At 44.6% G+C, this 115,343-nt stretch carries 91 protein-coding genes, 1 tRNA gene and 2 pseudogenes (1 of these 94 running past the window's edge); 51 read left to right on the top strand and 43 right to left on the bottom strand.

Translation table 11 applies throughout. The features are described 5' to 3' along the window. Window positions 1–1,909, top strand: partial view of an exoribonuclease II gene (gene rnb, locus R7E38_RS16355; protein WP_047104463.1) — the 3' portion only. It extends 95 nt beyond the left edge of the window; 1,909 of the gene's 2,004 nt are visible here — the last part of the coding sequence; the start codon falls outside the window, past its left edge; the stop codon is at window positions 1,907–1,909. Between the two features lie 71 nt (window positions 1,910–1,980). Continuing rightward, window positions 1,981–2,790, top strand: a complete 810-nt coding sequence (locus R7E38_RS16350; RefSeq protein ID WP_137282527.1) for a helix-turn-helix transcriptional regulator — start codon at window positions 1,981–1,983, stop codon at window positions 2,788–2,790. Between the two features lie 33 nt (window positions 2,791–2,823). Here R7E38_RS16350 and R7E38_RS16345 read toward each other — a convergent pair whose 3' ends face one another. Further along, window positions 2,824–3,177: a DUF3024 domain-containing protein gene (locus tag R7E38_RS16345; RefSeq protein ID WP_017635751.1), complete on the bottom strand. Its 354-nt coding sequence runs from the start codon at window positions 3,175–3,177 to the stop codon at window positions 2,824–2,826. Window positions 3,178–3,443: 266 nt separating this feature from the next. On the opposite strand from R7E38_RS16345, the gene R7E38_RS16340 reads away from it, so the two are divergent. Then, window positions 3,444–4,268 carry a phosphate ABC transporter substrate-binding protein gene (locus R7E38_RS16340; RefSeq protein ID WP_017635752.1) on the top strand — a complete coding sequence of 275 codons (825 nt, stop codon included), beginning with the start codon at window positions 3,444–3,446 and terminating at the stop codon, window positions 4,266–4,268. Between the two features lie 63 nt (window positions 4,269–4,331). Here R7E38_RS16340 and R7E38_RS16335 read toward each other — a convergent pair whose 3' ends face one another. Next, window positions 4,332–5,012, bottom strand: a complete 681-nt coding sequence (locus R7E38_RS16335; RefSeq protein WP_005375670.1) for a MaoC family dehydratase — start codon at window positions 5,010–5,012, stop codon at window positions 4,332–4,334. A gap of 329 nt (window positions 5,013–5,341) precedes the next feature. Here R7E38_RS16335 and R7E38_RS16330 point away from each other — a divergent pair. Next, window positions 5,342–5,432: transfer RNA gene (locus tag R7E38_RS16330), tRNA-Ser, on the top strand. Window positions 5,433–5,593: 161 nt separating this feature from the next. Here R7E38_RS16330 and R7E38_RS16325 read toward each other — a convergent pair. Then, a pseudogene (locus R7E38_RS16325) lies at window positions 5,594–7,143 on the bottom strand (PAS domain-containing methyl-accepting chemotaxis protein). A gap of 285 nt (window positions 7,144–7,428) precedes the next feature. Here R7E38_RS16325 and modF point away from each other — a divergent pair. Then, a complete protein-coding gene (modF, locus tag R7E38_RS16320) occupies window positions 7,429–8,883 on the top strand; it encodes a molybdate ABC transporter ATP-binding protein ModF (RefSeq protein WP_176311608.1) in 1,455 nt (484 codons plus the stop codon). Here the strand turns inward: modF and R7E38_RS16315 are convergent. After that, window positions 8,871–10,343: an EAL domain-containing protein gene (locus tag R7E38_RS16315; protein WP_226084062.1), complete on the bottom strand. Its 1,473-nt coding sequence runs from the start codon at window positions 10,341–10,343 to the stop codon at window positions 8,871–8,873. The two genes, modF and R7E38_RS16315, sit on opposite strands and share 13 nt — an antisense overlap. A gap of 348 nt (window positions 10,344–10,691) precedes the next feature. Here R7E38_RS16315 and R7E38_RS16310 point away from each other — a divergent pair, with 348 nt between their 5' ends. From R7E38_RS16310 to R7E38_RS16300, 3 genes are all read left to right on the top strand, one after another. Continuing rightward, entirely contained in the window at window positions 10,692–11,426 is a 735-nt protein-coding gene (locus R7E38_RS16310) for an IclR family transcriptional regulator (protein WP_005386192.1), read from the top strand. Between the two features lie 6 nt (window positions 11,427–11,432). Next, window positions 11,433–12,272, top strand: a complete 840-nt coding sequence (locus R7E38_RS16305) for an arginase (RefSeq protein ID WP_005375657.1) — start codon at window positions 11,433–11,435, stop codon at window positions 12,270–12,272. Between the two features lie 310 nt (window positions 12,273–12,582). Continuing rightward, a complete protein-coding gene (locus tag R7E38_RS16300; protein WP_411978680.1) occupies window positions 12,583–15,573 on the top strand; it encodes a DUF6701 domain-containing protein in 2,991 nt (996 codons plus the stop codon). A gap of 64 nt (window positions 15,574–15,637) precedes the next feature. On the opposite strand, the gene R7E38_RS16295 is transcribed toward R7E38_RS16300, so the two are convergent. The 4 genes from R7E38_RS16295 to pcp form a co-directional block, all read right to left on the bottom strand. Next, window positions 15,638–16,930 carry a DEAD/DEAH box helicase gene (locus R7E38_RS16295; protein WP_005375652.1) on the bottom strand — a complete coding sequence of 431 codons (1,293 nt, stop codon included), beginning with the start codon at window positions 16,928–16,930 and terminating at the stop codon, window positions 15,638–15,640. 170 nt (window positions 16,931–17,100) lie between these two features. Then, entirely contained in the window at window positions 17,101–18,087 is a 987-nt protein-coding gene (locus R7E38_RS16290) for a CobW family GTP-binding protein (protein ID WP_262664679.1), read from the bottom strand. Window positions 18,088–18,150: 63 nt separating this feature from the next. Continuing rightward, window positions 18,151–18,414: a hypothetical protein gene (locus R7E38_RS16285; RefSeq protein WP_017635759.1), complete on the bottom strand. Its 264-nt coding sequence runs from the start codon at window positions 18,412–18,414 to the stop codon at window positions 18,151–18,153. A 197-nt stretch (window positions 18,415–18,611) separates the two neighbouring features. After that, window positions 18,612–19,250, bottom strand: coding sequence for a pyroglutamyl-peptidase I (gene pcp / locus R7E38_RS16280; RefSeq protein WP_025768981.1), 639 nt, complete (start codon window positions 19,248–19,250; stop codon window positions 18,612–18,614). 289 nt (window positions 19,251–19,539) lie between these two features. Between pcp and R7E38_RS16275 the strand changes: the two genes are divergently transcribed. The 4 genes and pseudogenes from R7E38_RS16275 to trpB all read left to right on the top strand — a co-directional run bounded on the left by R7E38_RS16275 (window position 19,540) and on the right by trpB (window position 22,591). After that, window positions 19,540–19,788, top strand: a complete 249-nt coding sequence (locus tag R7E38_RS16275; protein ID WP_005375646.1) for a hypothetical protein — start codon at window positions 19,540–19,542, stop codon at window positions 19,786–19,788. A gap of 306 nt (window positions 19,789–20,094) precedes the next feature. Next, entirely contained in the window at window positions 20,095–20,307 is a 213-nt protein-coding gene (locus tag R7E38_RS16270) for a cold-shock protein (protein ID WP_005375644.1), read from the top strand. Window positions 20,308–20,666: 359 nt separating this feature from the next. Next, window positions 20,667–20,920: pseudogene (locus R7E38_RS16265) on the top strand (S1 RNA-binding domain-containing protein); the annotation flags it as partial. A gap of 447 nt (window positions 20,921–21,367) precedes the next feature. After that, window positions 21,368–22,591, top strand: coding sequence for a tryptophan synthase subunit beta (gene trpB, locus R7E38_RS16260; RefSeq protein ID WP_005375643.1), 1,224 nt, complete (start codon window positions 21,368–21,370; stop codon window positions 22,589–22,591). A 131-nt stretch (window positions 22,592–22,722) separates the two neighbouring features. On the opposite strand, the gene R7E38_RS16255 is transcribed toward trpB, so the two are convergent. Continuing rightward, on the bottom strand, window positions 22,723–24,180 hold the full coding sequence (locus R7E38_RS16255) for a DUF3360 domain-containing protein (RefSeq protein WP_005375642.1): 1,458 nt from the start codon (window positions 24,178–24,180) through the stop codon (window positions 22,723–22,725). Window positions 24,181–24,598: 418 nt separating this feature from the next. Between R7E38_RS16255 and R7E38_RS16250 the strand changes: the two genes are divergently transcribed. Next, window positions 24,599–25,015 (top strand): VF530 family DNA-binding protein, encoded by a 417-nt coding sequence (locus R7E38_RS16250; RefSeq protein ID WP_005375544.1) that lies wholly within the window; start codon window positions 24,599–24,601, stop codon window positions 25,013–25,015. A 151-nt stretch (window positions 25,016–25,166) separates the two neighbouring features. Here the strand turns inward: R7E38_RS16250 and R7E38_RS16245 are convergent, their stop codons facing one another. After that, entirely contained in the window at window positions 25,167–26,417 is a 1,251-nt protein-coding gene (locus tag R7E38_RS16245) for a DEAD/DEAH box helicase (RefSeq protein WP_005375545.1), read from the bottom strand. A 550-nt stretch (window positions 26,418–26,967) separates the two neighbouring features. On the opposite strand from R7E38_RS16245, the gene R7E38_RS16240 reads away from it, so the two are divergent. Both R7E38_RS16240 and R7E38_RS16235 read left to right on the top strand, forming a co-directional pair. After that, window positions 26,968–27,603 carry a nuclease-related domain-containing protein gene (locus tag R7E38_RS16240; RefSeq protein WP_226084059.1) on the top strand — a complete coding sequence of 212 codons (636 nt, stop codon included), beginning with the start codon at window positions 26,968–26,970 and terminating at the stop codon, window positions 27,601–27,603. A 16-nt stretch (window positions 27,604–27,619) separates the two neighbouring features. After that, window positions 27,620–28,876: a UvrD-helicase domain-containing protein gene (locus R7E38_RS16235; protein ID WP_411978679.1), complete on the top strand. Its 1,257-nt coding sequence runs from the start codon at window positions 27,620–27,622 to the stop codon at window positions 28,874–28,876. Window positions 28,877–29,427: 551 nt separating this feature from the next. On the opposite strand, the gene R7E38_RS16230 is transcribed toward R7E38_RS16235, so the two are convergent. Continuing rightward, entirely contained in the window at window positions 29,428–29,673 is a 246-nt protein-coding gene (locus R7E38_RS16230; RefSeq protein WP_238852412.1) for a hypothetical protein, read from the bottom strand. Between the two features lie 40 nt (window positions 29,674–29,713). After that, a complete protein-coding gene (locus R7E38_RS16225) occupies window positions 29,714–29,929 on the bottom strand; it encodes a DUF3820 family protein (RefSeq protein WP_005375557.1) in 216 nt (71 codons plus the stop codon). A 143-nt stretch (window positions 29,930–30,072) separates the two neighbouring features. Between R7E38_RS16225 and R7E38_RS16220 the strand changes: the two genes are divergently transcribed. After that, window positions 30,073–30,381: a cysteine-rich CWC family protein gene (locus R7E38_RS16220; RefSeq protein ID WP_136976462.1), complete on the top strand. Its 309-nt coding sequence runs from the start codon at window positions 30,073–30,075 to the stop codon at window positions 30,379–30,381. A gap of 38 nt (window positions 30,382–30,419) precedes the next feature. On the opposite strand, the gene R7E38_RS16215 is transcribed toward R7E38_RS16220, so the two are convergent. Continuing rightward, a complete protein-coding gene (locus R7E38_RS16215) occupies window positions 30,420–30,764 on the bottom strand; it encodes a HopJ type III effector protein (RefSeq protein ID WP_005375560.1) in 345 nt (114 codons plus the stop codon). A 199-nt stretch (window positions 30,765–30,963) separates the two neighbouring features. On the opposite strand from R7E38_RS16215, the gene R7E38_RS16210 reads away from it, so the two are divergent. Beyond that, window positions 30,964–32,733: a choice-of-anchor I family protein gene (locus tag R7E38_RS16210; RefSeq protein ID WP_226084057.1), complete on the top strand. Its 1,770-nt coding sequence runs from the start codon at window positions 30,964–30,966 to the stop codon at window positions 32,731–32,733. A gap of 71 nt (window positions 32,734–32,804) precedes the next feature. Here R7E38_RS16210 and R7E38_RS16205 read toward each other — a convergent pair whose 3' ends face one another. Both R7E38_RS16205 and phhA read right to left on the bottom strand, forming a co-directional pair. Further along, entirely contained in the window at window positions 32,805–33,143 is a 339-nt protein-coding gene (locus R7E38_RS16205; protein ID WP_005375563.1) for a 4a-hydroxytetrahydrobiopterin dehydratase, read from the bottom strand. After that, window positions 33,133–33,927: a phenylalanine 4-monooxygenase gene (gene phhA, locus R7E38_RS16200; RefSeq protein WP_005375564.1), complete on the bottom strand. Its 795-nt coding sequence runs from the start codon at window positions 33,925–33,927 to the stop codon at window positions 33,133–33,135. The genes R7E38_RS16205 and phhA overlap by 11 nt, the downstream gene beginning before the upstream one ends. Before the next feature lie 222 nt (window positions 33,928–34,149). On the opposite strand from phhA, the gene R7E38_RS16195 reads away from it, so the two are divergent. After that, the gene (locus R7E38_RS16195; RefSeq protein WP_226084056.1) at window positions 34,150–36,123 is read left to right on the top strand and encodes an acetoacetate--CoA ligase; all 1,974 of its coding nucleotides are present in this window, start codon (window positions 34,150–34,152) and stop codon (window positions 36,121–36,123) included. A 148-nt stretch (window positions 36,124–36,271) separates the two neighbouring features. Here R7E38_RS16195 and R7E38_RS16190 read toward each other — a convergent pair whose 3' ends face one another. After that, on the bottom strand, window positions 36,272–36,847 hold the full coding sequence (locus R7E38_RS16190; RefSeq protein WP_017821100.1) for a class I SAM-dependent DNA methyltransferase: 576 nt from the start codon (window positions 36,845–36,847) through the stop codon (window positions 36,272–36,274). A gap of 171 nt (window positions 36,848–37,018) precedes the next feature. On the opposite strand from R7E38_RS16190, the gene R7E38_RS16185 reads away from it, so the two are divergent. Together R7E38_RS16185 and R7E38_RS16180 are read left to right on the top strand one after the other, a co-directional pair. After that, window positions 37,019–37,897 (top strand): LysR family transcriptional regulator, encoded by an 879-nt coding sequence (locus R7E38_RS16185; RefSeq protein WP_005375568.1) that lies wholly within the window; start codon window positions 37,019–37,021, stop codon window positions 37,895–37,897. Between the two features lie 176 nt (window positions 37,898–38,073). Next, a complete protein-coding gene (locus R7E38_RS16180; RefSeq protein WP_053303754.1) occupies window positions 38,074–38,967 on the top strand; it encodes a cation diffusion facilitator family transporter in 894 nt (297 codons plus the stop codon). Between the two features lie 151 nt (window positions 38,968–39,118). On the opposite strand, the gene yddG is transcribed toward R7E38_RS16180, so the two are convergent. Next, complete coding sequence (gene yddG / locus R7E38_RS16175) at window positions 39,119–40,021, bottom strand: aromatic amino acid DMT transporter YddG (protein WP_226084055.1); 903 nt, start codon at window positions 40,019–40,021, stop codon at window positions 39,119–39,121. A gap of 120 nt (window positions 40,022–40,141) precedes the next feature. On the opposite strand from yddG, the gene R7E38_RS16170 reads away from it, so the two are divergent. The 5 genes from R7E38_RS16170 (at window position 40,142) to R7E38_RS16150 (ending at window position 44,420) form a co-directional block, all read left to right on the top strand. Then, window positions 40,142–40,291: a hypothetical protein gene (locus R7E38_RS16170; protein WP_226084054.1), complete on the top strand. Its 150-nt coding sequence runs from the start codon at window positions 40,142–40,144 to the stop codon at window positions 40,289–40,291. 12 nt (window positions 40,292–40,303) lie between these two features. Beyond that, the gene (gene elbB, locus R7E38_RS16165) at window positions 40,304–40,954 is read left to right on the top strand and encodes an isoprenoid biosynthesis glyoxalase ElbB (RefSeq protein WP_017634378.1); all 651 of its coding nucleotides are present in this window, start codon (window positions 40,304–40,306) and stop codon (window positions 40,952–40,954) included. A 333-nt stretch (window positions 40,955–41,287) separates the two neighbouring features. Next, window positions 41,288–42,436, top strand: a complete 1,149-nt coding sequence (yiaY, locus tag R7E38_RS16160) for an L-threonine dehydrogenase (protein WP_042521463.1) — start codon at window positions 41,288–41,290, stop codon at window positions 42,434–42,436. 150 nt (window positions 42,437–42,586) lie between these two features. Further along, window positions 42,587–43,663, top strand: a complete 1,077-nt coding sequence (locus R7E38_RS16155) for a PQQ-dependent sugar dehydrogenase (protein WP_318081866.1) — start codon at window positions 42,587–42,589, stop codon at window positions 43,661–43,663. Between the two features lie 142 nt (window positions 43,664–43,805). Further along, window positions 43,806–44,420, top strand: coding sequence for an HAD family hydrolase (locus tag R7E38_RS16150; RefSeq protein WP_226084052.1), 615 nt, complete (start codon window positions 43,806–43,808; stop codon window positions 44,418–44,420). 109 nt (window positions 44,421–44,529) lie between these two features. On the opposite strand, the gene R7E38_RS16145 is transcribed toward R7E38_RS16150, so the two are convergent. From R7E38_RS16145 to R7E38_RS23535, 5 genes are all read right to left on the bottom strand, one after another. Then, the gene (locus R7E38_RS16145) at window positions 44,530–45,009 is read right to left on the bottom strand and encodes a Dps family protein (RefSeq protein ID WP_226084051.1); all 480 of its coding nucleotides are present in this window, start codon (window positions 45,007–45,009) and stop codon (window positions 44,530–44,532) included. A 300-nt stretch (window positions 45,010–45,309) separates the two neighbouring features. Beyond that, on the bottom strand, window positions 45,310–47,310 hold the full coding sequence (locus tag R7E38_RS16140) for a methyl-accepting chemotaxis protein (protein WP_226084050.1): 2,001 nt from the start codon (window positions 47,308–47,310) through the stop codon (window positions 45,310–45,312). 121 nt (window positions 47,311–47,431) lie between these two features. After that, window positions 47,432–47,785, bottom strand: coding sequence for a hypothetical protein (locus R7E38_RS16135; protein WP_085569289.1), 354 nt, complete (start codon window positions 47,783–47,785; stop codon window positions 47,432–47,434). A 432-nt stretch (window positions 47,786–48,217) separates the two neighbouring features. Beyond that, window positions 48,218–60,928 (bottom strand): tandem-95 repeat protein, encoded by a 12,711-nt coding sequence (locus R7E38_RS23540; RefSeq protein ID WP_411978678.1) that lies wholly within the window; start codon window positions 60,926–60,928, stop codon window positions 48,218–48,220. 26 nt (window positions 60,929–60,954) lie between these two features. Continuing rightward, window positions 60,955–68,616 carry a tandem-95 repeat protein gene (locus tag R7E38_RS23535; protein WP_411978677.1) on the bottom strand — a complete coding sequence of 2,554 codons (7,662 nt, stop codon included), beginning with the start codon at window positions 68,614–68,616 and terminating at the stop codon, window positions 60,955–60,957. A 182-nt stretch (window positions 68,617–68,798) separates the two neighbouring features. On the opposite strand from R7E38_RS23535, the gene R7E38_RS16125 reads away from it, so the two are divergent. The 7 genes from R7E38_RS16125 to R7E38_RS16095 all read left to right on the top strand — a co-directional run bounded on the left by R7E38_RS16125 (window position 68,799) and on the right by R7E38_RS16095 (window position 78,351). Continuing rightward, window positions 68,799–69,167, top strand: coding sequence for a hypothetical protein (locus R7E38_RS16125; protein ID WP_025998718.1), 369 nt, complete (start codon window positions 68,799–68,801; stop codon window positions 69,165–69,167). 9 nt (window positions 69,168–69,176) lie between these two features. After that, the gene (locus R7E38_RS16120) at window positions 69,177–70,526 is read left to right on the top strand and encodes an HlyD family type I secretion periplasmic adaptor subunit (RefSeq protein WP_053307833.1); all 1,350 of its coding nucleotides are present in this window, start codon (window positions 69,177–69,179) and stop codon (window positions 70,524–70,526) included. A 3-nt stretch (window positions 70,527–70,529) separates the two neighbouring features. Continuing rightward, complete coding sequence (locus R7E38_RS16115; RefSeq protein WP_042521473.1) at window positions 70,530–72,761, top strand: response regulator; 2,232 nt, start codon at window positions 70,530–70,532, stop codon at window positions 72,759–72,761. After that, on the top strand, window positions 72,736–74,160 hold the full coding sequence (locus tag R7E38_RS16110) for a TolC family protein (protein ID WP_182016669.1): 1,425 nt from the start codon (window positions 72,736–72,738) through the stop codon (window positions 74,158–74,160). Before R7E38_RS16115 ends, R7E38_RS16110 begins: the two co-directional genes overlap by 26 nt. Next, the gene (locus R7E38_RS16105) at window positions 74,150–75,736 is read left to right on the top strand and encodes an ATP-binding cassette domain-containing protein (protein WP_226084048.1); all 1,587 of its coding nucleotides are present in this window, start codon (window positions 74,150–74,152) and stop codon (window positions 75,734–75,736) included. The genes R7E38_RS16110 and R7E38_RS16105 overlap by 11 nt, the downstream gene beginning before the upstream one ends. Further along, window positions 75,733–77,871, top strand: a complete 2,139-nt coding sequence (locus tag R7E38_RS16100; protein ID WP_226084047.1) for an ATP-binding cassette domain-containing protein — start codon at window positions 75,733–75,735, stop codon at window positions 77,869–77,871. The genes R7E38_RS16105 and R7E38_RS16100 overlap by 4 nt, the downstream gene beginning before the upstream one ends. A gap of 105 nt (window positions 77,872–77,976) precedes the next feature. Then, a complete protein-coding gene (locus tag R7E38_RS16095; protein WP_005375619.1) occupies window positions 77,977–78,351 on the top strand; it encodes a hypothetical protein in 375 nt (124 codons plus the stop codon). Window positions 78,352–78,377: 26 nt separating this feature from the next. Here R7E38_RS16095 and R7E38_RS16090 read toward each other — a convergent pair whose 3' ends face one another. The 3 genes from R7E38_RS16090 to R7E38_RS16080 all read right to left on the bottom strand — a co-directional run bounded on the left by R7E38_RS16090 (window position 78,378) and on the right by R7E38_RS16080 (window position 81,588). Continuing rightward, the gene (locus R7E38_RS16090) at window positions 78,378–79,268 is read right to left on the bottom strand and encodes an RNA polymerase sigma factor RpoD/SigA (RefSeq protein WP_017635872.1); all 891 of its coding nucleotides are present in this window, start codon (window positions 79,266–79,268) and stop codon (window positions 78,378–78,380) included. Window positions 79,269–79,601: 333 nt separating this feature from the next. Beyond that, window positions 79,602–81,044, bottom strand: a complete 1,443-nt coding sequence (locus R7E38_RS16085; protein WP_226084045.1) for a diguanylate cyclase domain-containing protein — start codon at window positions 81,042–81,044, stop codon at window positions 79,602–79,604. A 247-nt stretch (window positions 81,045–81,291) separates the two neighbouring features. Next, window positions 81,292–81,588: an alternative ribosome-rescue factor A gene (locus tag R7E38_RS16080; RefSeq protein ID WP_017635870.1), complete on the bottom strand. Its 297-nt coding sequence runs from the start codon at window positions 81,586–81,588 to the stop codon at window positions 81,292–81,294. Window positions 81,589–81,953: 365 nt separating this feature from the next. On the opposite strand from R7E38_RS16080, the gene R7E38_RS16075 reads away from it, so the two are divergent. From R7E38_RS16075 to R7E38_RS16060, 4 genes are all read left to right on the top strand, one after another. Further along, window positions 81,954–82,163, top strand: a complete 210-nt coding sequence (locus R7E38_RS16075; protein ID WP_005375625.1) for a cold-shock protein — start codon at window positions 81,954–81,956, stop codon at window positions 82,161–82,163. An 89-nt stretch (window positions 82,164–82,252) separates the two neighbouring features. Beyond that, window positions 82,253–82,798: a YaeQ family protein gene (locus R7E38_RS16070; protein WP_005375627.1), complete on the top strand. Its 546-nt coding sequence runs from the start codon at window positions 82,253–82,255 to the stop codon at window positions 82,796–82,798. After that, complete coding sequence (locus R7E38_RS16065) at window positions 82,785–83,327, top strand: hypothetical protein (RefSeq protein ID WP_054578697.1); 543 nt, start codon at window positions 82,785–82,787, stop codon at window positions 83,325–83,327. Before R7E38_RS16070 ends, R7E38_RS16065 begins: the two co-directional genes overlap by 14 nt. A gap of 111 nt (window positions 83,328–83,438) precedes the next feature. After that, a complete protein-coding gene (locus R7E38_RS16060) occupies window positions 83,439–83,798 on the top strand; it encodes a glutaredoxin family protein (protein ID WP_005375631.1) in 360 nt (119 codons plus the stop codon). A gap of 191 nt (window positions 83,799–83,989) precedes the next feature. Here the strand turns inward: R7E38_RS16060 and R7E38_RS16055 are convergent, their stop codons facing one another. Then, window positions 83,990–84,616, bottom strand: a complete 627-nt coding sequence (locus tag R7E38_RS16055) for an OmpA family protein (RefSeq protein WP_025768460.1) — start codon at window positions 84,614–84,616, stop codon at window positions 83,990–83,992. Between the two features lie 282 nt (window positions 84,617–84,898). On the opposite strand from R7E38_RS16055, the gene R7E38_RS16050 reads away from it, so the two are divergent. Continuing rightward, window positions 84,899–85,531: a thiol:disulfide interchange protein DsbA/DsbL gene (locus R7E38_RS16050; protein ID WP_054578696.1), complete on the top strand. Its 633-nt coding sequence runs from the start codon at window positions 84,899–84,901 to the stop codon at window positions 85,529–85,531. 13 nt (window positions 85,532–85,544) lie between these two features. Further along, window positions 85,545–86,018 carry an FKBP-type peptidyl-prolyl cis-trans isomerase gene (locus tag R7E38_RS16045; protein WP_054578695.1) on the top strand — a complete coding sequence of 158 codons (474 nt, stop codon included), beginning with the start codon at window positions 85,545–85,547 and terminating at the stop codon, window positions 86,016–86,018. Window positions 86,019–86,100: 82 nt separating this feature from the next. Here R7E38_RS16045 and cyoE read toward each other — a convergent pair whose 3' ends face one another. Genes cyoE through R7E38_RS16025 form a run of 4 tightly spaced genes read right to left on the bottom strand, consistent with a single transcriptional unit; the run spans window position 86,101 to window position 89,341 of the window. After that, a complete protein-coding gene (gene cyoE / locus R7E38_RS16040; protein ID WP_182016671.1) occupies window positions 86,101–87,000 on the bottom strand; it encodes a heme o synthase in 900 nt (299 codons plus the stop codon). Further along, complete coding sequence (locus tag R7E38_RS16035) at window positions 86,993–88,012, bottom strand: COX15/CtaA family protein (RefSeq protein WP_033906821.1); 1,020 nt, start codon at window positions 88,010–88,012, stop codon at window positions 86,993–86,995. Before R7E38_RS16035 ends, cyoE begins: the two co-directional genes overlap by 8 nt. An 11-nt stretch (window positions 88,013–88,023) precedes the next feature. After that, window positions 88,024–88,560, bottom strand: a complete 537-nt coding sequence (locus tag R7E38_RS16030; protein ID WP_226084044.1) for a cytochrome oxidase biogenesis cluster protein — start codon at window positions 88,558–88,560, stop codon at window positions 88,024–88,026. Further along, window positions 88,550–89,341 (bottom strand): SURF1 family protein, encoded by a 792-nt coding sequence (locus tag R7E38_RS16025; protein ID WP_169644602.1) that lies wholly within the window; start codon window positions 89,339–89,341, stop codon window positions 88,550–88,552. The genes R7E38_RS16030 and R7E38_RS16025 overlap by 11 nt, the downstream gene beginning before the upstream one ends. Between R7E38_RS16025 and R7E38_RS16020 the strand changes: the two genes are divergently transcribed. Further along, entirely contained in the window at window positions 89,340–89,576 is a 237-nt protein-coding gene (locus tag R7E38_RS16020; RefSeq protein WP_169644567.1) for a DUF2909 domain-containing protein, read from the top strand. The genes R7E38_RS16025 and R7E38_RS16020 overlap by 2 nt on opposite strands. Window positions 89,577–89,600: 24 nt before the next feature. Here the strand turns inward: R7E38_RS16020 and R7E38_RS16015 are convergent, their stop codons facing one another. Genes R7E38_RS16015 through coxB form a run of 4 tightly spaced genes read right to left on the bottom strand, consistent with a single transcriptional unit; the run spans window position 89,601 to window position 93,888 of the window. Then, window positions 89,601–90,485 carry a cytochrome c oxidase subunit 3 gene (locus R7E38_RS16015; RefSeq protein WP_005385214.1) on the bottom strand — a complete coding sequence of 295 codons (885 nt, stop codon included), beginning with the start codon at window positions 90,483–90,485 and terminating at the stop codon, window positions 89,601–89,603. Window positions 90,486–90,536: 51 nt separating this feature from the next. Beyond that, entirely contained in the window at window positions 90,537–91,076 is a 540-nt protein-coding gene (locus R7E38_RS16010; protein WP_158173150.1) for a cytochrome c oxidase assembly protein, read from the bottom strand. Window positions 91,077–91,096: 20 nt separating this feature from the next. Next, window positions 91,097–92,728 (bottom strand): cytochrome c oxidase subunit I, encoded by a 1,632-nt coding sequence (ctaD, locus tag R7E38_RS16005; protein WP_226084043.1) that lies wholly within the window; start codon window positions 92,726–92,728, stop codon window positions 91,097–91,099. Further along, window positions 92,725–93,888, bottom strand: coding sequence for a cytochrome c oxidase subunit II (gene coxB / locus R7E38_RS16000; RefSeq protein WP_136976477.1), 1,164 nt, complete (start codon window positions 93,886–93,888; stop codon window positions 92,725–92,727). Before coxB ends, ctaD begins: the two co-directional genes overlap by 4 nt. Before the next feature lie 330 nt (window positions 93,889–94,218). Between coxB and R7E38_RS15995 the strand changes: the two genes are divergently transcribed. After that, window positions 94,219–95,913 carry a phospho-sugar mutase gene (locus R7E38_RS15995; RefSeq protein WP_226084042.1) on the top strand — a complete coding sequence of 565 codons (1,695 nt, stop codon included), beginning with the start codon at window positions 94,219–94,221 and terminating at the stop codon, window positions 95,911–95,913. A 100-nt stretch (window positions 95,914–96,013) separates the two neighbouring features. On the opposite strand, the gene R7E38_RS15990 is transcribed toward R7E38_RS15995, so the two are convergent. Both R7E38_RS15990 and R7E38_RS15985 read right to left on the bottom strand, forming a co-directional pair. Continuing rightward, window positions 96,014–96,436 (bottom strand): GNAT family N-acetyltransferase, encoded by a 423-nt coding sequence (locus R7E38_RS15990; RefSeq protein WP_005385204.1) that lies wholly within the window; start codon window positions 96,434–96,436, stop codon window positions 96,014–96,016. Window positions 96,437–96,515: 79 nt separating this feature from the next. After that, complete coding sequence (locus R7E38_RS15985; protein WP_005375522.1) at window positions 96,516–97,148, bottom strand: LysE family translocator; 633 nt, start codon at window positions 97,146–97,148, stop codon at window positions 96,516–96,518. Window positions 97,149–97,377: 229 nt separating this feature from the next. Here R7E38_RS15985 and R7E38_RS15980 point away from each other — a divergent pair, with 229 nt between their 5' ends. The 3 genes from R7E38_RS15980 to R7E38_RS15970 all read left to right on the top strand — a co-directional run bounded on the left by R7E38_RS15980 (window position 97,378) and on the right by R7E38_RS15970 (window position 99,306). Beyond that, the gene (locus R7E38_RS15980; protein WP_213893319.1) at window positions 97,378–98,205 is read left to right on the top strand and encodes an AraC family transcriptional regulator; all 828 of its coding nucleotides are present in this window, start codon (window positions 97,378–97,380) and stop codon (window positions 98,203–98,205) included. 79 nt (window positions 98,206–98,284) lie between these two features. Further along, window positions 98,285–98,995, top strand: a complete 711-nt coding sequence (locus R7E38_RS15975; protein ID WP_005375526.1) for an AzlC family ABC transporter permease — start codon at window positions 98,285–98,287, stop codon at window positions 98,993–98,995. Beyond that, window positions 98,995–99,306: an AzlD domain-containing protein gene (locus R7E38_RS15970; RefSeq protein ID WP_005385193.1), complete on the top strand. Its 312-nt coding sequence runs from the start codon at window positions 98,995–98,997 to the stop codon at window positions 99,304–99,306. The genes R7E38_RS15975 and R7E38_RS15970 overlap by 1 nt, the downstream gene beginning before the upstream one ends. Here R7E38_RS15970 and R7E38_RS15965 read toward each other — a convergent pair. Together R7E38_RS15965 and R7E38_RS15960 are read right to left on the bottom strand one after the other, a co-directional pair. Beyond that, window positions 99,303–99,917 carry a fumarylacetoacetate hydrolase family protein gene (locus R7E38_RS15965; protein WP_213893613.1) on the bottom strand — a complete coding sequence of 205 codons (615 nt, stop codon included), beginning with the start codon at window positions 99,915–99,917 and terminating at the stop codon, window positions 99,303–99,305. The two genes, R7E38_RS15970 and R7E38_RS15965, sit on opposite strands and share 4 nt — an antisense overlap. A 220-nt stretch (window positions 99,918–100,137) precedes the next feature. Beyond that, window positions 100,138–101,196 carry a porin gene (locus R7E38_RS15960; protein ID WP_086047288.1) on the bottom strand — a complete coding sequence of 353 codons (1,059 nt, stop codon included), beginning with the start codon at window positions 101,194–101,196 and terminating at the stop codon, window positions 100,138–100,140. 609 nt (window positions 101,197–101,805) lie between these two features. Here R7E38_RS15960 and R7E38_RS15955 point away from each other — a divergent pair. From R7E38_RS15955 to R7E38_RS15945, 3 genes are all read left to right on the top strand, one after another. Then, on the top strand, window positions 101,806–102,777 hold the full coding sequence (locus tag R7E38_RS15955) for a porin (protein ID WP_086047287.1): 972 nt from the start codon (window positions 101,806–101,808) through the stop codon (window positions 102,775–102,777). Window positions 102,778–103,241: 464 nt separating this feature from the next. Then, entirely contained in the window at window positions 103,242–104,099 is an 858-nt protein-coding gene (locus R7E38_RS15950; RefSeq protein WP_005375542.1) for a DMT family transporter, read from the top strand. 43 nt (window positions 104,100–104,142) lie between these two features. Further along, window positions 104,143–104,757 (top strand): glutaredoxin, encoded by a 615-nt coding sequence (locus tag R7E38_RS15945; RefSeq protein ID WP_226084041.1) that lies wholly within the window; start codon window positions 104,143–104,145, stop codon window positions 104,755–104,757. Between the two features lie 126 nt (window positions 104,758–104,883). On the opposite strand, the gene R7E38_RS15940 is transcribed toward R7E38_RS15945, so the two are convergent. The 3 genes from R7E38_RS15940 to R7E38_RS15930 form a co-directional block, all read right to left on the bottom strand. After that, window positions 104,884–105,018 carry a hypothetical protein gene (locus tag R7E38_RS15940; protein ID WP_017635854.1) on the bottom strand — a complete coding sequence of 45 codons (135 nt, stop codon included), beginning with the start codon at window positions 105,016–105,018 and terminating at the stop codon, window positions 104,884–104,886. 133 nt (window positions 105,019–105,151) lie between these two features. Beyond that, a complete protein-coding gene (locus R7E38_RS15935) occupies window positions 105,152–105,499 on the bottom strand; it encodes a hypothetical protein (RefSeq protein WP_005375501.1) in 348 nt (115 codons plus the stop codon). A gap of 176 nt (window positions 105,500–105,675) precedes the next feature. Next, window positions 105,676–106,869, bottom strand: coding sequence for a multidrug effflux MFS transporter (locus R7E38_RS15930; RefSeq protein WP_226084040.1), 1,194 nt, complete (start codon window positions 106,867–106,869; stop codon window positions 105,676–105,678). A 105-nt stretch (window positions 106,870–106,974) separates the two neighbouring features. Between R7E38_RS15930 and R7E38_RS15925 the strand changes: the two genes are divergently transcribed. Next, the gene (locus tag R7E38_RS15925) at window positions 106,975–107,862 is read left to right on the top strand and encodes a LysR family transcriptional regulator (RefSeq protein ID WP_025768470.1); all 888 of its coding nucleotides are present in this window, start codon (window positions 106,975–106,977) and stop codon (window positions 107,860–107,862) included. 183 nt (window positions 107,863–108,045) lie between these two features. Next, window positions 108,046–109,866 (top strand): putative bifunctional diguanylate cyclase/phosphodiesterase, encoded by a 1,821-nt coding sequence (locus tag R7E38_RS15920; RefSeq protein ID WP_318081861.1) that lies wholly within the window; start codon window positions 108,046–108,048, stop codon window positions 109,864–109,866. Window positions 109,867–109,972: 106 nt separating this feature from the next. On the opposite strand, the gene R7E38_RS15915 is transcribed toward R7E38_RS15920, so the two are convergent. Together R7E38_RS15915 and R7E38_RS15910 are read right to left on the bottom strand one after the other, a co-directional pair. Next, the gene (locus R7E38_RS15915; RefSeq protein WP_025768471.1) at window positions 109,973–111,256 is read right to left on the bottom strand and encodes a peptidoglycan DD-metalloendopeptidase family protein; all 1,284 of its coding nucleotides are present in this window, start codon (window positions 111,254–111,256) and stop codon (window positions 109,973–109,975) included. A 124-nt stretch (window positions 111,257–111,380) separates the two neighbouring features. Further along, window positions 111,381–112,010, bottom strand: a complete 630-nt coding sequence (locus R7E38_RS15910) for a hypothetical protein (RefSeq protein WP_085569299.1) — start codon at window positions 112,008–112,010, stop codon at window positions 111,381–111,383. 200 nt (window positions 112,011–112,210) lie between these two features. Here R7E38_RS15910 and R7E38_RS15905 point away from each other — a divergent pair, with 200 nt between their 5' ends. The 3 genes from R7E38_RS15905 to R7E38_RS15895 all read left to right on the top strand — a co-directional run bounded on the left by R7E38_RS15905 (window position 112,211) and on the right by R7E38_RS15895 (window position 115,257). Further along, window positions 112,211–112,612 carry a GFA family protein gene (locus tag R7E38_RS15905; RefSeq protein WP_226084038.1) on the top strand — a complete coding sequence of 134 codons (402 nt, stop codon included), beginning with the start codon at window positions 112,211–112,213 and terminating at the stop codon, window positions 112,610–112,612. A 153-nt stretch (window positions 112,613–112,765) separates the two neighbouring features. Further along, on the top strand, window positions 112,766–113,437 hold the full coding sequence (locus R7E38_RS15900; RefSeq protein ID WP_005375484.1) for a YoaK family protein: 672 nt from the start codon (window positions 112,766–112,768) through the stop codon (window positions 113,435–113,437). A 455-nt stretch (window positions 113,438–113,892) separates the two neighbouring features. Then, entirely contained in the window at window positions 113,893–115,257 is a 1,365-nt protein-coding gene (locus tag R7E38_RS15895) for a YjiH family protein (protein WP_136976482.1), read from the top strand. The last annotated feature ends 86 nt before the right edge of the window (window positions 115,258–115,343 follow it).

Raw genomic sequence — 115,343 nt, 5'->3', positions numbered from 1 at the left:
CTTTGGCTTTTTGGAAGTGGACAGTAAGACGAGCTTCTTCATCCCGCCTGCGTACATGAAAAAGTGCATGCACGGTGACAAAGTCGTCGCCATTATCCGCACCGAAAATGAACGCGAAGTTGCAGAGCCACAAGAGCTGCTGGAACAAGCCGTGACTCGCTTTATTGGTCGAGTAAAAATGTTCAAAGGCAAGCTCAACGTAGCACCTGATCACCCACAGCTTAAAAAGCTATCTCTTAAAGCGAAACTAAAGAAAGGTCTAAAACCTGACGAGTTCGCCGAAGGTGATTGGGTTGTCGCACATCTTATTCGCCACCCTCTAAAAGGCGATAACTCTTTCTTCGTAGAAATTTCTGAAAAAATCACTGACGCGAATGATAAAATTGCGCCTTGGTGGGTAACGCTTGCTCAAAACGATCTACCAAACTCTGAGCCAGCAGGCATCGATAACTGGGAACTGAAAGACGACGCGGAGCTAGAACGCGTAGACATGACTCATGTTCCATTCGTCACTATCGACGGTGAATCGACTAAAGATATGGACGATGCGCTGTACGCGAAGAAAACTGTATCTGGCGATTTCGAACTCACCATCGCTATTGCGGACCCAACCGCCTACATCACACCTGAAGATGAAATGGATAAAGTAGCGCGTGAGCGTGGCTATACTATTTATCTTCCAGGACGCAACATCCCGATGCTACCTCGCGATTTAGCGGACAACCTATGTTCTCTGATTGAAGGTGAAACCCGCCCTGCTATTTGCTGTACCGTAACGGTAAGTAAAGATGGTGTGATTGGCGACGATATTAAATTCTTCGCGGCAAACATCAAATCACATGCACGCCTAGCATACGATCACGTGTCTGATTGGTTAGAAAACGGCAGCTCTGAAGCATGGACGCCATCTGAAGAGATCGCGACCATCGTTCGTGATCTTTATGAGTTCTCTCTTGCTCGCGCTGAATGGCGTGAGAAAAACGCAGTGGTCTTCCCTGATCGTCCTGACTACCGTTTTGAGCTCAGTGAAGATAACGATGTAATCGCTATCCACGCAGACATGCGCCGCAGTGCAAACCGCCTTGTTGAAGAATCCATGATTACCGCAAACATCTGTGCAGGTCGTACATTACGCGATAAATTTGAAACAGGTGTTTTCAATACGCATGCTGGTATCAAGAACGAGAAGATTGAAGAAGTGGTTCAACTTGTCAATCCAGAAGGCCAGTTGGAGTTCACAGCGGAGTCTATTGCTACACTAGAAGGCTTTGCTGCATTGCGCCGCTGGTTGGCTGCTCAAGAAACGTCTTACCTAGATAACCGTATTCGTAAGTTCCAAGCATACAGTGAAGTGGGTAATCAGCCTCTGCCTCATTACGCAATGGGTTTAGACATCTATGCAACTTGGACATCACCAATTCGTAAATACGGTGATATGATCAACCACCGTATGTTGAAGGCCGTCATCCTTGGTAAAGAACCCGTACAAAAACCAGATGACCAAGTAGGCGAAGAGCTAGCTCTACATCGTAAACATCATAAAATCGCTGAGCGAAATGTCTCAGATTGGCTATATGCACGTACGCTTGCTGATGAGCCGAGCAAGAAAACTTGTTTCACAGGTGAGATTTTCGATATTAATCGTGCAGGCGCACGTGTCCGACTTCTCGAAAATGGCGCAGCAGCCTTTATTCCTGGTGCACTAATTCTTGATAATAAAGAAAGAATTGAGTGCAATGGCGACAACGGTACCATCTCTATCGATAAAGAGGTCGTATACAAACTTGGGGATACATTGGAAATTGTCCTTACGGACGTAAACCAAGAAAACCGCAGTTTAGTTGCAAAGCCAACCCAGGTATTCGCTGAACAACCAGCAGCACAAACAGAACAGACTGTAAGTGAATAATACCGAATGAAGTCAAAAGGCGCTCTATTGAGCGCCTTTTTTATTTGTTATGTAAAACGATAAGAAAGAGTATGCCGAACATTGAGATCATTCGCTTTAATCACTTCTCTGCGCGCAAAAGTGAGCGTTACACTGCAACACATAATGGGTTATATATTGTTGAAGAAGGTGCCCTATTAGTTCATCAACCTAATGGCGAGCAATTTGAACTTAAAGCCGGAGATTTCACACTCTATAACTCCGCAGATCTGAGCAGTGCAGAAGCCGTCTCTAGTGACGGAGGCTTTAAAGCACTGGCTTTAGTCTTCAATCCAAATATATTCTGTGACTTTAAGAAAGCGCACCCGATGCTACGTTCCAAAACGGAAGAAAGGCGCTTCTATCCTTTTTCAACGCAATCCAGTAGCGAAGTAGCACAATTGAAGGACATGTTGGTTAAGTTAGCGAGTCGCAATGCTCCAGACTACACACAAAGCCATATCGCAATGGCATTGCTGTCGTTGATGGTTGAGGTAGAGCCAAACATCCTATCTATCATAGATGATGCAAGTAGCCTGAGCGACTCTCAAAAAGCCATTAAGTACATTGAGGGTAATATTGAAAAAGACATCACGCTAGAAGGCTTAGCGGCTCATATGAGCATGTCCATCGCAACCTTAAAACGTCGCCTCGCCGCAGATGATCTTTCGTTTTCTCAGATATTAAAGGTGAAACGGATAAACTTCGCAGCAACCCAACTGCGCAAGTCAGAAAAATCAATAACAGAAATAGCGTTTGAGTCTGGTTTTAAAAGTGCAGCGCATTTCAGTACAGCATTTAAATCCGTTTACAACATGACCCCCAAAGACTTTAGAAACCAAGTCGTTAAGCCTAAAGTATAAATCATGTCGGCATTCGCATCCGTTGGGCTCACCCTATTCCCAAAAACACGCTTGAGGATCACGCTCCAATTCGTTGAGTAAGTCCTCAAGCATTCGGCTAAATGGAAGTGGCTTATAAGGCACCCACCTTAACAGCTCGTTGTGATATGTGGGAACATAGAAATACCAAAGTTGGTTGTCCTCATCAAACATGATCTTCGCGACGGGAGAAGTATACTCGCTATGCTGGGAGTCGAGGAGAAAATGCGCCCGATGAAGCTCAACGCCATTTTCTACTAGCTCATAGAGGCACTTGCCCTGTTCGACAGGCAAGTTAGCATTACGCGCAGAGCAGAGCGATTGAACTGATTTGTATAAACGACTTGTCGCCATTTGGGACACTGACATCAACGTTCTCCCGATGGATGATAGTTAGAGCTGCCGATCCTAGTATATAACCTTTACATCATCACCGATGGTAGTTATCTACCTAACTCAAGTATAAGATAGCTATATTATCATTTGCCCAGATTATCATCTCAGTCCACTTGGAAACGCTAGCTCCATCACCTCTTGACTAGAAACAATTCCCCTGTTTAGCGCTAACAGTTCACAAAAGTGTAACCTGAACGCAATATCATAAACTCTGCTTTATCCCGTATATGGAGTTTAATATGTTACGTTTTACTGTGGCGACGTTATTGGCCATAGCAGTCTCCCTCCCTACCATTGCAAAAGAAATCAACATCTCGGGTTCAACGTCGGTTGCTCGTGTGATGGATGTACTTGCTGAGGAATACAACAAAACACACCCAGACGATTACGTTGCTGTTCAGGGCATTGGTTCGAGTGCTGGTATCACCATGGTCAATAAAGGAGTAGCCGAAATAGGCATGAGCTCTCGCTATCTGACTGAAAGCGAAAAAGGTGAAGATCTCAATGTATACCCTATCGCTTATGATGGCCTCGCTGTTGTTGTAAACCGTACCAACTCTGTAGAAAACCTTTCTCAGCAACAGCTGTTTGATATTTACAAAGGTAAGATTAAGAATTGGAAAGAGGTCGGGGGCGCAGATCAGCCTATCGCGGTGGTTACTAGAGAAGCGTCTTCAGGTTCACGTTACAGCTTCGAAAGCTTGCTGGGACTGACCAAAATCGTTAATGATCGCCTTGTCTCAGATATCAGCCCAAACAACTTGGTTGTAAACAGCAACAGCATGGTAAAAACCATTGTTAACCATAACACTCGCGCCATTGGTTTTATCTCTGTAGGGTCAGTAGATCGCTCGATCAAGGCGATTCAGTTAGATGGTATTGACCCAACCTCGACAAACATTAGCAATCATAAGTACAAGTTGGCGCGACCATTCCTAGTGCTATACAAAGTAGATAAGATTAGCGATGCAGGTAAAGGTTTTATCGCTTTCCTTCGTTCAGAGCAGGGACAAAAAGCGATTGCAGATTACGGTTATACGCCAGTAAAAAACTTTAATCAGTAAAAATGAAAAAGAGAGCACCCTGATGCTCTCTTTTACTATGTCGTGTTCTATCCGGTTTCGGAATTAGAAATGCAGTTGAATTACAGAGACCACAACCGCACCAGGTCGACGAATACCTTCAATTTCCACTTTAATTTCGCGCTCAATCTCCAAACCTTTTTTGATTGGCGTTACTTTTGTTAACGTGCTGACTGCACGAACATTATTGCCTGCTTTGACAGGGTAAGGGAAACGGACTTGGTTTAAACCCAAGTTAACTACCATTTTAGCTGTTGGGAACATTGGCTTGTCTGGATCGACTGAATCCGTCAGTTTAGGCAGCAATGCTAATGTTAAAAAGCCATGAGCGATAGTTGTCTTAAATGGAGATTCAGTTGAAGCACGCTCTGGATCAGTATGAATCCATTGCATGTCTTCCGTTACCGCACCAAATTGGTTAATACGTTCTTGAGACACATGAACCCAATCACCAGTGTGAATAACTTCGCCAATTTTTTCACTTAACTCGTCATAAAGCTTTTGAGCCTCAGGTGCCATTACGATCGGTGCAGGTTGAGGTGCAACTTCTTCGTTGACGGCTGGCTGCTGGTGATCACGAACTTTTGAGAAAAGAAAGCTATTTTGAGCTTTCCCCAAAAAGTCACTCCAATAATCGCGTAACGTTGGAGACATCCAATTCATAAACTCGGATTGATGAGCAGAAATCGCATCAACTTTGTCTTTAAATAGATTTGTGACCTTCATAAACACCCTTAAGAATTCTAAGCACAACTGGCTATACCAGTTAATTTTGAATTAGTTCACAAAGTCTTGCAAATACTTTCGGGCGAACACATGTACCCTAAAAGCATGTTATGTCTTATATATCAGCAAGATAACAATAAAACACCATTTTATTGACGTGCGCCAATATAAAGTAAAAACTCTATAAATTGGTACTTTTTGTCCCTTTTTCACTCCGTTTTCAAACTGTCCAACATCACATCAGTGATCATAAAACAAGCAAACAGTACTTCTATTATAATTCAGCACTTTACAAGTCGGACTATGCTCCTTATTATACCGCCCACAACGGAGAGATGGCTGAGTGGTTGAAAGCACCGGTCTTGAAAACCGGCATACGTTAATAGCGTATCTAGGGTTCAAATCCCTATCTCTCCGCCACTTATTTAGAGAGCTCGCATTTATTGCGAGCTTTCGTCGTTTTAGCTCTTACAAAAACGAGATTTAGAAATCCTCGCTCGTAAGCGAATCCAGCACTTCACTATATTCCAGTTAAAAGCCCGCTAATGTTTAGCGGGCTTTTAACTTCGATTTTCTAAAGTTTAAGCAAACTTCTTAATCATTTCAGACAGGTCATTGGTGCAATTTTGCACTTTGGTGTTCATATGATTCGTTTCAGTCATCAGTTCATACGATTCACTGTACTTTAAATTAAGCGACTGGATGTTTTCATTTATTTCATCCGTTACATAAACCTGCTCTTCTATCGCGACCGCAATTTGTTGGTTTCGTTCGACGACGTCCTGAACAAGGGATTCCAATTGTTGAATGCTATCCAAAGCAGTACCTAGCAATGTTACCGTTCCGGTCGACATTTCATTACCTTTCTCTAACGCAGAAACCGCTGATTTGCTCCCATTTTGAATCCCTTCAATGGCCGATTTAATCTCTGTTGTCGATTCCTGAGTTCTTTTAGCTAAGGTTCTCACTTCATCTGCTACAACGGCAAACCCTCTGCCTTGTTCGCCTGCCCTCGCGGCTTCAATTGCAGCGTTCAACGCTAATAAATTAGTTTGTTCGGCAATACCATTGATGACTTCAACAACGGTTCCAATTTGCTCGGTTTGTTGGTTCAAACGTATGACCACTTTAGATATTTCGCCGAGCTCACCCACCAGCTCTAGTACCGATTGGTTAACATTATCGATAACGCTACGGCTGTCTATCATCGTATTTTGCGCTTCTAACGTAGCCTCGGCGGTCGCTTGAGCATTATTTGATATCTCAGATGAAGAGGCTTGCATCTCGTTGACCGCTGTTGCGACCGAGTCAATCTCCACTTTCTGTGCGCTTAAGTTCTCCGTCACTTGCTGGCTATTTGTCGCAGCACTGTTAGCACTTGCGCGCGTTTTTTCGCAAGAGTCTTTTACAGACACGCCAACGCGCCCCAATAGCGCATTGGCAAATTGCTTACGCATCTTCATACCCAGCTCAATCTCAGCCAGATCGTTGATTCTTCCGCAATAAATATATTCCATGAGTGGATTGTTGAAGTCTTGCCTAGCCTGTTTAGCGAGCTTCTCAACTGGTCTGGTTAATACATAAATAGAGAAAACGGAAAGTAACGCAACAACGCCAAACGCTATCACTGGTGATTGATTCATTTGTAGAATGAGTAAGCCAAGAAGGTTTGAAATTAAAAGGAAGAAGGCCGATCTCATCCACAAACGTGTACGAGGAAGATACATTTTCCACGGCTTACGATTATTTCGAAGCTTCGAATACGCTTTTTCCGCTCGCTGGATGTGTATACGCTCAGGTTTAAATCTCACTGATTGGTATTCCACAACTTCACCATTAGATTTTATAGGAGAAGCAAACGCGTCAACCCAATAATAGCCGCCGTTTTTACGTCGATTTTTGACCTTCCCATCCAGTGTTTGCCAGTTTTCAGGTGAGTCCATAAATCTTTAAAAGCCTGTTTTGGCATATCAGGATGACGCACAACATTGTGGGGTTTACCGATAAGCTCCCCTTCATCAAACCCCGCTACTTCATTAAAGTTTTCACTGGCATATTTGATGTAACTGGAGGTATCGGTAATGGAAACTAGGCTGTAACTCGAAGGGTAATCGTATTCCGTTTCACTCATAAACATGTGTCCTTACATTGATTAATTAACAAACGGCAAATATGAATTTATCAGCATAACATTTACATGCATAATGATAGATTGATTCAAAAATAAAACAAAATTATTGACAAGCTTACTTGTTACTTAATGACTCTAGTCGCATTTTTATCCTCTACTACAAGGCTTCGTTGATATGCACAAGACTGAGCACTGTTCAAAATTAATACACAAAAGCGCTTCCGTACTGAGTTCGTAAATTGTTATAAGTAATCCACTAAAACGAAAACAAGGAAGACAAACACAATGACTATTCACTTTCGTCAGCTTACAGCTAAGAGAAACACGACACACTTGTTTATTGACGATTGGAAAATTAACACTCAGCAGTCTTGGGGGATATTCAGCGCGGATGGAGATATTGGCTCTCTGCTTGGAGACCTTATTTGTGATGAAATGTCACCAAATAGTGGGGAAATTGAGCTAAATGGGCTATCCGTTGCGCAAGTGTCGTTATCAGAGCAACAGCGATTACTGGAAAGAGAATTAGAAAAAGATGATACGGATTTTCTTGATCGTATCGACCAAGGAAGCACTGTTTATTCATTAATCCTAGAACAGAGCCAAGACACTAACTTAACTGAACAGCTAGTTAATGATCTCGACCTAAGTCATCTTAGAGATAGTGGCTTCCGTGTTCTCTCTACCGGAGAAACCAGAAGAGTAATGCTCGCCCGAGCTTTAGCCACACAACCTGACTTAATATTACTCGATAATCCATTTACTGGCTTAGATATTGCGCACCGAGCTGCTCTCGCTCGCTATTTACACTCGCTTTCTCAAAATGTGCAACTACTCATAACCTTCTCTCGCGAATCTGACATGCCTGAGTGGATCAATAGCATCGCGCTTTTCAGTGCAGGAAAGCTTGATAGTACAATGGATAAGTCCAGTTGGGATAATCATCCAATCATTGGACAAATTAAATCTCAGTCAGAACAACAGAGTGAAGAAATGATGAGCTTGATACGTCAGCATCAGCACTCGACACCATTCAACAACCCAATATTTGAACTAAAGAATGGGGCTGTTGAATATACCGATAAGAAGATTTTTACTGGCTTGAACTGGCGCATAGACAAGGGCCAACATTGGCAGGTCAAAGGTCCAAATGGTTGTGGAAAGAGTACCTTACTTGGATTGATCTTTGGCGATCATCCGCAATGCTACAGCAATGACATTGATATTTTTGGTAAAAAGCGTGGTACTGGCGAGACAATCTGGGAAATTAAGCAGCATATCGGTATGGTGTCTTCAGCGCTACACCTCCAATATCGAGTCAATTGCAGCGCATTAGAAGTCATTTTGTCAGGATTTTACGATTCGATTGGGTTGTATAACCAGCCAACTCGCAAAGAGATGAATATTGCAAACGAGTGGCTCGATATCTTACATATGAGCCAGTACAAAAAAACCTCATTCAAGCAATTAGAGTACGGTCAGCAGCGACTATTACTGATTGCAAGAGCCATCGTGAAACAACCCACATTATTGATTTTGGACGAGCCGTATCAAGGGTTAGATTTTTTGGGTAGACGGTTAGTTAAGAACACACTTGAGCTCATCGCTAGAGAGAATTTAAGCCAACTATTGTATGTGTCTCACTACCAAGAAGACCGCTTAGATAGCATCAAAAATGAGTTAGAGTTTGTGTTTGATGAAAATGCTCAGTGTTATAGAGCTAACGTCTACCAATCATAATGACTTCGCTGCGCAAGCTGCTTATAAGGTAATGGTTTGGAGTACAGGTACCCCTGATGATATCTCACTCCCATCTGCTTTAAGTGTTCAGCTTGCGCTATGGTTTCCACGCCTTCAGCGATCAATTGTACTTGTAATTCTTCCGCGAAGTGAACCATCGCTTTTAAGACAGAAGCACTAAGGCTAGGAATACCAATAGTTTCGACAAAGCACTTATCGATTTTTAAGTAATCTATGCGCATGTGCTGTAGAAATGCTAACGAGGTTTGGCCAGTTCCAAAATCATCGATCAGCACATCAATACCATGCACTCGCAGCGCTGCAATGCATTTTCTCGCCTCTGAATCAATGAGCTGACGCTCTGTTATCTCAACCCCTAATGAGACTTTGTTTCGGCTCAACTGTCTGTCGAGCAATTGAATTTTTCTGATCGCGTTTGGTCCGACTAAATAGCCAGGCGGCACGTTAATACCAAGGTGGACAGGCTGATCAAAGCCTAATTTACTGAAGTCCTCTGCCGCTTTATCCAGAACGAAATCAGTAAGTAAAAAAACCAATCCACTTTGCTCTGCCGCAGGGACAAACTCATCCGGAGAAATGAACCCCTTACTTTGATGCTCCCATCGCACAAGCGCTTCAAACCCGAATAACTGGCCGGTATCAACGTTAACTTGCGGTTGGTAATACAAGGTCAACTCTCCTCTTTTTATCGCTCTTTTAAGATCCAGTATCAAGTTGCGATGAGGATCAATAAACTTATTCAACGCATACAAACAAAGGTAGATCACGAAAATAATTGGAATTGAGTACAAAAAATAGGAAAGTGTTCTTTGTTTGACGAAAAGATCGCTGGCTTCACTCAAAGCTTCATACTCAAACATTTGCGACGATTTGATACCGATAGGATTACTTCCCGCTCTTAATGCTCCTTCGGGTGAAACTTGCTCATGGATAAACAGCGCAGAGCGTTTTAGGCGTAAATCGTTGTTAAACCCTATTGTCGCATTAAAGTAGTCATGATCGATAATCGTTACGGCTTGATAACCCCGCTCTCCTTCCGTTACCACTAGCAAGAACTGATCGTACAAGCTATCAACACTACCAAGCGCTAGCGTTTGTCCCTTGGGAAAGGCGATGTGCTCAGCTAACGGTTTAGAGATACTTCCCAATTTCGAAGAACAAGTAATGACTCCCTCTTTCACAATGAGCATTTCTTCAATATCTCGTTCAAACATTAAGCTTTGCTGGAGCTCTTCACATCGTTCAGGGTGTAGCAGCGCCGTGCGGTTTTCTGTCTCTATTTGGAATAAAATTTCATCTGCAATTTGCACATTTTTTTCTAATAAATGATTAAGATTGTTTTGCACGCTTTCACGAGCTAAATACAAAACTTCTCCAATAACCAAGGGAATAGGCAGAAGAAAAATGATGGCTTTTTTAAAAATCGCCTTATTCAGCATATAAAAGTAACCTTTTATAAAACCGATTTACTGAGATGGTACCTCGATTCCGATACCCGCTAGCAACTCACGTTTTTTAACATTATTTGTTTGGATTAACTCAGTATGCGAAACGCTGAGTAATACCGCAAACTAAACAATGTCTTATTCACTCCTGTTCCAATTTAGTATCAAACGCCTCAAACCTGAGACTTTAATTCGACACCATGTTATGTCTATCGGTACTTGCGAAAGTCTTTACCTATCTGTTTCTCATCATGTAAGAATTACCCATTAAAATTATTTTTCTTTTCTCAGTGATTAAGAATTATATTTGTCGTAACTCCTACAACACGTTACAACACTCTCATGACGACAAACAAAGCTAATGCTAACCAGGTAAACGAAAAATCACTGCAGTTGTTAATGCAAGTTGCAGTTAGTCCGTTCCCAGTTTCTGCGAAAACGCTAAGCGAGCAATTGAACGTTCCTTTAAGCAGCCTTTACCGACACTTAAAACTGCTTAAAGAGTGGAACTTGATCGAAGAAAGCGTTCACGACAAGACATTTGTCGTTGGTCCGGCGGCATTATTACTCATGCACAGCTATGAGACCGCGCAACATGGGCTCGACATGGTCGAAACCATACTGGCTAGGTTGGTACAACAAACCGGGGAAATGGCCGCTTATATGGTACCAGCGGGTTATCGTGCGCTTTGTGTCAGACAGAAAGAAAGTATGCAGGCGCTGCGTTGCAGCTTCGTCCAGGGTCAAAGTCAACCTCTGCTGCGCGGTGCCTCATCTAAAGTGATGCTTGCTTTTATGCCTCAAAGTCGATGCGAGAAAATCTTGAGATATTTTAATCAAGATCACCGACGTGACGAGTGGGAAAAAGAGCTCACAACCATCCGTAAACACGGATATGCCGTCAGTACTTCTGAGATTGACCCTGGTGTTTCAGGTATTAGCGCACCGGTAATGAAAGGAAGCAAACTGATTGGCGCAGTCTCGGTGATGGCTCCGGCCCACCGAGTCGAAAAGGATAAGCAGCGCATTATTTTACATGTACTGCAAGCGGCAAGGGCACTACCACCAGAAAGGTAATTCATCATGTTAAGCTTTTTCAAACGCTATAAACTCCACCACACCGTGAAACAGCCGCAGCATTACCCTTTTTCTTTTATGACAGTGTGTGAGTATTTGCCACCCATGTCTAAGGGCGCGTTTGAATTAGCTGATCAAAGTTTGGAAAATGCTAGTGATTGGCTTTACCAACAACATGATCATGAAACCGCTGAAAACTATGGGCACTTCAACCACGACAAACTGGAGAATGGCGAGTTTCAGGAAGCGTTAAGTCTTTCGCTTTCTCGTCACTCAATTCCGGTTTTAGTCACTAACTGTACCGAGGCAATCTTGTCCATGTTACCTGTGGTCGTATCCTATCGAGACGAAGTGGGTGTCGTAAATATCGGGCATAACATGAACTTGAAACCGACACTTGAGCCACGCTTAGGCTCTGCATTCCATTTTGCTCTTTCTCGCTATCAAAACGTACGATTGTTTTTTGCTGGCGTCAGTGAGCAAGAGACGAAGCAGGAAACGTGGGAATACGCGGAAGATCAAGGTTGTGATTGGGTGACCGAGAAAGAGTTTTCTTTTCGTCATCGCAATAACGTTAAGCAACAGATCGGCAATTACCTAGACCACTGCGACCAAATAATCATTAGCATCGACCTTGGATCTCTAAAAACCAAAAACAGCCTTGATGGCGCGTCAGAAATTGATATCCAAATGGTTCTACGCACGATTAGGCAATGTTTGGTTGCAGGTAAAGTGCGAGCAATTCAGCTCGTTGGCGATCGAGATTGTCTGGTGTATTCGAGACAAACGAAAGCCATACTAGAAGAGTTATATCAGATGGCCCCACTCATCGTTCACGCTGCCTAGCGTTATAAACATTCAGAATCAGGATCGCGTCCTTCCTGATTCTGAACCAACATGCTTACTCATTATCCTTAACTAACAAATAGTTACACATATAAAGCGACACACATCACACTTACCTCTTGAACTAACCTGACACTTACGTTGTAATAAGGCCGCTAAACTTTGGTATGACATACGAAATAAAAATTAACCAAAGTTCAATAACTAAGCGGCTTCAAAACAAAAAAGTACCGCAGCTATTCCAATTTCAGTGAGCATTTGCTCACGCTCGCTTGATGCCATCTTGTTCCACTCATTAGGACATTTGATGATGCGTCTTTGCAGTATTTTCACTGCGGTTCTTTTTTTACCGCTAACCTCACACGCCACCACTTATGACTTAGCAGATATCAAGTCAAACACTAATGTTGCCTTTTGTAAAAACGGAACCATTCATGTAACGGGTTCTACTTACGATTGCACTACAAATATTGTTCTCCCGAAAGGCGATCAAATTATAAATAGTAGTCAAAGCTCATCGTCTTTAACCGCTCATGGTTCCATAACACTCCGTGGGCAGAATGTCATAGGCTCAAAGGAAAGCCCTATAAACATCAAAGCTAAAGGAACTTGGTTAAAAATTAATGGTAATAGCTACGTACTAGGTAATGTCTCTGCTTTAGGTTCTATAAAAATAACTGATAGTGAAATCGAAGGAGATATAGAAACCAATGGTGTTGGTGGAAATGGCCGTTCTGTCGAGTTTTACGGAGAGCACAACGTCCTTAATGGCAACATCATTGCTCAAAGTGACGTGTACATCGAATCTGGTATGTTCTGCGGTGATATCAAATCAAAAGGAACAAAAGTAGAAATTAATCAACTGGAATCGTCGCTTTCTAATACACCAATAGTTGTGGGCAACATTAATGCTCTATCGGGAATAAATCTTAATAATACGACAGTTTTTGGTTCTTTGACATCTCAGGGACATACTGTAGATACAGGTTTTGGCACGACCAAAATATATGCGAATAAGCAAGCTATTTCGGCAATGCATTTTTCAATTAATAACTCCAATACTTCTATTTGTGGTAGTGTGACAGCCACCCTAGAATCAAGTTCAAATTTCAACCACTATTGTGGCATTGATGAACCCAATTGTAGTTACGCAAATCAAACACCAACAACTTGCCCTATTCCTTCTTATATCCCTGAATGTAAAATTACGCCTCCATCAGAGAACGACTTCGACCTAAGCGTCACACCATCGGACGATATGGCACTGATGTGCGGCGACGATCTTCCGCAATTTACAGCAACAACAACCAATAATGGAGAAGTTGTAAGCGCAGAAGTCAGTGCCGCCCTATCACACCCTGACTTGTTCATTTTAGAGGTGATCAAAGGTCAGCAGACATTAAAAGCAAACCAATTTATATCTGACGACAATGGTGAGCTCGTTGTTCGAGTGGTCCCGAACGATATTGATACCATCGCGTTAGGTACTAACTACACGCTGACTTTCACTATGGCAGAAGACACCAGCAAGCATCAAACGGTTAGCTTTATGTTTACGCCATTTATGTTTGAGGCCTACTCAAAGACGAAAAGCGCCACTTTAAATGAAATACGCGTTATTGCAGGTAAACCAGAAAACGTGCATACGCGATTGCTTGCTTGTGCTTCCACCGGCGAACCTGTAGTCGCAAGCAACTACAATGGTACTCCTAAGGTTTTTCATCCATTGGTTCAACCATTAGGAGGAAGTGAAGGAAACTTTAGCTATTCAGCGGAATTTAAAGACGGCTTGTCTGAACATGGTCTTGTCACGAACGAGTCCGGCATATTTGAAGTGACATTGTCCGATCATTTTGAATGTGAGGGATTTGAAGAGTGCCCTGAAGAAGGCAAAGTGGAAGTGAAAGGGACATTTAATGTGCACTCGCGACCATGGACACTCGCTATTTGTGACAACCAACGTGCTTTGCCTTCTGGCACCTCTGAACAAGGAGAAGGGTTTCTTGCTGCCGGAGAACTTTTCTCTCTAACGGTGAAACCAATCATTTGGCAACCTGACGGCTCTGTAAGTGGGTCTGTTGAATCAGCACGCTATTGTGATGCTTCTATCACCCGTAATTTTACGCTTGATGACGCTCCAGCAGCATCGGTTGTCTTGTCGAGTGAGCAACATACGCCATCAGAGACAGCGAACCAAACCTCAAAATTGCTAAAAAGTAGTGACTCACTGGCTCAGGCGCATAATTCAGCCAAGAATGATCAATTCTTCTTTAATGGATTATATTGGGAAGAAGTCGGGAGCTTGAGAGTAAAAGCAAACCTAGAAAGTAAATATCTAGGTATGACTGTGAACGAAGGCTATCGTTACGTTGGTCGTTTTTACCCAAAATATTTTCAAGTGCAAGACCAAGAATGGCACTACCCACATGGCCAAACTTTTGCTTACATGAATCAACCTTTTGAGAAAGTCACTTACGATGTTGTCGCACTCAATGCGAATAAGGAAAACGTGAAGAATTACGTCCACTTTTCGTCTAACCTTCAACAACATTTCGATTTAGGCGAGCTAAGCTCATACTCCGATCGGTTTTTGCCGCCTAAGCCTAAGAAGGTAGACTGGAAACTACTGGGTAGCGCGAGTGTTGGAACGTTTGTTATAGAGAAGCCCTCGACCAATGCGACTTGTAACAATAGCCCATGCTGGAAAAAGAACACGACAGATAAGCAATATCCTGATGGTCCATTCAATACCGAGACTAATAGTGACAGCAGCCAAATAGGTTTAGTCTCAGTAAAAGCCGTTGATGAGGTAAACTTCTTCGACGATAGCGAAGTGCTCACAAAACAACCAGACATTCGATTCGGTCGTTTGAACTTTCAAGATGTAGGTGGCAACCAAGGCATGGTGATCAAAGTGCCACTTGATGTGGAAATTTGGCAAAACGGTCGATTTACGACTAACTTCGATGACAGCTCAACAACGGCGAATGGTGAATATTACTTCAGCACGCCAATTTGGTCGCATGCGCCTGCAAACAACGCCCTGCTTTCTGGCCTTGGAACGATGAGTATCGGCAGGATAACCGATATCGTTGCAAGCCAAATTGACTCAGCGCGCGAGCAAATACAATTCCACCTAGATTTAGACAGCTCAGGCAATCGCATCCCTTGGCTGAAATACGATTGGGATAGCTCTACAAGTGAAGAGGAAAACCCACCCGTCATTGTTACGTTTGGTATTCACCGAGGAAACGATCGCATTATTTATCGTGGTGAACCGAATATGCTTGGCCTAAATTAACGCGAAACGACAAAACAAAAAGAGCCCCTCAATTGAGGGGCTCTTTTCACACAGACTGTGTAATTTACTTTGCGCCACGACGCGCTTTCAGGCGCTTCACCATAGCAAGACGACGCTCTGCCGACCCTTGGTCTGTTGCCGACTGGTTCGGGTTATTACGACGACCTTGACGATTCTTAAACGCTGGTTTTGAGTGCAGCTTTTCAATGTAAGATTCACGCTGTTTTGGTTCATAGCCTGCAAGCTCAATACGGCGAATTCGCTGCTGGATTAGATTTTCAACCTGAACAACCGTGAGCTCTTCATCTCGGTTTACAAATGAAACGGCATGACCTTGTTTACCTGCACGGCCTGTACGACCAATTCGGTGAACGTAATCTTCCGCTAGAAAAGGCATGTCATAGTTCACAACGTGAGGTAAATCTTCAATATCTAGACCTCGAGCAGCGACATCGGTAGCCACCATGACACGTGCTTTACCGGACTTGAACTCTTCTAACGCACGACGACGAGCACTTTGAGCACGGTCACCATGACAAACCACCGCTTTGATACCATCAAGTTTCAGCTCTTTTACCACTTCGTTTGCGGTCTCTTTGTAGTTCACAAATACCAACACTTGTTTCCAGTTCTTACGACCAATCAGCTCCGAAAGCAGTTCCGTTTTTCGCTCTTGATCAACTGGATATAACACGTGAGCAACTGTCTGTGCTGTCGTATTCGCTCGCTCAACTTCAATACGCTTAGGCTTACGCAGGATATCTTTTGCTAACAGATTTAGTTGGCTCGAAGTCGTTGCGGAAAACATCATAATTTGCGGATCAGTATCCACATCTAGCATGATCTTACGTACTGCGTGAATAAAGCCCATGTCCAAGATACGGTCTGCTTCATCAAACACTAAAAACTCTAAGTGTGCGACCGAGACATTACCTTGTTCAATGTGCTCTTCCAATCGACCTGGTGTAGCCACTAGGATATCTACACCGTTTTCTAATGCCGTTACTTGAGAAGACATTTTACGGCCACCGAAAATCGCAGCCACCGACAGGTTCGTGTACTTCGTGTAAGCTTTGATGTTGTCAGCAATTTGTTCAGCAAGCTCACGAGTTGGAGCCAAGATAAGTGCGCGAGCAGTCTTACGAGAAGCGCTACGGTTACTGTCTAGCAGCTGCTGAATCATAGGCAGAGAAAACGCAGCCGTTTTACCAGTACCTGTTTGTGCTGTAGCGAAAATATCATGGCCTTTGCGAGCCATTGGAATCGCCTTCTGTTGAATTGGCGTTAACTTTTCATAACCGCATTCTGCCAGTGCTTTAACCACTTCTGGCGCAAAACCTTGAGATGAAAATGACATTGAGCGTATTCCTTAAACAAACCACTAAAAATAGCTTTAAAAATTTAGCCGTGCACTATACCCGAATTTGAGTGATTTATCTCACTTTTCTCATTGAAATCCTACAAAAGAAAAAACGGTGAGCACAGATATATCAGTGGTTCACCGTTTTCGTTTAACCTTTGCGCAATTTAATGTTTGATGCCAGATAACTGAAGGAGAATTCGCTCAAGCTCATCCCATGGCAACAGCTGAGAATCTATCACTTCTAATCGTGATTCAAACCCTTCTAAGCTGATTTCATTCACCGACACGACTCGGTTGGCAACATTAAACGCGTAACAACCTTGATCCGTATTGACCACTGCTTTAACACGCTCTGCGGTCAAGTCCGAAAGCATAGAGAAAAGCTTTTCAAAATCAAACTTATACTCTGCCCCAAACAACCACCCACAACTAAAATACCCTTGCCCTTTGTTCTCTTTACGCACAAAGGCTTCACCTGGCGGCAACTGGAATTGAGGCTCTTGGTGAGCATGGTCATGATGATGTGACTCGATATGGGAAGAAGCGCTGCCGTAAACCCGTTCGATATCCAAGACTTCTATCGGTAACTCACCATCATGAATAAGCTTACTGAATACTTTTGAGGGAGATTGGTCCGTCACCCAGTCATTAAACACATCAATGTCGTGACTGGTACAAAGGTCAACCTTACTGCCTATAACCACATCTGCGCTGTCTAACTGGTCCACGAAATTTTGGTTAGAAAGATATTTTTCATCACTTAAGTTACGCGGATCAACCAGAGCGATCGTCGCTTTTAGATCAACGTAAGGTTCATACTGTTCTGAGGTAAGCGTCGCGATAACCTGTTTTGGATGACCAAGGCCTGTCGGCTCAATCAATAAACGGTCCGGTTTTTGGCGCAGTAACGCGGTAATACCGACCGACATTGGCACGCCCGCCGTACAACACATACAGCCACCCGGCACTTCTTTAATCAGCGCACCTTGGTCGGTCATCAATGCACCATCGATGCCAATCTCACCAAATTCATTGACCAAAACCGCCCAGTTTTCGTTTTCCGGTTTGTTCTTCAGTAGATTTAAAATCGTGGTCGTTTTACCGACACCCAAAAATCCGGTCAGTATGTTGGTTGGTACTCGATTTGACATGCTTATCTCCGACACGTTAGTGCATTAATGCTCCAGCAAAGTATACGGAGAATGTGACTCGCTTCAACGCTTTTTATCGCGCTCATCAAGCTCATTGCGTGATGCGTGGGTATACATTTTTTGAGAATGATCAGAGTGACTTATCAACTCTGAACGCTTCATATCAGAAAGATACATACTGGTGTAAATGACGCAGGCAAAAAACGCGATAATAGCGACTACAATGGGAAGAACTCCGAGTGTATTTTCGAATTTAAGCGCAGCGATAGCCAATGCGAAAACAACGACAGAGATAAGTGCGATAGACTTACTTTTGTTGCTTTTCATGATAACTCGCCTTTCGTAAGGGTAGCCCCTAATACCTCCTGTATTAGGGGAGTGCCAGTTTGAACAACATCCAACCTGACTATTCAATGCTACTCCTTTCGCTACTTGTGAAATTTGACAAAGCTAACATTTATTACAACATCAAACGATGAACTTATTACTAGCTTTCAGACACTTAGTGGACTGTAAAGCACTTACTAGCAAATCGACCCGCCGCTGACCAATATGTCGTTTTCATTGGCAATACAAACTTGCGCCACCAGCCTTAGCCCTTCGACTATCATCTCCAGAGACATGGAAGGCTGACTGCCATCTACTGCTTGTTCTGGCAATAATGGGATATGAACAAACCCATGACGAATAGGTTTGTCTTTTAGATAATGTTGGATCCCATAAAAAAGGTGGTTACATACAAATGTTCCGGCACTGTTGGAAATCTGGCTAGGTATCCCCTGCTTTTGCAGCGTTTGAACAATACGCTTTATCGGCAGTGTCGAGAAGTAAGCATCAGGACCATCAGCCACCACGGGTTCATCAATCGGCTGATGCCCAGCGTTATCTGGAATACGAAAATCATCGACATTAATTGCGACACGTTCTGGGGTTATCGCGCTACGCCCGGCCGCTTGCCCTACAGTAATTACACAGTCTGGCTGGTGCGCTTCTATTGCTTCAATAACGACTTTCACCGAGTCATATCGAACTACGGGGACTGGGCAAGTAACTATCACACCGCCTTTTATGGCCGCAGCCTCTAATTGCTTGACCGCTTCTAAGGCGGGGTTAATGGCGTCACCACCAAAAGGTTCAAAACCGGTAATCAGGACTTTCTTCATAACAGCCTTTAGGAAAAGAGTTTTACAAATTATTGCACTCCCCTTCACCCCATCCAATAGCAAAAGTATTGATGAGATAAACCAGACAACATTATGTGACTCATGTCTAACCAGAGAGTGTTTTCTGCCCCATTGAATCTAGGCAAGTTCCGGACTATCGAGACTAACTTATTGATGATTAGTGGCAGGGCAAAGTTCTCTCATTACATGACGCACGTAGAAGCTTGGTTTCCACGCTTAACTTAGGTAGAGTACGCGACCGCAATGCAATTCGAAGAGATTGAATACAATGAATATTGATAACCATGTAATCGAAACGATTGAAGAGTTGGAGGCATTTCTGCATTTAGTAGAAAGCGGCGCTCTAGGCCTTGAAGGTGTCACTGGCGTTGCGCTAGCCACCTCTAATACCGATGGCCGTCCATTTGTTGCCGTATTAGGAGAAAAACACCAATTGCTCCTTGGCCGCTGGGTTTCGCAGCACGTATATGACAATGGTAAAGACATCGTTCGTAACGGCCCAACCAGAAAACACTAAGCGCTCGACGCCACCTATAACATCACGCCGTCTTATACACCAAGCGTATGCTTTGAAAGCAATGCGCTTGGTGTACTCAAAAAATAAAAAAGAAAAGGCTAGCCTTTATTAATTTTGTCGGTATACTGCACATCAGCTCTTACGGAAAGAGCTATTAATGTAATTAAAGATCAAAGTTTCTCTCAGTTCCACATCGAATTCCTCGTTTACGTTCCTGCGACAAAATAGTTATCTCTAAAATCATATAGTAGCACTTGATATTAGCTAAAAATTCAATATTTAAAACAATCAAATATAGAGGTATCTATGTCTAATAAATTAACTGGTTCAGTAAAATGGTTCAACGAAACTAAAGGTTTTGGTTTTATTTCTCAAGACAATGGCGGTGATGACGTATTCGTTCACTTCCGTTCTATTGTTTCTGAAGGCTTCAAAACTCTTACTGAAGGCCAAAAAGTATCGTTCGTTGTTGAACAAGGTAACAAAGGTTTACAAGCAGCTGAAGTAACTGCACTGTAATTCTTTGTGTGGCATCAATGTTGTTGGTGCCACAACCCCCTTCCACTTGTTACTGCCCTTACTATTCTCTATCTAAGTTTATATAGCCAAATCACTTACCTCTCCCACACCATCATTAATCACTTTCAATAAAGTCACTTTGGTATACATCTTTAGGTAATCACACAACCTACCTTGCAATTCCAGTTTGGAATTAAATTAATCTCATTCATATCTGAATCACTTCGCCTCATGCTTTGCTCATAAAAATAAAGTTTATAAAATAAAAGCGATTGGCGAATATAAGAGAAAAAATGAAATTAAATATATCTGCTCAATCAATAAATTCTAATAACTACGAGCACATAATCCCTAGCTGAGAGATTGAGTTTGCACTGAAATGTCATTACATGAAGCCATTTATCGGACAACACTTCATAGGGACAGCGTGTGGAGTCACACACTTCGGGGTATTTGTTGAGTTAGAGGAACCGAAGGTCTCATTCCTTTATCAACTTTCCAAAATGGTGAGTTCGAATTTGATGCAGTCAAACAAAAAATTTCTAGCCAGAGCACCACGTTTACTCTAGGAGCTAAAGTGCACGTGTTGGTTAAAGACGTCGATTCGAAATAAAGAAAGATCATGTTCAACTTAAAAGATGCGGAACACGCGGTAGGTTAGCCTGTTTTAGGTTACTTTCTAATCCATTAATCAAAAATAAAAAATAAGCTTTTAATACCGCAATTAACTTGTGACATTTCGCTGACATCGACTCATTCTAAAACCCTAATATCTGACAAAGGAAACGAATCTAATTTTTGTTTCCAGACACCATCGCAGAGTGTATTTCCAGCACTCTGTTTGCCTCGAGAGGTTCTTATGACAGCCTAGGATCTCTCGGGGCTTTTTTGCACCTATTCAAACCACCTGATTCTACATCCCAACTATTATCCCCTACCCAAGCTGTACTTTTTAACTAGTTCACTAGATCGACAATTGTTATTTAAGCAACTGATCACACAACCTCTTCCAAATTTTGGGTATAAAGTATCAATACTTTCGTTAACTAGGATGTAAATAATGAAAAACTCGTTTGATCTCACTATGCCCAACGAAGAAGGATACTTTGGTGAATACGGTGGTAGCTTTGTTCCACCTGAGCTTGAACAAATCATGCATGACATCAACGCAGCTTATGAGGAATGCAGCAAAGATCCTGAATTTAAAGCGGAACTCGCTCGCCTGTATAAGCACTTTGTTGGACGACCTAGCCCAATCTTCCATGCGGAAAACTTGTCTAAAAAATACGGAGCAGACATCTACCTAAAGCGCGAAGACTTAAACCATACAGGCGCACATAAAATTAACCACTGCTTAGGAGAAGCCATTCTCGCTAAAAAGATGGGTAAGAAGAAACTGATTGCTGAAACTGGCGCAGGACAACACGGTGTTGCGCTTGCTACAGCCGCGGCATTGGTTGGCTTGAAATGCGATATTTACATGGGTGAAGTTGATATCGCCAAAGAACATCCGAATGTCGTCCGCATGAGAATCCTTGGTGCTAATGTCATTCCTGCCACTCATGGGCGCAAAACCCTCAAAGAAGCGGTAGATTCTGCATTCGAAGCTTATCTGAAAGATCCTGATACACAACTTTATGCGATAGGCTCTGTCGTTGGCCCTCACCCATTCCCTAAAATGGTGAGAGATTTCCAATCAATTATCGGTAACGAAGCACGAGTTCAATTCAAAGAAATGACCGGCAAGTTACCCAATAATCTCGTCGCATGCGTTGGAGGTGGTTCTAACGCGATGGGGCTATTTACTGCTTTCTTAGAGGATGAACAAGTCGCCATTCACGGCGTTGAACCTGCGGGCCGCTCTTTGCAAAAGGTTGGCGAGCATGCTGCAACACTCACACTCGGTGAGCCAGGAATCATGCACGGATTTAAGTCTTACATGCTTAAAGATGCGCAAGGCGAACCTCAGGAAGTGTACTCTGTAGCAAGTGGCTTGGATTACCCATCGGTTGGGCCTCAGCATAGTTACTTAAAAGACATTGGCCGTGTCAATTACGGCTCAATCAGTGATGACGAAGCGATTGATGCCTTCTTTGAGCTGTCTCGTGAAGAGGGAATAATCCCTGCTATTGAATCCTCACACGCTGTCGCTTACGCAATTAAACTCGCACAGCAAGGAGAAACCGGCTCGATTTTGATCAACTTATCAGGCCGTGGTGACAAAGACATTGATTTTGTCGTTGAACACTACGGCGCAAAATACGGCATTGAATCACTCATATAGCCTAACTCCGTAGCCTAACCCTATATACAAAAAGCTACCTGGTACTAGGTAGCTTTTTGTTTTTGTCTACTATTTTAAGAAGCAAGTCCCTTTACTCACTGCTCTCACTATACCTTTAGAGCATAATTCGATTAACCGATAAGAGCTGGAATGCCTGGAAGCTGACCAACAATAGCAAGGGAGCCTGCACAAACGATAAACGCAGTGCCAGGAATCAGATATTTATCTTTGCGCGATAGTTCGTTAGCACGCTCATGGTCGCCGATAAGCCCGAGGTTATCCAACAGCATCGTGATTGCCCAACCGAAGACTGGATTAACGAATGCACAGGCAAAAATACAGATACCTGCACTGAGTGAATCTTTATGCTTATGGATCATCTGCATACCCGCTTCTAAAAGTGGTAAGAATACACCCACAATCAAAGCAACGCGCAGAACAGGTTCCCACATTGCTAGATCCATTGGGTAGCCAATTACCGCCGCCGCAATACACATGAAACCCGTCAACAGAGCGCCACCTGGAATAGGACGCTTGGCAATTGCGGCAGGAATCATGTACGTTCCCCAAGAAGAAGCTAGGTTTCCGCCCCCTAAGAGTGAACCAACCCCCTGACGAACAGATGCTCCGACCATCGTGTCGTCGACATCCATGAGTACACCTTTCGCTTCTTTTGGGTAGTTAAGTTCTTGAAACACACGATGGCCGAGATAATCAGGGGACCACATAGCGACTGCCAGTAGAGCAAATGGAGTCACGGCAATAAAGTGCTCTAGGGTTGGCCAGCCTAGCTGCCAGCCTGTATCTTCACCCCACCAGTAGAATGGACTGAAATTAGGCAGGCCCGGTTCTGTGGTAAAGGCAAACTCAGCGCCCATCAAATAAGCAACAATACCCGCGAGTGCAGAGCACAATGGGATAGCGAGCCAACGTTTATTGATCTTGGCTAAGTAAGCGTAAACCATAACGGTTAGGCCTATGACCACAAACGAAATGTAACCTTGGTCCGTACTTGCAGCCCACGCTTCCGTCTTATTAATTTGCCCGAGCAACCCAACGGCACCAAGGTAGATCAACAACCCTCCTCGAACCCCGATACCAGTCAGAGTCATGAGTTTAGAGCCACCTTTGGTTAAGGCGAGAATTAACCCAAAAACACATACCATCAAACCTAGCGCGAGAGGGTGCCCTCCTGCAGCTGCAATCATAGGAATCAGCGGTATCATTGGGCCATGGGTTCCCGCTAAGTTTGCATTCGGGTTTAGGATGGCAGAAAACAGGATGACGAACAGGGCTCCAGCGATAAGTAATTCGTAACGCACGTTTTCTGCAATGAATTCCGGAGATAAACCAAACTGAGCAGCAAAAGCGGAAACCATGGCAGTGACCATAACCACTTTACCAATGGTTGCTGCTAATGCCGGTACCCAGTCTTCGATTTCAATACTGTAATCACGTGAGGGCAAATGAATTCCCCAGCGACGGAAACTCATGACGGTTAAATCATGATTTAGAAAGTCTTCTCGGTTTTCAAATTCATGCGGTTTTTTGCGCACATCCCTGTAAAAAGTCTTACTTTTGTCAGACATTGAGTCATCCTTTTATGTTTCAACGTTGAACTACGTCAACTAGAGTTTCGCTTGGTAGACAGGCCTTCGACCAATACGAGACAACACCCACATCAAACTTCTAGGCCATACTAAGAAAGCGGCATGAACCAATTTTGATTTTGAGCTTATTAAGCATGTGTTGCTATGGGTAGGAATATTAGACATTAGTAAAAGAACAACAAAAATCTCACTTATTACACAATAATTTAACATCGAGCTGGGACGCTTGAACTTTTAAGAGTCATTTTTGAGCAGAGAGCCAAGTAGAGCGGCCAATTCCGATTTATACTTTCAAGGTAGAGAGCACTGTGCTCGCATCCATCGCAAAGTAACTATCGATATCTCTACATTGTATACTTTGTTAAACTCCGCCCTTTAATGAGTAAGGCCCTTAAAAATGATGACTGACGAAGAGAGAATCGAGCTGCAACAGAACAATCCACTGCACGGATTAAAGCTAGAGACTATGTTGCAAGAGTTAGTGGATTTTTACGGCTGGGACATTCTAGATACAGCAATGCGTTTTAATTGCTTTAACACTAAGCCTTCGATTGCAAGTAGCGTGAAGTATTTAAAGAAAACCGAATGGGCGAGAGAAAAATTAGAAAACTTTTACCTTTATCGCTTTAAGCGCATGCCACGCGCGAGCGAAGAAGAATACAACTTACCACCAAGAGCTCGTACCTTCCCTCATGGCCTTGAACCTAAAGAGCCAATGCCGCTAACCGTTGACTCTATTCTTAAGTCACAAGCCAAAGCAGCGTCTGCATTTAAAAAGCGTTCACCTCGCGGACGCCCTGCTCGTCGCCAATAACACTATCTTGAAAAGCAATAGAGCCCTACTGGTAGCTCCAGCAGGGCTCTATTGTTCTTTAAAGGAATGGCTAGAAGCGAAGACTCAAGCTAGTGAGCATTCCATTTCTCCAACAACTCCCGTAATTAAACTCACATGTAGTTTACGTTTTCTATTGATTACGCTTTTTCTTCTTTTTACCCGTACCTGCAGGCTTCGCTCGCGGCTTCATTGGTAAAAAGTAGGCTTCACTCTGATCGTCTTCCACTTCAAAACCGACTACCTGCTCGCGTTCAAGTTGAAACTTATTTTTCTTTTCTATCACTTTGAAATGGTGGTAGTCGTCGTAATCGATAAGAGATAACCCTAAACCTACTTCACCAGCACGACCACTACGACCGATTCGATGCATATAATCAGCAGGGCTACGCGGAAGATCGAAGTTAATCACCACTGGAAGTTTTTCTATATCAAGGCCGCGTGCTGCGATATCGGTGGCAATAAGAACTTGAATCTCGCCAGACTTAAAACCGTCAAGGACACGAGTACGAGCGCCCTGCCCTTTATCACCATGGAAAACTTCAGCGGTAATACCGCGTTTTGACAACTTTTGAGCTAAATGATTACAGGCATTCTTAGCATTCACAAAAATCAGAGTCTGTCGCCACTGATGCTGTTTGATTAAGTGCGCGAGTACCGCCGTCTTCTCACCTTTATTTACACTAAACACGCGCTGCACCAAAGTGCTGGCTTCTGCGCTCTGCAACTGAACTTCAACAGGGTCGCGGAGCAACTGCTGAGCCAACGTCGTCACTTTATCAGGGAAAGTTGCAGAAAATAACAGCGTCTGTTTCTTCTCTGGGAGTAACGCAAGAATCTTATTCAGTTCTTCGGTAAATCCGAGGCTCAACATACGGTCGGCTTCGTCAAGAACAAGCGTTTTTACTTGGTCCAACTTAATCGCGTTACTGGATACCAGATCAAGTAATCGACCCGGCGTTGCAACAATGATGTCACAGCCACCACGAAGCGCCAGCATTTGTGGGTTCACCGATACACCACCAAATACGGCAACCGTTTTGATCTTATCTCTGAGATGGTATGAGTAAGATTTGACGTTATATGCCACCTGTGATGCCAACTCACGAGTTGGTACTAAAATCAGGTGGGAAACGAAGTTGCCACGGCGATTGTTTGATTCGTCTTGCTGAACAATTTTTTGCAAGATTGGCAGCGAAAAAGCAGCGGTTTTACCAGACCCCGTATTGGCACCACCAATAATATCTTTCCCTTCAAGGATATCAGGAATAGAACGGGATTGAATGGGCGTCGGTTGGCTGTATTCTAACGCTTCTAGTCGCTCGACTAAGGTTGGAATCAGGCCAAGATCGGCAAATGTCGCTTGCTGTGTTTTATCTGTCATTACGATGAGTGGCTCAGTGCTAGTAAAGGCCGTGTATCTTATGCTATTTCGCGTCTGGATGTTAGAGATAATGGCCCAAACAGAAGATTGGTGAAAGAAGCACTATAGGGTTCAGGAATTTCCTTTCACTAACATGAGTTAATGGTTTCGGTAACCAATACTCTACGACCAAGATGGTAGCGTTCGCGACAAGCAAAGGGAAAAGGAGCCAGGCACTCTGACTCCTGTAAAACAAAATACAGCTTGAGAAAACCCTATAGCTTATAATTGGACAAGAATAAGTTATAGCTTTCCCTGAATTGGCAAATAACGAATAACCTAAGGTATGTCAAATCATCTTATTGATTGACCACTACACGATAAACTCACTAATTTAGCAATCCATAGATAAGCACACGTATGGCAATGTAAACTAGCACCTACCTTATCGATGCAGATCACATTAGTAATACCTAAAGTATTTTAAACTAAACTGAAAAGCTTCAAATCTACTTATCTCAGCTACGTGTAACCAGATAATACACAAATAGTTATGGAATAAAGAGTTATCATGGCAAAAATGAAACCCGACTGGAATAACATCTCGAGGCTTACAGTTAAACCGACAGAAGGTGAGCTATTCCTTTTAAAGAAGCTCGATGATGCTCTTGATAACTCATATGAAATATTCTTTAACTCATACCTTGATGGAGATCGCCCAGACATTGTGATCTTAAAGAGAGGTTACGGCTCTATCATAATTGAAGTGAAAGATTGGGACTTAAAGTACTACAGCGTGACCAAAGAAAACAAATGGATTATTGAAGGTGCTGCAAAACGGTCACCTCAAGCGCAAGTGTTTCGTTATAAGCAGAATATGTTTAATCTACACTTACCGATTTTAGGACTCAAGGAACTGAAAAATAAACACTTCTTTAACGTTATTGAAAATTATGTTTATTTTCATTGTACTACTGATGCCGAGATCCAAAAGCTCTATGTTAGTCCAACCGAAGAACTACAAGTTACAATAACTGCTCTGAACGAGTCACGAAAAAGCAATCAAATTAAACATGAGAGTTATGAGAAGCAAAGAGTCTATCTTTCAAACAAAAAAGCGCAACTAAGTCGTGACTATCGTATGTCATTTGCTAAAGACTCTATAGATAAGTTAATTAACAAAGTAGAAAAAATCAAAAAAAAATAATTTATTTACCGATGACATATATCAAGATTTTATCCGTAGGCTCTCTCCTCCAGTTCACACTTTAGAGCAAGGTATAGCAATTCAATTTGATGCCAAACAAAAGAAACTAACAGAAAGTAAACTAGAAAAGAAAAAAATAAAGGGTGTCGCTGGTTGCGGTAAAACAACAATAATGGCCCAACGTGCTATTAATGCCTATGAGCGTCATAAGGCTCCCGTGTTAATACTTACCTTTAATATTACACTGCGTCATTACATTAAAGACAAAATATCTCAAATACAAAATAAGAGTGCAGGAAGCCACTTTGAAGTTATGCACTACCATGGTTTCATCAACAATAAGCTTAACGAATATGGATTCGATATCGCCGAGTTATTAGAAAAATATCGAGGTAATGAGGATGAAAAGTTAGAAAAACTTTACAGTGATAGAGAAGTTTTTAAAACTGTGTCCATTGATGAAAAGTACCACACTATTTTTATAGATGAAGTTCAGGATTATGAACCTGACTGGATAAAAAATATCAGAGATAACTTTCTTGTAGAAAAAGGTGAAATGGTTTTATTTGGCGATCAATCACAAAATATTTATGAGCGTGATGATAAAAAACGTGAGTCGGCTATCGTTCAAGGTTTTGGTAAATGGAATAAGTTAACAAAGTCATATCGATCCAGTCTAGATACACCGTTAGTTCAGTTATTCAAAAATTTCCAAGAATCGTTCTTAGTCAACAAGTATTCTGATAGTGAGGTGTTTGAATCAACCTATGTACAAGGAAGTATTCAGTTCAACCTACTTAAATACAACCAGTACGGTTCCGAAGTTAACGCGTCATCGCTATGGCGTGACATTAAAATCCATATAAAAGAGAATCAAATCAACCCCAATGACTTGACTATTATCTGCTCTAAAGTAGAGCCTCTTATCGAGCTTGAAGCATTAATAAGAAAAGAAGAAAAAACCAAAATAATGTTTGAAGACCAAGAAGATCTAAATCAAATTCAGCATTTAATTGATGCAGAGCGGCATAAGAAAATTGAACAAATACGCCGCCGTAAAAAATGCTTCTTTATGCAAAACTCAGGTGTTATCAAATTATCCACAATACACAGCTACAAAGGGCTAGAATCTGATACGGTCTTTTGCATTTTTCTAAAAAATGATCATGAAGAGATGGTTTATACAGGAATTACTCGAGCAAAATCTAATTTAGTTATATTTAATTGCAACGATAGTAAATATGATTCATTTTTTCGTCAGAATATTAAATAATCTCAAAGCTTAACGTGCGCTGCTCGCTTTATCTAAAGACCCAGACTTTTCGACTTAAGATCACTTGTTATTTTGCTCTTCCTTTGGTCTTGTTAAGTAAGCTATGAAACCAGTAATAACGATTGTTGGAACAGCGACATAAGTTAAGTAAACTCCAACGTAGCTTGCAAAATATAGTGTCAAAGCATAAGTGATGAAAGTTAACCAGAAAATCACTGAACACTTCTCATACAACCATTTTTTCATATTGATACACCTTTACAAGTACTTTTTTATCAGATGTTTAATTGAGATGCTAACCGTAACAAATCAATAAGAATAACGCCATTGATTTAAGAGATGCTACATAGTAAACCAAGTAAGTTTTGTATCTTAATGAGCACTTTTCTGACATGAGCAAAAGTAAGTCAAATCATGCTTGAGTAAATAGATCCGTTAGCAGTCTGCAAAAAGAAAATGGGCCAAAAAGAGTCAGCCTAACGGTCTGGCTCTTTTGAATGAAAAAATAGTCTGGTGGGAGAACTTGTAAGGCTGTGGCAGGTTACACTCACTTACTCCTTAGGCAGGTGACCAGTTTCCTTCGCAAGCTTTTGCATCGCCTCGGCAAACGTTGTTGTCCCGCCTTTAGCTTTAACCTGTATTACCTTATATCCCAGCTTTTCCAATGCTTGGCGCTCTGCCAAAACAGCTTTGTCATCTTGCTGGCTAACTTGAGCTGGCTGATGAATGTAACATCCCTCTAATTTACCATCTTCGACCAATTGGTGGTGTTTCAGTGCATCGATATCAAAATTCATAATAAGTCTTTTCATCAAGAGTGGGCGTTTCTGTAGCTAATTACATGCGCTTCAAAGGCTTCACGACACTATCTAAGCCTTCAATTTTGAGCGCTAAACATAGCTTGAGCAAATCCCCTAGCTCGCCGCTTGGCCAGCCCTTTTTATCAAACCACAGTAAGTATTCTTCAGGCAGATCGATTAACACTCGCCCTGCATATTTCCCAAATGGCATTTGCATTCTAGCGAGTTTAATGAGGTTTTCTTTTTCTAACATAAGTGACAGAGAGTTAAGGTAACTCGCCCAAGGGTAACACTGGTTCTCCCTCCTCACCAGCAAATCGCAGTCACGTTTATTTTGGCGGCCTTGACTCGCTTTGTGCTAGAGTACGCGGCATAAAAAATGAGAACGAGAAAGCAATGAAGTCACCTTGTCGAGCAGCATGTAAAAATAACGCCGGAATATGCTCTGGTTGTCACCGGACGATGGATGAAATCATCCAATGGAAAGACAAAACCGATCTCCAACGAGATGCGATTATCGAACAAATCACAGGAGAAGATTCAACGCACAGTTGTCCTGAGTGCGGGACTCAAGCCCATTGTGATATCGCCGCAGGCAAAGAGACATGCTGGTGCTTTACTATTGAAACCCGTGATTTACCCAAGCCAAGCGCCAACCAGCTGTGTTTGTGCCGAAAATGTCTAGAAAAAAAGCCAGTCGCGTAATACGACTGGCTTACTGATCATCGTTTTCTGACTGGTGTTTATTTAGCGGTTAAAGCGGACGCTTCAAACTTAATGCCTTCCCACCCTGTCACCATAAAATTACGAATATTCTGGTGATCGCTGTTCTCTGGATGCTGCAATACATCTTCACGATAAAAACGGCCAAAGCAGGCTAGCGTCGCTTCTTTGTCGAGGTTGTTTAGCAAACCGAAAGCGAAGATCTTACACGAACCGTTGTTCTCGCCTGCATTGTTTTGTGTCTCACCATTTACAAAAGCGGTTGGCTCAAACGTATAGTTATCTTCGATCACCGCCATCGTTGCTTCAAATTCGACCTGCTCTGGTGACGCTGCCAATAAATCTAAAAACGATTTTAATTCCATTATTCCTCTATCCCTACTTCATCATATTGATGACACATTAGTTTCATAAAAAGCCAATATAAGAGTCATCAATCATACATATATTCAGAGCCTTACCAAATCAAACGTCATTCAGCGCTCTATCATTCCAATTGCGGAAATGGACAGCAGCATAAAACCCATGCTGATTGACAACCTATCGGATTGATAAGGAGATATCATGATCACCCCTTTAAAGGCAATCGGTGTACTCGCATTGTCATCACTTGCCATCGCGTGTTCATCACAACCCGAAGATACCGTGGCTTCATTCGCTACACAATGCAAACCTACCACTGCACCCGTTACTAGGGAAACGTCAATTCAAGGTTTAACGTTTATCGGAACATCCGTTGCTGATGCTTCATTCGACACATCGGCAGCTGAAATCGTGAGTTATGACGCCTGTACAGATAAGCTCTATGTGGTGAATGCTCAAGCAAAACGTATCGATGTACTTTCTATGGATGACAACGGCGTACCAACGCAAAGCGCATTCATTGATCTCAACAGCGCTGGCGAAGCAGCGGGCATTGAAATTGGCGCAGCAAACAGTGTCGCTGTATTCAATGGTTTGGTAGCTGTTGCGATTGAAAACAGTAATAAACAAGCGAATGGTATTGTTGGCTTGTACCGCTCCGACGATTTGTCATTAGTCATGACGTTTCCAACAGGCGCATTGCCAGACATGGTTGGCTTCTCGAAAGATGGCCGATACATCGCAACCGCTAATGAAGGAGAACCAAACAGCGATTACAGCATTGACCCTGAAGGTAGTATCACTTTGATCGATCTGAGCCTTGGTGTTACTCAAGCAGAAGTGACACAAATTGGCTTTAACGAATTTGATGGTTCACGAAAAGCAGAGCTCCCAATGAATGTGCGTATTTCGGGGCCAAACGCCACCGTCGCACAAGATCTAGAGCCTGAATACCTCACTTTTGCAGATAACGGTAAAATCTATGTCGCGCTACAAGAAAATAACGCCATGGCAATCGTCAATCCAGAGAGCAAATCGGTAGAAAAAATTGTTGGCTTAGGTGAGAAGTCTTGGTCGGGCGCTAAACTCGATGCATCCAACAAAGACAAAATCATTGGGAACTTGAAAAGCTACCCACAACTGGTTGGCTTATTTATGCCTGACACTATCGACAGCTACTCAGTGAATGGGAGTACTTACATCGTATCTGCAAATGAAGGCGACGGGCGTGAGTATGGATTCAAAACCACTCAAGAATTGTGCGACAAAGCTGGCTTTATGTGGGATGAAGACGATTACCTCGGTACAGATGAATATACATCTGAGCAAGGAACCTGTTTAAGCCATATTGATGAAGTGCGCGGTAAGAAGCTGAAAGTGGCAGCAGAACACCCATTGGCAGAGGCACTAAAAGACAACAAACAACTCGCGCGTTTAAAAGTGATTAAGCCGGAACAAACGCTTTCTGCACAAGAGAATGTTCAATCATTTGGCGCGCGTTCATTCTCGATTTGGGATGAAAACGGCAAGTTGGTCTTCGATAGTGGTGACGATTTCGCGACTATCGCGCTGCTGAATGAAGGCAAGAACTTCAACAGCACCAACGATAACAATAATAGTGGCGATGACCGAAGTGATGATAAAGGCATTGAGCCAGAGGCGATTGAAGTAGCACAAATTAACGGCCGCCATTACGCGTTTATCGGCTTGGAGCGTCAAGGCGGTATCATGATTTATGACATCACAGACCCGAAACAAGCGCAGTTTATGCATTACGTCAACCGCCGTGATTACAGCCAACCAGTTTGTACTGAAGTGGAAGATGGCGAATGCATGAACGATACATACAATCCAAAAGCAGGCGATTTAGGTCCAGAATCCATTAATTACTTTACCCGTAATGGTGGTCATTTTATCGTCGTTGGCAATGAGGTATCGGGCACGACATCCGTCTTCCGAATCAATCTATAAAGTAATGTAAAAGTCATTTAGAACCAAAACGCCCGACGTAAGCCGGGCGTTTTTTTGTATGAGGTAATGTCCTACTCTGCCGATGCTAGCGCGTCACACTTTGATGCGCAGATAAAATCGTTTTTATGCAGACCTTTGATAGAGTGACTCCACCACGTTACGGTAACCTTACCCCATTCCAACAAAATAGAAGGATGGTGGAACTCATCTTCTGCCAGTTCCGCGATTTTGTTACTGAAAGCCCATGCTTGTTTGAAGTTCTTAAATTTATACACCTTTTCTAGTTGAGGTATATCTTCTCTTTCAATGATCTGCCAATCAGACAATTGCAGAAGCAGAGACTGTTGTTCTTCTTTGCTTAGTGCAATGGCATCGATACTACAAGCTTCGCATTTTTGTTCATTCAACATGAGCAGGTTCCTTTGGTTCAAAAAGTGGAGGAAGCAGTCCAGCTTCAATCGCTAGATCGGCTTGTTTCAATAAATTTAACTGACTGATTTTAAAAAGTTGAGAAAAGTCGTCAATCACGTAGTACTTCGGTTGCATGATGTCGATACGATAAGGCGTTCTCAGCACAGTTTGTAATTCAAATGGGTCGCGAATTGCTGCATCACTCTCTAATGCGTAGAGGGTTTCGCCAGGAGATGAAAGAATACCACCACCGTAAATTTTGGTTTTGTCCCCTTCTTTCACTAAGCCAAACTCTACGGTAAACCAGTAGAGGCGAGCGAGATAGGCTCTTTGTTTTGGGGTAGCGGCTTGCCCTAGTTGACCATAATGCTCGGTAAATGCAGCAAAGTCTGGGTTGGTTAACATCGCGCAATGACCAAATATTTCGTGGAAGAAATCTGGCTCCTGTAAGTAATCGAACTCATCTCTTGTACGCAAGAATGTGGCGACTGGAAAGCGCTTATTACCGAGTAGATTAAAAAATCGGTCGAAATCAATAAGCGCGGGAACGGGCTCCACTTGCCAACCTGTTGTCTCCATCAAGACACGATTAATTTCTGGTAACTGAGGAACGCGGTCTTGAGGTAAATCAAGCAGCGTCAAACCGTGTAAATAAGCCTCACAAGCTCTGTTTTGGATCACACCCATTTGTCGTGTTACCAAATCTCGCCAAATGGCGTCTTCTTCACGGCTCCATTCAACCCTGCCTTCCTGGTTTACGGGTTTAGAACGATACTGGGTCATGGCTCATCTCCATTAACAAATCCTTTACATTAAGCCTATCTGTAGTCTTAAGAGCTTCCAATCCCTGCGCGATTTTCTCAGCACTACCCCGATGTAACATATTGTTTACAATGCATCGTAACTGCATGATTTTTATGACACGATATAATATCTGGCTTGTTTGACTTTATCGTGTATTCCTCTCAAACTAAAACCTGTTATCACTTTGTTATAGAGGGACCTATGCGCGAGAGCAGCAAAGTATGGCAACCGAGCGAAAGTCGTATCGAAGAAGCCAACATTACACAGTTTATTGAACACATTAATCGACAAGGAAATACCCTTGAAAGCTTCGCTGATCTGCATCAATGGTCACTCGATCATGTAGAAAAATTTTGGCAGGAAGTTTGGCTATTCTGCGACGTCATTGGCACTCCGGGAGAGACCATAAAAGAGCGATCAGAAAGTCGCTGGCAGCAGCCTGTTGAAAATAGGGATATAAAATGGTTCCCAAACGCGCAAATTAACTACGCCGAAAATTTGCTAACCTACGCGTGTCACCAACCCGATGATCTCGCGATTTGGTTTGAAAATGAACGTGAAGAAAAACAGACCTACACCTGGAAACAATTGTGCGAAGAAGTTTCGAGTGTGCAGCAATGGTTGAAAGAATGTGGAATTAAGCAAGGTGATGTCGTCGCTGGTTATTTACCTCACCTACCTCAAACGGTGATAGCTATGCTAGCAACCACCAGTTTAGGGGCGACCTGGACTTCCACCTCACCTGATTTTGGCGTCGAAAGCGTTTTGGAGCGCTTTGGTCAAGTGAAACCCAAAATCCTGTTTACTTGTGATGGCTATACATTCAATGGCAAAACTTTCGATATGTCTGAGAAAAACCAGCATATTGCGGATCATCTTGATGGTCTTAAACAAGTTTGCCAAATTAGCTACCTTAAACCACACATTTTTGAATGCGATGTCTGCACCCAAGATTGGCAAAACGTCTTGAATCAATACACACCCGAAGCGCTGACTTTTACTCGTGTGAATTTTAACGATCCGCTATTTGTGCTCTATTCTTCAGGCACAACAGGCAAACCGAAATGCATCGTTCATTCCGTCGGCGGAACGGTGCTTAATCACTTGAAAGAGCATCAACTGCATTGCGATATTCAACCGAACGACCGAGTGTTTTACTACACAACCTGCGGCTGGATGATGTGGAACTGGCACGTTTCTTCACTCGCGAGCGGTGCATGTTTGGTGATTTTTGATGGTAGCCCTGTTTACCCCACTCATAATGTGCTCTGGGACCTCGCAGAACAAGCCGAAGTGACGCTGTTTGGAGCCTCAGCAAAATACCTAGAGGCGCTGGAAAAAGCATCTTTTTCTCCGCAGAAAAGTGATGCATTCCCAAGTCTGAAAACTATTTGCTCAACGGGCTCTGTTCTGTATCCAGAACAGTTTGATTATGTCTATCAGCACATTAAAGAAGATGTACACCTCGCCTCGATTTCTGGCGGAACAGACATTTGTGGCTGCTTTATATTAGGCAACCCTATTTCTCCCGTTTATCGAGGAGAGTGCCAATCAGCAGGGTTAGGGGTCGATGTCCGAGTCTTTAACCCACAAGGTAATAGCGTAATAGGAGAGCGCGGTGAGTTGGTTTGTGCCAATTCATTACCCAACTTCCCTGCTGGCTTTTGGAACGACACCGGTGAGAGATATCATCGCGCTTATTGGGATAAGTTCGACAATATTTGGCACCACGGCGATGATGTTGAACAGACTCGCGTTGGGGGATACGTGTTTTATGGTCGAAGTGATACCACGTTGAATCCCGGTGGCGTAAGAATCGGCACGGCCGAAATCTATCAGCAAGTGAACTGTATAGACGGTATTCTAGATTCGATCGCAGTAGGAAAAGAAGTCGATCGCAACGAACAAATATGGCTGTTTGTCCAATTAGTCAAAGGGGTAGAGCTCAATGACGAGATGATCGCTTCCATCAAAGCACAGCTAAAGTCTGCATGTTCTCCAAGGCATGTACCTAGTGCAATTTACGCAATAAGCGATATACCTAAGACACGCTCAGGAAAGCTGGTCGAGTTAGCCGTTAAGCAAGTCGTTAACAACCGAAGCGTCGAAAATTTAGGCGCAATAGCCAACCCTGAAGTGCTGGAGGAGATACGCAGGATAGTCGTCTCAAAATAACCTCCGAAGACTAAGTTGTTCGAGTATGTCCTTGCCTGCACCACGACGCTTGTTTAGAGCAAGTGAAGTTACATATATCCTCAGCAGATAAGAAAAAAGCGAGCTTGTTAGCTCGCTTTTGTCATTTTTTGTTCTTTATTCAGCGGTATTAGCGACGACCAAGCCCCATTAATACCGACATTGTTTTACCATCAGATGTAATGTCAAAAACGTGTTGCGATTCAACTTCAGTAAAACCCGCTTCTTTCAGTGCACGCTCAGACTTCGCAAGGGTAAAACCGTCTTGTTCACATTCTGCAATCCAATCAAAATGAACAAAATAGCCGCCGTGGTTAAGTAGAGAATGCGAGATCGTTAATGACGCGTCTAAGTCTTCCACAAACGCTAAAACTGATGATGCAACCACCAAGTCGAACTGTCCACGAAACGCAGGGTGCTGAGCAACCAAGCCGCGAGATAATGCATCTACCACAGGTTCTACGTTGACGAGCTCTTTTTTATCGAGTTCCTCAATCATGGCTTCCGATGCGTCTAATGCTACGATGTCTTTAACCATCGGTGACAATCGTTGACTTAACTGCCCTGTTCCGCATCCAAAATCTAGTACTTTAATGCCATCAAGCTGAGTTAGCTGTTGTAACTGCTCAAACACCGACTGCGCAAATTGCTCTGTTGCTGGATTTGATTCCCAGTTTTTTGCTAAGCCGTCCCAATCTTGTGCCATCGTGGCCTCCATGTTCACTTTTTGTAACCCACATAGATTACCGCAAAACCGTTAAAAGACCATAGACTTATCTGGCGGATTCGCGTTTTTTTCGATAATCTTTCATGGCTTTGGGAGCGCATCTGCATAATACCCAAATTATTTGAATTCATTTATTGGTTGTGTCAAATCATGAACTTAACTCAAGTAGAAGCCTTCTGCACCATCGCTGAGTGTGGTTCTGTTTCTGAAGCGGCAAGGCAACTCGACTGCAATCGCACCAAACTCAGTATGTCGATTAAGGCATTAGAGAAAGATCTCGACGTTGAATTGTTTAACCGAACTGGCAACCAGCTCACCCTCTCTGAAGCTGGGAAAGCCATTTACAAAGATTGCGAACACCTACTTATCATCGCACAACGGGTCAGAAAGACCTGCGCTCAAATCTCGGAAGGGTTTAACGCGGAAGTTTGGGTAGCACGTGACGACTCCTTACCTGATGATCTCTGGCAAGAATTATCTCATACATTGAATAACCGCTTTCCTTCAACAACCTTCAACTTAATCTTGGCATCCAGTGGCGACTTAGCCAACTTGGTCAGTACCCACCAAGTAGATTTTGCTTTCGGCGTTGATTATGAGCGAGTAGACGATCCTCGTATCGTATATAACCCTTTAGGTAAGATACGTATGATGTCAGTATGCAGTGTAGAACACCGCCTAAGTAAGATGCGCCGTGTCTCAGACGAAGATCTACGTAGTCAGATGCAAGCACTAATGGTGTACCTAAATGAGAAAGACAACCCTGAACTGCAACCTTTCTCGACTCGATATATTGGTTTTTCGAGTTTTGACTACATGCTGAACACCATCTTAGAAGAAGACGCTTGGGGCGTGCTTCCTGAACCATTAATCCGCCATTACCTTCGTCAGCAGAAGCTCGCCGTTATCAAACACACATACGGCTTGACGCAAGAAGACTACTGTATGTTTTCACCTAACGGCCATACTGAGCATCCAGCAATGACGTGGTTAGCAGATAAATTGAGCGAGTATTTATTTGACTTCTAAACATTTTATCAGTGAGCGTCAATTTTACTGACACCAAAAAATCATAGTAAGCCATTGTTTTATAAGAACATAAATAAAAACGCAATTTTTTAAATTAGTTACTGGTCACTTTGTGGTTGCCTAAATTACCTTATGAGCGAAGAATAGTAAGGTATTAAAATTCAAAGGCATCTTTTATGTGTGACAGGACAAGCAAAAACGAAAACCGTATTCTAACCATTTCAGCCCTTTTGGCATCTGGGTTCGCTGCTGGTGGTATGGTACTTGGCTTGCTTGTAGGCTCAATTGTCATTGTTTTTGACGGTGTTTACTCTTTGGTCAGCTTACTGTTAACTTTATTGTCACTGGCCGCTTCTTACTATATTAACAAGCCTTCAAAATCTGTATTCCCATTTGGAAAAGCGGTCTTAGAACCAATCGTTATTGCGATAAAAGCAGCCGTCATTTTAGTGGTTGTAAGCTTCTCTCTCTACTCTGCGATATCAGCATTGATGTCTGGAGGTCGCGAGGTCGATGCTTCTATTGCGACCTTATTCGGCATCGTGAATGTTATCGGCTGTGGTTACGCTTGGTGGTTTATGGCGAAACGCAGCCGCCGCTTCTCATCAGGCTTGATTGAAGCGGAGAAAAAACAGTGGCAAATGGATACTTTGTTGAGTGTGGCGGTGACCGTAGGATTTATCTCGGCTTGGGCTGTTTCACTAACGCCATTCTCTGAGTATGCGGTATATGCCGACCCCATGATGATGGTTTTAATGGGCTTTTACTTCCTCAAAGTACCGTTCGATATGCTAGTAGGTGCCTTACGTGAACTACTAATGATGGCACCAAGCAAAGAGCTGTGTCAGAGCGTTGGCAAAGATGTTCTTGAGATTGAAAAAGTAACTGAGCATCAATTGAAACTGGCTGGCGTAACGAAGGTGGGCCAAGAGCTACGAGTAAATGTGGACGTACATATTGATGACGACACATTGGAGCTTGATACACTAGAGCACACTCGTAAGCAGCTTATCAAGCGACTGTCGAAGCACAGATTCAAGCTTCAACTACACTTGAACGTCGCTTATTAGAGTGCCACCAAAGAGCCGTTAAAACTCAATAAAAAGCTCCCAATCTCGGGAGCTTTTTTAATTTTTTCGATTTATTTGCTTCGTATTCGAATACAGCTCGCAAGGGAGATCTGTTCGTTGCTAACTTAAATTCTCTGATCTCGTTGGTAACTTACCCAGCCGCTTCGCGCTTCTCTTTGGTGTCTAACCAACACATCAGCGAGCCCACCGTTACCATCACAACGCCCTGCCAAAAGCTATGGCTCAGAGTTACGCCAAGAATAATGGAAGAAAATAAAGCGGAAAAAATGGGCGTGAAGTAAGACAAGGTGGCGAGAAAAACCATATTGCCGCCAACGATCGCGATGTTCCATAAACCATAACCACCAGCCATTAAAGCCGCAGAAGCCACTAAGTACCCCATCGCTTCCCAACTGAATGTCATTGTTGGCTCATCCGTAAACGCATATTTGACCCAAAGCGAAACAGCAGTTGCAATGAAAAACAGGGTAATCGCATTATGTTTAGATTGCTGCCTTTGGGTTAAGTTGCAATAAAGAGCCCATATAACCGCGCCAGCGAAAGCCATAAAATACACCAGAGGGTTACTACTAACATTGGACATGATCTGAGTTATGGATAAGCCATTCTCACCGCTCACAGTCCAAGCAACCCCAACAAACGCCAGCGTAACTGCTGGATAAAGCAACCAGTTTGTTTTTTTATTACTGCCAAGGACCGCAAATAAAACCGTCAGTGCAGGCCAAAGGTAGTTGACAATCGACACCTCAATTGCCTGCGCGCGCGAGTTGGAATATCCCAAAGATAGAGCGAGAAATATTTCATAACAAACGAACATCGCACCACCAAGCACAAGATACTTGGGAGAAAAGTAAGACAACTTTGGAATACCGACCACGATAAGAAGGAAAACAGAGCTGAGAGAGTACAACATGGCTGCCCCACCTACAGGACCTAAACTCTCCGTAACCAACCTCGCGATGCCAAGCAGACAACTCCAAGAGAGAATCGCGATACAACCATAAAGTGTGAAACGAAATTGCACTGATTTCATGTGACCTACCACTCACGAATGCCAAAGGAAACGTCAGCTTAACTCAAAAATGATCAGGTTCAACGTACTGTTTTATAAAAATCAGTATAAAAATCATTCTATTAAGCCGTTGGAGTTGATATGAAACATTTTCTGCCCTCTAGTGTTATGCTTACACCCTTTGTTGTGCGCTACTATGATGAAGATGACAACGAGAGTGACAACGTTAAAACACATTCGGAAACGCATGGTCTAGATAGCGAAGAGCAATCTAAGGAACGTTCAGAGTAAAGGAATCCAAACATGAAAAAAGTCGCAGTCATTTTAAGTGGTTCAGGCGTTTACGACGGTTCTGAGATCCACGAAGCAGTGTTGGCGCTCTACGCCATCGAGAAAGCAGGGGCAACTTGGCACTGCTTTGCACCTAACATTGACCAACTCCATGTCATCAATCACCTAACTGGTGACGAAATGGATGAAACCCGTAACGTACTGATCGAATCAGCTCGTATCGCACGCGGAAACATTGACGATGTTGCCAAACTTAACGTTGATGAATACGATGCCCTACTGCTTCCAGGTGGATTTGGTGCTGCGAAAAACTTAACCGACTTCGCCGTTTCAGGTGCAGAGTGCTCCATTAACACACACGTAGCTCAAGCTTGTCGCGCGTTTGCTAATGCGAAAAAACCAGCTGGCTATCTGTGTATTTCTCCTGTCATTATTCCGATGATTTATGAGCAAGGCGTGAAAGGAACGGTAGGCAACGATGAGGCAGTCTCAATAGCATTTAATCAAATGGGCGGTGAACACACCACGTGCCCTGTCGAAGACATCGTTTTTGATGAAAAACACCTCGTACTTTCAACCCCTGCTTACATGTTGGCAGAGAATATCTCTCAAGCGGCTTCAGGTATCGAAAAGTTAGTATCAAAACTGATTAAAATAGCTTAATTATTAGTAGTTAGCTTATAAAACACTTCCCTATCCCCATTGATAATTAAGTTATTAATGGGGATTTTTTATACTTTAGTCGAATTTAGAGATATATCCGCGTCAGAAGTCAATTTCTGCCAATCGTTTGCGTCCATAGTTTCATATTTGTTCTACTTTATATCAGTGTTGCACTTATACGCAGTGCAACAAGATCACTGTTACAGTTTTTCTCTTGCAAGTACCTCTAAGTAGGTAAACTTGCTTCAGATCAACTTCAATCTGGAAACGAATGTGCGACAGTAAATGGCAAATTAAGAAAGATTATTAAAAATAACGACGGAGCTATCCAATATGACAAGTGCATTTTTTATCCCTACGGTAAACCTAATGGGCGCTGGTTGTTTGAAAGACGCAGCAGACAGCATCCAATCTCAAGGCTTTAAAAAAGGTTTGATCGTTACGGATAAGATCCTTAACCAAATCGGTGTAGTCAAACAAGTTCAAGACCTTCTCACTGAGCGCGATGTAGCAACCGTTGTGTTTGATGGTACTCAACCAAATCCAACTATCAGCAACGTTAACGACGGCTTAGCACTTCTTACTGATAACGAATGTGACTTCGTTGTCTCTCTAGGTGGTGGTTCACCACACGACTGTGCGAAAGGTATCGCGCTTGTTGCTTCTAACGGCGGCAAAATCGCAGATTACGAAGGCGTAGACCAGTCTGCAAAACCAATGATGCCACTTATCGCAATCAACACGACGGCAGGTACTGCATCTGAAATGACGCGTTTCTGCATCATCACTGACGAAGAGCGTCACATCAAGATGGCTATCGTTGATAAGCACACAACACCGCTTATCTCGGTAAACGATCCAGAGCTAATGCTAGCTAAACCTGCTTCGCTAACTGCGGCAACAGGTATGGATGCCCTAACTCACGCGATTGAAGCTTACGTATCTATCGCAGCAACACCAATCACTGATGCGGTAGCAATCAAAGCGATTGAGCTTATCCAGGCTTATCTACGCACAGCAGTGAAAAACGGTGAAGATCTAGAAGCTCGTGAACAAATGGCATACGCGCAGTTCATGGCGGGTATGGCATTCAACAACGCGTCTCTAGGTTACGTACACGCAATGGCACACCAGCTAGGTGGTTTCTACGACCTTCCACACGGTGTTTGTAACGCGATTCTTCTACCTCACGTACAGCGTTACAACGCGCAAGTATGTCCTGAGCGTCTACGTGACGTAGCAAAAGCAATGGGCGTAAACGTAGAAGGCATGTCTGCTGAAGCAGGTGCAGCGGCAGCAATCGACGCTATCGTTACTCTAGCGAAAGATGTGGGTATCCCAGCAGGTATCAAAGAGCTTGGTGCGAAACTAGAAGACATCCCAACACTAGCAGACAACGCACTGAAAGACGCTTGTGGTTTCACTAACCCTAAACAAGCAACTCACGAAGAAATTTCTAAGATCTTCGAAGAAGCGATGTAATCTCGCTAACTAAACAATTCTCTAGCCTTAATTCAATCCCCGATCTCGTATCGGGGATTTTTTTACATTCATATACAAGTGAATCTCTGCCAAACATAGTCTTTTAGTGTTAGCTTTTAAGTATTAACACGATTCATATTGGAAGGAACCATGAGAACGATTGCTGCTGCCCTACTCACTTGTTTATCCTTTTCTGCCAACGCTGCCGAATACCGCGCGAACGAGGTGGCGAATGGATTTCAGATCCCTTGGGGGATCGAGTTTTTAGATAACCAACGCGTTATTGTCAATGAAAAGAACGGTACGGTTTCGTTGCTGGATATCACCACAGGCAAACCTCAAAAGCTGTTTAACGTCCCCAATGTGAACACCAGTGGACAAGCCGGCTTATTGGATGTCGCGCGCGCACCGAATGCCGATACGCAAAACCCGCAACTCTTCTTTACCTACAGCAAGCGCACGAGCAAAGGCAATACGGTGGCGTTAGCGACGGCGCAATTGCAAAACAATCAGCTTGTAGGTTGGAACGATCTCTTTGTTGCTGATGCCATCACCGACATGGGTCGCCACTACGGCAGTCGAATTTCATTTATTGACGACAAAGTTTACTTCTCAATCGGTGACCGTGGCGAACGTGATAATGGCCAAGACACTCAAACCCATGCTGGCAGTATTGTGCGCCTTAACCTTGATGGTTCGGTTCCGCAAGACAACCCATTCAAACCTTCCGAAGCTCGTCCTGAGATATGGAGTTACGGGCACCGCAACCCACAAGGTATGTTTTACGACGAAGCAACAAAACAGCTGTGGTCTATTGAACATGGACCACGCGGCGGCGATGAAATTAATCTAATCAAGAAAGGCGCGAACTACGGCTGGGCTAAAGTCTCTCATGGTAAAGAATATTGGGGGCCGTTGGACGTTGGGGAAGCTAAGTCGTTACCGGGAATGGAAGATCCCAAGCTGGTATACGTCCCTTCTATCGCGCCCAGTAATATGATTTTGTACCGTGGTGATAAATACCCAGAATTGGACGGAAAAATCCTCGCAGGCGCATTGAAACTGGCGCACATCAACGTGGTTTCTATTGATAATGGCAACCTTACCGAATCAAAAAGATTAATGGAGAATCTTGGTGAGCGAATAAGAGATATAACCATCAGCCCAGATGGTTATATCTATTTTTCTACCGACAGCGGCAAAATATTTCGTCTTGAGGAAAGGTAATCAAACACTAAAATCATTAAGACTATTTGATTTGTGACGTACTAGTGATTTATTTTCGTACAATCTAAGCAGAAGAATCTAAACTTAACAATAACCTTTTGTTTTTTAAAACGATAGTTCGGTTAAGTTGTACGAGGTCATTATGATTCCATTCCCTTTACAGCTCGATAAAATTAAAGCCGTGGTGTTTGATTTAGACAACACCTTGGTGAGTTCTGATATGAACTTCGGCGAATTGCGACAACAGCTAGGTTGTCCGCAAAGTGAAGATCTATTGGATTTTGTCGACGCACTTGAGCATCCTCATCATCGAGAGCACGCTCATAACGTGATATTTGATTACGAGATTTCTGATGCTGAGCAGTCTGCACCAATGATTGGCTGCCATGAATTGCTCGCCCACTTGCATCAAAATGAAATCAAAACCGCTATCGTGACGCGCAACTGTCAAATCGCCACGCAGCGCAAACTAGAACACAACCAAATCTCAGTGGAACGAGTCATCACTCGTGAATGCTTCCCGCCCAAGCCAGACCCTTTGTCTCTGCAGGTATTAGCGAAAGAGTGGCGTTTGATGCCGGACGAAGTGCTTTATGTCGGCGATTACCTTTACGACTTGCAGGCAGCGTATAACGCGCAGATGCCCTCTTGTCTTGTGCATCATGGTAGTCAAGAAACTTTCAATGACTCAGCCTCGTTGGCGCTTAATGAACTCAGCGATTTATTGAGCCGTTTCGAATCCTTACCACGCAAATAAAGCACACACATAAAACACGCACACAAAAAAAAGGGGCACCAACGTGCCCCTTATGACTTATTCCCGATTGTTTCATGCGTTCCCAAGGATTGCTTGGGTGATGCGCTGCTTAGCCTTGTAGGTAAGCGTTAAGCATCCACATTAATTTTTCTTGCTCACGGATGTAGTCACCCATCAATGCCGCTGTACCTTCGTCATCTACTTCACCCGCGTTTTGTAGAATCTCACGCTGTTTTAGAAGTAGAACGCTAAAGCCTTGAACTAGGCCTTGTACACACTCCTCACCAGAAGTCGCGTTTTGATGTTCTTTAATTTCACTTGCTTCCAAGTAGTTGCTGAATGCGTGCGCTGGCGTGTGACCCAAAGTTAGAATACGCTCTGCAAGCTCATCGATTTTTGTTTGTAGATCAGTGTAAATCTCTTCAAATTTTACGTGCAGTTCGAAGAATTGCGCACCTTTAATGTTCCAGTGGTAACCGCGAGAGTTCATGTACAACACTTGGTAATGCGCTAGCAGTTGATTGAGCTGTTGAGCTAGTTGTGCTGATTGTTCGCTGTCTAGACCAATTAGGCTTACTTGTTTGTTCATAATCTTGCTCCTAGAAGGATGATACCAATCGTAGTAACGAACGATTCTCTTACCGGGATTGGTATAAAGTTTAAAAATTCTTTTGCAGTATTTGCTGCCGATGGAGTCATATTACGACTCCGGCTCGGCGAAGAGAATTTGGTTTTAGCTATGATTTAAATAGCCAAATCCAATGAGCAAGTAGACGAATATCGGCGTATCATCCAACAAAAAGCCCCAACCCTTTTTGTGTAAAAAGGGTTGGGGCTTTTTTACTATTTGGTTAGCGTTCAAAAGTAGATGAACAGACGTAAATCTAATCTACGCCGTTTTAAAAGTTGCCATCTGTTGATTCAGCTCGGTAACTTGCTCTTTTACTTGCAATGATGTCTCTGATGCGCGTTGGCTGTTATTCGAAACCTCATCCACTGATTGAGTAATACCAGACATCAATCCAGTGATCGAATTGGTCGCATGAGATTGCTGCTCTGCCGCTGCCGCAAGTTCTGCCATTTGTTCATTCAAAGAACCAATTTGCTCGGTCGTGACAAGCAAACGAGTTACCGCTTTTTCAATGTGCTCAGCGCCCTGCTCCGCAAGTGATTGGCTGTGTTCAATCTCCTCAACCACCGAATTGGTCGAGCGTTGAATCGCGTTGATGATGCCGTTGATTTCTGTCGTCGATTGAGTAGTGCGAGTCGCTAACATACGTACTTCATCCGCCACAACCGCAAAGCCTCGTCCTTGGTCACCCGCACGCGCTGCTTCTATCGCGGCATTCAATGCCAGTAAGTTAGTTTGCTCTGCCAAGCCTTCAATCACTTCAGTAACCCGACCAATAGCTTCGCTCTCTTTGCTTAACTGTGTTACTTGCGTACTCGCGGTTTCAATGCTGCCGTGCAAGCTTTCCATGGTGACTTTGTTTTGCTCTAAAGCATCACGACCTTGTTCAATCTCGCCTTTTGAATCAGAAAGCTTCTGCACCGATTGATTGGCTTGATCTAGGGTGTTACGCGCGGCTAAAGCGATTTCATCCAATTGGCTTCCCATTTCAACAATGCTGGTCTGTTGCTGTTCAACATTCGATGAAGTGACTTGCGCCGATTCCAATAAAGCCCCCATGCTGGTATCCACTTGGTGCGCTTTCTCACTCACCCCTGCCACGATGCTCGCTAACGATTGGTTCATGCGGTTAATCGAATCGGTAAGGTCTGCCAATTCATCTTTCCCAACAACAGTTAACGGAGGCTGAGAAACATCTCCTGAAGCGATCGTCTTTGCACGCTCCGATAAGTTTTTCACTCGGCGACCAATGGTGTTGCCCATGTATTTTGAAGTCGCTACTGCGGCAAACAAAACCAATGCCGCAGCAATCAACATAGTGGTGAGTACGTTCTTAATCGACTGATTAATACCCTGTCCACTTTGATCAGCACGACTTTGTTGAGCCAATACGATCGTTTCTAAGCTTTGGTCTAGTGCATCCGCTGCTGGCAACAGTTCATTCGCCATTAACAAGTTTGATTCGTTCCACTCTGGCGATTGACGCAATGCAATTACCTGCTCTGCTAAAGGAAAGTATAGTTGCTGCATTTCCTTAAACAGGGACCACAATGATTGGTCGTTATCAGTCAGTCTGTCGAGTTTACTGTCGATTTCCGCCACGGACTGATTGTGGTACTTAATCAAGTCGTGGTATTTGTTCAAATGATCTTGCTGCCCGTACAACAGGAAATCTCGCAAAGCAGACAGAGCATTGGCGAGCGAGGTATAGCTGTCGGCGTAGACTTTAAACAGACGCTTTCTGTCTCCACCAAATGGATTTCCCGACTCTTCATTGATTAAGCTTTGAAGCTGGTCAAGTGCCACTTCTGCAATGGGTGCCGCTTCGTTAATAAAGAGGTTGTGCGCGGGTAAGTTCTCATCACTGTGGCTAAGTTCAATCAGCTTGTTTAGAGAGACTTTTACCGCATCCCACTGGGTTTGAATCGCTTGAAAATCCTGTTCAGAGATCAAAGCCTGCAACGTTGGAAGCGACTCGTCTGTAGATGCAATGATATTGCGTACGTCCTCACTTAGACGTGCACTCGCCTCTTCATCGCCACCTAGCAACATGTAGGCTCGAATAGAAGACAGCGACGCTTGAACGGACTGTTGGATACCGCGACTGGTGTCGACGGTCGGTAAATCGGATTTAAGTAATGAAGAGGCGTATTGCTCTACGGTGGTGACGTTGCGATACGTGAATACCGCTGATGCCATAAAAAGTACGGCTAGCAGCACAAAACTGAGCTGCAACTTCCCTGATATCGTAAGGTTCATCCATAAACTCCTGACAACGATGAGCCTTAAATATAACGATGTTTACAAAAATGTTAAATACAAGTATCAAAAGTTACTAAGAAAACCATGTAAACCACTATTTTAAGCCGATAAATGGGACTTATTCGAAGTATGGTATGCGCTCACTACGTAAAATCAGATAATTAACGTAAGTCGTTTCTAAGCAGTCTTGCTCCCACAATGAAAGAATCCGCTTGGTGGCAAAGTAGTAATCTTTATTACGCAATAGCACGCCCACCGTGCGGCTGAGCTGCTCAAAGCGCTGTTGCTCATTAGCAGAGATGTCATTGTCTTCATTTTGAATGATGGGCGCCAATCCATCGGCAAACCAGTTGTTCAGAATTTCACGCATCTCAAGTTCCGACTCTGGTACATCGATACTAGACAACTCACGATGCTGTGGTGGCGGTACTATGTACTTCGACGCTTTTGGCGAACTGACATAACGGTACATGTCGCTCCTCCTTGTAAATGACTCTTATACCCAAGTGACTTCAAGATGCAGGATTCAGAGCGTTGTCATTGATTCGGGGTCAAGGAAAACAACGCAGCGTAATAGTCAGCTCTTTCCAAGTTGTTTGACACAGAAGCCGAGTCAATGACACGCTCCCGAAGGGCGAGCTGTCTTGGTTTGTATACTTTGTTGTCGATTCTTGATTTAGACCCACTAGACCTTTAAATCGCCGCCGCGTCTACAAACCAAGCCATTCTCGCTGAACCTAACATCTCGAGGTTACTTGGGTATAAACTAGCTAAGAATACTTTTTTCAATTTCCAAGTTTTTTTCTACAGCTCATAGAAAGAAACCCAACAAAAAAGCCATGCAAAGTAGGCCCTGCATGGCTTGGGTTTGGGCAGCAATGACACTGCCCTCGTCTAGGACTGGTTACATTGAGCTTTGATCGAAATCGTTGCCTTGGTCAGTACCTGTTTGAGTATCCGAGTCGAAGCTGCCAGAGTCATCCGTGAAGTCAACACCTTGATCTTGACCTCCTGCACTTGTCCAGTCGCTGCCGCCAGATTCCATACCCGCCATATCTGGTTGCTGATCTTGAGCAGAACCTTGCATGGTGTATTGATCATCGACTTCAACTTCAACTGTGCCACTCGCACCTTCTACTGCGCTGCCCAATTCGTCGTAACCTTGGAATTGGATTTCGCTCGTACCTTCGTAACCTTCTGGTAGGTCAACCGATACTGGTTGGTTCAGGTTGCCACTTAATGTGAAGCTACCATCGCCATTATCCAGTGCGTTGCTTACTGATGCACCATCAGGTAGACCGGACATTTCTGCATAATCCACCGATTCGTTACCGCTGACCTCATCTGGAACCGAGATAGAAATGGTATCGCCTGGTGCTGCAGTCACATCAGCTGCGCTCTCCTCTTCACTGTCTGCACCGTTTGCTGCTTGCTCTTCAGGCTGTTGCGCTTCGCCGACTTGCTGCTCTGATGATGCTTGAGCAGTTTGGATTTGTGGCTCGTCGCTTTGCGCTGAATCGTCCGCAACTTGGATGCTCAGATTCTGAGTCGATACTTCACCGTTGTCGTTAACCTGAACATCCATAGCCAAATTGCCATCGAAGTCATCGTTCGGCCAGTATGTCCACTCTTCATCACCTGATTTCGCGAAGAAACCAGCATCGTTTGCATCGGCTACATCCAACACTTCTGCTGAAGGGCTAATGCCAAGTTCATCAATCAACTGTGCTTCCGTTAGTGTTAGTGAACCATCATCAGCCAGTGCGTAGCCTTCGCTGGTTGTGGTTTCACCTTCACCTTGGATGTCGACATTAAAGAAGCTCTCAATGCGGTTTTCACCGTCAGTTGCAATGAAGCCAACTTGAACATCTCCGGTGTAGCCTTCTGCTGGTGTGAATTGGTAGTTACCTTGGTTATCGGTCTCTATCACACCTTGACCTTCCATTAGGCTCACTGACTCAATGCTCAAGCTGTCGCCTTCTGCATCGCTCAAGGTCGATAGCATGTCATCATTGGTGAACGACAAGGTGCCATCCGCTGCCATTTCTGTGGTAGAAATGCTGTCGATTTCTGGTGAAGCATTCTCTTGTGGTGCGTCTTCTTTCACGACCACGCCTGTTTGCTCATCATGAAGCACACCGTCTTTATCAATCACGTAAGCGATATCCGCTTCACCAGTAAAGCCTGGTGCTGGATTGAATGTCCATGTGCCATCACCGTTATCGACAATCTCACCTTGGCTGCGATCAGCTAGGTGAACGAATTTCACTTCATCACCCGCGTCAGCGTCCACATTCTCTGCCAATCCGATTAGGTCATCTGCGGTTAGTATAACTGGCTCACCCGCTAGGGTTTCGAAGTCACCTGAATCGATGCCATCTTCGAACTCTTCTGGCTCGTCACCATAATCCACCGTTGTTGCGGTCACGGTTACGAAGAACTCGCCATTAAAGTCAGCCGGAGGCGTCATTTGCAGGTCTGAGATATCCCACTCGTTCAAGTCGATGTATTGACCCGGTTCCGTAATGGTAATGGTGTTCACACCATCCGTAACTTCGAAGCCAACAGGGAAACCAGTCATCACTAGGTTGCTTAGCGTTTCTGAATCGTCGATTAGACCGACATTCAAGCCTAGGTGACCTGTTTCGTCTTCACCGAAGACTAACGGACCATCATGATCGGTTGTGATGACCGCGCCATCCGCAACAGGGCGAACAAACACTGGTACATCAAGTACTGTCTCAAACTCACCGTCACTTACCACAACTTGCAAGTCAGAAACCCCTGCAAAATCGCCAGTCGGTGTGAATGTCCAAGTACCGTCACCGTTATCCGTTACCTCACCACCATCTTCACCTTCTGCGGTGATAATGCGTGATACAACTAGGTTTTCAGTGTCGATATCGCCGAACAAGTTCATCAGGTCGCCAGCGTCGAAGGTGAATGCACCATCCTCGTCGGTTGCCATAAAGGCATTACCCACATTGAATGGAGCATCGTTGACTGGAATGACATCCACATTCAACGAGCCTTCAACCACTTCTTCACCATCCGTCGCGGTGTAGCCCAGTTCCACCAAACCATTGAAGTCTTGAGTGGTTACCAAGTGGTACATACCATCTGGCTGCTGAGTTAATGTCGCGTTTGCAGGCGCACGAACCGTGATGCTTTCTACGCTGATTTCGTCACCATCAAGATCCGTAACTTGATCAGCGATGTAAGCTGGGTCAATCACCATGACCACATCTTCTTCGCCTTGCATCTGGATGGTTGGTGCTTCTGGTGCATCGTTAACCGCTTCGACGTTTAGATTGCCTTCAACCGGCGTAACTAAATCACCATCGCTGACGCCGAACGACATTGGCACATCACCGTTGAAGTTCTCAGCTGGAGTGAATGACCAAGTGCCATCACCGTTGTCTAGCAAGTCACCGTATTGCTCATCAATCACTAGGTCGACAGCAGACAGTTCATCGTAGGTGTTGTCGATGTCTGTCGCGTTAGCAAGCAACATGTCCTGCGTGATAAGAATGGTAGTATCTTCGGTGCCAGCAATATTCACTGGTGTTGATTGCGGCGCATCGTTAATTGGGTTCACCGTTAGGTCAACGCCCACTTCCACGCTCGCACCATCGTTATCAATCAAGTCGAAGCTTAGGTCGATATCGCCATTGAAGTTCGCATCAGGCGTAATCGTAAAGCTACCATCTTGGTTCTCAACAACGGTTGCATTGGCTACCGCGGTTAAGTTCACTGCTTCTAGATTATCGCTGTCGACGTCACCCGCTTGAGCCAGTAACTGCTCTTGACTCAATGTGATTGAACCATCTTCATCGACGCTGTAAGCCAAGTCGCCAGATACCGGAGCATCGTTGACTGGCAATACATCGATGTTCGCGTTGGTTGTCGCAGTTGCACCGTCTTCATCAGCCACTACTACGTCTAGGCTTACGCCACCATTGAAGTTTTCATTTGGCGCGAAGCTATAAGTGCCATCGTCATTCGCCGTTAGAATGCCATCGCTACCACTGTAAGAGACGCTTTCTAGGCTCACGTCACCTTCCACATCGCTTGATTGCGCTAGCAGTTGCTCTTCCGTGAAGATAATGACTTCGTCTTCATTGACAGAGTAACTTGTCGCACCTGCGATTGGTGGATCGTTCACCTCAAGTACTGTGATACCCGCAGTGGTTGAGTCTGTCGCACCCTCTTCATCGACAACCACAACGTCTAGGCTGACCTCACCATTGAAGTTCTCGTTTGGAGAGAAGGTGTACGTACCATCGCCATTGTCTTGGAAGACGCCATCGTTGCCACTGTAAGTCACACTACTGATGTCTACGTCGCCTTCAATATCCGACGAATTAGCCAGTAGTTGCTCATCACTAATGGTGATCGAGTTGTCTTCATGTACTGTGTAAGACGTGCTGCCCGCAACCGGAGGATCGTTCTCTGGCGTCACACTCACATCAATGTTGGCAGAGGTCGTATCCGTACCGTCTGACACATCGAACGTAAAGTTCACATCGCCATTGAAGTTCTCGTTTGGCGCGAAGCTGTAAGTGCCATCACCATTGTCGGTTAGGACACCATCAGCACCTTTGTAGCTCACGCCTTCAACCGATAGGTCATCGCCATCGATATCTGTTGCGCCATCAAGCAGATCTTGGTCAGTGAAGGTCAACACGCCATCTTCACCAATGGTGAACGCTTGATCTTCTGGCTGCGGCAAGTCATTGACTGGGTTAACCGTTAGGTCAGCCGTTGCAACGATAGTATCGCTGCCATCATTGATATCGAACGTGATATCAATGTCGCCATTGAAGTTCGCGTCAGGCGTGATAGTAAAGCTACCATCGTCATTAGCCGTAACCGTCGCATCACCGTCAACCACTAGGTTGGAAGCGGTTAGTGCATCACCTTCTACATCCGTTGCTTGTGCCAACAATTGTTCTTGGCTTAGCGTGATTGAGTTGTCTTCGTCGACACTGTAAGCCAAGTCACCCGATACTGGCGCATCATTGATTGGCAGAACATCAATGTTTGCCGTCGTCGAAGCGGTCGCACCATCTTCGTCCACGACTACAACATCAAGATTCACTTCACCATTGAAGTTTTGATTTGGTGCAAAGCTGAACGTACCATCACCATTGTCGGTAAAGATACCTTCGCTGCCACTGTAGCTTACGCTATCTAGTGCTACCTCACCTTCAATATCGGAAGAGTTTGCCAACAACTGTTCTGCACTGATGGTGATAACTTCATCTTCATCGATGGTGTACGCAGTTGGACCTGCGATTGGCGGATCGTTCACCTCAAGTACCGTGATACCTGCGGTAGTTGAATCCGTCGCGCCATCTTCGTCGACTACGACAACATCTAGACTCACTTCGCCATTGAAGTTCTCGTTTGGCGAGAAGGTGTACGTGCCATCACCGTTGATTTCCAGCACACCATCGTTACCGCTGTAGCTCACGCTATCAATCGATACATCACCTTCAATATCCGATGAGTTCGCTAGTAACTGTTCATCACTGATGGTGATCGAGTTGTCTTCATGCACAGTGTAAGACGTGCTGCCTGCCACCGGTGGATCGTTCTCTGGCGTCACGCTTACATCGATATTTGCGGTCACGGTATCCGTGCCATCGGAAACATCGAAGGTAAAGTTCACGTCGCCATTGAAGTTTTCGTTTGGCGCGAAGCTGTAAGTGCCATCACCATTGTCGGTTAGGACACCATCAGCACCTTTGTAGCTCACGCCTTCAACCGATAGGTCATCGCCATCGATATCTGTTGCGCCATCAAGCAGATCTTGGTCAGTGAAGGTCAACACGCCATCTTCACCAATGGTGAACGCTTGATCTTCTGGCTGCGGCAAGTCATTAACTGGGTTAACCGTTAGGTCCGCCGTTGCAACGATAGTATCGCTGCCATCGTTGATATCGAACGTGATATCAATGTCGCCATTGAAGTTCGCGTCAGGCGTAATGGTAAAGCTACCATCGTCATTAGCCGTAACCGTCGCATCACCGTCAACCACTAGGTTAGATGCAGTTAGTGCATCACCTTCTACATCCGTTGCTTGTGCCAACAATTGTTCTTGGCTTAGCGTGATTGAGTTGTTTTCGTCGACACTGTAAGCCAAGTCACCCGATACTGGCGCATCATTGATTGGCAGAACATCAATGTTTGCCGTCGTCGATGCGGTCGCACCATCTTCGTCCACGACTACAACATCAAGATTCACTTCACCATTGAAGTTTTGGTTTGGTGCAAAGCTAAACGTACCATCACCATTGTCGGTAAAGATACCTTCGCTGCCACTGTAGCTCACGCTATCTAGTGCTACCTCACCTTCAATATCGGAAGAGTTTGCCAACAACTGTTCTGCGCTGATGGTAATAACTTCATCTTCATCAATGGTGTAACTGGTTGTGCCTGCGATTGGCGGATCGTTCACCTCAAGTACCGTGATACCTGCGGTAGTTGAATCCGTCGCGCCATCTTCGTCGACTACGACAACATCTAGACTCACTTCGCCATTGAAGTTCTCGTTTGGCGAGAAGGTGTACGTGCCATCACCGTTGATTTCCAGCACACCATCGTTACCGCTGTAGCTCACGCTATCAATCGATACATCACCTTCAATGTCCGATGAGTTCGCTAGTAGCTGTTCATCACTGATGGTGATCGAGTTGTCTTCATGCACAGTGTAAGACGTGCTGCCTGCCACCGGAGGATCGTTCTCTGGCGTCACACTCACATCGATATTCGCGGTCACGGTGTCCGTGCCATCGGAAACATCGAAGGTAAAGTTTACATCACCATTGAAGTTCTCGTTTGGAGCAAAGCTGTAGGTACCATCACCGTTATCGGTTAGGACACCGTCTGCACCTGTATAAGTCACGCCTTCAACTGTTAGGTTGTCACCTTCTACATCCGTCGCGCCTGTTAACAAGTCAGCATCGGTGAAGGTAAGAAGACCGTCCTCACCCACAGTGAACGCTTGATCTTGTGGCTCTGGTGCGTCATTGACTGGCGTTACCGTTAAGTCGAGACCAGCCGCAACCACTTCTTCGCCATCCGTGACATCGTAGGTGAACTCGATATCACCGTAGAAGTTCTCGCTCGGAGTAATGGTAAAACTGCCATCCTCGTTCATTTCAACCGTTGCATTTTCATCATTGGTGCTCAGGTTGATTGCGCTTAGGTCGTCACCATCGATATCAACTGCGTGTTCAAGTAACTGCTCTTGAGTTAGCGTAATGCTATTGTCTTCGGCAGTGACTGCGCTGATATCACCCGTCACTTCTGGTGCATCATTGGTTGGCGAGATATGAATCGTCACATCTTGCGTCGCTGTCGCTGTTGTACCTGTATCCACATCCGTAGACGTAGCGTTCACAGTTAACGTCACATCGCCATTGAAGTCTGCAGAAGGAATAAACTCTAGCCCTTCTAGCTCGCCTGGTTGTAGTGACCAAGTGCCGTCGCCATTATCAACACCCGCTGATAGTGCGCTGCCTTCTGGCACATCTTCAATCAAGATAGAGAGGTTTTCTGAACCATCTGTATCGGTTAACGCGGCATCGATATCAAGCGGTACTGGTGTATCTTCGGTGCCAATGATTTGGTAATCCGCGTCTGCTACCGTGATTTCGATGTTGTCGATACCAAACGATTCATCCCAAACGTCTTGATTCAAGGTTGAACCGAAGCCAAGTTGCAGTTCACCATCCTCGACAGGAACCGTCAGATTGATTTGGTGAGCTTGGTCGTTCCAGCCACTGAAGCCTTCACGTTGGGAGGCTCCATGAATCACTTCACCCACTTCATTACCATCTGAGTCGTAAAGCGTTGTCGTGCCATCTTGAGTACGGAACGCGGAGTTCTCCAAGGTGGTTAGCTGTTCACCGCCGACAAAGATTTGGAACGACTCGCCATCCCAAGAATCGATTTCGTAGAAGCTAAACGAGATATTCACTTCATTGACATCGCTTGGGATATCGTAAGTTTTGCTGACCGCTTCATCACCGCCAGTGCCACCAATACGACCCAGCATGTCGCCCGTTTCGAAGCCTTGTGAGCTCTCAGTGTTCGCGTTCCAACCGTTCGAGCCAGACTCGAAGTTATCAGAAGCAATCACCAAGTCTGAAGCAATCGACAGCTCTGGCATATCGACCACAGATTGAACATCAATGTTCGCTTCTGCTGGCACGGTTGCGGTGCCATCGTTGACATCAAACGTTACGTTCACGTTGCCATCGAAGTTTTCGTTTGGCGCGAAGGTGTACGTGCCATCACCGTTATCGACTAACGTACCACTGTCAGAAGTAACATTTTCAACCGTTAGGTTATCACCATCGATATCACCTGCATTTTGCAGCAATTGCTCTTCGGTAAAGGTGAAGCTGGTGTCTTCTTGCGTAACAAACTGTGGCTGACCAACCGTTGGCAAGTCATTCACTGGGTTCACAGTCAGATCGGCAGTGGCTTGAATGGTTGCATCACCGTCCGTAATGTCGAAGCTCAGATCAATGTCGCCATTGAAGTCCGCATCCGGTGTGATAGTGAAGCTACCATCATCGTTCGCAACAACGGTCGCATTACCGTCAACAGTCAGGTTGGATGCGGTTAGGTCATCGCCATCCACGTCGCTGGCTTGAGCAAGAAGTTGCTCTTGGCTAAGAGTGATAGAACCATCTTCATCCACGCTGTAAGCCAAATCACCTGATACTGGAGCATCGTTGACTGGCAATACATCAATGTTTGCATTGGTTGCTATCGTTGCACCATCTTCATCGGTCACGACAACATCTAGGCTGACATCACCGTTGAAGTTTTCGTTTGGTGCGAAGCTGAATGTACCGTCGCCGTTATCGGTAAAGATACCATCGGAGCCGCTGTAGCTGACGCTGTCAATCGCGACATCACCTTCAACGTCAGAAGCATTCGCCAATAGCTGCTCAGAGCTGATGGTGATGACTTCGTCTTCGTTCACTGAGTAGCTGGTCGCGCCGGCAATTGGCGGATCGTTCACCTCAAGTACCGTAATACCTGCGGTGGTTGAATCCGTCGCACCGTCTTCATCGACAACCACAACGTCAAGGCTCACTTCACCATTGAAGTTCTCGTTTGGCGAGAAGGTGTAAGTACCATCACCATTGTCTTGGAACACGCCATCTGCGCCACTGTAGCTCACGCTGTCGATTGCTACTTCGCCTTCTACGTCAGATGAGTTAGCCAATAGTTGTTCGTTACTGATGGTGATCGAATTATCTTCATGAACGGTGTAGGACGTGCTGCCTGCTACCGGTGGATCGTTCTCTGGCGTCACGCTTACGTCGATATTCGCGGTCACGGTATCCGTGCCATCAGAAACATCGAAGGTAAAGTTCACGTCGCCATTGAAGTTTTCGTTTGGCGCGAAGCTGTAAGTGCCGTCACCGTTGTCGGTTAGGACACCATCTGCGCCAGTGTAGCTCACACCTTCTACCGATAGGTCATCACCATCGATGTCCGTTGCACCATCAAGCAGATCTTGGTCAGTGAAGGTCAACACGCCATCTTCACCAATGGTGAACGCTTGATCTTCCGGCTGAGGCAAGTCATTAACTGGGTTAACGGTTAGGTCCGCCGTTGCAACAATAGTATCGCTGCCGTCGTTGATATCGAACGTGATATCAATGTCACCATTGAAGTTCGCATCAGGCGTAATGGTAAAGCTGCCATCATCGTTTGCCGTAACCGTTGCATCACCGTCAACCACTAGGTTAGATGCGGTTAGCGCGTCGCCTTCTACATCCGATGCTTGAGCAAGAAGCTGCTCTTGGCTAAGCGTAATTGAATTGTCTTCATCGACACTGTAAGCCAAGTTGCCCGATACTGGCGCATCGTTGATTGGCAATACATCGATGTTTGCGTTAGTTGCCGCAGTTGCACCGTCTTCATCAACAACCACAACATCTAGGCTCACATCGCCATCAAAGTTGGCGTTTGGTGCGAAGCTGAATGTACCGTCACCGTTATCTGTAAAGATACCGTCGGAGCCGCTGTAGCTCACGCTATCAATCGCAACTTCACCTTCAACATCAGAAGCGTTCGCCAATAGCTGTTCAGAGCTAATGGTGATGACTTCGTCTTCGTTCACTGAGTAGCTAGTCGCACCTGCGATTGGTGGATCGTTCACCTCAAGAACAGTAATGCCAGCGGTGGTTGAGTCCGTCGCACCGTCTTCATCTACTACGACAACATCTAGGCTCACTTCGCCATTGAAGTTCTCGTTTGGCGAGAAGGTGTACGTACCGTCACCATTGTCTTGGAACACACCATCTGTGCCGCTGTAGCTCACGCTATCAATCGCCACTTCGCCTTCTATATCAGACGAGTTAGCCAACAGCTGTTCGTTACTAATGGTGATCGAGTTGTCTTCATGCACTGTGTAAGATGTGCTACCTGCCACTGGTGGATCGTTCTCTGGTGTGACTGTCACATCGATATTCGCAGTCACGGTGTCCGTGCCATCGGAAACATCGAAGGTGAAGTTCACATCACCATTGAAGTTCTCATTCGGTGCGAAGCTATATGTACCATCGCCATTGTCAGTTAGGACACCGTCCGCGCCTGTGTAAGTGACACCTTCTACCGATAGATCATCGCCATCGATGTCCGTTGCACCATCCAACAGGTCTTGATCAGTGAAGGTCAACACACCATCTTCACCAATGGTGAACGCTTGATCTTCCGGCTGCGGCAAGTCATTAACTGGGTTAACGGTTAGGTCCGCCGTTGCAACAATAGTGTCGCTGCCGTCGTTGATATCGAACGTGATATCAATGTCGCCATTGAAGTTCGCATCTGGCGTGATAGTGAAGCTACCATCGTCGTTTGCCGTAACCGTTGCATCACCGTCAACCACTAGGTTAGACGCAGTCAGCGCATCACCTTCTACATCCGATGCTTGAGCAAGTAGCTGCTCTTGGCTTAGCGTAATTGAATTGTCTTCATCAACGCTGTACGCCAAGTTACCAGATACAGGTGCATCATTGATTGGTAAGACATCGACTGTGATGTAAGTATCAACCTCTGCGCCATCTTCATCGCGAATGGTCACATCCAACTGTACTTGACCGTTGAAGTTTTCATTCGGTGCAAAGCTACAAGTACCATCACCGTTTACTGAGAAGATGCCATCTGGACCGTCGTAGCTGATGCCTACTAGCTCAACATCCCCTTCAACATCCGAAGCATTCAGTAGCACTTGCGATTCACTGAAGGTTAGAACTTGGTCTTCATCGATAGTGTATGCGGTAGGACCTGCGATTGGTGGGTCATTTACCTCAATCACAGTAATGCCTGCAGTGGTCGAGTCCGTTGCACCATCTTCATCGACAACGACAACATCTAGGCTCACCTCGCCGCTGAAATTTTCGTTTGGTGAGAAGGTGTACGTACCATCACCGTTGATTTCCAGCACGCCATCGTTACCGCTGTAGCTCACGCTATCAATCGCCACTTCGCCTTCTATATCAGACGAGTTAGCCAACAGCTGTTCGTTACTAATGGTAATCGAATTGTCTTCATGAACGGTGTAAGCCGTGCTGCCTGCAACCGGTGGATCGTTCTCCGGCGTCACGCTTACGTCGATATTCGCCGTCACGGTATCCGTGCCATCGGAAACATCGAAAGTGAAGTTCACGTCGCCATTAAAGTTCTCGTTTGGTGCGAAGCTATATGTGCCATCACCATTGTCAGTAAGAACACCGTCCGCCCCTGTGTAAGTGACGCCCTCAACAGATAAGTCATCCCCTTCAATATCGGTAGCGCCTGTTAGGAGATCCGCATCAGTAAAGGTCAGCACACCATCTTCACCAATGGTGAACGCTTGATCTTGTGGTTCAGGCGCATCGTTAACTGGTGACACCAATAACTCAAGGTTGGTTGAGACAACATCATCGCCGTCAGACACATCGAACGTAAAGGTGATGTCACCATTAAAGTCCGCATCTGGCGTTAAGGTGTAAGTACCGTCACCATTGTCTGTGATGGTGATGTTTTCATCATCCGTTGCCAAGTTCAGTGCTGTCAGTTGGTCTCCATCCAAGTCACGCGCATTAGCGAGCAAATCTTCTTGCGTGATTAGGATTGAACCATCTTCTTCAACCACAGCAGAAACAGGCAATGCTTCAGGCGTATGTTCAATGTGAGCACCCGTTGCATTGACGTAGATGGTTTGAGAAACGGTTTCAGAATCATTATTTGATAGCTCTGTCGCCGTTGCCGTTACATTGATTTCTAGCTGTTGGTTAAAGTCTTCTGGCAATTGAATCTGTAGCTCTTGTTCAATTGCTGTGGTTGGAAGCGTTACAGAACCATCTGGACCGACTGTTACTTCACCGCTGTAGATCTGGCTGTTTACTTCACCTACATCAATGGTGAAGTTGAAGTCACTATAATCGGCATCGCCGCCACCGTAGAGATCTTCAAAGCCGTAAACCAGTTCACCGTCTTCGTTCACAGTAGTTCGAGTATGTTCAATGCCATCTTGGTTGAGCTCTGAGCTAGTGCCGCCATGGAAGACTGCATCACCAAATTGGCTTTGAATCACGGTTTCAGAACCATCAGCACCCACAAACACGAGTTGTGGGTCGACCGTATCCATGTTCGCAGGAGAGCCATCTGCCGCACGGAACTCATACTGGCCATCTTGCATGGACGCAAAGTCATTGAAGTTATGACCGTTAGGAATCAAGAATAGGTTGAAGCTTTCCCCTTCCGAGATTTGGAAGCTGAACTGATCTTGTCCCGGAACGAGGTCACCGCCTCCGCCAACTTGAGAGGCGTTTTCGTACACCACTTCAACGCCCGTGATATTGCCGTCTTCATCAACTTTGTAATAGCCAGCTGCGTTTTGGTAACCCGCGGTTTCACCTTCAAAGGTAACCGTGATTTCAGTATCGTTGAAACTGGTGATACCGTTGTCTTGATCGTTAAGTACCCCTTCGTTGTCGTAGCTGATCACCGAACCTTCTGGAACACCATCAACGGTCACAGTCAGCGTTTCTGACAAGTCTTGGTCAACCAATGCTGCGGCGATGTTCACTTCAACAATACCGCCTGGCTCAACCAAGATTGCTTGATCATCCACGTTTCGACCGTCGCCATCAGTGATGACTAGGTCTGGCGCATCTGCCACGGCTTCGATATGGACATTAATGTCTTGCTCAACTTCATCCGTACCGTCAGAAACCGTAAAGCTGAATTGCAAGTCACCACTGAAGTGCTCTTCTGGTACGAAGCTAAATGTACCGTCACCGTTGTCCGTTACAGTACCTTCATCACCCGAGTAGTTAATGCTGGTAACGGTGAGGTCATCACCATCAATATCAATCGCACCACTTAGCAGATCTTCTTGCGTGAACAGGATGCTGCCATCCTCTTCAATGTGGTACATGCCAGGCGCAACAATTGGAATGTCATTGACTGGGTTCACCGTCAATGTCATTTCATTGGCAACACTCAATTCACCGTCGCTTACTTCATAAGTAAACTCGATGTCTCCATTGAAGTGCTGTGAAGGCGTAACGGTAAAGGTGCCGTCACCGTTATCCACGATAGAGGCATTCGGATCATTGGTTTCTAGTGCCGTTGCGTATAGGTCATACCATCTTGATCGCTGGCGTTTTCAAGCAGCATTTCTTGTGTCACGAGGATAGATCCATCCTCGTCCACGTCTGCCACGATTGGCGCTGCTTCTGGTGCGTCGTTGACGAACTCAACTTTCAAGTCGATGTTTGCCGCCACCACATCGGTGCCATCGCTCACATCAAACGTAAGGTCAACATTACCAAAGAAGCCCTGCTCTGGCGTTAACGTGTAGGTGCCATCGCCATTGTCTGTCACTTGAACCGTATCGCTTAAGCTCGTCACGTTCACAACAGATAAGTCATCGCCTTCGATGTCCGTTGCTTGAGCCAGCAGCTCTGCTTCAGTAATCGTGATGGCTTCGCCGTCTTCTGTGGTGAAGGACAAATCAGGTACATCTGGCAGGTCGTTCACTGGGTTAACGGTGAGGTTTAGATCCGCGGCGACGGTTTCAATCGCGTCAGTTACGTCATAAGTAAATTCGATTTCACCAAAGAAGTTTTCGCTCGGTGTAATCGTAAAGCTACCATCAGCGTTCTCAACGATGGTTGCATTAGGATCGTTGGTCGACAGGTTCACCGCTTCAAGGTTGTCACCATCCACGTCGGTCGCGTTCGCTAACAAGTCTTCTTGAGTGATGGTAATTGAGCCATCTTCATCGACGACCGCATCAACAGGACCGCTGACCTCTGGACCTTCGTTAACGATCTCAACATCGATCTTAGCTGTACTTGGTGCACTTGCTTGACCATCGCTGATGTCAAAGGTCAGGTTCACTTCACCGTAGAAGTTCGAAGTTGGTTCGAAGGTAAAGGTGTTGTCGCCGTTATCTGTCAACGTACCTTGTGACTGGTCAACAAGCAGTAGATTCTCGATATGCAGAATGTCGCCATCCACATCGGTCGCACCTGATAACAGGTCTTTTGCTTCGATGATGATGGTGCTGTTTTCTAGCATTTGAGTATGCAGCGGCGCACCAGGAACTGGCACATCGTTGACCGGAATAACGGTCAGATCTAGATGGGTATCGACTTCATCGGTGCCATCGAAGACTTTGTAGTCAATGTCGACTTCACCATTGAAGTTTTCATTCGGCATAAAGGTGTAAGTGCCGTCGCCATTGTCGACAAGCTCACCGTTATCACCGCTGTAAGAGATATCAGATATAGACAGCGCATCGCCTTCTACATCACTTGCATTCGCAAGCAGGTCGTCCGCGCTAAACGTAATGCCCACATCCTCATCAGTCGACAATACAATCGGACCAGAAACGATTGGCGCATCGTTTACTGCTTCGAAGTTGATGTTGATGATGTTGTCGTCAGTGAGTTCACCATCCGTAACTTGGTAGCCAAGCTCAATCTCACCGTAGAAGTTCTCATCTGGTGTGACTGTCCACGTACCATCGCCGTTGTCGGTTAACGTAGCGTGCTCCGCGTTATCCCCCACCAGCTCTAGGTTTTGAATATCAAGAACGTCACTATCGATATCACTCGCTTGTGCAAGAAGCTGCTCTTCTGTGATTACCACAGAGGCAAACTGCGTAGAACCTTCGGTATCGATGGTCACATTTGGTAGATCAGCGGTCAGTTCGATTTCACTGTCACCTTCACGGATATTCAGCTCTACCGTTTCCGTGATTTCCGTGCCGTCCACGCCAATAGATGTGAACACCGCTTCATCATGACAAGTTTGCGATACCGTCATGTTTTGAACCACGTAAGTACCGTTACCTTGAATCGTACCTAGCTCAAAGTAAGATACCGGCTCGTTCACCGTTAGGGTGTAATCCGTCTCATAGCTACCACGATCTTCTTTGTGGTAAGTCATCGAGTCGATCAAGTCACCATCAGAGTTGAAGGCGCGAATTTCGACTTCGGTAAAGTGGCGAGACTCTTCCATAAACCAGCCGCCTAGACCATCTAGGTGGAAGCTGATTTCGTTGATATCTTGACCTTCAACGCTCACAGTCAGTTTTTCATCACCACTCAAGCCTTGGCGGTCAGTATCGCCAATACCGTGACCAATGTGTGTTTTACCATTCCACGCACCGAGTGGGTCATCATTACTTTGAACGGTAACTTTCAAATCACCATCAACAAACTCACGTGTGTAAGGGTCAACAGCAGTACCCCAATCATCGAGGCTAGCGTTGTCGTCAAAGGTACCAATTTGACTCGTATGCGTACCGTTCGCCAATGCATCATCATTTGGAATGAAGCGCACTTCCGTGTCTGCAGGAACCTCCTGCCCGACTTCTAGCTGTACCCATTCGTCATTTAGATTCGCTTCAATGATGCCGTTTTCAGGGGCTTGGTCGAGACGTAACGCAGGCTCTTCACGCAGAGAAACACCCACTGTTTGGTCTTCTTCTGCTTGAATAAAGATCTCGTCGCCCGCTTCTGGCGCATCGTTGACAGGATTAACGGTCAGATCCAACGTGGTCAGAACATCATTTTCGCCATCGCTGATGTTGTAAGTAAAGTCCAACTCACCGTTAAAGTTTTCGGTGTGCGTAATGGTAAAAGAACCATCGTCATTGGCTACGATCGTCGCATCCGGGTCATTGGTTTGTAGATTGCTGGCAACAAGGTCATCACCCTCAATGTCTGTCGCATTCGCAAGCAATTGTTCTTGCGTGATGGTGATGGCGTTATCTTCATCCACCTCCGCTTGAATGCCTGACGTTTCTGGTGCGTCGTTCACCGCGATAACATCGATGCCTGCGGTTGTTGTATCCGTTGCACCATCTTGGTCGATAACCGTAACGTCGAGAGAAATGTTACCGTCAAAGTTCTCATTTGGCGTGAAGGTATATGTGCCGTCGCCATTGTCCACGAAGCTACCGTCGTTACCAGAGTAGCTAACATTCGCCAAGGCTACATCGCCTTCCACATCAGAAGAGTTAGCTAACAACTGCTCGTCACTAATGGTGATTTGACCGTCTTCTTGAACCGTGTAAGACGTAGAACCGGCAACCGGTGGATCGTTCACTGGTGTCACGCTGACATCAATGAATGCTGGTGTTGAACCTGTGCCGTCAGACACATCGAATGTGAACTGAACATCACCGTTGAAGTTCTCATTCGGCGCGAAGCTGTAAGTGCCATCGCCATTGTCGGTAAGAACACCATCGGCACCTGTGTAAAGAACGTTTTCGATAGACAGATCATCGCCATCAATATCCGATGCGCCTTCCAATAGGTCTGCATCCGTGAACAGCAAGGTGCCATCTTCTTCTACCGTGAACTGTTGATCTTGCGCTTGTGGCAAGTCATTCACAGGATTAACCGTAATATCCAGACCAACTTGTACCGAGCCACCATCGTTATCAATGATATCGAAGGTCAGATCTAGGTCGCCGTTGTAGTTTTCATCCGGTGTGATGGTGTAGCTGCCATCATCGTTGTATTGAATTGTCGCGTTGTCATCTGTCGATAGATTGATGGCTTCAAGGTTCTCGCTATCAATATCGCCCGCTTTGGCAAGCAGTTGCTCTTGGCTTAGCGTAATTGAGCTGTCTTCGTTGATGGTGTAAGCCAAATCACCCGATACTGGTGGATCGTTGATTGGCAATACATCGACATTGATGTGCGTATCAACGGTTGCCCCATTCTCATCTTGAATGGTCACATCCAACTGAACTTGACCATTGAAGTTCTCGTTTGGCGCAAAACTACAAGTACCATCGCCATTGACGGTAAAGATACCATCCGAGCCTTCATAGCTGATGCCAACAAGCTCTACATCACCCTCGATATCAGATGCGTTGGCAAGAATTTGTGACTCACTAAATGTCAGTACTGAATCTTCATCAATCGTGTAAGACGTTGGACCGGCAACTGGAGGATCATTCACTTCAATGACCGTAATGCCTGCGGTCGTTTCGTCAATCGCACCTTGATCATCCGCCACAATCACATCAAGGCTGATATCACCACTGAAGTTCTCATTCGGCATGAAGGTATAAGTGCCGTCACCGTTGTCTTGGAATACGCCATCGGTGCCTGAATAGGTCACGCTATCGATGGACACTGCGCCTTCCACATCTGAAGAGTTAGCCAGAAGCTGCTCGTCGGAAATCGTAATCGCATTATCTTCATCAACCGTGTAAGACGTAGAACCCGCAACCGGAGGATCGTTCACTGGAGTGACGCTCACGTCCACATTGGCAGGTACTGTCTCAGTGCCGTCAGAAACACCAAAGCTAAAGCTGACATCGCCGTTGAAGTTTTCATTTGGTGCAAAGGTGTAAGTACCATCACCGTGGTCAGTCAACACACCATCGCTGCCTGTGTAGCTAATGCCATCAACCGTTAAGTTGTCGCCATCGATATCGGTCGCGCCAGCAAGCAAGTCTGCATCGGTAAACTGAAGCGTGCCATCTTCTTCAACACTGAACTGCTGGTCTTGAGGAACAGGAAGATCGTTAACCGGATTAACCGTTAGATCCGCCGTTGCTTGGATAGTGTCTGTGCCGTCCGTAATGTTGAATTGGATATCAATGTCACCATTAAAGTCCGCATCTGGCGTAATCGTGAAGCTGCCATCGTCGTTCGCTGTAACGGTTGCGTTTCCATCGACAGTCAAATCGCTAGCAGTCAGGTCATCGCCCTCAATATCAGACGCTTGAGAAAGAAGCTGCTCTTGGCTGAGTGTAATCGCACCGTCTTCATCAACGCTGTAAGCCAAATCACCCGATACTGGCGCATCATTGATTGGCAATACATTCACATTGATGACGGTATCAACTTCAGCTCCATCTTCATCTCGAATGGTCACATCAAGTTGAACTTGTCCGTTAAAGTTCTCGTTTGGCGCGAAGCTGCACGTGCCATCATCGTTAACGGTGAAAATGCCATCCGGACCATCATAGCTAATGCCAACAAGCTCTACATCGCCTTCCACATCAGAGGCATTCAACAGCACTTGCGACTCACTAAACGTCAGAACTGAATCTTCATCAATAGTGTAAGAAGTTGGTCCAGCGACTGGTGGATCGTTCACTTCCAGCACCGTAATACCAGCAGTGGTGGCATCCGTTGCGCCTTCTTCATCAGCGACGACGACATCAAGCGTCACTTCACCATTAAAGTTTTCATTTGGAGAGAAGGTGTACGTACCGTCACCATTGATTTGCAACACACCATCGCTGCCAGAGTAGCTCACGCTATCAATCGAGACATCCCCTTCTAAATCCGAAGAATTTGCCAACAGTTGCGCGTCAGAAATGGTAATAGAGTTGTCTTCGTGAACCGTGTAAGACGTTGAACCAGCCACCGGAGGATCATTCACCGGCGTGACGCTCACATCTACATTCGCTGAAACCGTATCTGTGCCATCAGATACGTCGAAGCTGAAGTTCACATCGCCGTTGAAGTTCTCATTTGGCGCAAAGCTATATGTGCCATCGCCATTGTCAGTTAGAACGCCGTCGGTGCCTTCATAGCTGATTCCCGTTACAGAAAGGTCATCGCCTTCAATGTCGGTAGCACCTGCAAGCAGATCTGCATCAGTAAATTGAAGAGTGCCGTCCTCTTCCATACTGAATTGTTGATCTTGAGGAACAGGCAGATCGTTGATTGGATTAACGGTTAGGTCAGCGGTTGCTTGAACGGTATTCGTGCCATCTGAGATATCGAAGCTGATGTCGATATCACCATTGAAATCTGCGTCCGGCGTGATGGTGAAGCTACCATCGTCATTTTGAGTCACCGTCGCATTGCCATCTACCGAAAGGTTAGAAGCCGTCAGTGCATCGCCTTCCACATCAGAAGCTTGCGACAACAACTGCTCTTGGCTCAAACGAATCGAGCCATCTTCGTCCACCGAGTAAGCAAGATTGCCAGACACTGGCGCATCATCGACTGGCGTGACGCTTACATCAATGTTGGCAGAAACCGTATCTGTGCCATCGGACACATCAAAGCTGAAGTTCACATCACCATTGAAGTTTTCATTTGGCGCAAACGTGTAAGTCCCATTGCCGTTGTCGGTCAGGATGCCGTCGCCACCGTCGTAGCTTACGCCCTCAACCGTTAGGTTATCGCCTTCAATATCCGTTGCGCCAGTAAGCAGGTCTGCATCGGTGAAGATCAGAGTTCCGTCCTCTTCCACGCTGAACTGCTGGTCTTGAGGAACAGGTAAATCGTTGATTGGGTTAACGGTTAGGTCAGCGGTTGCTTGAACGGTGTTCGTGCCATCTGAGATATCGAAGCTGATGTCGATATCACCATTGAAATCTGCGTCTGGCGTGATAGTGAAACTACCATCGTCATTTTGAGTCACCGTCGCATTGCCATCTACCGAAAGATTAGATGCCGTCAGTGCATCGCCTTCCACGTCAGAAGCTTGCGACAACAACTGCTCTTGGCTCAAACGAATCGAGCCATCTTCGTCCACCGAGTAAGCAAGATTGCCTGATACTGGCGCATCATCGACAGGCGTAACACTGACATCAATGTTGGCAGAAACCGTATCTGTGCCGTCGGAAACATCAAAGCTGAAGTTTACATCACCATTGAAGTTTTCATTTGGCGCAAAACTATAAGTCCCATTACCGTTGTCGGTCAGGATGCCGTCGCCACCATCGTAACTCACACCTTCAACTGTGAGGTTATCGCCTTCAATATCCGTTGCGCCAGCAAGCAGGTCAGCATCGGTGAAGATCAGCGTACCATCCTCTTCAATCTCAAAGGTTTTATCTTCCGGCACTGGTGCGTCATTGATTGGACGAACAGTTAAATCAATCGAGCTAGAAATGGTTTCTTGACCATCACTGATATCAAACGTTAAGTCGAGTTCACCATTAAAATCTGTATCAGGTGTGACGGTATAAGTGCCATCACCATTATCCACAACCGATGCATTAGCACCCACTTGCACGTTGAATGCGGCAAGATTATCGCCATCAACATCACTCGCGTACCCGAGAAGTTGTTCTTGCGTGAAGGTAATAGTGCCATCTTCATCCATGATGTATGCCAGATCTTGCCCTACTTCTGGCGCGTCATTTTCACCTTCGACTTTAATTTGGAACGTTTCGCTCGTAGTTTCGGAGTCAAAATCGTCTTCTACTTGCGTCGTGGTTTCTTCGCTAGTGTCTTGTACATCCACCGCGAAGCTCTCTTCAGTGGTTTCTGAATCTAGCTCGTCACCACCTTGAGAACCTTCAGAGTCTGAAGAAGCACTTGGCGCAGATGAAGTTTGTACCGCTTGTCCTTGCGCTTCATTGCCTTCTGCGTCCGAACCACCTTCAGAGCCAGAGGCATCACCACCACCGACCGCTTGAGCACCCGCCCCAGAATCCGAACCATCGCTGCCCAGAGCCTCGTCACCTGATTCTCCGCTAGAAGCTACACTATCAACAACATTGGATTGTGTAGCGTCAGAGTCGCTGCTACTTTCAGTATCCTCTTCTTGAACTGCGCCACCCGAGCTCACTGCTTCTTCTTCCGTACCCGCGCCACTAGGATTTTCTTCCATCGCACGATTGGCTTCATCAACAGCATCTGCACTTTCAGCACCGGTCGCTACAGTCGAAGAGACGGTCGACTGCTGTTTTTCTTCTTTTGTCCCCGTATCCTTCGTTTCTGTTTGCTCTACCGCATCGTTAAGCTTTTCATTGTCTTTTTCTTGATTAGTGTCGCCTGCCATTACAGCCTCCGTTGCTTTTAGCTAACTGATCGTATTTAGAGGCAGTAAAGGACACCATTTTTAGAAACCAACTTTTTTATACAACTTTTTTCATACCTTTCGAGTTCCATAAAAACAAAAAAATTTGAAAACCCAGTATAAAGATCCTTACTTGTTGTCATTAAAGCAATTAGTGCGGTGGGATAATGATAAATATGACAAATCTGTTGCGCTCAGTCGACAACAGCCATAAAGGGCTGCAATTGCTATTAGGCGATTTTTACCAAGATTTCAGTGACGCAGGGATTGATATTGAGATGCTGCATAAACAAAACCGTTTTGAAGCACTCAGATGTTATTCAAAAAGACTAAAGACCATTCTCGTCTTGTTATGTGATGACGACTTACCACCAAAATTGGCAAAGATTGAACACTTAAACAAACACCATTTCCCTGCTCCTAATGAATTGATCGAGGACGTTAAAACCGAGCTTAACAACGTAAACAAACAAATTAGCCAGCTGTTAAAAATCGAAAATTCAATCGATAGCCGCACAGGTAGTGAATCGTAGGGGTGGCTCATGAGTAATAAGCAAATAGAACATCACCTCAAAAAGGCGCTCGTTTCGAACAACGAAGCTTCGAAGGTAACAACAGACGATACAATCGTGCTAGCCAGTGCAATGACCAGCGTACACAAAACCTTGCTGGTTATCTTTTTGCTTTCCATGGTGGCTATCGCCGTGGCATCTCAGGCTCGTATCGACATTGTGGTGTCGGTGCGCGGTGAGCTATTGCTCGAATCTGACATCGAAAAAGTGCAACACCTTGAAGGCGGTATTCTAGAAGAAATGCTAGTGCGCAAAGGCGAAGTAGTTTACGAAGGTCAGCCTATTGCACGCCTTCGCTCTCTGGATAGAAACACTCAACTCGATACGGTAAACACAGAGATCATTCAGCTAGAGCTAGACAAGATTCGTTACGAAAGCCTGCGCGATATGGTGGAACCCGATTTTTCTGCCTACATCGAAAACTACCCAGAATTAGTGCAAGTCAACATGAATACCTGGCAGCAAGAATTTTCTAAAAACCGTTCCAATGAAGAGTTGATCACTCACGATATCCAACATAAGAATTCGCTTATTGATTCAATGCTCAAGCGCCGTAAAAGCTCCGAGAACCAGCTCTCCTTGATACGCAAGCAGCTCAATATTAAGAACACCTTGTACAAAGAGGAAATGGCGTCTTACGTCGATGTTCTGAATATGCAGGTTCAAGAGTCAAACATGGTGCGTGAGATAGAAAACCTTGATGAGTCGGTCATGAATGAGCGCTTCCAACTCGACAAACTAGAGAAGCAGTACCGAGACTTGGTGGAGAATCGTAATGCCGAGTATCAAGCACAAATCATTCAAGCAAACAAGGACTTAAAGTTGAAACGTATATTACGTCCTCAACACTCAGATAAAGTGGATCGCCTCGTGGTTTACGCCCCTATTGACGGTGTAGTAGATAAAGTGCACTTCAACTTCCGCTCCGCTGTGATACCGCCAGGTGAAAGCATCGCGGACATTGCACCGATCAATAACGCCCTTCACGGAGAGGCGAAGATCCCTCGTAAAGACATGGGCTTTGTAGAAATCGGACAAGCGGTCAAAGTGAAGATGGATACCTACAACTTTGCCAAATACGGATTTTTGGAAGGTCGAATTGCATCGATCAGCCGTTCTTCTTATGAAGAAGAAGACGCTGAATTCTATCTCGCGGAAATCCAAATCAGTCAAAACTATCTAGAGCGCGGAGGCACACAATACAAGCTGTCCCCTTATATGGAGTTTACCGCAGACGTGAAAACAGGTTCACGCCGGGTGATCGAATACGCAGCGAAGCCGGTTATGTCGGCTATCGAAGACGCATTCGATGAGAGGTGATGGATGAGTAGCAAACCTTCTTACAATATTTCCGTTCCTGTTATGCGCCTAAGCATTGCTTTCAGCTTGATGCTGGCTGCCCTCGCCTTTTATTTGTATATCTCTTGGGAAAAAGTGGATTCAGTCGAGAAAGTGCAAAACGCGCCTCTTTTGGTTCAAGCTCAACAGCTCAACCAAACTATCGAGTTTGATATTCAAACGCTTCAACGCTGTTTAAGCGCACGTTATTGCAGTACAACAGAGCTTGATTTTGAGGTTCTGAAAGACGAAATTGACCAATTTAAGTCGCTCGCGTCACTCAACAAAACCGAGTTTAGCTTGGTGGGCGCGACCGAATACACGCAGCTTGAACTGGCAATCAATCGCTTCTCAGACAGCCAAAAAACACGCGACGATGTGTTGGCACTGTACCTCTCGCTCACCAATAACTACCTACAAATGGACGACAACTACCGGACCATATTTAACAACCATGCGAGCGACCTAATGATGGAGAAAAACGAGTTCTTCATTTGGTTGTTTGTGGTCGTTGTCGTACTGGTTGGTATCGCAGTGCTATCGAACTTGGTGGCAATCCTTAAGCTGAAAAAATCCAGCTCGAATGAGCGTGACATTGACCAAGAATTCGATGAGCTTTATCAAGAGCTCAAACAACTGGATTTACAAAGGTTGGAAGAGTTGCTGAATGAAGTGAGCATCAATCCGAAGCAGCGTCAGATCTACTCTCACCTAAAACTGATTTTCAGCAAACTCGAAGAACAAAAACGCAATAACGATCTCTACAAGCAGCTCTATGCTCTGATTGGTTACGAGATTCGTGGCATCACCAACACCATTAACGGCGGCGTGCAATATCTCGTTCAAGAGACCGATGAGAGCGGCGTGTTGATGGCGCAAGATATAACCTCGGCTGCCAATACCCTGTCTGAATTGGCAGAGAACTACAACCGACTCATTTCACAAGGGACCGAGAGCAAATCGAAAGAGTTTTCACTGCTGAATGTACTGTCTGAATTGATGATTCACATCAGTTCAAAAGTGCAGCGAAATGAAGGTGAGCTAGACTGCTTTATCTCAGATAACTTACCAAACCGTGTTGAAGGACAATCCACCAGCTTATTCTGGGTGTTGTTCCTACAGCTATCAAATGCCATCCAACTCAAAGCCGACAAGAAACTGTTTGTCACCATTGAATCAGGTGCGGCGTCAGACATTGAAAATACCCGCCTGACCATCAATCTAAACTTCTTAACCACGCTGGATGTGCCGCTTGCCAAGCTCAATACCCTACACTGGAGCGACCATAAACAGCACACTGCAACCAAAGACGATTTGGCGAAAAGCGTGTTGAAAGATTATGGCTATTACGAGAGCCATTGGTATCAATCGGGCAATCAGGAACGTTTTCAAATTCAGCTCGATTTGAAAGCCAAAAGCTTCCACACCGAGAAAACTCGCTTCGACAATAAGCGCCTATTACTGTGTGCCAACTCTCAGCTGCGCATTGATGTGATGAGCAAAATGTTAGTCAACTTGGGCTTAGAGATTACGCCAATTCGAACGCCGAACGAACTCTTCTCTGCGGCAAAAACCTTTGGCGAATACGATGCCATCATGCTGACCGACACGTTCGAGCCAAACAAGCTGCCCTCACTGAGCAAAACGGTGAAATCGCAACTGCGCAATCACCCGAACACGAAGTTGTTGCTTTCAGTCACTAGCACTCAGCAAGCACAAGAGAGTCATACCTTTGTCGACAAGATTCTGAACTCCCCCGCGATTCCGTATGAGTTCATCCCTAACCTATTAGCAATCATGGAAGCGGAAGCCTCTGAAGAACAGATGGAGAACAGCTCATTCCTGATTGTGGAGGATGACCGTGTTCAACAGATTCTACTCAAACGTATTTTGAGCAAGCAAGAATACGAAGCCGACACCGTTGGCGATGGCGCAGACGCCGTTCAGCATTTCATGAATCAGCGTTCAGACATCATTTTTATGGACTGCATCATGCCGGGCATGGGCGGCATTGAAGCGACCAAACGCATTCGACAATACGAACAAGAGAGCGGACAGAACCCTTGCACCATTATAGGTGCGACAGCATTGACCAGCAGTAATGAACACCAAGCTTGTATCGAAGCTGGAATGGATTACGTGATCAGCAAACCTTATAAAAACGACGAAATCATCAAGGTGATCAACAAGTATGTGGCGGTACAGAAACTTAACTAGCTGTGTATTGGCAGCGCTTACATTGAGCAACGCTCCTTCGGCAATGGCGACCACCTTGCTTGAGGCGGTCAAACTCGGCTTGGAAAACAATTTATCTCTGCGCGCTAGTGATAAAGGCGTGGAGGAAAACGAATACAACATCGACATTAGCCGTTCTAAGTTCCTGCCCTCTTTAAACGGTGCCGCTGATACCACATGGAATGAAAACGAGACCATATTAACGGGAACACCGGATACACGTTTAAGCTACAACTCGAACAGCTACAGCGTGTCTTTATCCCAATCGGTGTTTAACCTTGGTGACATCTTCAAATACGGTACCGCGAAGCTTGATTTCAACATTGAAGAAATCAAACACGAGAACAAAATCCAGAACACCATTTCTGAAATCGCGACGCAATATTTCGAGTACCTGAAAAACAACGCGCAAATCAAAGCCACCAAAGTCGAGCTTAAATCGTCTGAAACACGTGAGCGCCAAATGCGTCGCAACGTGGAGCTTGGCAACACTGCGGCGAGCGAGTTGTATGAGGTGATTGCTCAGAAAGAAGGCATTGCCAACCGCTTAAGAACCTTAGAGAAGGACCGACGTGTGATTTTGAACGGTTTAGAGATTCAAGTTCAATACCCGGTCACCCCATCGCAGGACATCTACGAAAGCGTGCCCTTGGCGGAAATCAGCGAATCCGAACAACGCGCAATTCTTGAACAAGCTTTGAAGCTCAATAACGACTTATTAGTCGCGAAGAAGACCGTAGAACGCAGCCGAAGAGGCTTGAAAGAGAGCGGTTCAAACTTTGTGCCGACCGTATCGCTCTCTGCCAGTTACCGTTACGACGATGCAAACAACTATGACCGAGCCGACCCAACCGCAACAGGGGACAGTAACTCGACCAGCGTCGGTTTGAACTTGAATGTGCCAATTTTCTCCGGCGGTTCGGATTACTACGGTTATCAAAAATCGTCGACTGCCATCGAGCGAACCGAGCTACTTTACCAAGATTCGTTGTTCACGACTCGCAATAGCGTTAACACCTCGGTGCTCAACATTAATGACTTCTCCCGCGCCATCAGCAGTTACGAGAACATCATCCGAGCCAACTACGCTTCCTACAAAGGCATTCAACGCGCTTACCAGCTTGGTACGCGAACCATTACCGACTTACTGGCAGCGGAAAGTAAACTGTTTAGCGCACTACGTGATTACGAGAGCGCGCGCTATGACTACATCATTGAATCAATCAATCTTGAGCAAATCAAAGGCATGCTGTCGGTGCAATCCATCGAAAGCATCATGCAGTTGATGAGTGATATCGAAGGCAGAAGCAATCAAGACTTAGTTCCAAAACACCTTCTCTCCAAACCATCGATTAAGAAAGGAGGTCGCAATGCAAACTGAGCATTTTTCCCAGAAGATTAACTTTGCTGACAAGTGTTATCTGACTTTCTCAACGGTCATCTCAACGCTGTTTGGTTTGGTACTGCCCTTTTCGATTCTGATTATCTTTGACCGTGTTTTACCTAACCAAGCTAAAGACACGCTGTTTCTTCTGTTTGCCATTATCTTGATCACCATCTTCCTCGACTATCACTTAAAGAATCAGGAAGAGAAGATTTCGTCGGTGATCATGAAGCAGTTCGAAACCAACTTAACCAACAAGGTGTTTCAATCCATCTGTTTGGCTGAGATATCGAAGTTTCGTCGCCTAGAACCCGGTGAATACCTAGAGCGTATTGCTACCATTCCAGAGATTAAATCCTTCTTTGGCGGAGAATCTGTACGGGCATTGATCAATCTTGCAGTCAGCATACTGACCATTCTGATTATCGGTGTGATCAACATTTGGGCGGGAGTGACCATCTTGCTCGCCTCCATCATTTTGGCGGTGTTCGCACTCAGCCTTTCCAAGCAAAAGATCAACAGCCTAGAAAACAAATCCGATATCGAAGGCTTAACCACCTCAAAAATTATCGAGATCATCTCTAGCCCACTCGATATCAAAGCACGCAATATGGAATATCGCGTTGAGAGCTTGATGACACAAATGGTGGAAGAACGTGAAGTCGAGAACATCAAATACGAGCAAATCGAATCAAACTTCAGCCTTATCTTGTCGCTCATACAACAGCTCTCCATTGCTTGTGTGGTGGTGGTTTTGGCAACGGCAGTTATCAACATGCAATCGAGCCAAGGCATCATGGCAGCCATCATCATGCTTACCAACCGTTACTTCGCGCCATACCAGCAAGTGATGCGTACGGTGAGCCGCTGGGAGTTGAACAAGCTTCATATTCAACGTATCGCCGAGTTGCTTGAGCTTGCTGCGTCTGTAGAACAACAAAATGACACGACAGAAGTCGAGCGCATCTCGGTGAAGTATTCGGAAAAGCAACGCATCGAGTTTGAACGCGGTCAGGCTTACTTGCTAACAGGGAAAAGCGGCGCAGGCAAAACCCACCTCGCCAACTGCATTACGCGGCAAAACACCGACAGCAAGCTCGATATCCAAATCAACGAGACACCGCTCGATGACGTCAACTACAACGTCTGGCGCAATAGCGTGCTCATGGTCGACAAAACCAGTTCGTTCGTCGAAGGCACCATCATCGACAACTTGACTTGTTTCCGCCCGAGCTTAAATAACACGGCATTTGCGCTTTGCGAAACCATGAACATCAAGGCACAAATCGATGCCCTTCCCGCTGGTTTTTACACCGAGCTTAAAGGACATTTACGCAACCCATTCTCGCGCCAAGTCGCTTATGCCTTGTTGTTAGTGCGTGCCTTACTCGCGAACAAACGTGTTTTGATCTTCGACGACATCGATTGTGTTTATGATGACGACTTCGCTCGATTGGTTTTGACCAGTACCGCCTATCGCGCCAACGACAAAATCCTCATCATCGTCAGCAATAAGATGGACAAACTCAATCATCGCCTCAAACGCGTCAAACTTACCGGAGGTGACCAATGAGTATTTTGGTTGATTTTAATAATGTCCCTCAGCGCTTGTTGGACTTTGAGGCTCGCAGTTATGACGAGCGATACAATGAGTCACCTTTGATTCGTGGTTTAGCTTACACCCTCATAGCGCTTGAATGGGAAGGCACACCTTCTATCCTCAGCGACGCTTTTATCCCTAAACCAAAAGACAGCGACAGTTTTATCGCTACGATTGAACGCCTTGGTTACCGTTGTGACGTCACCAAATTAAAAACGTTGGAGCACATCGAGGGGCATCCTCATCCTTGTTTTATCGAGATAGAAAACCTCACTGCGATTTTCTTGGGCACTAAAGACGGCAAACTGATCCTGTTTGATTACACCAATAACAACACCATTGAATACCCGCTCTACAAAAAGCCGTGCTTGTTGGTCTCGATCAGCGAATACTCCCGCTTATTCCGAGAGCCACCACCTGAATCTCAAGACCGCAGCAACTGGATTAAATACGCGTTTTATCGCTACAACAATGAACTCAAAAGCCTGATTATTCTCAGCTTCGTGGTCAGCATTCTCGGCGCACTCCAGCCCTTTTTTATTATGAGTGTGTACAACTTCGCCTTAACCTCTAGCTCGCAAGCCACGCTTTATTGGCTCACGTTATTTGCTGTGATTGTTGGGTTCTCGGAATACTTTTTCAAGAAAATGCGGGTCAACATCATCGCCACATCAGGGAAGGATTTGGCGGTGCATATTTCTCAAAACGTGATATCCAAACTGTTGTGGCTTCCGTATTCGATGACATCTACCGCTGGTGTCTCTTCTCAGTTAGCACGTTTGAAAGACATCGACACTTTCCGCCGTTTGGTAACCGCAGAGTCAACATTAAGCTACTTCGACATGCCGTTTGTTATCGTATTCATTATTGCCATTGCTCTTATGTCTGGTACCGCAGCGCTAGTCGTTATGGCGGGGTTGATTCTAATGTTGGTGTTCTGTGTTTATTCTCGTTACATCTACTCGCAAGCCACGTCCAAGAGCTCTCGCGCCAACGCCATGGTTTCTTACCAATGGAATGAGATTCTTCGTGGTATAAAAACCATCCAAGGCTTGCCATTATTGCGTGTTATCCAATCCCGCTTTAGCGCATCGCATTTACAAAGCACCAACGATGCAGAACATGTTTCAGTGACTAATAGCAGGGTTCAGGCAGCAGGCGGGAGTTTGATTCAGGTTATTGGTACCGCAAGTATCGTCGCGGCCGTTATCGGCGTGATGGACGGCACCTCCGATGCAGGTGCAATGCTTGCTACCGTAATTTTAGTCTGGAAGGCGTTGGGGCCTATTATGGGCATCTACAACTCTATTTCTAAGTTCCAATCCATTAAGGCGTCTTCTGCGCAAATCAACAACCTTATGGCGATGAATGACGATAAGCTAACGTTAGAGAAAAGCCCCCCTATTCGCCTATTTCAAGGTAGTATCGTCGGCTCTGGTGTGAGCCATCGTTATAGTGGTGCGGCAACAGGCTTAACTAATCTTGGTTTTAAAATTCCACCGGGCGCAAAAGTTGTGATTTGTGGACCAACAGGTTGCGGTAAAACGACGCTCATTTCTATTATCGCTGGGCTAGAGGAACGCTATCAAGGCTCAGTTTCGGTGGACGGTTATAACATCAAACAATTCAACAGTTACCGCTATCGAACCTCGATTAACTACATCCCGTTTAACCTGCATATTTTTGAAGGCTCCTTGGAGACTAACTTCATCTTGCATAATGGGTTAATCCCAACAGAAAAAATGCGTGAAATGGTGAGTTTCTTTGAGCTCGATACATGGTTGCCACAAGGCCTGGACACTCAATTGAGCGTTGATATCTGTAAAAGTTTACCAAATGGTATTCAACAAAGACTGCGGCTCGCATTAGGGCTAGGTAACTGCGAACAATCTTTGATTATCATTGACGAGCCATTTAATGGTGCAGAGCAAGAAAACTCGCACTACTTCAAGCGGTTATTCAGCGACAAACTACTCAATAAGACCGTTATTTTCTCAACGAATGATCCGGGCATGATCTCTACTTCCAATATGAGCTTAGTCTTGGAGCCAGATGGCAACTTGAAGTATTTCGGGTTAACCGATAAGTACTTAAAAAGTCTAAGTTAAGTTCGGAATGTGGTGTGGTTCATCATTCATAATTGAGCACGGTCATTGACAAAAATGTAAACGATGAGACTATTTACTCTGTAAGCGCGTACACTAAGGAATCCGATGTATACATTTGTTGCAGACAAATTGGATGTGGTTTATTTATCAACGATACCAGAAAACTACCAGTTACAAGACTTTGACGTGCCTGAAGAAGAACTCGAAATTCGTGAAATTGTAGAGGTATGGTATGAGTGTGCGTTTCTTCCTGACTTTAACCTTCAACACATCGACATCGAAAACAAAACCGCATTAGTCGAGACACAAGCGCAAGTCGTAAACAACTACACAAGTACGCTCGCTTTTTTACTCAAAAGTCGTACTTATCGCGCAGCACTTAACCGATTATTGAGTGTATGGAGATTGGAGGCAGCAGCTAAAGCACAGCTTGAGCTGCTGTTACTTACGGAAGAACAGAGTAGCAAGCCAGTAAATTAATCGGCTAGGATAAGGGGCTAAAAATCTTAAACCCAACCATCGAACCGGAGACGTTTCTGCACGCGTTCAACCGCCTCTATCTGCATCTGACGAACACGCTCGTTAGACACGTTTAACAACAGGCCTATTTCCGACAAGGTTTTCACTCTCTGGTCAAATAATCCGAATCGATGGATTAAGACTTTCTGCAACTTAGTTGGCAAGGTTTTAATAATATTTTCAATAGCTTGAGTAAAGCACTGGTTTTCACAGTCTTGTTGTGGATCTGGCGTATACTCACTTTCACACAGTTCAAGAACAAATGGAACACGATGAAGGTCCGCAGTGGTCGATACATCAATAAAGCCACTAAGAGCAACAAGTTCATCTATACGCTCTGCTTTCACCCCTGAGCAGCGTGAGAGTTCAGAAATAGACAACTCCTTGCTCTCACTTTTTGACGCATCGAGCTTTTTTAAAGCCAGGCTATTTATCTCTTTGCACACATGAGCAGGTAAACGTACCGTGCGGCCATTGTTCATTAATGCCGCTTCTATATTCTCGCGAATCCACCATACCGCATAAGTAGAAAAACGGTAGCCTGGCTCAGGATCGAACTTATCGACCGCTTTTATCAAACCAATGTTACCTTCTTCTATTAAATCGAGCAGAGTAAAGTTATTGCCTGGCCGTTTGAGGTAGCCTTTTGCGATTTTCACAACAAGTCGAAGATTAGACTCAATCAACATTTCGCGCGCTTCTTCATCACCAGCTCGATTAAGTTTGGCGTAATGCAACTCCTCTTCACGAGACAACAAATCAATCCCCACAATATCTTTGAGATAGTGAGCATAAGGGTCTTTCCCAACTGACAACGATTCTTTCATTGACAGTTCATCCGTGACAGCTCGGAACCTAGCAAAGCATTCGTTGTTCATTCCCCGTCCTTCTCAAGCCAACTTATTTCTTATCTTCTTTAATTGTTTTTGTACAACACCGTATGCATCATGATTTATATGCATTACTTTACACTGAGTGTAGACAGGGGTTCTGATCTTTACCAAGAAATCACTTATCACTTTAAAACAATTACTGCTTCTATGATAAAAACGTGAGCAAGCGGGGGTTTATATATATGAAAGTGATAGTATTTGTACGCAAATTGGCCTCAAAGAAAACAACGCAACGTGATCGTCAACGCTTACCACCTTACTCTGACTAAAACTTTGAGGCTTGAGGATGGTTTGAAGTATCAGTTGAATTAGCGAGACCTAATTCACTTGACGAAGCGCAGGTTGAAGCTGACAGTCTGTTATAACTTGGAAAACTGCACGATTCTTTCCTTCAGACTTACCTTGATACATCAACTCGTCAGCATCTTGCAAGCTCACGATGTGGGTAAACTCAGGATAGTAAGCACAGCCCAAACTGATACTCAAATGAATTGCTTGTCCGCCCAGTATAACAGGCTGATCGTAAACGGCTTTACAAAGCATATTGGCAAAATTGAGCGCTTCTCGCTCTGACAGAGAAGACGTAACGAGTGCGAACTCTTCTCCTCCAATTCTCGCCAATGTCATTCGGTCATCAGTCATCGACTTAGCGGCTTCTGCGATGGCAACTATTGCTCGGTCTCCAACAAGGTGGCCATATCGATCATTGATTGATTTAAAATCATCAATATCAAACACCATCACCGTTAAGTTTCGCTTCAAATGATTCAGTAGCGCCAATTGCTCAATCAGGTGTCTACGGTTGTATAGCTTTGTGAGAGAATCCGTCAACGTCATCTCTAGCAATTGCTGATTGGCAATCGTTAACTGCCTTGTCCGAAGAGCAACCATACGTTTGAGGGCAAAAATATGATAAAGCGTTGCAACCGCCATAATGAAAATAGCAATAGGGAAAAGATAAAGTGGATAAACCGTTTTCACCACACTCCAACGGGTGAGGATCCGCTCACGATCCGTATCGATGACTTTTTCAAACGCTCTTGATACCTCTAAAATGGAAGTTGCACTGTGCATTCCTGCTGCAATCCGAAGATCTTTACTATATAAGCTAATTGTCGGGACAAACATACCCGCTCCCGGCGTGGTTGCCATATAAAAGTTAGCAACTTGCAGGTCTGCAACAAAGTACAGCACCTTTTTATCGACGGCGGCTTGTATCATCGAATCATTGTTAATGTATTCTGCGATAGGTGCATTCGGATAATTCGTCTGAACAAACTCAGACTCGTAACTTCCTTTAACAACGCCAATTGGCAGCGTCATTTCGCCAGTTAAAACACTCCTGATATCAACCGAAAGTACATCTTTATTTACGTACAGTTTGGTTTGGATAGGCATTATGACTGCGCCAAAGTCCATATACTTCGCTCTTTCGGGCGAGTAGACAAGTCCTCCGTGAAAGTCAGCCTTACCCTCTTTTACGGCTTGTAAAGAAGCATCCCAATCCAAAAGGAGAAACTGAACGTCGATTTGGTTGTTCGCCGCGTACTCTTTCCAAAAGTCGATTAAAATACCTTTAGGTTCACCATCTGGGCTAAGGTAAGAGAACGGCTTCCACGCTTTGGAGTTAGCAACAATTAAAGAATGAGACTCTGACTTGTGTGCATGCGCCATCGGACAAATGGACAGCCACAGTAGTAATAAAGAAGCACACGCTTTTTTACATTTGCAACCATAAGTACCATAACTCGTCGATGACATACCTACTTCTCACCAGTCTTTTTAAACCATAATCTCGGCTGTTTGATTAGACTAAAGATATAGTAGAGTTGCATAAGACAGGAAGTGACGCTTATTGATATGAATCTAACTTAGTAAGTTTTAGTACTTAATTGGTACTTTCAACGCCTAGCTCGCTGAAGCAGTTGAAGCAGTTGAAGCAGTTGAAGCAGTTGAAGCAGTTGAAGCAGTTGAAGCAGTTGAAGCAGTTGAAGCAGTACATGATAAATTAGGAAAACTTATCTGGTACTAAAAATTGAATATCATCAGTTTTGCAAACACCTAGTACCAACAAAAAAGCCCTATTCAAAATCCACCTTGGGGAGAACTTTGAATAGGGCTCTTTGCCTCTATGCTTCATTTTACGGCTGAAGCTACCTTTACCTTTTTTCGCTTTAACGACTCGTGTTTGGAACAGCTGACTGGTAACAACCGCTTTTAACGCGTTGTCTTTGATTTCACCTCTGCCGAAGTCGGTCTCATGTTGTGAGCCACTCGGTTGAGGACTGATTTTACGCTTTGCCATAAATCCTCCTTAATGGTCGAACCAGATTGGACAATAATTATATAAATAAGTCAAATTTATAGATTTAGTTGAATTTTATGCTAAAAAACTTCACATCACCGTCATTTATTTGAAATTTAATCAAAAACATGCTGGTTAAATAGTGACTAAATACAAATATTTGTCCATAAAGCACTAATATATGTTGACTCTTCGTGGAATTAACCTAGACTCAAACACGGCTAGAAAGAAAGTTCTTTGTTTTCACATTTCGTTGGATTACTTGTAACCCGTCGTCCTGTGGTACGCAATAGCAATTTATTTTTCCACGCTATAAGCGCCGTTGAGGCGAAAGATTACATTATTTAGATATTTAGGAAATAGACATGTCTAACACAGCTACTGGCACAGTTAAGTGGTTCAACGAAACTAAAGGCTTCGGTTTCATTCAACAAGAAAACGGTCCTGACGTATTTGCTCACTTCTCTGCAATCACTGGTGACGGCTTCCGTACTCTAGTTGAAGGCCAGAAAGTAGAATTTGTTATCTCTCAAGGTCAAAAAGGCCCTCAAGCAGAGCAAATCAAAGTACTTTAATTCTTAAAGAATTTGATACGATAGCCAGCTTTTAAAGCTGGCTATTTTTTTGCCTAAAACTTATTTTGCCAACAAAACGATATAAATCTATGGCTCTTAAACCAACCATTTACAAATTTCGTATCGCCATTTCCGATATGAATAATGACTATTACGATTCTAAGAATCTAACTATCGCCCTTCACCCTTCTGAAAAGCCGCAAAGAATGTTGGCTCGCATTCTAGCTTACTGTTTAAATGCTCAAAGCAATCTGGAGTTTACAAAAGGACTCTCTACGATTGAAGAGCCTGATTTATGGCATGTTGGCGATGATCAAAGCATTACTCACTGGATTGAAATTGGCGAACCAGAACCAGACAGAATTAAGAAAGCTTCTCGCCTAGCAAAGCATGTAAAAGTTTACACTTATAACACCAAAGCGGCTGTCTGGTGGGACAAAATGTCAGGAAAGTTCTCAATGCTTCCCGTCAACGTAGAGAGCTTTGACTATGACGCTATCGACTTGATTTGTCAGCACCTTGACCGAGGTACTAGCCTTTCTGTTATGATTACTGGCAGCTCAATTTTTGTTGATATCAATGATCAGCATATCGAAGTAACGGTGAAGGAACTAAAAAACCATGACGTCTCTTAGTGAACTGAGTCAAGAGATGGGATTTGAAGAAATCCCCTTTGTTAAAGAACATAAAGCAGCAAAGCGACGTTGGTTAAAAGAACAGTCACAACTATTTACAAAAGTCTGTGAGAACAAACCCACAACAGCACCTACTCTTCACCTGCTTGGCCTTTTGACCAAATCACATATTGAAGCAAGTGCTAACTACGAGCAACATGCTCACTCTACCCAGCGTATGCAGCAAGTTCTGACTGACTCCTTGGGTAATGAGCACGCGGATAAGTTTACTAACCAATCTGCTGAAGACCTAATCTTAGTCACCCACCTTTGGTTATACACGCAAGGCTATTTAAATATGGATTTCAGCTTGGCGCACGATCATGCTGAGCAGACTCAAAATACATTGCAGCACGAGCTTGTCATAAAACGCATGGACGTTGATGCATTCAGAACCGAACTCATGCAAAGTTTTTATCAAGGTAAGGAAGCCCGTCCGGCTTCAGCAAGTGGCTTTTGGGGTTGGTTTAAACGTCTATTTTCCACATAAAATACATGGTTTTATCCATTTCAAACAACTGATAGACTTCACGCTCAGTGCAACAAGCATCATGATTGCATTCTTAAAGGACAGTTACCCAATGAACATCAAGGGATCATTATGAAGTTTATCCGTTGGATTTTAGGCAAGGTTATCTTATTGCTGAACGCGGTGTTCTCACCTCGTGGTATTAAGCGCACCGCAGAAGAACAGCAACGTATTGATGAAAAAGCGAAACAATACGCACTTTACCAATTTGAAGCCTGCCCTTTTTGCGTAAAGGTCCGCCGTGCAATGAAACGTCAATCGGTGAACATTGAGCTACGTGATGCAAAAAATAATCCTACTCATCGAGCTGAACTAGAGCAAGGTGGTGGGCGAGTTAAAGTCCCTTGCCTTCGTATCGAAAAAGATGGCGAAACACAGTGGTTATACGAGTCATCTGACATCGTCGCTTACGTTGAAAAAGAATTTGCCTAAGTTCCCCCTATGAACATTGGCGGATGTAAAAGAGGCACCTAACGGTGCCTCTTTTCTATTTTTTCTAGCTAAATGTTGCCGTGCGAGCTTTCCTTATTCAGTCTTCTTGCTCAACTCCGAACTTAAACTCCACTAAGCAAATAACGAGTATGCGAGAACAACACAACGAAGATTACCGCCCAACGTCTGTGTTATTCATCCACGATCAATGTTAGCTCTACGCGCCGATTGCAAGCTTTACCACTTGCTGTCGCATTGCTGCACTTCGGTACATACTCTCCGAAGCCTCTAGAAAACACTCGTTGACGTGGAATACTCGTCGCCAATAGTTGTTTTTCTACTTCACGAGCTCGCTTTTCAGATAGCGTGTCGTTGAAACTTTCAGCTCCCGTACTATCCGCATGACCATCAATCACGACATCAACATCAGTTCTTCCAGCCAGATAGTGACCAATGTTTCGAATCCAATCTTGAGATTGAGCAGATAACCGTGCAGAGCCCGTTTGAAAATGCACTTGCTCTTTCAAACGTATCATCAGGTGACCACCACTAAGCGTCTCGTGAGGAATGTTATGCCTGCTCAGGAACATTTCCAGAGAGGTCACGTTTTGCGACTTTTTTACTGACGCCCTCGCCGTTTGATATGAACGAGGGGAAGAAGCCACATTGGATGCGCTCGGGTATCCCCACTCTGGGTGTCTCAGCTCAGTGTTTGATTTAGGAGCTGTATCTAAAATGTTCCCACCAGGGACCATATCTTGATCGAGGCTGCTGCACCCGGCCAGAATGCCACAAACAATTAAAAACCAATGCTTCATACCATTACCAACGTAGAAAAACTCTTGTTCATTGTGTCGACAAAACACGCCGAATCTTTAGCGCTTTTGTCCACCGATTGGTTTGTCTATGCAGCGTTCATGCCACTGGAGTCAATGCAAAATCATCTCTCAAATAAAAAGCAACACTAAAATACCCTACCCTTACAGCCCATACGTCAGGCAAAGTCTGTTACCAATGGTCTCATTTTATTGTTATTTAATGGTTTTAGTCACTATCGTTAACCGATAAACTAACGCAAATTTCTCATTTAGAGCACTACTATGTTAAAAACCATATCGAAAGGCTTTGCTGTTGTTGTTGCCGTAATGGCTTTGTCGGCATGCGATAGCGGCAAGAGTCAGCCTCAGCAAGGCAAACAATACGAAGTTTTGCCAGTATCCCTTGAAGAATATGATTTAGCTCCCCTGACTGAAGCATTCTCTTTAACTTGTGGCCACTGCCGCTCAATGGAAGAGTTTGTCCCTCAAATTGAATCATTGACCGATCAAAGCGTTGAAAAAATGCATGTAACGTTCAATGAAAGTGCACAAGTGAGCGCCATCATCTTCTATACTGCCGTAATGCAGCTTGAATCAACACCAGATAAAGCGTTTATGGCGGATCTTTTTACTGCTGTGCAAATGGGTGCCGATGCAACGGCTGAGGAACGCCAAATCGCTGTTGAGAAAGCCTTTGAGTCTCGCAACCTTATCAGCCCTTACCATTTAGATGAAGCACAGCAAAAAGCGCTGTTTGAGTACATCACTAAGGCAGAAGCGATCACGACTCGCGGCCAAATTAACTCCGTTCCAGCCTTTATCGTAAACGGAAAATATCAAGTGATTACTGGTGGTCATGACAGCGTTGAAGCCATGGCAGAAACCATCAAATTTTTGCTAAAACAACCTAAATAGACAAGGAGATTACGTGTCTAAATTTTTGTTTCCTCTTATTATCTTTATTTTGGCGGGCTTTTTCATTTACCGTACTTGGACAAACCATAAAGTAGCAGATGAAAACTTTGCCAAAGGCCAAGCATTCTTACTAGAAAATGCGAAAAAAGAAGGCGTCATCACAACAGAAAGTGGCCTTCAATACATGGTTCTTGAAAAAGGCGAAGGTGAGGTTCACCCAACTGCAACAAGTAAAGTAAAAGTACACTACCACGGCACCTTGATTGATGGCACGATATTCGATAGCTCTGTTAATCGTGGTGAGCCGATTTCATTTGGTCTTAACCAAGTCATTAAAGGCTGGCAAGAAGGTCTACAATACATGGTAGAAGGTGAGAAAATCCGCCTTTTCGTACCAAGCACGCTTGGCTATGGTAAGAGTGGCTCTGGCCCAATTCCACCAGCAAGTGTTTTGATCTTTGATGTTGAACTGCTAGAAATTCAATAAATCTAGAAAGCTTTGTCTTAAAGCCAAAGTATCAAAACCAAAAACGCCGCGAACCACGCGGCGTTTTCTGTTTTAAGAAAGGTTAAAAACCAATATAGTGATCCGAAAGCAATGCAATGAACAACGCCAAAAGATGATAGATAGAGAATTTAAACGTCTCCATCGCGGTATTTGGCTCTGGTGCATATTTTAGCTTCCATGCATGGTACATAAAGCCAACATTGAGTAGTAGCGAGGCAAAAAGATACACCACGCCGACCATACCAACCAAAACCGGTAGGACACAAACCAAAGTCAATAGAACCGTATACAACAGAATAGAAGTTTTGGTGTACTCAATGCCGTGTGTCACTGGCAGCATGGGAATATCTACCTTGCGGTAATCCTCGACACGATGAATAGCCAGAGCCCAAAAATGTGGTGGCGTCCAGATAAAAATGATCATCACGAGCAGCCAAGCATTCGCATGTAATTGCCCTGTTACAGCAGTCCAACCGAGAAGAGGCGGCATCGCACCGGCAATCCCTGCAATGACGATATTTTGGGGCGTAGCACGTTTGAGGTACATTGTGTATACCATCGCATAGCCGAGCAAACTCATCAAAGTCAACCATGCCGTCAGCGGGTTGACCATCGCATATAGAAGTACAAACCCTAAGACACCTAAAACTGTAGCGAAGGCTATCACCGATGATGGTTTAGTCTCACCCGATGGCAATGGTCGTTTGTGTGTACGTGCCATTCTCGCATCAATTCGGCGGTCAATTAGATGATTAAACGCTGCCGCAGACCCTGCCATCAGACCAATCCCCGTTAGGCCAACTACCGCCTGAAACCAGGGGAAATCATCAACCGGGGCTAAGCTCATCCCTACTACTGCCGTCACCAACATTAACGCCACCACTTTAGGTTTCGTTAACTTCAAATAAACGGAACTTAGTCGCTTTCGCCCATTTAACGACAGCACGATTTCTTTACTCATAGCGAACTCCTTTCGCGGTGTAATTCCAAGCCGTTTTACCCTGCCACAAGTAAAACTGGCTAACACAAACGAGACTCAACATAACAGCGGCACCAAGGTTGTGTGCCACCGCGACATAGATAGGAAGTTGAAATACTACGTTGCTTACACCCAGCATAATTTGGCACACCAGAGTGAATAACAGCCACCCTCCGATTCTCTGTGAATGATGAGAATCTTGCCTCATAAGCCCAATACTATAAGCCAATACCACGGTGGCGGTAACAATAGCGCCTATACGATGAGTGACGTGTATAGTCATTCTTGCCGGATACTCCAAGACACCAAATTCATAATTCTCGAATCCAGTTTGCCAGAAAGAAAACGCTTCTTTCCATGAGAGATGGCTCATCCAGTCTCCCTCACAAATCGGCAGTGTGGTACACATCAGCGCAGCATAATTTGACGAAGTCCATCCTCCAAGGAGCACTTGCACCAAAACAACCAGGAAAACCAACAATGAAAAGCCTCTCAGAGAGCTAGAAGATGGAGAGAAATAGAGATTGTTTTGCGCTTTTAATTGGCAGTAAAAAATCGCCTGTAACGCCAATAAAACAAAACCACCGAGCAAGTGAAGCATCACGATGACGGGCATTAATTTAAGAGTAACTGTCCACATTCCCAAAAGTGCCTGCCCAATCACCAATACGCTGAGCAACATCGGAATGGTTGAATTTACACGCTCAGACCTTATTGATATCGCTGCCATCGCAAAAATGACTAAACCTAACGTTCCTGCAAAATAGCGATGAATCATCTCAAGCCATGCTTTCTCATGCTCTACTGCCCGCTCGGGGAAGTTCAGGTTAGCACGTATGACGTCTTCTTCTTGATGCGGCACAGAAAAGTGCCCATAACAACCAGGCCAGTCCGGGCAACCTAACCCTGCATCTGAAAGGCGAGTATATGCCCCTAACATGATCACCACGAGAGTTAGCAGCAAACTGAATCTAACCAACTGAATTAATTTCATATGCACTTCCTCTAACCGACTCGTGACAGTTTTAAGAGCTTGCGTAAGTCCGCCAACATACCTTTATTCAATAGGACTAAGTCCTCATTTGGTTTCGGCGAGTAAGACATCACCAGTTGCCCAAGAGGATCAACGATCAACATTTGCCCAGGTTTCACTTTTGCGGTAACCAATTCATTCATTTGCATCGCTAACATCGATACTTCTATGGGACCTGAATGCTCAGTCTGCCAAACGACTGGCACTACCCGCTCTTGATACTTACCTAAAGCAACATGGCTTTGCTGAAGCAGGTAAAGCTGCTGTTTACACTCTTCAGTGCATTCGTTAGGCAATACATAAGCGAGTTGCCAAGCATGGTCTTTGAGAGGTGACTCTTGACCAAGTTGCTCTAACGTCGTGTATGGTTCGACTAACTCGCCTCTATTGGTCACTCCGCTTTGATACCACCCTTGTGTGAGAATGACTTTTGCAATGACAGCGGGAAGCGCGAACGTACAAACCAGCGCAATCAACATTAGTCGTCCTTTGGTTACTTTAGATGTCATGCTTCACCTCCATGTGACGCAACTTTTTTTGCCAACGAACAAAAACAATTAAAGTCAGTAATAAGAAAACACCTGCCATCGAAAACCATTGAATCGAATAGCCAAAATGTTTGGCACTATTGAGTGGCAATGGATTCCAAGGAAAGTCATAGGGCCAACGAGTTAAATTGTCTGGCTGCAAGACTGCGGGCATAAGTTCAATATTCAGTAGCTGATTCAATTGCGCGATGTTTAGGTTTTGCACGCGAATAACATCGCCAACTTCCGGCATTAACTCTGAACTCAGTGGATTAGTAGATTTTCGGTACAGGCGTCCTGTGATGAAAGTCGAATTATCGAGTTTGGTGACCGTTGGTAACACTGAGCGTTCTGCTCTTCCCTCGACAAAACCAAGCTCCAATAACGCATAGGCACTAGGCTCATCGCTCGTCAATACAATCTGAAATGCTAAATATCCCACACTGCCTTTATGCGTTTGGTTGTCTAACAAAATTACGGGAAACGCCTGAGGAACAACATTAACTTCCACTTTTTTCCCGAGGATACTTTCCTCTCGCCAGTCGTTGTCTTCAAGAACGACGCTTAGTGCTTGGTACGCACTATCCGCACGCGCGAGAATGGCTTGTTCCAATGCTTGTTTTTCCTGCCCTCTCTCAAACTGCCAAAAACCCAGTTTGACCAAAAGAGAAAACACAACCACAGTTAAACCAACTGCAACCCAAAACCGTTTCGATAGCCATAATTGTCTTGATAACAACAATGATGAAACCGGAGGTGCCATGTCCACCGTATTTCTATTCAAACTGACGCTTGTCCTTTTGCTGCTTTTCATTATCTTCAACCTCGCAAAAGCGCTTATCGAAATGGTTCGTGAAGACCCAGATAATCCTGAAAAAAGAGACAAACCCATGAGTCATTACTTAGGCCGTCGAGTCATGTTCTCCGCTTTGGTGGTCGTCCTTTTGCTTATTGCGCTCAGCTCGGGTTGGCTAACACCAAACCCTCGCCCTTATTAGTCGAACCAAGAGTTCACACTGCGCCTAAAGTACGTAAACAAACACAAACAGACATAACCAAACCACATCCACGAAATGCCAATACCAACTGCCCGCTTGAAAGGCAAAATGGTTCTTTGGCGAAAAGTGATCTTTAGCGATTCTGAACAGCAGCACGATCAAGAAGATAGTCCCAAGACAAACGTGTAAACCGTGGAACCCCGTCAACATGAAGAACGTGTTACCGTAAATACCGGACTGCAACGTGAGCCCTATGTCTTGATAAGCATGAACATACTCAACCGCTTGGTAATATAGGAAAAAGCCAGCAAGTACGATGGTTATCTCTAACCAAACAATCAGTGCCGTTCTTTTGTCTTGTTCAAGGCTTATATGCGCCATATGTAGCGTAATAGACGACAATAGCAGCAAGATAGTGTTGGTAAGGGGTATGCCCTGCCACGGCATAGCTTGTGTTGTTTCTCCTCCCGGCGTCAGTGTGAGTGGCCACATCGCTTCGAAGGTTGGCCACAGGACTTCGTTAGTCATGAAGTTATTATCTGCCCCACCTAACCAAGGCACAGAAATCATTCTGGCGTAGAACAAGGCACCAAAAAAGGCACCAAAAAACATCACTTCAGAAAAGATAAACCAGCTCATTCCTTGGCGAAAAGAACGAGTAATTTGCGAGCTGTATTTTCCACTCAGTGATTCAGTAATCACATTACTAAACCAACCAGCCAACATGTAAAGCAAGAACAAGAAGCCCACCGCTAGCACAATGCCACCAATGGTTCCCACTGCACCGTCACTTTGTGTCCCCTGGACGGTCATGCCCGCGCCAACAGCAACCAAAAACAGAGCAAATGCACCGATGATCGGCCAGCTACTTTGAGCGGGAACATAATATGTTCCTGGCTTGTTACTCATAATTTCTCTCCTTACTGACCAACCTTGGTCTGTCTCTCTCTCCCTGAGTGGCTAAGAGCCTGTAGGAGGGGGAAGTTTATAGAGTGTGTAAGACAGCGTTAACGTGTGTATAGACTCCGGCAAGTCCGGTTCGATATAAAAAATCAACGGCATTTGAGCTTGCTGTTTACCATCCAGAGGCTGCTGGTTAAAGCAAAAACACTCAATCTTATTGAAGTAAGCAGCTCCAGTCCCGGGAGAAACAGAAGGAACGGCTTGCCCCACCAACTTCTGCCCACTTTCATTAAATGCAAGGTATTCAGTTCGCACAACTTCACCTGGGTGAACATCCATCGAAATCACTTTGGGTCTAAACTCCCAAGGCATATCTGGGCTTACATGCGCCATAAACTCCACGCGAATAGTTCGGCTCATGTCCGGCTGCATACCTGTCGGTTGAATGGCGGCCACTTCACTTGTCTTTCCATTGATTCCCAATGCGTCGCACATCACGTCATAAAGTGGGACCAGTGCATAGCCGAAGCCAAACATTAACAGGGTCGCCAAAAGCAACTTCACTGTGAGCTTCTTGTTTGATGGATTCGGTTTCATGTCACTCACCCCACTCTTTGCTAGTCAATCTTAGGCGGTGTAGTAAACGTATGATGCGGCGCAGGGCTTGGCACTGTCCACTCTAAGCCTTCCGCACGTTCCCACGGTTTTGCAGAAGCCTTTTCCCCGCCACGAATACACTTGATCACCAACCATAAGAAGATCAGTTGTGACAACCCGAATGCAAACCCACCAATTGATACTATTTGATTAACATCAGCAAACTGAATGGCGTAATCCGGTATGCGTCTTGGCATGCCCGCTAAGCCTAGGAAGTGCATTGGGAAAAACAGGACATTGACGGAAATAATTGAGCACCAGAAATGCCATAAACTCAGCTTGTGGTCGTACATATTGCCCGTCCACTTAGGTAGCCAGTAGTATGCCGCTGCCATGATCGAGAATACCGCACCAGATACCAACACATAATGGAAATGGGCAACTACGAAGTAAGTGTCATGATATTGGAAGTCCGCCGGCACAATCGCCAACATTAGTCCCGAGAAGCCACCAATGGTAAAAAGCACAATAAAGGCAATGGCAAACAACATTGGCGTTTCAAATGTCAGAGCTCCACGCCACATGGTGGCAACCCAGTTAAAGACTTTCACCCCCGTTGGTACCGCAATCAGCATAGTGCAATACATAAAGAAGAGCTCAGCAAAAACTGGCATCCCCGTGGTAAACATGTGGTGCGCCCACACAAGGAAAGATAACAATGCAATGCTGCACGTCGCGTAAACCATCGAATGATAACCAAACAGCTTCTTACCACTGAAAGCTGGCAGAATGGCGGAGATGATTCCAAACGACGGTAAAATCATGATGTACACTTCTGGGTGACCAAAGAACCAAAAGATGTGTTGGAACATTACCGGGTCACCACCACCAGCTGCGTCAAAAAAGCTAGTCCCGAAATATTTGTCAGTAAGAACCATGGTCACCGCACCCGCTAATACCGGCATAACCGCGATCAACAAGAAAGCGGTAATTAACCAAGTCCAAACAAACATTGGTAACTTGAACCAAGTCATTCCCGGAGCTCGCATATTTACGATCGTCACGATAACGTTGATCGCGCCCATAATGGAGCTGATACCCATGATATGAACAGAGAATACAAACAGCGCAGTGCTATCCGGGCCATAAGTCGTGGACAGCGGAGCATAAAACGTCCAACCAAAATCAGGACCGCCGCCAGGTAAAAACAACGAGCTCAACAAGATGAGAAATGCAAAAGGTAAGATCCAAAAGCTCAAGTTGTTCATGCGTGGTAGCGCCATATCTGGAGCGCCGATCATCATCGGGATCATCCAGTTAGCAAGACCCGTAAATGCTGGCATCACCGCACCAAATACCATTACTAAACCGTGTACCGTGGTCATTTGATTAAAAAACTGCGGATCGACTAGCTGTAGCCCTGGCTGGAACAGTTCGGCACGAATGATCATAGCCATCGCACCACCTGTTAGAAACATCGCAAAGCTAAACCAAAGGTAGAGGGTGCCTATGTCTTTATGGCTTGTAGAATACAACCAACGAGTGATGCCCTGGGGTGCATGATGCTCGTAACCATCATCAATCGCAATGGTACTGTTCGCACTGGCTTCTGCTGGCGCAGACTTCACTGCCTTATCTATTGGCTTACTCATATTTCCTCCTTAGCACTGCCTTGTGCCTTAAAGGCATTCACATCGGATGCTTGCACTGTATCGCCAGTATCGTTGCCCCATGCATTTCGTTGATATGTGATAACCGCGCCAATTTCTTTGTCACTTAACTGATTAGAAAAAGCCTGCATTGCGGTGCCAGGGCGACCGTTGACAATAATATCTATGTGCTCTGTAACATCTCCGGTTGCAATAGGACTGCCTTTAATCGCGGGAAATGCACCCGGAATCCCCTCACCATTTGCCTGATGACACACAGCGCAACGCGCCGTGTATATCGATTCGCCTTGCGACATCAATTCGCCCATAGATAAGTCTTGAGAGAGCGCTTCTTGTGCCGCCGCTTTTTGAAGTGCGAGTTCTTGCTTCTTACTCGCTAGCCATTCATCGAACTTTTCTTCTTCCATCGCATGCACCACCACTGGCATAAATCCGTGTGCACGACCACATAGCTCCGCACATTGGCCGCGATATACGCCTGGCTCATCAATTCTTGTCCATGCTTCATTAATAAAACCTGGAATGGTGTCTTTCTTGACGGCAAAGTCCGGTACCCACCAAGAGTGAATGACATCATCAGAAGTCATCAAAAAACGCACTTTGCGATTCACAGGCAACACCAAAGGGTTGTCTACTTCCAGTAAGTAATGTGCGCCTTTAGCTTCGATTCCATCAATTTGTTTTTGGCTGGTGGCAAGCAAACTAAAAAACTCAACATCTTCGCCAAAATAGCTGTAATGCCATTTCCATTGCGAGCCTGTGATCTTGACCGTGATATCCGATTGGCTTGTATCTTCCATTGCTACTAGAGTTTTTGTTGCGGGAATAGCCATAGCGACAAGAATGATGATGGGTATGACCGTCCAAATAATTTCCACTTTTGTACTTTCATGGAAATGTGCGGCAACTGCTCCTTTTGACTTGCGATGACGGAAGATGGAATAGAACATCACACCAAAAACAATCAAAGCAATTACACAGCAGATATAGAAAATCAGCATATGTAATTCATACACTTGCCCACTTATCTCTGTGACCCCTTTTGTCATGTTGTAGTCATTTTCCTTTGACCAACCAAAAGAGGAAAATGTGATTAAAATCACATTCAGTGATAAGGCTAGAGTAGTCGTTAATCTTTTCAAAAGATCTCTCCTCTGCTCAGCCGCTACGCCTACGCGAGCTTCCTTGCGTCCCGATGCAAATATCGAACAACTTTACGAAAAATCACAAAAACTACGATTTCGACACGGTTTGTTATATTTATGTTAAAAGGCTAGTTATAGTTCCAAGGTTCTTCAAGAAATTAAATATGATTAAATTTTGTTCGGATAAGAAAAATTAATTCGGTTTATCGATTGCCCTCTTTGAAATGTAATTGAGAACCATTTACATTGATTTAAAAGAAAACATTGAGATACTTACCAAACGAAGTGTCCAAGAAAGTAGGCTCCCCCTACTAAGGAATGACTGATATGACAGCACTAATTACGCAATGGCTAGAACGAGACCCTGATCCTAAGACTCGTGAAGAGCTACAACACCTCGTCGATACGAACAATGAACAAGAACTTACTGATCGCTTTGGCTCACGCCTTGCCTTTGGTACTGCAGGCTTACGTGGCAAAGTGGGCGCAGGTCCAAACCGAATGAACCGCTTGGTGATTCAAGAGACCGCCACTGGTTTAGGGAACTATTTGCTTGAGCAAGTCAAAGATGCCGCGAGTCGTGGTGTCGTTATTGGCTACGACGGTCGTCCCGATTCAAAACAATTCGCGCATGATACCGCCTCCGTACTGACGGCCCTTGGTATCAAGGTTTACCTAACGTATGACGTTGCAGCAACCCCAATTGTTGCGTTTGGTGTCCGTACATTGAATGCTGCGGCCGCTGTTGTTGTTACTGCCAGCCACAATCCACCAGAATACAATGGCTTTAAAGTATATTGGGAAAATGGCGCACAGATTATTCCTCCGCACGACTCTGGAATCGCAGCGAAAATTGATGACGCAACAACGAAGCCATTACCTTTAATGTCTCTCGATGATGCAAAACAGCACGGTTTGTTAGTTTGGTTGGAAGACGACTACTACCAAACTTACCGTAAGACAATGAATGAAAACGCGCTGCTTACTCCTGACAACAATACCGATATATCTATTGCTTACACCGCAATGCATGGCGTTGGCGCGAATATGGCGGAAACGCTACTTGCCGACGCAGGCTTCCAAAAAGTGGCAAGTGTTAAGGAACAGCGCGAACCTGATGGAAGCTTCCCAACCGTCAACTTCCCAAACCCTGAAGAAGCCGGTGCAATGGATATGGTGATGGCATTAGGTAATTCCGTAGATGCCGATATCGCTTGCGCGAACGATCCAGATGCGGACCGTTTTGCCGTGGCAGTTAAACGCCCAGATGGCGAGTATCAAATGCTAACAGGTGATCAGGTGGGCTCACTGTTTGGCGATTACTTGCTGGAACAGCAACCTAACGCTTTGGTTGGCAACACCATCGTATCCTCAAGAATGCTGAGCAGCATCGCTAAGGCGCATGGCGCACAATACTATCAAACATTAACTGGCTTTAAATGGCTTACTAACGTTGCCATGGAACAAGAGACAGAAACCAACCCATTCTTGTTTGCTTATGAGGAAGCGCTCGGTTATACCGTGGGTAACAAGGTGTGGGATAAAGATGGTTTATCTGCAATCGTCGCGTTTTCACAGCTAACAGGCAAGCTTAAAGCGCAAGGCAAAACACTGTGGGATAAACTGGAAGAGCTGTACCGCGAGCACGGTTTCTACTTCAACGCACAACGCAGCATCGCTCTCGACCCGAACTCTCCACCAATCGGCGACAAACTCCGAGCCAATCCACCAACAGAGATTGCTGGTAAAAAAGTTGCAGTAACCGAAGATCTTAAAACATCGGTTCGCATGTTTGACGACGGCTCTGAAGAATCCATTGACTTACCAGCAAGTGACGTATTGATTTATCACCTAGAAGATCAATCTCGCGTGATTGTTCGTCCTTCTGGTACTGAGCCAAAACTAAAATGTTACTACGAAGTCATCAACCTCTTCCCTGCGGATATGAGCTATGAACAAGCACAGCAAGCAGCAGAAGCGAAGATGAACGAACTTATCGACGCGCACCAGCAAAGTTTGTAAGTCAAAGAGAAACATAGATATTTGATACAACAAGAGGCGCAAATTCGCGCCTCTTTTTTTGATTTTGACTAGAACAAGTCAAGCTAACCCGTGCTTTTCCCTAGCCTACAATTTCCTTTTGTAGAAAGTACTTCTGGATGCCTTCTGCAGGATAGCCTGAGTACTGCCCCACTTTCTCAAAACCTAATTTGAGATAGAACTCAAGAGCTTGAAAGCTGTAGGTATCCAAATAAACATGGGTAACCCCATGAGGCTTTACTTTTTGTTCTAGCATCGACATTAATTGGCTACCGAGACCAGAGGTTCGACTTTCAGCGTCTACCCACAAAAACTCAACAAACACCGTATTTTTAAACATTTCGCCAGTCAAGCCACCCATGATCTTGCCATTCTCATCTTTTGCGAAACAGCCTACAGCATGCACTTCCCCTTCAGGTAAATACAGTCGGTTATAAGATCGAATACCTTCACGAACAAAATCAAGGTCTGTTTGATCTGGATTTAAACAAAATTCAAGCTTCATATACCCTCTCCTTAGGAAACACCAATATCCTAAAACAAAAAGCCAGCAATTGCTGGCTTTCTGATGGAATATGATAACTTTACAAGGCGAAACTACTCAGCATCCACAACGCCAGAATAACAAACACTAACCCCATTAGTTTATGTTGATACGTGCGGAATTTTTCGTTCTCGAGCAGCCCTTTGCCCAATGTGCCTGCTAACCCAACAAGTAATAAATTGAATGACAAGCCAAGAACGTTCAACAATAACCCTAGCGCTAGCATCTGCTCACCAGAAGATGCCGTGATATTGCTTGAGACAAACTGCGGCAAAAACATCACAAAAAAGACCAAGGCTTTAGGGTTGAGCAAATTACTCATCAAAGCACGTTGATAATAAGTTGATGCCATTTTATTTTGACCATCAAGCTCTGGAGCCGAAGATGCCTCAGCTCGTAAGCAGTCCCAACCCATTTTTAACAAGTAAGCGCCACCTAGTAGATGAAGGACTTTAAGGGCTATTGGGCTCATGGCAATCAGGGTAGATACGCCCATTGCAGCAAGCAAAGTAAGAATAACACCAGACGTCGCATTGCCTAAGCTAGCAAAAAGACCGACCTTCTTACCGTAACTCATACTTGAGCTCGCTATCAGCAACATATCGGGCCCTGGTAACAGCAACAAAGCCACTACTGCGGTGAGATAAACAGGAAGTACAGATAAATCAATCATGATGGAACCGCTTTTCTACAACAAGGCGGCGAATGTTATACCAACAAAATGACATCATCCAGCCCAAAATAGCCAAGATAATTCAAAAAATAAAAATCATAGTTTGCCCATATGAGAAATAGCAATCAATTCGCCTGTTTATCAAAATCGAATAGCAATTTTGTACAAAAATAAGCACGATGGATCCGTTACACTTCTAAAATGATTTTCTTGAGCAGACCGGATAAAGATGAAAGAAAAGAATAAGGAAATCGCTACCTTCAAGATAGCTCAAGAGCTCGGAGGTTTAGAGCTTCTCGATGCAAAGTATGAGAAGCAGAATTTTTCACGCCATAGCCACGAAGGTTACACTATTGGTGTCATCGAAAAAGGTGCACAACAATTTTTTAGGACGGGCGGGAATCATATCGCGCCACAGGATAGCATCATCCTTGTTAATGCAGATGAAGTACACAACGGGCATTCAGCCTCGGAAGGCGGCTGGGAATACAAAGCAATGTACCCCGTGCCTCAGCAGTTTCAAACTTTAGGACAAGAGCTTGGTTCACCAAATGTAGCTCTGCCCTATTTCCCTCAACCTGTGGTTTACGATCCTGAGCTGGCTAGTCAGTTACGATTGGTATTTGAAACACTAGAAAAATCAGACAACCGTTTATTGAGAGAAACTTTGGTTTACGGCACGTTGGTCAAGCTAGCCAGTAAACACAGTACTCATCGGGCACCACTGAAAGAATCAACCAGAGCTCAGCGACAAGTGCAGCTAGTCAGAGAATTTTTGGAAGACTTTCCACAAACGGACGTCTCACTAGAAGAACTAGCCAAACTGTCTGGATTAAGCCCTTTTCATCTGCTGAGAGAGTTTCAAAAGCAATTTGGCTTTCCGCCTCATGCCTATCAAATTCAGCAACGTTTACGTATGGCGAAGAAGCTACTAAAAATGGGACAAAAAATTTCAGACGTGGCACAAGAATGCGGCTTCCATGATCAAAGCCATCTGCATCGACACTTTAAAAAAGCCATGGGCGTCACTCCCGGCCAATACGTCCGTCACAGCTAAAGCAGCAATATTGTACAAGGCGTTATGCGACTACCGAGCTATCTTGGTAATCTGATTTAGGAATAAATAAGAAGAAACTATGGACCACACTTTGCCGTTACAAAAAGAATCAAAAGCCACGCTATTTTGGCAAGGTACACTTGCGATGATGCCTTTGAGTATCGCAGTGCTCCCCTGGGGCTTACTCGCAGGCTCATTTGCAATTGATACTGGGCTTCACCCTTTGGAAGGACAAGCACTATCCGCCATTTTGTTCGCAGGTTCTGCACAGCTCGTCGCGATGGGAATGATTAAAACGGGAGCAGGTCTAGTGACCATGTTACTGACAACGTTTTTTATCACCTCTCGACACTTCCTCTACAGTGTATCGATGCGCAGTAAAATTGCACCGCTTCCTCTAAAATGGCGATTATCACTCGGCTTCTTACTTACTGACGAGCTGTTTGCGATTGTAGGCCACCATTCCGATAAACAATTTAATCGCTGGTATGCACTTGGGGCTGGTCTGAGTTTTTACCTGTTTTGGAATGTCGCGACATTGACGGGCATTATTGCGGGAAGTCTAATCCCTGAACTGAACGAAATGGGTTTGGAATTTGCTGTAGCCGCAACTTTTATCGCGATAGTAGTACCCACCATTAAAAATGCAGCGGTGCTCGCGAGTGTTATTGTGGCTTTGGTGAGCTCAGTTGCCCTAACCTATTATCAAATTGAGGGAAGTTTGATGATTTCAAGCATTTTAGCCATGCTTACTGGTTACTTTGTGGAACAAGTAAAGGAGAAACGCTAATGATCATGTTGGCTATTTTGCTGATGACGGTACTTGTTTTCACCAGCCGCTACTTGTTTTTAGAACCCAAGCTACCATTGCGATTAGGGACGCGCACTCAAAAAGTACTCAATTACGCTAGCCCCGCAGTACTGACTGCGATCTGGGCACCTATCGTTTTCATTCCCGATGGGGAGCTCAGCGTCAATGTGCAAAACCCATTTTTACTGGCTGCCGTACTGGCTGCTTTAATCGCGTATTTTACTAAAAATGTACTTTTAACGACGGTTATCAGTATGGTGGTATTTCTCGTTCTGCGAATTTGGCTTTAATCCGCCAACCATTCAATCTCCAACAAGGTGACATCGCCACACTTTAATCGACCAAGGAAGATGTCACCTTCATGTACCTCACCAACGCCCTTTGGTGTACCAGTCATCACTACATCGCCATCTTGAAGTGTTGTGTAACTGGTTAATTCATCCAGGATAGTTAGCGGCGGATAGAGCATTTGGTTAACGTGACCTTTTTGTACACGAACACAGTTAATTAAGAGCTCAAGGTTAAGATCATTGATATCAATGTTATCCAAAGAGACAAACCGACTAAACACAGCAGAGCCATCAAATGCCTTAGCACGCTCCCACGGCAACCCCTGATTTTTAAGCGAGGATTGCAAACCACGCTTGGTCAGATCCAATCCCAAACCAACCGCTGAATAACGTCCATCCTTGATCAAAAAGCAGATTTCAGCCTCATAATGAAGGGGCTCTTGATGGAATGAACGCAGAGTTGTTGATACGGAAGTTGCGGGTTTATTAAATACCACCATTTGCTCAGGCATTACATTATTAAGCTCATGAATATGTTCAACGTAATTTCGTCCAACACAAAGCACTTTACCCACTTCTACTTTCTTTTCTTCAACTTGAATAACACTCATCATTCTTCCCTGCAAAACAAAAATCCCATCATAATCTAACCTATTGACTTAACGACACTAAATAGCAACCTCTAGTGTAAAAAATAAGACATTCACCCCGTTTTGAGTTTTGTATCATCTAATTGAAACAGCAAAGTATTTGTAAAACAAATAGACAAAAAAGCCAGCACGATGCTGGCTTTAGATCAATGAGCTGAATAATAGTTCTCGCTAAATCCTATTATAGGTAGTAACGAGCACCTAACGCCCATTTGTCATCAGTTTCACGACCATTGTCGTCATTTAGGTCAAACTGGTAACCCGCGTAACCAACAAATTTAGGCGTGAAGTTGTATTCTGCTTGTAGTGCCATTTCTTCACGAGCAGTTTCTGTTTTAGAGCTCTTAAACTCTTTACCTTCCACCATCTCATAGTTAACACTCAAGTTTAGGCTGTTTGCTAGAGCGTATGCGATGATCGCCTCGTACGCATCACTTTCTTCTAAACGGTCGCCTTTTGCACTGAAGTTCATGTTTTCGTTTGAACCATAAACCGCAGCAAGGAATAGGCCTTGGCCGTACGCACCGTAAGATGCTGATACAACGTGTGATTCCGCCGTGTGCTTACCTGCATATGCAGGGTGCTGGAAATCGCCGCCATTGTAAGAGTAACCGATTTTAGCGCCCATGACTGAGTAAGAAAGCGCAGCTTGCACACGGTCATCGTATTTAGCACCGCCAGTTATAACTCCAGCATCGTTGCGCGTGTAATCATCGTTTGCACCCTGCCAACCAAGACCAAAGTTGATCACACCCGCTTCACCCAGCTCGATGGCATTACGGTAAGAAAGCATTTTATCCGCACGGCCAGTGCCAAGGTTTCCATGATCGTCATAGATGAAGTCGTTGGCAAACGCGATTGGCATATCTGCAATACCTGCGACATCGTAGTAAGGTGACCATTGCGTACCACCTACTGCACGACCATAAACCTCATGCGTTATACCTAAGTAACCTAGACGAGTTTTAAACGACTCTTCACCACCGTCTAAGTAGTTTAGCGCCCATTCACCACGTGCGTCTGCGGTGAAGCCATTACCCAAATCCTGTGTCGCAGAGATATTGATACGAGGAGAGTTAGTACCCACATCCGTGTCACCTTGCTCTGATCCATTTAAATTAACAGAAACGTGGCCGCCCATCGAAAATGTTGTGCCATCGTTATTATATAGTTCCACTGCAACTGCTTGAGTACCGAAGGTTGCTGCCGCGATTGCCGCTGCTAATAATTTTTTATTCATTTCTAAATCCATTACTTATTAGTTGGTTAGTCAGTTTTAGACCCGGCTTTGGTTCACTTTCGTAAAAACGAAATGATGAACAAAGAGAGGAATACAAAGGCTATCCGAGGCATCGTTTCCACCAGATTAGTTTTACCTTTGTGTAACAACTGCCGACACTTTATTTGATTAGTTCCTGACAACCGAGTGAAAAGATCTCAGACAAAACCTAAAAAGCAATCGTTTACTTAGCCTTCAAAAAATCGAGAAATAAAAACCTTACAATAAGAAATGCTTTAGAGAGAGTTAGCTCACAAATAGCTGATGATTCGCTATTTTTAGGCCAAACTTCCCTGCCAAATTGAAATGTTTACTTACATTTAGGGTCAAGAAACAATTCAGGAACTTTTTGAAAAAAACACAGTCTTTAACGGAGAGGAAAAAACCTCAAAAAAGATAAACCTTTCTTTTTATAAGTGGTATGAGAAGGGGCACTTATTCTCGCCAGCAATAAAAGTGCAATCAAATCATAACTTAACAGAAATCTATCTTTCATTTTCAGCCTTTACCTTAGCGTCATCAACACATCGGGCAAGAAAGCCCATCGATTACAACTAGGGTAATAAGAAAATGAAAAAGGCAGCACTAACTACTGCAATTCTTACAGCATTGGTATCAGCACCATCATTCGCAGCAACTGTATACAAAAACGACGGTACTGAATTAAAAGTTGGCGGCCGCGTTGAGTTTCGTGGTGACTTCATCGGTTCAGACGGTGCTGAAGTTGAAGGTTCCATGGAAGATAAAAGCCGTGCTCGTCTTAACCTAAAAGGTAAAACAGACATCGGCAACGGCCTTTCTGCTTTCGGTGTTTACGAAGCCGAACAAAAAACGGGCAAGAGTGAATTCAAAAACCGCTACATGTATGCAGGCGTCGACTCTGATATCGGTGCTTTCTCTGTAGGTCGTCAAGACATGGCTGCAGTCATCATCTCTGACATGACGGATATCACTGAATTCTCTGGTGTTCAGCAAGTTATTGATTCGTCTTCTGATAAGCAAGACAGCGTTTTCGCATACCGTGGTGCGTTTGATGCACTACAACTTCAAGCAACCTACCAAGCAAACTCTAGCGATAACGAAGATAAATACGGCATCTCTGGAATGTACTCACTACCAATGGGCCTCGACTTTGGTCTTGCATACTCTGGTGGCGATGTAGATAAAGATAACTCTGAAGATCAAATTCTAGGTGGTATCGCTTACTCGATGGACAACCTTTACCTAGCAGGTACTTATTCTCAAGGTTCCCTGACTGACTCTGAAGACTTTACGGCTTACGAGCTAGTCGCAAGCTACAAAGTAGCAAGCAAAGTGACACTTGCAGCTCTATACACAACTCAAGAGAATGATCCAGACAACGGTTCAAAGTACGACACTGTTGAAGGTATCGAGCTTGTTGGTTACTACAAACTAAACAGCAACTTCCGTACTTACCTCTCTTACTACATCAACCAACTTGATGAAGCAAAAGATGCAACAACAGGTCTAGTAACAGAAGGCGAAGATACACTGCGCCTAGGCGTACGTTACGATTTCTAATTCACTCTTGTCCTAAGAGCGAGTCCACTTGGCCAGCACCTTTGCTGGCCATTTTTTATTTAACCCAACACAACTCGATAAGTTTTCACACTATCCAAGCATCGCTCAGCAATGAAAAACGAGCGTAACGACGCCTACTTCTGCCCTCTTTTAATGCGATTGATCACTAAGTTAGTGCATTTCATCTAATCGACAACATAGAAAAACCAAAAAACCATTTAAAATCAAATATATAAAAGTTGGCACGTGTTCTGCAATATTATTTATGCAAATGCATGGCAGCGTTTGTGCTTCTCGTTCTTTGTACCTGTTATAACAGGCACGTCCTTTGAATTGGTAATGTCGCCTCCCTCTGGGAGGCATTTTTTTATTGGCGCGAAAAACAATAGGACGTATGATCCCGCCACCTCTATCAAACTGGAATTTTTCAATTGAATCATCATCCTGTTCAAGGTGCGTCCTGGATGCTAACAGCTGGCTTGGCATTCGCCATAGTGAACAGCTTCGCCCAAATTGCTAGCATCAACTTTGGTGTCTCTTCCACCACATTTGCGTTATTCCAATATGCAATCGCCTTATTTGTTATTCTGCCCTACCTACGTACACTTGGGATTAGACGTTCTTTAAGAACCCAACACTTTGGCTGGCATGCATTCCGCATTTTTCTCTCTGTTATCGGGATTCAACTTTGGTTATGGGCTCTCGCTTACCCAGTTCCAATTTGGCAAGGCATTGCACTTCTCATGACCTCTCCGTTATTTGCCACAGTTGGTTCTGGCTTGTTACTCAAAGAGAAAGTAGGTACTGCACGCTGGCTCGCTACATTGACGGGGTTTGTTGGTGCCATGATCATTCTTGAGCCTTGGGCAGACTCATTTACATGGGCGACCCTGCTACCTGTTGGCGCCGCATTTTTCTGGGCAGCGTATTCATTAATGGTTAAAAAAATGTCGGTAAACGATCCGCCATCAACCATGGTTGTCTATTTATTGCTGCTGATAACACCATTTAATATCTTGTTAGCGATACCGACGTTTACTATGCCAGATACGTGGACGATATGGGGTGTGCTTTTAGCCGCAGGTGCACTTACAGCACTCGCTCAATGGGCTATCGTTAAAGCATATGCAGTAGCAGACGCCTCATTTGTGCAACCATTTGATCACGCCAAACTGCCTTTGAATGTTGTTGCTGGTTGGTTGGTGTTTGGTTGGGTGCCACCTGGTCGTTTATGGTTAGGTGCTGCGATTATTATTGCATCTATTGCGTTTATTACGCATTGGGAAGCGAAAAAGACAAAGTTAGTTGAAAGAAAAATCTAATTTAAAAGTTCTATATTTTCAGGAAAGGAAATGAGGAACCCATATGAGTCAATCAATCAAAATTACACTGTATCGCTGGGCTGGTAGTTGGGGCCCATTCAAAGTCAATATTCCTTGTGGTGAATGTACATTAACCAAAGATATTTTAAAGGATACTTTTGAAAACGAATTAGCCGATGTGCCCGTTGAACTCGAAGTAAAAGATTGGTTATCTCACTGGTGGGAACCATTAAAAGCGGGGGCTTGGCATGCACCCATTCTTCTTGTCGAAGGGAAAGTTATCAGTCAAGGAGAAGCATTGAATCGGGGTGTGCTTGTACAGTCTGTTATTGCTGAGTGGGTAAAACGCGATGAGCTAAAAGGCAACATTGTTTATGGTAAAGCAACTTGCCCTTACTGTGTCAAAGCCAAACAATTACTTGACGAGGCTGGCGTTCAGTATGAGTACCATGATGTAGTTAAAGACAGCGCCGCCTTATACCGCATGATTCCTGAAGTAAAAGCCATCATTGGCGAAAAAACACCGGTAACAGTGCCGCAAATTTGGTTAGATGGAAAATATATTGGAGGCGCTGACGATTTAGACAAGTGGTTATCAGCAAAGGGGCTAGATAAAGTGCCTAACAATGTTGTGGAGATACCAAGCCAATCCGCGTAATTCTAGATTTAAATGTCATCAGTCTTTGAGTAGCGTTTGCCAATGTTGTGCAATATGTTGGCTACTTACTAACAACAAAACAGAGAAAAGCAAAAAGCCCTGATTTTTCAATCAGGGCTTTTTAAATTATTTCGCCAGTTTTTTAATAACACGAGCAAAAACAGAAGCTTTTTTCTTCTTCGCTTTACCGTAAAGCGCTTTGTGCATCGCGTCTTTTGCAATCATCTGGCCAATATAAGCACCACCAAGTTCGTTACCCATGACCTTCTCCTGAATGTATTGACTTAACTATGTTGTAATTTTACACCACAACTAGATAAAAACAAGACTCCAGTCACATTTATTTTGTAATTAACTTTCAGTTTGGTTTTCGTGGATTTCTTGAAATGAGCGTCTATCGCTTAGGTTGTTGGTATGTTTTACCCGCTGCGACGTACGTATCTTTCTGTTTGATTTCAAAGAATGTTTCAAAGAACCACGCTGCAAACTTGATCAAGTGATCGCCTTCATTCATGACGTGCTCTACGTATTCTTGCTCTTCTCCGGACTCATCTTCTTGAGTGGTAATATGGTAAATACGTTTCTCACCATCAACTTCTGCAAGGCCAAACTGACCCGTTAGGGATTGCGCCGCTTGTGCAACTTCTTCTTCCTCACACGCCTTCAAGATTTCAAGTGCCTTTGGCATGCTTTCTTGCTGAGTAATTTCTTTTACCAGTGTTTCAAATTCGTTTTGTTGCATTCTTTCACCTAACGATTAGAGATCGGATAGCCATTGGGCAGAAATGTATTCCAAGCTTGAGAGAAGTATCAAGGTTCGCCCTCTTCCTTTCAAACCAAGTCATTCAGTATACACAACAGGCCAGACTTAATTTAGCTGCGCATTTTAGAAAGCCGACCTTCTGGTTGCAAGTATATTCAGATGGAAGTTTCTGCTTGAACCGTCCCTTCTGGCACTTTACGAAATTGGCTTAGTACAAGAACAAAGCAAGAAAGTAACGCAATAAACAAATAAAACACCCCAAGCTGCTGCTGATTCGTAACCCATGAGTCTACTAAGTACCCACCAAACAAACCTGCTAAACACATTTGAATAGAACCAGATAGCGCAGAAACCGCGCCTGCCTGTTGCTTATGTGGTGAAAGTAGCAAACTGATCGATACCGGGAATGACATTCCTTGAGCAAAACTTAAACACGTGAATGCCGTCAGCAATGAAAATACACTGAAGGGGGTAACCAACAACATGAAGCCAGCAATAGCAACAATCGTGAAACTCATCAGCAAGATTTGCTGAGCTTTGTAACGAGCATTGATCAAATTCAGCACTAAGCTACCCGTCAGCAAACCAACTGATGGTATGATCATCAAAGAGCCGTAATCTGCCGCCGTTAATCCTAACTCTTGTTGCATTAAAAATGGATACAAGGAGAGCGTAACCAGAGCCGATAAATAACTAAGCCAGTTGTAGCTCGCACTACCAATCACTTGTGTATTCGTTAACAGACGCAAATAGTTCGCGCTTACTTCGCCTACTTTAAATTTTCTCTTCGGATAAGGCAGCGTTTCTGGCAGCACCAATAAACCAAGTGTAAAAATTGCCATTAAGTAAATCAGCACAAACACGAAGACAGCATGCCAACTCAGGTGAAAAGCAATCCAGCCACCAAACAGCGGAGCAATAATTGGCATCACTGAAGCAGTGACTGAAATATAAGATAGCGCTTTGGTTAATTGCATACCGTCATAACTATCACGCAGTACTGACCGACCAAGTACCGAAGCGCTGCCCGCTCCTAGGCCTTGCAGTAACCGTCCCGCTTCAAGGGCAACAATGTTGTCCGAAAACACGATGCAAATAACCGTACCAACTAGATATACACTTTGCCCCAGAATAAACACTGGCCGACGACCAATCGCATCAGACAATGGGCCGTAAAAAAGCTGAGAGATACCGAAGCCAACGAGAAATAGCGTGACGAGATTCTGAATCGAATGTTGCGGTAAATTCAAGTCATGACCAATCAATGGCAAAGAAGGAAGATAAATACTAACGCCAACTTGGCCTGTGGCAATGATCATCATCGCTAATAACAATGGTGTTTTACGCAAACGTTCCTCCTACTTTGTGACAGATTGATGGCAAACAGTGTATATTTGATACTCAAAGATGATAATCAGCTAAGTTGGAAAGGAATTAATTCCCAAGGAGATACAATGGACTGGATTCAAAGCGTGAAGAGTTATATTCGTGTGGTCGAAGAAGGTAGCTTTAATGCCGCAGCGCGGAAACTCAATACCACCAGCTCAGCTATCAGTAAGCGAGTTCAATGGCTAGAAGATAAAATTGGCGTTCAACTACTCAAACGTACGACCCGCTCAATTAGCCAAACTGAAGCTGGTGCGCTGTTTTATCAACGAGCAAAAAGTCAGCTTGATTCATGGCAATCGGTATTAGATGAAACTCGCTCAGTCAACCAATCACCAGCGGGACTATTAAAAATTGGGGCAACGCTGGCCGTTGGTTCCAAGTTTCTAGTTCATTATCTTGATGATTTTCTTGATAAATATCCAGACATCACACTTCAATTAACAACAACGCTACCAGGCCAATTGCCAGAGCTAAGCTTAGACCTGTTTATTAGCCGGGAATTAGAGCAACTGAACTCTCTAAGTTTCAAAGCTACTGCACTTTTCGAACATAAAGCCCAGTTTTACGCCGCGCCTAGTTACCTAAAGAAATATGGCACACCACAATGCGTTGAGGATCTGACAGAGCATAATGTCCTGATTTGGGGAGAAAAACCCTCACGAGAAATCAAAACAAATCGAGGCAAACGTATCAGCTTGTCCGGTAACTTTGCCACGACCAACCCAGAAGCGCTGTTTCATGGCGCCAAAAGAGGCATGGGTATTTTGATGACGAACAACGTCATGATCAAAGATGATCTCAAATCCGGCGCGTTAGTCCCTATCCTGCCCGATATCACAGCGGATAAAGCCACTGTATATGCCTACTATCCAAAGCTGGATTATCAGCATACCCGAACTAAGCTATTCCTCGATTATCTCAAATCACGATTGGAAGAGGAGAAGCGCGCCTAGCTTAGCGTTTTTATCGTTATAGCTTTAAAAGGTTCAAGCATAAAAACATGAAAATAATGATTTGTTCGTTCACAAAATTTGAAAAATCTGCCTTAGTAACCGATAGTTTATTTGATGCATATCAAATAATAATTCGTCGTGTCTTACACGATATGTTAATAACAACGCTAGGTGAAATGCTCAATGGGTCAGGTACAAATCAGTTTCCACAAAATTGATGAGATATTGAAGCTAAACGGCACGACTCAGCTAAACCGAGTCACGCTAGATATTCATCAACACTTGCAGAGCCATTGCACTTGCGTTGTAGAAGTTGCGCATCTTCAGCATTCGGCTCATACCATTTCCTTCGCCAGCAATGGAAAAATTACAGACAACCTAAGCTACCACCTTTCAGGCACCCCCTGTGAAAAAGTGGCGAAAGACATTGGCGAACATATTTTCTATCAAGACCAGGTATACAAGCGTTTTCCTGAAGATCAGATGTTTCAAGAAGATGGCATTCAAGCTTACATTGGCCTGCCATTGAAGACACAAAATGGCGAAGTTCTGGGAATTTTACTGTCTACCTTTACCCGAAGCATCCACGCGAAAGAAGCGCAAGATATCCTCGACTTCCACCGATTTTATGCCAATGTCATTATTCATAGCTTACGTGAAAAGTGGGTCAGTGAACGTTCAGATAAGCTTCTTAATCAGCTTAGCTATGAGGTATCGCATGATAACCTAACTGGACTGCTCAACCGTAGCTGTTTAGCTGATACCTTGGAGACATTAACGCAGCAGGCGACTCGCCCATTCAGTTTGGCGTATCTTGATATCGATAATTTCAAATCGATCAATGATATCAACGGAAACTATATCGGCGACCAAATCATTAAGTTCACAGCTAACGCCATTCAACAGAGCTTGTCGTCGCCAAACAATGCGTTCCGTGTTGCAGGAGATGAATTCGCCTTCATCACGTACGACGAAGATCCTGTCGCCGTGTGTCAGGAAGTACTCGACAAAATTGAAAGCGGCTACAGCGACAAATCTAACCGGATTTCTTTCACCGTTAGTATTGGTATTGCACGTGCCCCAGTACATATGTTGAACAGCGATGAGCTGATTTTGAATGCCAGTCTCGCTCTCAAAGATTGTAAAAAACACCGCGATACACGGATTCAGCATTACGACACACACCTTAGTGCGTTATACCACCGTAGGACGCAGCTTATTGAGGCAATGCGAATCCAACTAAGTACTGATATACAAGACAGCGATGAGTTGTATGTAGTGGTTCAACCGATCGTCGATATCACGAGCGACCGCTGGAATTACTTTGAAATTTTGACTCGTTGGAATAGCAATATCTATGGAAATATCTCTCCAGCGGAGTTCATTGAAGCTGCCGAACAATCAGGCCTGATTATCGAGTTAGGTGAACGGATTATTGAACTCGCGTGTATCGCAAAGCAAGAACTCGAAGCGAACCTAGGCTATAAAGTCAAACTCTCCATCAATTGCTCAGCGTATGAGTTGGTTGATTCCAACCGTTATATTAATCACTTAACCAACATGGTTGAAAAGTATCAGCACGAAGCAAAAGACTTTGTTATAGAGCTCACCGAGACCGTCTTACTCTCACAAAGTGGCCGTGAACAGATGGTACTTAACTCGTTGCGATACTTGGGTTTTAAAGTCGCACTGGATGATTTTGGTACGGGATACTCAAGCTTGAACTATATACACAATTATCCGATTGATAGCATCAAAATCGATGCTACCTTTGTGCAGAACATGCTCTCAAATACAACCTCTGAACAAGTAGTGTTTTTGATAGCGCAATTGGCAGAGCTGCTCGATGTGGATTTGATTGCCGAAGGCGTAGAAGACGATAGAGCACTACAAAAGTTAATTGAAATGGGCTGCCACTACATCCAAGGTTATTTTTACTCTCGTCCACACAGTGTTGAAGAAATCGTACACCTGATAAATGAACGTGAAGTGCGGAGTGCCTAACGTACTGAACAGACTGCTGTCATAGAATTCAAATCTAGTTAATGCACAAAGTAAAAGAGACCAAGCTATGCTTAGTCTCTTTTTGTTTTTTGAGCGAAGTACTTTATTACAGCACTGCTTTCTCTTTATCGCGTAATAGTCTATCCATTTCATCTCTGTTCGCGACAAAAGTAGCCATCTCTTTCTTAGGAACAGAACTCGCCATTGGGATATTTGCTCGCATAGCGTTAACTGGACGGCCGTATTCAATCAACTCATAGTGAAGGTGTGGCCCAGTCACTCGACCTGTTTTACCAGAAAGACCGATACGCTGGCCTCGAGAAACCTTTTGCCCTTTCTTCACCAAAATCTTACTTAGGTGTAAGTAACGGGTTTTGTATTTGCTGCCGTGCTCAACAACCACGTAGTTACCCGCATAGGGGTGTTTACGAGTCATGATCACTGTACCATCACCAGTAGAAACGACTGGTGTACCGGTTGGTACAGCAAAGTCAGTGCCGTTGTGCGGCGCAACACGCCCCGTTACTGGATGTAAACGATTAGGGTTGAAGCCAGAACTGATACGCCAACGACTACTTACAGGGTAACGCTGGAATGCGCGCTGTAAGCTTTCACCTTTGGCATTGTAGAATTGACCATCAGTATGAAGGTAAGCGGTGATCTCGCGGCCGCGATTATAAATCTTAATCGCCTCAATTTCGTTCTTACCTGTTGGTACACCATTGATGCTTTGTGAGCGACGAACAACTTCAAATCGATCACCTGCACGAAGATCACGTCCAAAGTTAAGTTGTTCTTTGAGTAAGCTTACGACTTGACTCACTTCCGCCGACGTTAAACCTAAACGACTCGCAGAAGAAGAAAAACTGCCTTGAATAACGCCAACTAAAGGTTCTTGGCTCCACACGCCAGGAATGGAAATATCAGTAAAGTCATAGCTACCATCACTATTCAGCTTGTAGACCACCTTATCTGCAATAGAAAATTGCAGTTCCATTTTCGCTAACTCGCCTGTCGCATCATCACGCCAGAAACGGAGCGTATTGCCCGGCTTAAGTGTATCAAGTGCCAAGTAGTTCAAATCCGTTTCCATTACTTTCATTAACGAGCTGTAACCGAAACCGAGCTGACTAAAAATAGTGCTTAGGTTGTCACCTGCTTGGATTTGATATTCGAAGTTCGGGGGAGTGACAACTTCGGCAGTTGTCGCATCAAGAATTTTTTCAACGACCTGAGATTCAGGTAGGTTCAATGCGATGGTTTTGGTTAAAGATGACTCTTTGAGAGAGTGAGAAACACCAATCGCAACTAAAACTGGCAAGGAGTATAACAGCAGCGCTCTACGACTTGTCAGATTCGGCAACCGTCTTGTAATTTCATTTGTAGACACGGGAATTACTATCTCCTTTCAAACAAGGCTCATAGCTTATGCATTCCCGAATAAGAAATCACTAGGAAATTTCGAGATCTAGCGCAGAAAATACTGAATTTTTACAGAACTCAAAAAAAATTCATCACTGTTGCATATGTAAGTTATTCCCTACACGCTGTAATGTGGATGAATTGAATTGATTTGGCGTGTCTGCCATTGCTTGATCGTCACCGTGCGCTAAATATGAAAGCGTGATAGTTGTATCACTTTTCCATTCGAGCTGAGTAAATTTCACGCGGTCACCAACAAAAATACTGTCTAAAAGGACAACTCGGCTCGGCACGGGGTCAAACTTGAACAAGCCAACATAGTTAAACGAACCGCTACCTTGTGTCGTTACAATCATCGGTGCAACAACCCATGAAACACCTTCAATCTCACGCTGACTAATCGACGCAGTTGGAACAAGTACCTGACCTTTTGTCGCACCTGCATCATAGTCACCTATCAAATAGCCGTTTTCTTTATCCCACTCATCAAGAAAAGTGACCGCACTTTGCTCGGGTACTTGGATCGTCCAAGGGTTACGTGCAGTGATGCCAAGCGTCTCTTGCACAATAACGTTAGTTTCTACTTCTGTTTGAGGAAACTTAGCCATGATCTCGTCATCAGACAAACTAAAACGATAAACACCTGCGATCACAACCACAACTAATAAAACGATTGGAATAAGTAGAATAAGTGGTATCGGCAGGATTTTTTTGTAAGTCATGAAGGCTTCCTTGTTTCAAGGTATAAACGAAAAGCGAGTATACCATTGTATACCCAAATGATTTCACCTCTTCAAGTGTTTCAAAATTAAACTAAACTGATTGTATCCAAATAGTTTCAAGTCCAGAGCTAATAACGAGCCAGTGACACAAGCTCTGTGCTCTAGGTCTATCGGTGTGTTGGGACAAATAGGTAATCACGATGACAAAAACCATTCATACATGCGAGTGCGCCTGCGGTTTAGTTGAGATCCGTTGTAAGGGAGAGCCCACCCACACGTCTGTCCGTCATTGCTTCGAATGCCAAAAACGAACTGGCAGTGTTTTTGGGGTACAAGCTCGCTTTGAAAAAGAGCACGTCACTTTAAACGGTGAAGTCACTAGCTATACCCGAATTGGCGATGATGGCAGTGAGGTTCAGTATGACTTTTGTCCATCCTGCGGCACGGCAATGAGGTTGTTCGTTTCTGCATACCCAGAAATCATGATCATTCCCGTCGGTCTATTTACCGATAAAGAGTTCCACCAACCTACCGTTTCAGTCTATGAACAAATGAAACACGGGTGGGTGAGTTTCGAATGCACAACGGAACACATCTGCTAGCGAGCAATCCTCGTTCACGTATTTACTTTGGCTCGGACAAACGACCTATAAGTGAGATTTTTTTGAGAATGATCAATCGAGTTTTACTGTAAAGGGTTTCGTAACTCGGTGTGAGCGTTATAATCGGCTCCTAATATTTGGTTGGGGTTTATTGTGATTTCCAGACTTCCTCGTTGGGTGGAATATGGCGCGTTTCTACTAGCTCTTCTCGCGGGCTGCGTCAACGCCGTTGGTCTTCTCGGCTTTCAACACCAAGCGATAACTCATCTTTCGGGAACCGTAACTCAGCTAGGGAACAGCTTGCTAACAGGTGTGGATAGCTCCATTCACCTGCTCTTCATCGTATTTAGCTTTTTGATTGGCGCTGCCTTTAGCGGCTTTTTTATTGAAAGCAGTGCGTTAAAACTAGGGCGAAGATATGGTGTTGCACTGTGCATAGAAGGGAGCTTGCTCTTACTCAGCTTGGGCTTTTTGGTGCAAGGGGATTTGTACGGCCAATATCTAGCATCAGCAGCATGTGGATTACAAAACGCAATGATCACCACGTTTAGCGGCGCAGTAGTCAGAACCACACATATGACCGGAATCATCACCGATCTAGGGATTATGATTGGAGAGAGCTTGAGAGGTCGTCAATTTGACCGACGTAAAGCAAAATTATTCCTATTCATTTTCTTTGGCTTTTTGTTTGGCGGCGTCGCGGGAGCGGCTCTATTTACGGTATATGGTTTATATACGCTGGTTTTCCCAGCAATATTGGCTTTTTCTACAGCTCTGATTTACTGGAGTTACCTATACATACTTAGCCGTCAACAAAAAGCATAAAATTTCGATCCGATTGAAGCGACATGCTTCAATCGGATTTGGCTCAATAGGTTCACACTGCAACGGTACAAGAAACGCTGAACGGTATTTTGACACCACTAAAAACCTTAGAATAGATAAGGCTAACTGAATTTCTGGCAAAGAAGTTAGTTAGATCAAAATCACATTTGTTTACCATTTTATTATTCCAGTCACAATGCGCCCCATAATTCACTGCGCAATTCGCCCCTCGTGCTACAATTTTCTAACACAAGCAACATATTCGCATACACTTAGACGTTATTTGACCAATTACCCGACAAATCGGCTGAATAACTAGATGTATTTAATGAATAGTATTGCAATGGATGCAGTTTGCGGGTACCCTCCGCAAAACTGTGATTAAATACGGATGTTTAGTGAATATTTATGTCATGGAAATGGCAAGTATTGACTAGTAGTAACACGAGACAACTATGCATAACACCACTAATGCTACTGAAGCTCCTAAGGGCAACTTTTGGATGTTTTTCATCCCTTCCCTAATTGGTCTTCTACTCTTTATGGCTCCGATCTCTTACGATGGTGGCCTAACCATTCCCGTTGCCGTGATGGCAAAAGTCATCCCAGCGGTGTTAGGCGATACCTTGATTGCTATCGTCACCAGTATCATCGCTTTCATGGCCGTTGCTTCTGTTCTTTGCAAAATTTTTAAGCCAGCTGCAATTTTACGTAATGGTTTTTTAAACGGTCTCTTCAACCCATCTCCACTTTGGCTCGTTGTTCGTTTAATCGGCGGCGCTGCCGTGTTAATGACGTTTTTCCAAGTGGGTCCAAAAGCAATTTGGGAAGAAAACACTGGCGGGCTTGTTCTTACTGGTCTCCTACCTACTCTGTTTGCCGTTTTCATTTTCGCGGGTTTACTGCTTCCGCTTCTTTTGAACTTCGGTCTTCTGGAGCTATTTGGTGCGTTACTCAGTAAAATAATGCGTCCGGTATTCAACCTACCTGGCCGCAGTGCAATTGACTGTATGGCATCTTGGTTAGGCGACGGAAGTGTTGGTATCTTGCTAACCAGCAAGCAATACGAAAATAAGTTCTATACTCAGCGTGAAGCGGCTGTTGTCGGGACCACTTTCTCAGCAGTATCGATCACGTTTAGCTTAGTTGTTATCGCTCAGGTAAAACTAGAGCACTTATTTTTGCCTTTCTACGGCGCTATCTGTCTAGCTGGTATCGTAGCTGCGATTATCATTCCTCGCCTGCCTCCGCTTAGTCTGAAGAAAGATCGCTACATTGACGGCAGCAACCCAGATAAAGACGCAGATACAGTGCCAGAAGGCCACACCACATTCTCTTGGGGTATGGATCTAGCTCTTAAGCGTGCTGGTCAAGTCACATCGGTTCAGTCTGTATTTAAAGAAGGCGTACACAACGCAGTCGACATGGTATTTGGCGTACTACCTGTAGTTATGGGTCTTGGTACCGTCGCATTGGTGATTGCAGAATACACGCCTGTATTTGCAATTCTGGGTCAACCGTTTATCCCATACCTAGAGCTACTGCAAGTCCCTGAAGCTGTTGCAGCATCACAGACAATAGTTGTTGGCTTTGCAGATATGTTTATTCCAGCAATTTTAGCGGCCTCAATCGATAACGAAATGACACGTTTTGTTATTGCAGCAATGTCAGTAACTCAGCTTATCTACATGTCGGAAGTAGGTGCCCTACTGTTAGGCAGCAAAATTCCAGTAAACATTGTAGAGCTCTTCGTAATTTTCATTTTACGTACGTTAATCACGTTACCTGTGATTGCTGGCGTTGCTCATCTTATTTTCTAAAATCGAGACGTTGACCCGTCCTGATATGGGTTGACACTTTTTAACTAAAACGCTCGATGTACTTCATCGGGCGTTTTGTATTTTAA

This window comes from Vibrio sp. Vb2131 (genome assembly GCF_033338535.1).
GTDB classification, from domain to species: domain Bacteria; phylum Pseudomonadota; class Gammaproteobacteria; order Enterobacterales; family Vibrionaceae; genus Vibrio; species Vibrio alginolyticus.
Note: the sequence above shows the minus strand (reverse complement) of the source record. Positions and strands in the feature narration are given on the sequence as shown.

Excerpts from the sequence above, each read along its gene's own strand:
- R7E38_RS16350 (WP_137282527.1), top strand. The coding sequence starts at position 1,981 with ATGCCGAACATTGAGATCATTCGCTTTAATCACTTCTCTGCGCGCAAA.
- R7E38_RS16345 (WP_017635751.1), bottom strand. The coding sequence starts at position 3,177 with ATGTCAGTGTCCCAAATGGCGACAAGTCGTTTATACAAATCAGTTCAA.
- R7E38_RS16340 (WP_017635752.1), top strand. The coding sequence starts at position 3,444 with ATGTTACGTTTTACTGTGGCGACGTTATTGGCCATAGCAGTCTCCCTC.
- R7E38_RS16335 (WP_005375670.1), bottom strand. The coding sequence starts at position 5,012 with ATGAAGGTCACAAATCTATTTAAAGACAAAGTTGATGCGATTTCTGCT.
- modF (WP_176311608.1), top strand. The coding sequence starts at position 7,429 with ATGACTATTCACTTTCGTCAGCTTACAGCTAAGAGAAACACGACACAC.
- R7E38_RS16315 (WP_226084062.1), bottom strand. The coding sequence starts at position 10,343 with ATGCTGAATAAGGCGATTTTTAAAAAAGCCATCATTTTTCTTCTGCCT.
- R7E38_RS16310 (WP_005386192.1), top strand. The coding sequence starts at position 10,692 with ATGACGACAAACAAAGCTAATGCTAACCAGGTAAACGAAAAATCACTG.
- R7E38_RS16305 (WP_005375657.1), top strand. The coding sequence starts at position 11,433 with ATGTTAAGCTTTTTCAAACGCTATAAACTCCACCACACCGTGAAACAG.
- R7E38_RS16300 (WP_411978680.1), top strand. The coding sequence starts at position 12,583 with ATGCGTCTTTGCAGTATTTTCACTGCGGTTCTTTTTTTACCGCTAACC.
- R7E38_RS16295 (WP_005375652.1), bottom strand. The coding sequence starts at position 16,930 with ATGTCATTTTCATCTCAAGGTTTTGCGCCAGAAGTGGTTAAAGCACTG.
- R7E38_RS16290 (WP_262664679.1), bottom strand. The coding sequence starts at position 18,087 with ATGTCAAATCGAGTACCAACCAACATACTGACCGGATTTTTGGGTGTC.
- R7E38_RS16285 (WP_017635759.1), bottom strand. The coding sequence starts at position 18,414 with ATGAAAAGCAACAAAAGTAAGTCTATCGCACTTATCTCTGTCGTTGTT.
- pcp (WP_025768981.1), bottom strand. The coding sequence starts at position 19,250 with ATGAAGAAAGTCCTGATTACCGGTTTTGAACCTTTTGGTGGTGACGCC.
- R7E38_RS16275 (WP_005375646.1), top strand. The coding sequence starts at position 19,540 with ATGAATATTGATAACCATGTAATCGAAACGATTGAAGAGTTGGAGGCA.
- R7E38_RS16270 (WP_005375644.1), top strand. The coding sequence starts at position 20,095 with ATGTCTAATAAATTAACTGGTTCAGTAAAATGGTTCAACGAAACTAAA.
- trpB (WP_005375643.1), top strand. The coding sequence starts at position 21,368 with ATGAAAAACTCGTTTGATCTCACTATGCCCAACGAAGAAGGATACTTT.
- R7E38_RS16255 (WP_005375642.1), bottom strand. The coding sequence starts at position 24,180 with ATGTCTGACAAAAGTAAGACTTTTTACAGGGATGTGCGCAAAAAACCG.
- R7E38_RS16250 (WP_005375544.1), top strand. The coding sequence starts at position 24,599 with ATGATGACTGACGAAGAGAGAATCGAGCTGCAACAGAACAATCCACTG.
- R7E38_RS16245 (WP_005375545.1), bottom strand. The coding sequence starts at position 26,417 with ATGACAGATAAAACACAGCAAGCGACATTTGCCGATCTTGGCCTGATT.
- R7E38_RS16240 (WP_226084059.1), top strand. The coding sequence starts at position 26,968 with ATGGCAAAAATGAAACCCGACTGGAATAACATCTCGAGGCTTACAGTT.
- R7E38_RS16230 (WP_238852412.1), bottom strand. The coding sequence starts at position 29,673 with ATGAATTTTGATATCGATGCACTGAAACACCACCAATTGGTCGAAGAT.
- R7E38_RS16225 (WP_005375557.1), bottom strand. The coding sequence starts at position 29,929 with ATGTTAGAAAAAGAAAACCTCATTAAACTCGCTAGAATGCAAATGCCA.
- R7E38_RS16220 (WP_136976462.1), top strand. The coding sequence starts at position 30,073 with ATGAAGTCACCTTGTCGAGCAGCATGTAAAAATAACGCCGGAATATGC.
- R7E38_RS16215 (WP_005375560.1), bottom strand. The coding sequence starts at position 30,764 with ATGGAATTAAAATCGTTTTTAGATTTATTGGCAGCGTCACCAGAGCAG.
- R7E38_RS16210 (WP_226084057.1), top strand. The coding sequence starts at position 30,964 with ATGATCACCCCTTTAAAGGCAATCGGTGTACTCGCATTGTCATCACTT.
- R7E38_RS16205 (WP_005375563.1), bottom strand. The coding sequence starts at position 33,143 with ATGTTGAATGAACAAAAATGCGAAGCTTGTAGTATCGATGCCATTGCA.
- phhA (WP_005375564.1), bottom strand. The coding sequence starts at position 33,927 with ATGACCCAGTATCGTTCTAAACCCGTAAACCAGGAAGGCAGGGTTGAA.
- R7E38_RS16195 (WP_226084056.1), top strand. The coding sequence starts at position 34,150 with ATGCGCGAGAGCAGCAAAGTATGGCAACCGAGCGAAAGTCGTATCGAA.
- R7E38_RS16190 (WP_017821100.1), bottom strand. The coding sequence starts at position 36,847 with ATGGCACAAGATTGGGACGGCTTAGCAAAAAACTGGGAATCAAATCCA.
- R7E38_RS16185 (WP_005375568.1), top strand. The coding sequence starts at position 37,019 with ATGAACTTAACTCAAGTAGAAGCCTTCTGCACCATCGCTGAGTGTGGT.
- R7E38_RS16180 (WP_053303754.1), top strand. The coding sequence starts at position 38,074 with ATGTGTGACAGGACAAGCAAAAACGAAAACCGTATTCTAACCATTTCA.
- yddG (WP_226084055.1), bottom strand. The coding sequence starts at position 40,021 with ATGAAATCAGTGCAATTTCGTTTCACACTTTATGGTTGTATCGCGATT.
- R7E38_RS16170 (WP_226084054.1), top strand. The coding sequence starts at position 40,142 with ATGAAACATTTTCTGCCCTCTAGTGTTATGCTTACACCCTTTGTTGTG.
- elbB (WP_017634378.1), top strand. The coding sequence starts at position 40,304 with ATGAAAAAAGTCGCAGTCATTTTAAGTGGTTCAGGCGTTTACGACGGT.
- yiaY (WP_042521463.1), top strand. The coding sequence starts at position 41,288 with ATGACAAGTGCATTTTTTATCCCTACGGTAAACCTAATGGGCGCTGGT.
- R7E38_RS16155 (WP_318081866.1), top strand. The coding sequence starts at position 42,587 with ATGAGAACGATTGCTGCTGCCCTACTCACTTGTTTATCCTTTTCTGCC.
- R7E38_RS16150 (WP_226084052.1), top strand. The coding sequence starts at position 43,806 with ATGATTCCATTCCCTTTACAGCTCGATAAAATTAAAGCCGTGGTGTTT.
- R7E38_RS16145 (WP_226084051.1), bottom strand. The coding sequence starts at position 45,009 with ATGAACAAACAAGTAAGCCTAATTGGTCTAGACAGCGAACAATCAGCA.
- R7E38_RS16140 (WP_226084050.1), bottom strand. The coding sequence starts at position 47,310 with ATGAACCTTACGATATCAGGGAAGTTGCAGCTCAGTTTTGTGCTGCTA.
- R7E38_RS16135 (WP_085569289.1), bottom strand. The coding sequence starts at position 47,785 with ATGTACCGTTATGTCAGTTCGCCAAAAGCGTCGAAGTACATAGTACCG.
- R7E38_RS23535 (WP_411978677.1), bottom strand. The coding sequence starts at position 68,616 with ATGGCAGGCGACACTAATCAAGAAAAAGACAATGAAAAGCTTAACGAT.
- R7E38_RS16120 (WP_053307833.1), top strand. The coding sequence starts at position 69,177 with ATGAGTAATAAGCAAATAGAACATCACCTCAAAAAGGCGCTCGTTTCG.
- R7E38_RS16115 (WP_042521473.1), top strand. The coding sequence starts at position 70,530 with ATGAGTAGCAAACCTTCTTACAATATTTCCGTTCCTGTTATGCGCCTA.
- R7E38_RS16110 (WP_182016669.1), top strand. The coding sequence starts at position 72,736 with ATGTGGCGGTACAGAAACTTAACTAGCTGTGTATTGGCAGCGCTTACA.
- R7E38_RS16105 (WP_226084048.1), top strand. The coding sequence starts at position 74,150 with ATGCAAACTGAGCATTTTTCCCAGAAGATTAACTTTGCTGACAAGTGT.
- R7E38_RS16100 (WP_226084047.1), top strand. The coding sequence starts at position 75,733 with ATGAGTATTTTGGTTGATTTTAATAATGTCCCTCAGCGCTTGTTGGAC.
- R7E38_RS16095 (WP_005375619.1), top strand. The coding sequence starts at position 77,977 with ATGTATACATTTGTTGCAGACAAATTGGATGTGGTTTATTTATCAACG.
- R7E38_RS16090 (WP_017635872.1), bottom strand. The coding sequence starts at position 79,268 with ATGAACAACGAATGCTTTGCTAGGTTCCGAGCTGTCACGGATGAACTG.
- R7E38_RS16085 (WP_226084045.1), bottom strand. The coding sequence starts at position 81,044 with ATGTCATCGACGAGTTATGGTACTTATGGTTGCAAATGTAAAAAAGCG.
- R7E38_RS16080 (WP_017635870.1), bottom strand. The coding sequence starts at position 81,588 with ATGGCAAAGCGTAAAATCAGTCCTCAACCGAGTGGCTCACAACATGAG.
- R7E38_RS16075 (WP_005375625.1), top strand. The coding sequence starts at position 81,954 with ATGTCTAACACAGCTACTGGCACAGTTAAGTGGTTCAACGAAACTAAA.
- R7E38_RS16070 (WP_005375627.1), top strand. The coding sequence starts at position 82,253 with ATGGCTCTTAAACCAACCATTTACAAATTTCGTATCGCCATTTCCGAT.
- R7E38_RS16065 (WP_054578697.1), top strand. The coding sequence starts at position 82,785 with ATGACGTCTCTTAGTGAACTGAGTCAAGAGATGGGATTTGAAGAAATC.
- R7E38_RS16060 (WP_005375631.1), top strand. The coding sequence starts at position 83,439 with ATGAAGTTTATCCGTTGGATTTTAGGCAAGGTTATCTTATTGCTGAAC.
- R7E38_RS16055 (WP_025768460.1), bottom strand. The coding sequence starts at position 84,616 with ATGAAGCATTGGTTTTTAATTGTTTGTGGCATTCTGGCCGGGTGCAGC.
- R7E38_RS16050 (WP_054578696.1), top strand. The coding sequence starts at position 84,899 with ATGTTAAAAACCATATCGAAAGGCTTTGCTGTTGTTGTTGCCGTAATG.
- cyoE (WP_182016671.1), bottom strand. The coding sequence starts at position 87,000 with ATGAGTAAAGAAATCGTGCTGTCGTTAAATGGGCGAAAGCGACTAAGT.
- R7E38_RS16035 (WP_033906821.1), bottom strand. The coding sequence starts at position 88,012 with ATGAAATTAATTCAGTTGGTTAGATTCAGTTTGCTGCTAACTCTCGTG.
- R7E38_RS16030 (WP_226084044.1), bottom strand. The coding sequence starts at position 88,560 with ATGACATCTAAAGTAACCAAAGGACGACTAATGTTGATTGCGCTGGTT.
- R7E38_RS16020 (WP_169644567.1), top strand. The coding sequence starts at position 89,340 with ATGTCCACCGTATTTCTATTCAAACTGACGCTTGTCCTTTTGCTGCTT.
- R7E38_RS16025 (WP_169644602.1), bottom strand. The coding sequence starts at position 89,341 with ATGGCACCTCCGGTTTCATCATTGTTGTTATCAAGACAATTATGGCTA.
- R7E38_RS16015 (WP_005385214.1), bottom strand. The coding sequence starts at position 90,485 with ATGAGTAACAAGCCAGGAACATATTATGTTCCCGCTCAAAGTAGCTGG.
- R7E38_RS16010 (WP_158173150.1), bottom strand. The coding sequence starts at position 91,076 with ATGAAACCGAATCCATCAAACAAGAAGCTCACAGTGAAGTTGCTTTTG.
- ctaD (WP_226084043.1), bottom strand. The coding sequence starts at position 92,728 with ATGAGTAAGCCAATAGATAAGGCAGTGAAGTCTGCGCCAGCAGAAGCC.
- R7E38_RS15995 (WP_226084042.1), top strand. The coding sequence starts at position 94,219 with ATGACAGCACTAATTACGCAATGGCTAGAACGAGACCCTGATCCTAAG.
- R7E38_RS15990 (WP_005385204.1), bottom strand. The coding sequence starts at position 96,436 with ATGAAGCTTGAATTTTGTTTAAATCCAGATCAAACAGACCTTGATTTT.
- R7E38_RS15985 (WP_005375522.1), bottom strand. The coding sequence starts at position 97,148 with ATGATTGATTTATCTGTACTTCCTGTTTATCTCACCGCAGTAGTGGCT.
- R7E38_RS15980 (WP_213893319.1), top strand. The coding sequence starts at position 97,378 with ATGAAAGAAAAGAATAAGGAAATCGCTACCTTCAAGATAGCTCAAGAG.
- R7E38_RS15975 (WP_005375526.1), top strand. The coding sequence starts at position 98,285 with ATGGACCACACTTTGCCGTTACAAAAAGAATCAAAAGCCACGCTATTT.
- R7E38_RS15970 (WP_005385193.1), top strand. The coding sequence starts at position 98,995 with ATGATCATGTTGGCTATTTTGCTGATGACGGTACTTGTTTTCACCAGC.
- R7E38_RS15965 (WP_213893613.1), bottom strand. The coding sequence starts at position 99,917 with ATGAGTGTTATTCAAGTTGAAGAAAAGAAAGTAGAAGTGGGTAAAGTG.
- R7E38_RS15960 (WP_086047288.1), bottom strand. The coding sequence starts at position 101,196 with ATGAATAAAAAATTATTAGCAGCGGCAATCGCGGCAGCAACCTTCGGT.
- R7E38_RS15955 (WP_086047287.1), top strand. The coding sequence starts at position 101,806 with ATGAAAAAGGCAGCACTAACTACTGCAATTCTTACAGCATTGGTATCA.
- R7E38_RS15950 (WP_005375542.1), top strand. The coding sequence starts at position 103,242 with ATGCTAACAGCTGGCTTGGCATTCGCCATAGTGAACAGCTTCGCCCAA.
- R7E38_RS15945 (WP_226084041.1), top strand. The coding sequence starts at position 104,143 with ATGAGTCAATCAATCAAAATTACACTGTATCGCTGGGCTGGTAGTTGG.
- R7E38_RS15940 (WP_017635854.1), bottom strand. The coding sequence starts at position 105,018 with ATGGGTAACGAACTTGGTGGTGCTTATATTGGCCAGATGATTGCAAAA.
- R7E38_RS15935 (WP_005375501.1), bottom strand. The coding sequence starts at position 105,499 with ATGCAACAAAACGAATTTGAAACACTGGTAAAAGAAATTACTCAGCAA.
- R7E38_RS15925 (WP_025768470.1), top strand. The coding sequence starts at position 106,975 with ATGGACTGGATTCAAAGCGTGAAGAGTTATATTCGTGTGGTCGAAGAA.
- R7E38_RS15920 (WP_318081861.1), top strand. The coding sequence starts at position 108,046 with ATGGGTCAGGTACAAATCAGTTTCCACAAAATTGATGAGATATTGAAG.
- R7E38_RS15910 (WP_085569299.1), bottom strand. The coding sequence starts at position 112,010 with ATGACTTACAAAAAAATCCTGCCGATACCACTTATTCTACTTATTCCA.
- R7E38_RS15905 (WP_226084038.1), top strand. The coding sequence starts at position 112,211 with ATGACAAAAACCATTCATACATGCGAGTGCGCCTGCGGTTTAGTTGAG.
- R7E38_RS15895 (WP_136976482.1), top strand. The coding sequence starts at position 113,893 with ATGCATAACACCACTAATGCTACTGAAGCTCCTAAGGGCAACTTTTGG.